The organism is Deinococcus cellulosilyticus NBRC 106333 = KACC 11606 (assembly GCF_007990775.1).
GTDB lineage: Bacteria > Deinococcota > Deinococci > Deinococcales > Deinococcaceae > Deinococcus_C > Deinococcus_C cellulosilyticus.
On sequence record NZ_BJXB01000003.1, the window covers coordinates 228,770 to 319,691 of the forward strand.

91 protein-coding genes and 1 pseudogene (1 of these 92 only partly in view) are annotated in these 90,922 nt (G+C 56.0%); 39 read left to right on the forward strand and 53 right to left on the reverse strand.

The window, feature by feature from the left end:
- Positions 1–42, reverse strand: partial view of a metal-binding protein gene (locus DC3_RS04945; RefSeq protein WP_146882829.1) — the 5' end (the start) only. It extends 480 nt beyond the left edge of the window; the window shows 42 of its 522 coding nt (coding positions 1–42); it begins with the start codon at positions 40–42; its stop codon lies off the left edge, out of view.
- A 91-nt stretch (positions 43–133) separates the two neighbouring features.
- Between DC3_RS04945 and DC3_RS04950 the strand changes: the two genes are divergently transcribed.
- The 5 genes from DC3_RS04950 to DC3_RS04970 all read left to right on the forward strand — a co-directional run bounded on the left by DC3_RS04950 (position 134) and on the right by DC3_RS04970 (position 6,778).
- Positions 134–1,822 (forward strand): S8 family serine peptidase, encoded by a 1,689-nt coding sequence (locus DC3_RS04950; RefSeq protein WP_186815820.1) that lies wholly within the window; start codon positions 134–136, stop codon positions 1,820–1,822.
- 71 nt (positions 1,823–1,893) lie between these two features.
- Complete coding sequence (locus tag DC3_RS04955) at positions 1,894–3,030, forward strand: LCP family protein (protein ID WP_146882831.1); 1,137 nt, start codon at positions 1,894–1,896, stop codon at positions 3,028–3,030.
- Positions 3,031–3,096: 66 nt separating this feature from the next.
- Positions 3,097–4,692 carry an alpha-amylase family glycosyl hydrolase gene (locus DC3_RS04960; RefSeq protein ID WP_146882832.1) on the forward strand — a complete coding sequence of 532 codons (1,596 nt, stop codon included), beginning with the start codon at positions 3,097–3,099 and terminating at the stop codon, positions 4,690–4,692.
- A gap of 247 nt (positions 4,693–4,939) precedes the next feature.
- Positions 4,940–6,457: a glutamine-hydrolyzing GMP synthase gene (gene guaA / locus DC3_RS04965; RefSeq protein ID WP_146882833.1), complete on the forward strand. Its 1,518-nt coding sequence runs from the start codon at positions 4,940–4,942 to the stop codon at positions 6,455–6,457.
- Positions 6,458–6,562: 105 nt separating this feature from the next.
- Positions 6,563–6,778 carry a hypothetical protein gene (locus DC3_RS04970; protein WP_146882834.1) on the forward strand — a complete coding sequence of 72 codons (216 nt, stop codon included), beginning with the start codon at positions 6,563–6,565 and terminating at the stop codon, positions 6,776–6,778.
- 110 nt (positions 6,779–6,888) lie between these two features.
- Here the strand turns inward: DC3_RS04970 and icd are convergent, their stop codons facing one another.
- From icd to DC3_RS05005, 7 genes are all read right to left on the reverse strand, one after another.
- Entirely contained in the window at positions 6,889–8,127 is a 1,239-nt protein-coding gene (icd, locus tag DC3_RS04975) for an NADP-dependent isocitrate dehydrogenase (RefSeq protein ID WP_146882835.1), read from the reverse strand.
- Between the two features lie 158 nt (positions 8,128–8,285).
- Complete coding sequence (locus DC3_RS04980) at positions 8,286–8,876, reverse strand: hypothetical protein (protein ID WP_146882836.1); 591 nt, start codon at positions 8,874–8,876, stop codon at positions 8,286–8,288.
- A gap of 106 nt (positions 8,877–8,982) precedes the next feature.
- The gene (locus DC3_RS04985; RefSeq protein WP_246130552.1) at positions 8,983–9,918 is read right to left on the reverse strand and encodes an MBL fold metallo-hydrolase; all 936 of its coding nucleotides are present in this window, start codon (positions 9,916–9,918) and stop codon (positions 8,983–8,985) included.
- 163 nt (positions 9,919–10,081) lie between these two features.
- The gene (locus tag DC3_RS04990) at positions 10,082–10,912 is read right to left on the reverse strand and encodes a hypothetical protein (protein ID WP_146882837.1); all 831 of its coding nucleotides are present in this window, start codon (positions 10,910–10,912) and stop codon (positions 10,082–10,084) included.
- Between the two features lie 110 nt (positions 10,913–11,022).
- Positions 11,023–12,459 (reverse strand): UDP-N-acetylmuramoyl-L-alanyl-D-glutamate--2,6-diaminopimelate ligase, encoded by a 1,437-nt coding sequence (locus tag DC3_RS04995; RefSeq protein ID WP_146882838.1) that lies wholly within the window; start codon positions 12,457–12,459, stop codon positions 11,023–11,025.
- On the reverse strand, positions 12,456–13,073 hold the full coding sequence (locus tag DC3_RS05000) for a deoxynucleoside kinase (RefSeq protein ID WP_146882839.1): 618 nt from the start codon (positions 13,071–13,073) through the stop codon (positions 12,456–12,458). Before DC3_RS05000 ends, DC3_RS04995 begins: the two co-directional genes overlap by 4 nt.
- A complete protein-coding gene (locus DC3_RS05005; RefSeq protein ID WP_146882840.1) occupies positions 13,058–13,663 on the reverse strand; it encodes a deoxynucleoside kinase in 606 nt (201 codons plus the stop codon). The genes DC3_RS05000 and DC3_RS05005 overlap by 16 nt, the downstream gene beginning before the upstream one ends.
- Positions 13,664–13,933: 270 nt before the next feature.
- On the opposite strand from DC3_RS05005, the gene DC3_RS05010 reads away from it, so the two are divergent.
- Positions 13,934–14,776 (forward strand): AAC(3) family N-acetyltransferase, encoded by an 843-nt coding sequence (locus DC3_RS05010; protein ID WP_146882841.1) that lies wholly within the window; start codon positions 13,934–13,936, stop codon positions 14,774–14,776.
- Between the two features lie 102 nt (positions 14,777–14,878).
- A complete protein-coding gene (locus tag DC3_RS05015) occupies positions 14,879–16,549 on the forward strand; it encodes a M3 family metallopeptidase (protein WP_186815821.1) in 1,671 nt (556 codons plus the stop codon).
- Between the two features lie 60 nt (positions 16,550–16,609).
- On the opposite strand, the gene DC3_RS05020 is transcribed toward DC3_RS05015, so the two are convergent.
- Complete coding sequence (locus tag DC3_RS05020; RefSeq protein WP_146882843.1) at positions 16,610–17,209, reverse strand: helix-turn-helix domain-containing protein; 600 nt, start codon at positions 17,207–17,209, stop codon at positions 16,610–16,612.
- A gap of 459 nt (positions 17,210–17,668) precedes the next feature.
- Between DC3_RS05020 and DC3_RS05025 the strand changes: the two genes are divergently transcribed.
- The 3 genes from DC3_RS05025 to DC3_RS05035 all read left to right on the forward strand — a co-directional run bounded on the left by DC3_RS05025 (position 17,669) and on the right by DC3_RS05035 (position 20,404).
- Positions 17,669–18,424, forward strand: coding sequence for a class I SAM-dependent methyltransferase (locus DC3_RS05025; protein ID WP_186815822.1), 756 nt, complete (start codon positions 17,669–17,671; stop codon positions 18,422–18,424).
- A 9-nt stretch (positions 18,425–18,433) separates the two neighbouring features.
- Complete coding sequence (locus DC3_RS05030; protein ID WP_146882845.1) at positions 18,434–19,342, forward strand: helix-turn-helix transcriptional regulator; 909 nt, start codon at positions 18,434–18,436, stop codon at positions 19,340–19,342.
- 186 nt (positions 19,343–19,528) lie between these two features.
- Positions 19,529–20,404: an SDR family oxidoreductase gene (locus tag DC3_RS05035; RefSeq protein ID WP_146882846.1), complete on the forward strand. Its 876-nt coding sequence runs from the start codon at positions 19,529–19,531 to the stop codon at positions 20,402–20,404.
- Here the strand turns inward: DC3_RS05035 and DC3_RS05040 are convergent.
- Entirely contained in the window at positions 20,368–21,306 is a 939-nt protein-coding gene (locus DC3_RS05040) for an alpha/beta hydrolase family protein (RefSeq protein ID WP_186815823.1), read from the reverse strand. The genes DC3_RS05035 and DC3_RS05040 overlap by 37 nt on opposite strands.
- 45 nt (positions 21,307–21,351) lie before the next feature.
- Between DC3_RS05040 and DC3_RS28955 the strand changes: the two genes are divergently transcribed.
- Positions 21,352–21,978, forward strand: a complete 627-nt coding sequence (locus tag DC3_RS28955; protein ID WP_186815824.1) for a helix-turn-helix domain-containing protein — start codon at positions 21,352–21,354, stop codon at positions 21,976–21,978.
- Here the strand turns inward: DC3_RS28955 and DC3_RS05050 are convergent.
- From DC3_RS05050 to DC3_RS05060, 3 genes are read right to left on the reverse strand one after another with little or no spacing between them, the layout of a single operon-like run.
- Positions 21,975–22,763 (reverse strand): ABC transporter permease, encoded by a 789-nt coding sequence (locus DC3_RS05050; protein ID WP_186815825.1) that lies wholly within the window; start codon positions 22,761–22,763, stop codon positions 21,975–21,977. The genes DC3_RS28955 and DC3_RS05050 overlap by 4 nt on opposite strands.
- 1 nt (position 22,764) lies before the next feature.
- Positions 22,765–23,574 carry an ABC transporter permease gene (locus DC3_RS05055; RefSeq protein ID WP_146882850.1) on the reverse strand — a complete coding sequence of 270 codons (810 nt, stop codon included), beginning with the start codon at positions 23,572–23,574 and terminating at the stop codon, positions 22,765–22,767.
- The gene (locus DC3_RS05060) at positions 23,571–24,587 is read right to left on the reverse strand and encodes an ABC transporter ATP-binding protein (protein WP_146882851.1); all 1,017 of its coding nucleotides are present in this window, start codon (positions 24,585–24,587) and stop codon (positions 23,571–23,573) included. Before DC3_RS05060 ends, DC3_RS05055 begins: the two co-directional genes overlap by 4 nt.
- A 222-nt stretch (positions 24,588–24,809) precedes the next feature.
- Between DC3_RS05060 and DC3_RS05065 the strand changes: the two genes are divergently transcribed.
- Positions 24,810–25,064 (forward strand): hypothetical protein, encoded by a 255-nt coding sequence (locus DC3_RS05065; RefSeq protein ID WP_146882852.1) that lies wholly within the window; start codon positions 24,810–24,812, stop codon positions 25,062–25,064.
- Here the strand turns inward: DC3_RS05065 and DC3_RS05070 are convergent.
- The 3 genes from DC3_RS05070 to mqnE form a co-directional block, all read right to left on the reverse strand.
- Positions 25,061–25,516, reverse strand: coding sequence for a nuclear transport factor 2 family protein (locus DC3_RS05070; RefSeq protein WP_146882853.1), 456 nt, complete (start codon positions 25,514–25,516; stop codon positions 25,061–25,063). The two genes, DC3_RS05065 and DC3_RS05070, sit on opposite strands and share 4 nt — an antisense overlap.
- 69 nt (positions 25,517–25,585) lie before the next feature.
- Positions 25,586–26,419 carry a menaquinone biosynthetic enzyme MqnA/MqnD family protein gene (locus tag DC3_RS05075; RefSeq protein WP_146882854.1) on the reverse strand — a complete coding sequence of 278 codons (834 nt, stop codon included), beginning with the start codon at positions 26,417–26,419 and terminating at the stop codon, positions 25,586–25,588.
- A 118-nt stretch (positions 26,420–26,537) separates the two neighbouring features.
- Entirely contained in the window at positions 26,538–27,659 is a 1,122-nt protein-coding gene (gene mqnE / locus DC3_RS05080) for an aminofutalosine synthase MqnE (protein WP_146882855.1), read from the reverse strand.
- Between the two features lie 321 nt (positions 27,660–27,980).
- Between mqnE and DC3_RS05085 the strand changes: the two genes are divergently transcribed.
- Both DC3_RS05085 and DC3_RS05090 read left to right on the forward strand, forming a co-directional pair.
- A complete protein-coding gene (locus DC3_RS05085; RefSeq protein ID WP_146882856.1) occupies positions 27,981–28,196 on the forward strand; it encodes an AbrB/MazE/SpoVT family DNA-binding domain-containing protein in 216 nt (71 codons plus the stop codon).
- Positions 28,196–30,487, forward strand: a complete 2,292-nt coding sequence (locus DC3_RS05090; RefSeq protein ID WP_146882857.1) for a YhgE/Pip domain-containing protein — start codon at positions 28,196–28,198, stop codon at positions 30,485–30,487. Before DC3_RS05085 ends, DC3_RS05090 begins: the two co-directional genes overlap by 1 nt.
- A 350-nt stretch (positions 30,488–30,837) precedes the next feature.
- Here DC3_RS05090 and DC3_RS05095 read toward each other — a convergent pair whose 3' ends face one another.
- The 4 genes from DC3_RS05095 to DC3_RS05110 all read right to left on the reverse strand — a co-directional run bounded on the left by DC3_RS05095 (position 30,838) and on the right by DC3_RS05110 (position 35,627).
- Positions 30,838–31,275, reverse strand: coding sequence for a hypothetical protein (locus DC3_RS05095; protein ID WP_146882858.1), 438 nt, complete (start codon positions 31,273–31,275; stop codon positions 30,838–30,840).
- 259 nt (positions 31,276–31,534) lie between these two features.
- Positions 31,535–32,575, reverse strand: a complete 1,041-nt coding sequence (gene fni, locus DC3_RS05100; RefSeq protein ID WP_146882859.1) for a type 2 isopentenyl-diphosphate Delta-isomerase — start codon at positions 32,573–32,575, stop codon at positions 31,535–31,537.
- A gap of 254 nt (positions 32,576–32,829) precedes the next feature.
- Complete coding sequence (locus tag DC3_RS05105; protein WP_146882860.1) at positions 32,830–33,642, reverse strand: hypothetical protein; 813 nt, start codon at positions 33,640–33,642, stop codon at positions 32,830–32,832.
- 197 nt (positions 33,643–33,839) lie between these two features.
- Positions 33,840–35,627, reverse strand: a complete 1,788-nt coding sequence (locus DC3_RS05110) for an ATP-binding protein (RefSeq protein ID WP_246130554.1) — start codon at positions 35,625–35,627, stop codon at positions 33,840–33,842.
- Positions 35,628–35,813: 186 nt separating this feature from the next.
- On the opposite strand from DC3_RS05110, the gene DC3_RS28960 reads away from it, so the two are divergent.
- Positions 35,814–35,966: a hypothetical protein gene (locus DC3_RS28960; RefSeq protein ID WP_186815826.1), complete on the forward strand. Its 153-nt coding sequence runs from the start codon at positions 35,814–35,816 to the stop codon at positions 35,964–35,966.
- A gap of 3 nt (positions 35,967–35,969) precedes the next feature.
- Here DC3_RS28960 and DC3_RS05115 read toward each other — a convergent pair whose 3' ends face one another.
- Positions 35,970–36,335: a hypothetical protein gene (locus DC3_RS05115; RefSeq protein WP_146882862.1), complete on the reverse strand. Its 366-nt coding sequence runs from the start codon at positions 36,333–36,335 to the stop codon at positions 35,970–35,972.
- A gap of 86 nt (positions 36,336–36,421) precedes the next feature.
- On the opposite strand from DC3_RS05115, the gene DC3_RS05120 reads away from it, so the two are divergent.
- A complete protein-coding gene (locus DC3_RS05120) occupies positions 36,422–36,706 on the forward strand; it encodes a DUF1294 domain-containing protein (protein WP_222594691.1) in 285 nt (94 codons plus the stop codon).
- A gap of 131 nt (positions 36,707–36,837) precedes the next feature.
- Complete coding sequence (locus DC3_RS05125; RefSeq protein ID WP_146882864.1) at positions 36,838–38,598, forward strand: acyl-CoA dehydrogenase FadE; 1,761 nt, start codon at positions 36,838–36,840, stop codon at positions 38,596–38,598.
- 96 nt (positions 38,599–38,694) lie between these two features.
- Here the strand turns inward: DC3_RS05125 and DC3_RS05130 are convergent, their stop codons facing one another.
- The 3 genes from DC3_RS05130 to DC3_RS05140 are packed head-to-tail and all read right to left on the reverse strand — an operon-like array spanning position 38,695 to position 40,858.
- On the reverse strand, positions 38,695–39,747 hold the full coding sequence (locus tag DC3_RS05130) for a GGDEF domain-containing protein (protein ID WP_146882865.1): 1,053 nt from the start codon (positions 39,745–39,747) through the stop codon (positions 38,695–38,697).
- 58 nt (positions 39,748–39,805) lie between these two features.
- The gene (locus DC3_RS05135) at positions 39,806–40,588 is read right to left on the reverse strand and encodes a CPBP family glutamic-type intramembrane protease (RefSeq protein WP_146882866.1); all 783 of its coding nucleotides are present in this window, start codon (positions 40,586–40,588) and stop codon (positions 39,806–39,808) included.
- Between the two features lie 33 nt (positions 40,589–40,621).
- Complete coding sequence (locus DC3_RS05140) at positions 40,622–40,858, reverse strand: hypothetical protein (protein ID WP_146882867.1); 237 nt, start codon at positions 40,856–40,858, stop codon at positions 40,622–40,624.
- 551 nt (positions 40,859–41,409) lie between these two features.
- On the opposite strand from DC3_RS05140, the gene leuS reads away from it, so the two are divergent.
- Together leuS and DC3_RS05150 are read left to right on the forward strand one after the other, a co-directional pair.
- Positions 41,410–43,842, forward strand: coding sequence for a leucine--tRNA ligase (leuS, locus tag DC3_RS05145; protein ID WP_146882868.1), 2,433 nt, complete (start codon positions 41,410–41,412; stop codon positions 43,840–43,842).
- Between the two features lie 79 nt (positions 43,843–43,921).
- Positions 43,922–44,953, forward strand: a complete 1,032-nt coding sequence (locus tag DC3_RS05150) for an aminoglycoside phosphotransferase family protein (RefSeq protein WP_146882869.1) — start codon at positions 43,922–43,924, stop codon at positions 44,951–44,953.
- On the opposite strand, the gene DC3_RS05155 is transcribed toward DC3_RS05150, so the two are convergent.
- Positions 44,954–45,658, reverse strand: a complete 705-nt coding sequence (locus DC3_RS05155) for a DUF421 domain-containing protein (protein WP_146882870.1) — start codon at positions 45,656–45,658, stop codon at positions 44,954–44,956.
- Positions 45,659–45,769: 111 nt separating this feature from the next.
- On the opposite strand from DC3_RS05155, the gene DC3_RS05160 reads away from it, so the two are divergent.
- Genes DC3_RS05160 through DC3_RS05180 form a run of 5 tightly spaced genes read left to right on the forward strand, consistent with a single transcriptional unit; the run spans position 45,770 to position 49,297 of the window.
- The gene (locus tag DC3_RS05160; RefSeq protein ID WP_146882871.1) at positions 45,770–46,609 is read left to right on the forward strand and encodes a helix-turn-helix domain-containing protein; all 840 of its coding nucleotides are present in this window, start codon (positions 45,770–45,772) and stop codon (positions 46,607–46,609) included.
- Positions 46,610–46,663: 54 nt separating this feature from the next.
- Positions 46,664–47,227 carry an ankyrin repeat domain-containing protein gene (locus DC3_RS29550; protein WP_222594692.1) on the forward strand — a complete coding sequence of 188 codons (564 nt, stop codon included), beginning with the start codon at positions 46,664–46,666 and terminating at the stop codon, positions 47,225–47,227.
- A gap of 57 nt (positions 47,228–47,284) precedes the next feature.
- A complete protein-coding gene (gene pnuC, locus DC3_RS05170) occupies positions 47,285–47,905 on the forward strand; it encodes a nicotinamide riboside transporter PnuC (RefSeq protein ID WP_146882872.1) in 621 nt (206 codons plus the stop codon).
- Positions 47,892–48,926 (forward strand): AAA family ATPase, encoded by a 1,035-nt coding sequence (locus DC3_RS05175; protein WP_146882873.1) that lies wholly within the window; start codon positions 47,892–47,894, stop codon positions 48,924–48,926. The genes pnuC and DC3_RS05175 overlap by 14 nt, the downstream gene beginning before the upstream one ends.
- Positions 48,923–49,297, forward strand: coding sequence for a DUF6979 family protein (locus DC3_RS05180; protein ID WP_146882874.1), 375 nt, complete (start codon positions 48,923–48,925; stop codon positions 49,295–49,297). The genes DC3_RS05175 and DC3_RS05180 overlap by 4 nt, the downstream gene beginning before the upstream one ends.
- Positions 49,298–49,367: 70 nt before the next feature.
- Here DC3_RS05180 and DC3_RS05185 read toward each other — a convergent pair whose 3' ends face one another.
- From DC3_RS05185 to DC3_RS05205, 5 genes are all read right to left on the reverse strand, one after another.
- The gene (locus tag DC3_RS05185) at positions 49,368–50,003 is read right to left on the reverse strand and encodes a LysE family translocator (protein ID WP_222594693.1); all 636 of its coding nucleotides are present in this window, start codon (positions 50,001–50,003) and stop codon (positions 49,368–49,370) included.
- A 28-nt stretch (positions 50,004–50,031) separates the two neighbouring features.
- Positions 50,032–50,532 carry a carbonic anhydrase gene (locus DC3_RS05190; protein ID WP_146882875.1) on the reverse strand — a complete coding sequence of 167 codons (501 nt, stop codon included), beginning with the start codon at positions 50,530–50,532 and terminating at the stop codon, positions 50,032–50,034.
- 13 nt (positions 50,533–50,545) lie between these two features.
- Positions 50,546–51,322 carry a TSUP family transporter gene (locus DC3_RS05195; RefSeq protein ID WP_146882876.1) on the reverse strand — a complete coding sequence of 259 codons (777 nt, stop codon included), beginning with the start codon at positions 51,320–51,322 and terminating at the stop codon, positions 50,546–50,548.
- 151 nt (positions 51,323–51,473) lie between these two features.
- Positions 51,474–51,911 carry a hypothetical protein gene (locus DC3_RS05200; RefSeq protein ID WP_146882877.1) on the reverse strand — a complete coding sequence of 146 codons (438 nt, stop codon included), beginning with the start codon at positions 51,909–51,911 and terminating at the stop codon, positions 51,474–51,476.
- A 34-nt stretch (positions 51,912–51,945) separates the two neighbouring features.
- A complete protein-coding gene (locus DC3_RS05205; protein ID WP_146882878.1) occupies positions 51,946–52,707 on the reverse strand; it encodes a VOC family protein in 762 nt (253 codons plus the stop codon).
- A gap of 249 nt (positions 52,708–52,956) precedes the next feature.
- Between DC3_RS05205 and DC3_RS05210 the strand changes: the two genes are divergently transcribed.
- Complete coding sequence (locus tag DC3_RS05210) at positions 52,957–53,583, forward strand: RNA ligase family protein (RefSeq protein WP_146882879.1); 627 nt, start codon at positions 52,957–52,959, stop codon at positions 53,581–53,583.
- On the forward strand, positions 53,580–54,794 hold the full coding sequence (locus tag DC3_RS05215) for an AAA family ATPase (protein WP_186815827.1): 1,215 nt from the start codon (positions 53,580–53,582) through the stop codon (positions 54,792–54,794). Before DC3_RS05210 ends, DC3_RS05215 begins: the two co-directional genes overlap by 4 nt.
- A gap of 61 nt (positions 54,795–54,855) precedes the next feature.
- On the opposite strand, the gene DC3_RS05220 is transcribed toward DC3_RS05215, so the two are convergent.
- The 3 genes from DC3_RS05220 to DC3_RS05230 are packed head-to-tail and all read right to left on the reverse strand — an operon-like array spanning position 54,856 to position 58,778.
- On the reverse strand, positions 54,856–57,597 hold the full coding sequence (locus DC3_RS05220) for a M16 family metallopeptidase (protein WP_146882881.1): 2,742 nt from the start codon (positions 57,595–57,597) through the stop codon (positions 54,856–54,858).
- A gap of 18 nt (positions 57,598–57,615) precedes the next feature.
- Positions 57,616–58,362: a YqjF family protein gene (locus DC3_RS05225; RefSeq protein ID WP_186815828.1), complete on the reverse strand. Its 747-nt coding sequence runs from the start codon at positions 58,360–58,362 to the stop codon at positions 57,616–57,618.
- Positions 58,363–58,373: 11 nt separating this feature from the next.
- Positions 58,374–58,778, reverse strand: coding sequence for a thiol-disulfide oxidoreductase DCC family protein (locus DC3_RS05230; RefSeq protein WP_146882883.1), 405 nt, complete (start codon positions 58,776–58,778; stop codon positions 58,374–58,376).
- 204 nt (positions 58,779–58,982) lie between these two features.
- Between DC3_RS05230 and DC3_RS05235 the strand changes: the two genes are divergently transcribed.
- Entirely contained in the window at positions 58,983–59,447 is a 465-nt protein-coding gene (locus tag DC3_RS05235; RefSeq protein WP_186815829.1) for an Lrp/AsnC family transcriptional regulator, read from the forward strand.
- Positions 59,448–59,455: 8 nt separating this feature from the next.
- Here the strand turns inward: DC3_RS05235 and DC3_RS05240 are convergent, their stop codons facing one another.
- The 4 genes from DC3_RS05240 to DC3_RS05255 form a co-directional block, all read right to left on the reverse strand.
- Positions 59,456–60,073, reverse strand: coding sequence for a protoglobin domain-containing protein (locus tag DC3_RS05240; protein WP_186815830.1), 618 nt, complete (start codon positions 60,071–60,073; stop codon positions 59,456–59,458).
- A 184-nt stretch (positions 60,074–60,257) separates the two neighbouring features.
- Positions 60,258–60,644: a 30S ribosomal protein S9 gene (gene rpsI / locus DC3_RS05245; RefSeq protein ID WP_146882886.1), complete on the reverse strand. Its 387-nt coding sequence runs from the start codon at positions 60,642–60,644 to the stop codon at positions 60,258–60,260.
- Positions 60,644–61,072, reverse strand: a complete 429-nt coding sequence (gene rplM / locus DC3_RS05250; protein ID WP_146882887.1) for a 50S ribosomal protein L13 — start codon at positions 61,070–61,072, stop codon at positions 60,644–60,646. The genes rpsI and rplM overlap by 1 nt, the downstream gene beginning before the upstream one ends.
- 199 nt (positions 61,073–61,271) lie before the next feature.
- Positions 61,272–62,003 (reverse strand): NUDIX hydrolase N-terminal domain-containing protein, encoded by a 732-nt coding sequence (locus DC3_RS05255; protein WP_146882888.1) that lies wholly within the window; start codon positions 62,001–62,003, stop codon positions 61,272–61,274.
- 374 nt (positions 62,004–62,377) lie between these two features.
- Here DC3_RS05255 and DC3_RS05260 point away from each other — a divergent pair, with 374 nt between their 5' ends.
- From DC3_RS05260 to DC3_RS05270, 3 genes are all read left to right on the forward strand, one after another.
- Positions 62,378–63,448, forward strand: coding sequence for an acyltransferase (locus tag DC3_RS05260; RefSeq protein ID WP_186815831.1), 1,071 nt, complete (start codon positions 62,378–62,380; stop codon positions 63,446–63,448).
- A gap of 147 nt (positions 63,449–63,595) precedes the next feature.
- Positions 63,596–65,275, forward strand: a complete 1,680-nt coding sequence (locus DC3_RS05265) for a glycerol-3-phosphate acyltransferase (protein ID WP_146882890.1) — start codon at positions 63,596–63,598, stop codon at positions 65,273–65,275.
- Between the two features lie 182 nt (positions 65,276–65,457).
- Positions 65,458–68,322, forward strand: coding sequence for a caspase family protein (locus DC3_RS05270; RefSeq protein ID WP_186815832.1), 2,865 nt, complete (start codon positions 65,458–65,460; stop codon positions 68,320–68,322).
- 68 nt (positions 68,323–68,390) lie between these two features.
- On the opposite strand, the gene DC3_RS05275 is transcribed toward DC3_RS05270, so the two are convergent.
- The 7 genes from DC3_RS05275 to DC3_RS05305 all read right to left on the reverse strand — a co-directional run bounded on the left by DC3_RS05275 (position 68,391) and on the right by DC3_RS05305 (position 73,694).
- Positions 68,391–69,053, reverse strand: coding sequence for an ABC transporter ATP-binding protein (locus DC3_RS05275; protein WP_146882892.1), 663 nt, complete (start codon positions 69,051–69,053; stop codon positions 68,391–68,393).
- Positions 69,050–69,865: an ABC transporter permease gene (locus DC3_RS05280; RefSeq protein WP_246130557.1), complete on the reverse strand. Its 816-nt coding sequence runs from the start codon at positions 69,863–69,865 to the stop codon at positions 69,050–69,052. Before DC3_RS05280 ends, DC3_RS05275 begins: the two co-directional genes overlap by 4 nt.
- Position 69,866: 1 nt before the next feature.
- Positions 69,867–70,814 carry an ABC transporter substrate-binding protein gene (locus DC3_RS05285; protein ID WP_146882893.1) on the reverse strand — a complete coding sequence of 316 codons (948 nt, stop codon included), beginning with the start codon at positions 70,812–70,814 and terminating at the stop codon, positions 69,867–69,869.
- A gap of 8 nt (positions 70,815–70,822) precedes the next feature.
- A complete protein-coding gene (locus DC3_RS05290; RefSeq protein ID WP_146882894.1) occupies positions 70,823–71,791 on the reverse strand; it encodes an ABC transporter substrate-binding protein in 969 nt (322 codons plus the stop codon).
- Between the two features lie 65 nt (positions 71,792–71,856).
- Positions 71,857–72,270 carry a DUF4395 domain-containing protein gene (locus DC3_RS05295; protein ID WP_146882895.1) on the reverse strand — a complete coding sequence of 138 codons (414 nt, stop codon included), beginning with the start codon at positions 72,268–72,270 and terminating at the stop codon, positions 71,857–71,859.
- A 219-nt stretch (positions 72,271–72,489) separates the two neighbouring features.
- Positions 72,490–72,957, reverse strand: a complete 468-nt coding sequence (locus DC3_RS05300) for an Rrf2 family transcriptional regulator (RefSeq protein WP_146882896.1) — start codon at positions 72,955–72,957, stop codon at positions 72,490–72,492.
- A 374-nt stretch (positions 72,958–73,331) separates the two neighbouring features.
- A complete protein-coding gene (locus DC3_RS05305) occupies positions 73,332–73,694 on the reverse strand; it encodes a roadblock/LC7 domain-containing protein (protein WP_146882897.1) in 363 nt (120 codons plus the stop codon).
- A 133-nt stretch (positions 73,695–73,827) separates the two neighbouring features.
- Here DC3_RS05305 and DC3_RS05310 point away from each other — a divergent pair, with 133 nt between their 5' ends.
- Positions 73,828–76,038, forward strand: a complete 2,211-nt coding sequence (locus DC3_RS05310; protein WP_146882898.1) for an ATP-dependent helicase — start codon at positions 73,828–73,830, stop codon at positions 76,036–76,038.
- 374 nt (positions 76,039–76,412) lie between these two features.
- On the opposite strand, the gene DC3_RS05315 is transcribed toward DC3_RS05310, so the two are convergent.
- Entirely contained in the window at positions 76,413–77,204 is a 792-nt protein-coding gene (locus DC3_RS05315; RefSeq protein ID WP_186815833.1) for a DUF4037 domain-containing protein, read from the reverse strand.
- 164 nt (positions 77,205–77,368) lie between these two features.
- On the opposite strand from DC3_RS05315, the gene DC3_RS05320 reads away from it, so the two are divergent.
- The 4 genes from DC3_RS05320 to DC3_RS05335 all read left to right on the forward strand — a co-directional run bounded on the left by DC3_RS05320 (position 77,369) and on the right by DC3_RS05335 (position 82,185).
- Positions 77,369–77,845 carry a DUF192 domain-containing protein gene (locus tag DC3_RS05320; RefSeq protein WP_146882900.1) on the forward strand — a complete coding sequence of 159 codons (477 nt, stop codon included), beginning with the start codon at positions 77,369–77,371 and terminating at the stop codon, positions 77,843–77,845.
- Positions 77,846–78,081: 236 nt separating this feature from the next.
- Positions 78,082–79,977, forward strand: a complete 1,896-nt coding sequence (gene speA / locus DC3_RS05325) for a biosynthetic arginine decarboxylase (RefSeq protein WP_146882901.1) — start codon at positions 78,082–78,084, stop codon at positions 79,975–79,977.
- 160 nt (positions 79,978–80,137) lie between these two features.
- Complete coding sequence (locus DC3_RS05330; protein WP_146882902.1) at positions 80,138–80,965, forward strand: Clp protease/crotonase-like domain-containing protein; 828 nt, start codon at positions 80,138–80,140, stop codon at positions 80,963–80,965.
- 2 nt (positions 80,966–80,967) lie between these two features.
- Positions 80,968–82,185: a class I SAM-dependent RNA methyltransferase gene (locus tag DC3_RS05335; protein WP_186815834.1), complete on the forward strand. Its 1,218-nt coding sequence runs from the start codon at positions 80,968–80,970 to the stop codon at positions 82,183–82,185.
- Positions 82,186–82,188: 3 nt separating this feature from the next.
- Here DC3_RS05335 and DC3_RS05340 read toward each other — a convergent pair whose 3' ends face one another.
- Entirely contained in the window at positions 82,189–82,803 is a 615-nt protein-coding gene (locus DC3_RS05340; RefSeq protein ID WP_186815835.1) for a winged helix-turn-helix domain-containing protein, read from the reverse strand.
- Positions 82,804–82,915: 112 nt separating this feature from the next.
- Between DC3_RS05340 and DC3_RS05345 the strand changes: the two genes are divergently transcribed.
- Positions 82,916–84,046 carry an MFS transporter gene (locus DC3_RS05345; RefSeq protein ID WP_186815836.1) on the forward strand — a complete coding sequence of 377 codons (1,131 nt, stop codon included), beginning with the start codon at positions 82,916–82,918 and terminating at the stop codon, positions 84,044–84,046.
- A gap of 66 nt (positions 84,047–84,112) precedes the next feature.
- Here DC3_RS05345 and acpS read toward each other — a convergent pair whose 3' ends face one another.
- Complete coding sequence (acpS, locus tag DC3_RS05350) at positions 84,113–84,505, reverse strand: holo-ACP synthase (protein ID WP_146882906.1); 393 nt, start codon at positions 84,503–84,505, stop codon at positions 84,113–84,115.
- Positions 84,506–84,603: 98 nt separating this feature from the next.
- Here acpS and DC3_RS05355 point away from each other — a divergent pair, with 98 nt between their 5' ends.
- Complete coding sequence (locus DC3_RS05355) at positions 84,604–85,695, forward strand: YjgN family protein (protein WP_146882907.1); 1,092 nt, start codon at positions 84,604–84,606, stop codon at positions 85,693–85,695.
- A 3-nt stretch (positions 85,696–85,698) separates the two neighbouring features.
- Positions 85,699–86,718, forward strand: a complete 1,020-nt coding sequence (locus DC3_RS05360; protein ID WP_146882908.1) for a M48 family metallopeptidase — start codon at positions 85,699–85,701, stop codon at positions 86,716–86,718.
- Here the strand turns inward: DC3_RS05360 and glpX are convergent.
- The 3 genes from glpX to hisF form a co-directional block, all read right to left on the reverse strand.
- Positions 86,715–87,686 (reverse strand): class II fructose-bisphosphatase, encoded by a 972-nt coding sequence (glpX, locus tag DC3_RS05365; RefSeq protein WP_146882909.1) that lies wholly within the window; start codon positions 87,684–87,686, stop codon positions 86,715–86,717. The two genes, DC3_RS05360 and glpX, sit on opposite strands and share 4 nt — an antisense overlap.
- A gap of 231 nt (positions 87,687–87,917) precedes the next feature.
- On the reverse strand, positions 87,918–88,568 hold the full coding sequence (gene hisIE, locus DC3_RS05370) for a bifunctional phosphoribosyl-AMP cyclohydrolase/phosphoribosyl-ATP diphosphatase HisIE (protein WP_146882910.1): 651 nt from the start codon (positions 88,566–88,568) through the stop codon (positions 87,918–87,920).
- Complete coding sequence (hisF, locus tag DC3_RS05375; protein WP_186815837.1) at positions 88,565–89,338, reverse strand: imidazole glycerol phosphate synthase subunit HisF; 774 nt, start codon at positions 89,336–89,338, stop codon at positions 88,565–88,567. Before hisF ends, hisIE begins: the two co-directional genes overlap by 4 nt.
- Before the next feature lie 239 nt (positions 89,339–89,577).
- Between hisF and rpmE the strand changes: the two genes are divergently transcribed.
- The gene (gene rpmE, locus DC3_RS05380; RefSeq protein ID WP_034344837.1) at positions 89,578–89,796 is read left to right on the forward strand and encodes a 50S ribosomal protein L31; all 219 of its coding nucleotides are present in this window, start codon (positions 89,578–89,580) and stop codon (positions 89,794–89,796) included.
- Between the two features lie 87 nt (positions 89,797–89,883).
- On the opposite strand, the gene DC3_RS05385 is transcribed toward rpmE, so the two are convergent.
- From DC3_RS05385 to DC3_RS05390, 3 genes and pseudogenes are all read right to left on the reverse strand, one after another.
- Positions 89,884–90,126: a hypothetical protein gene (locus DC3_RS05385; protein ID WP_146882912.1), complete on the reverse strand. Its 243-nt coding sequence runs from the start codon at positions 90,124–90,126 to the stop codon at positions 89,884–89,886.
- Between the two features lie 124 nt (positions 90,127–90,250).
- Positions 90,251–90,424 carry a hypothetical protein gene (locus tag DC3_RS28965; RefSeq protein WP_186815838.1) on the reverse strand — a complete coding sequence of 58 codons (174 nt, stop codon included), beginning with the start codon at positions 90,422–90,424 and terminating at the stop codon, positions 90,251–90,253.
- Positions 90,425–90,735: 311 nt separating this feature from the next.
- Positions 90,736–90,922 (reverse strand): annotated as a pseudogene (locus DC3_RS05390) (carbohydrate ABC transporter permease); the annotation flags it as partial.

Here is a 90,922-nt window from a genome sequence, read left to right on the forward strand (position 1 = left end):
AGCACCGGTGTTGATGAGGTTGTGGACGGAACCGCTCGGCACAGGCCAACCTTAGCACGAGATCATGAAAGGTCCAAGGTTTCTTAATGGGAATTTCACGCCATATGGGAGAGGGGCTCTCAGAATAAGAACCATGAAAACCAAGATTCTGAGTTTGAGTCTGTGCAGTGCTGTACTGGCTTCATGTGGATTGTCCATTGAATTGTTCCAGCCTGGAGATGTGTCTGGAAAAATTGTTTTGCCAAGCACTGTGGTCTCACAGAGCCTCAAGACCCAGCAAAACAGCCAACCGACAACCCTGGCCCAGGCCAGTGCTGTCCCTGGAGAGTATGTGGTGCGTCTGTCTTCAGGCATGAGTGCCCAATCCATCAGCAAACAGGGACTGGAGGTGCGCCCTCTGGAGGTGAATGGTCAACCGTGGGCAGTGGTCAAGGGATCTTCATTGGCTGAAGTCAAAAACATTCCTGGAGTGGAGTATGCCCAGCCAAATTACATTTATCAGAAACTGCGGATTGTTCCCAATGACCCACTGGCACAACCCGGCAGCACCAACAACCAGTGGTACCTGTATGAAGACCTCAATGGCATTGGTGCCGACCATGCATGGGAGCGCAAGGAAGAATTCAAAAACACCATCAAGATTGCTGTGGTAGACGATGGCTACACCCCTCATGCGGACATGTCGGTAAACATGTTTGACCTGAGCAACCCGGGCTGCATTGCTGCAACTGGAGTCAACTGTCTGGATGCTTATGGTCGCGACGCTTCCCCTCGATATGAAGTGGAACACCTCCCGGGGGAAGAAAGTGGACTTCTGTCTCACGGCATGCAAATTGCAGGGATCATTGCTGCTGAGACAAACAACAACAGAGACATTGCAGGAATTGGTTTCAACGTTCTGAAAGTGGTTCCCGTTCGGGTCTATGACAAGCAAGGAGGCACCACCACGGAGATTCTGGCCCGTGCCATCAACACTGCTGTTGCCAGTGGTTCCAGGGTCATCAACCTCAGTTTGTGCCTCACTGAAGTGGTCAATAATCGACGGGTGTGCTACAACCCCGAGGATGGAGGCACAGATCCTTTGATTGATGCAGCGATCCTCAATGCTGACACCCAGGGTGTGACTGTGGTGGCCGCAGCAGGCAACTTTTCCAGCAACTGGGTGGGTTACCCGGCCTCCAATGAAAACACAATCTCTGTTGGTGCAACAGATCCCAGCAAAAAACGCCTGAATTTTGTCGAACAAGGACAGACTTACGGGTCCAACTATGGCCCTGGCCTGGACATGGTCGCTCCTGGCAGCAGCATTCGCACCCTCGCAATCAGTGACACTCCTGTCTCCGACCGCACAATTCTGGATCGGGGAACCAGTTTCAGCACCCCGATGGTGGCCGCAGCAGCAGGTCTGTTGTATTCTCGTACGCCAAACCTGACCAATGATCAAGTGCGTGCCTTGTTGCGGGATTCTGGAGATGTGCCTGCAGACAGCAGCATCAACAATGCCCGGTTCCTGCGCATCGACAAAGCTCTGGCACGACTCGCTGCCACCTTGGACCCCAGCAAGTATGAAGGAAGGGTCCGCCTGATTCAGAACAATTCCACTGTCAAATCCACTGCCTACACCAAATTTGCCCCTGGAGGGAACACCCTTAACTTCAACCTTCAGGACCTGCCCGGAGGCAATTATCAGATCGTTGCAGAGGTGGCTGACAGCAGCAGCAAAGAAGTGATTTACAAGTGCATCAGCAACATTCGAGTCAATGGCAATTGGTCCCGCAACCTGACCGTGCATTACGACAGTGGCAACCTGCCTTGCTTCTGATCCCACTTTCTGTTTTAAACAGCTCCGGGTTTTCACGCCCGGAGCTGTTTTTTTGGCTATAGTGGGGGGGCATGCGTTTCGTGATGGTGTTCATTCTCCTTTTGCTGGCGGGTCTGACCGCTTATCTGGCCCCTCTTGCTCCTGCACTTTCGAAATACTCTGCAGTGCCCCAGACCCCGCAGACCCCCCAGGCCCTCGTGCTGGCAGGGGTGACCCCTGAATATGTGGGTTATCACCAGAAAGGGCCAGAGAAATTTGAAGGCCTCACCGACACCATTCTGGTGCTTTACTTCATGCCCCAGGAGAAAACCCTGCGGGTGGTCAGCATCCCTCGTGACACCCTGGTGCAGGTTCCTGGCTGGGGAGGCTCGAAAGTCAACAGTGCCAACGTACGGGGTGGCCCTGACATGATGCGCACCGTCATCTCTGGATTGATTGGGGTGCCCATTGATGGGGTGGTGCTGGTCAGCCTCGGAGGGGTCAAGGACGTCACCAATGCCCTTGGTGGTGTGGTGGTGGATGTGCCCCAGGAAATGAAATACCAGGACACCGCAGCACAACTGAACATCGACCTCAAACCCGGCGTGCAGAAACTGGATGGTGAACAGGCAGAAGGCTTTCTGCGTTTCAGACATGACCGGCTGGGAGACATTGGACGGGTGCAGCGCCAGCAGCAGTTCCTGCAGGCTTTTATGGAAACCCTCAGGTCTCCTGCAGGTCTCTATAAGCTGCCCCAGGTTTTTGGTGCAGGATACCAGAACACCAGAATCAACCTGTCCAGAGAAGCTGCAGGCCGCTGGTACGGTGCCCTGCTGTCCCGCCCACAGCTGGAGATGGTCATGCTCCCAGGCCGTTTTGCCAATTACGGAGCAAGTTTCTGGGACCCGGATGAAGCTGGGATTCAGGACATCTTCAATGCCAGAGGCCCTGTGAACCCCCTGGAGGCCAGCATCACCATCATGAATGTGGGCGCACCTGCGGGTGCAGCCAGACGCCTCAAAGCCCGCCTGGACCAGATGGGGTACCGCAATGTGCAGGTCAGTGACCTCAGGGACGGCAACCCCAGCGAGAGCGTGGTCATCACCCCTCAGGATGCAGTTGCACAGAAGCTCCAGCAGGACACCGGACAGCTGAAGGCCATGAAGGCAGATGCAGGTCTCCCAGGTGTGGATGCCACCATCAAACTGGGTTCTGACTGGAAAGAGTGAGTGTTGTTCACACCCAACATGCACCACCTGACTTCTCTTTCTCCCATCTTCAGGTAGGATGGGGGCATGCAAGAGAACCTGTTGTGGTGGCAATCCGGCATCATCTACCAGATCTACCCCAGATCCTTCAAGGACTCCAACAGCGATGGGATCGGCGATTTAAAAGGCATCATCGAGAAACTCGATTACCTCGAAAGCCTGGGCATCAAGTCCATCTGGCTTTCACCGATCTTCCCGAGCCCCATGGCCGACTTCGGGTACGACGTCGCAGATTACTGTGACATCCATCCGATGTTCGGCACGCTGGAGGACTTCGATGAGCTCACCGAGAAAGCCCACGCCCGGGGCATGAAAATCATGCTGGACCTGGTGCCCAACCACACCAGTGACCAGCACCCCTGGTTTCTGGAGGCCCGCTCCAGCCGGGACAACCCCAAACGGGACTGGTACATCTGGAAAGACCCGAAAGAAGACGGCAGTGCCCCCAACAACTGGACCAGTTTCTTTGGGCCCAGCGCATGGACCCTGGATGAGGCCAGTGGGCAGTACTACCTGCACCAGTTCCTCAGCAGCCAGCCTGAACTGAACTGGCAAAACCCTGAAGTGCGGGAAGCCGTGTACGAGAGCATGCGCTTCTGGTTGCGCAGGGGCGTGGACGGCTTCCGGGTGGATGTGATCTGGCTGCTCGGCAAGCACCAGGACTTCCTGGACGAGCCCGAAAACCCCCTGTGGCAGGAAGGCCAGCAGAACCACTGGAAACTCATTCATGTGTACACCCAGGACCAGCCTGAGACCCACGAATACGTCCGGGAGATGCGCAAGGTCCTTGATGAATTCGACGAGCGCATGATGGTCGGCGAAATCTACCTGCCCTTCGACAACCTGGTCGCCTACTATGGCGAGAACAACGACGCCGTACACCTTCCCTTCAATTTCAGTCTGATCCTCAGCACCTGGGACGCCCAGGCCGTGCGGGACCTCGCAGATGAGTACGACCAGAAGGTCGGCAAAGGCTGGCCCAACTGGGTGCTTGGGAACCACGATCAGAGCCGCATTGCAAGCCGCATTGGGCCCCAGTATGCCCGTATGGCACAGATGCTGCTCCTCACCCTGCGTGGCACCCCCACCTGTTACTACGGCGATGAGATCGGCATGGAAGATGTCGAAATCCCCTTCGAGAAAATGCAGGACCCCGCAGGCCTCCAGCAGCCGGGTGTCAAAGGGGCCAGCCGTGACCCCGAGCGCACCCCCATGCAGTGGGACGACAGTGAAAACGCAGGTTTCAGCGACGTGGAACCCTGGCTTCCCCTCGCTCCCAATTTCCGTGATGTCAACGTGGCAAAACAGGAACAGGACCCGAACAGCTTCCTGAATTACTTCCGGGGTCTCGTGAAACTGCGCCAGAGCACCCCTGCCCTTTATGCTGGCGATTACGAGAGCGTGGACTCCGGTCACCCTGATGTCTTTGCCTTCAAACGCTACACCGATGACCAGACGGTTCTGGTGGTCCTCAATTTTTCCGAAGAAGGCCAGAGCGTGGACCTCTCAGAAATCAACATGGTCGGTCAGGTGCTGTACAGCACCCGTGGTGAAGCAGGAGAGAGGCTTCTGCTTGAAACCCTGATCCTTGGGCCCTGTGAAGGGATGATTCTGAAGATTTAAACGATGTGAACTGAAAAGGCAAGCCGCAGGTTTGCCTTTTCAGCTTGTACAAACCATCCAACCTTCTGCGTTCGCCCAATCCCTGACCTTTCCCGTATAATTCAATGGAATTTCTGACGGCGAAAGCCGCAGAATGTCGGGTTGGTCTTTTTTGAGGCGCAGTCAGACACCCATCAAACAGGTTCTGGCTCTTTTTTTCGGTTGCAGGGCAGGCTCCCTGTGCCGTGTGATAATTCAGGAGGCTCCTGTGAGCATCGTGATTCTTGATTTCGGTAGCCAGTTCACCCGTCTGATTGCCAGACGTTTCCGTGAATTGGGAGTGTACAGTGTGATTCTTCCTGGCAGTGCCCCTCTGGAGCGCATCCTGCAGGAAAAGCCCCAGGGTGTGGTGCTGTCTGGTGGTCCCAGCAGTGTGTATGACGAGAACGCTCCGAAGCCTGCTGCAGGGGTGCTGGACCTGGAGGTGCCGATTCTGGGCATCTGTTACGGCATGCAGTACCTGGCCCACACCGCAGGTGGAGAGGTCAAGCGTGCTGGCAAGCGCGAGTATGGCAAGGCTGAACTGAGCAAGTACTCTGGAACCCTCTTCAATGGGGTGCAAGGCGAATTCATCGCCTGGATGAGCCACAGCGACTCGGTGATCACTCTCCCTCAGGGCTACGACGTGGTCGCAGAGACCATCGACACCCCTGTGACGGCCATCGAGAACAACGAAACCCGTCGTTACGGTGTGCAATTCCATCCTGAGGTGGTGCACACCCCCAAAGGCACCCAGCTTCTGCTGAACTTCCTGGAAGTGTGTGGTGTGGCCCGTGACTGGACCGCCGAGCACATCGTGGAAGAACTGATTGCCGATGTGCAGGAGAAAGTGGGCTCAGGCAAGGTCCTGCTGGGCATTTCCGGTGGTGTGGACTCCAGCACCCTCGCCCTTTTGCTGGCCAGAGCCGTGGGTGAGCAACTCACCGCCGTGTTCATTGACCACGGTCTGCTGCGTCTCGGCGAACGGGAGCAGGTTGAACAGGCCCTGCGGCCCCTCGGTGTGAACCTCGTGGTCGTGGATGCTTCTGAGGAGTTCCTGGGAGCCCTCGATGGTGTCAGCGACCCCGAGCAGAAGCGCAAGATCATCGGGCGTGAATTCATCCGTGCCTTCGAGCGTGAAGCCCGCAAGTATGGCCCCTTCGAGTTCCTGGCCCAGGGCACCCTGTACCCCGATGTGATCGAATCTGCGGGTGGAGAAGGTGCAGCCAACATCAAGAGCCACCACAACGTGGGGGGTCTCCCTGAAGATCTCGCCTTCAAACTGGTGGAGCCTTTCCGCACCCTCTTCAAAGACGAAGTGCGTGAAATTGCCCGCCTGCTGGGCCTCCCTGACCACATCCGTCTGCGTCACCCCTTCCCCGGTCCGGGTCTGGCCATCCGCATCCTGGGAGCGATCACCCGTGAGAAGATTGACATCCTGCAGCGCGTGGATGACATCTTCATCTCGGGCCTCCGCGAGTACGACCTGTACAACCAGACTGCACAGGCCCTCGCTGTCCTGACCCCCATTCAGTCTGTGGGCGTCATGGGCGACGAGCGCACCTACTCCTACACCGTTGCCCTGCGTGCCGTGACCAGTGCGGACTTCATGACCGCCGAGTGGGCACACCTGCCTTACGACTTCCTCTCCACCATCTCCAGTCGCATCGTGAACCACGTGCACGAGATCAACCGGGTGGTCTACGACATCACCTCCAAGCCCCCGGCCACCATCGAGTGGGAATGATTTGAACCGCAATGAAGGGCGCAGACATCCGGTGCTGCGCCCTTCACACTGGATGAAACCCTGAGCCAGTCACGCTCGTATTTGTTAACAGTGAGGTTTTGAACCATGAAAGGAAATCTGACCGAAAACATCCTGAAGATCGTGGGCATCGTGATTGCCGCGATCATCGTCCTGTGGCTGCTGGGCTTTTTGTTCCAGTTGCTGGGTGGCATCTTTATTGGCCTTGTTGGCCTGCTGAAAGGCCTCCTGCGTTTCCTGATCATCGCAGGCATCGTGGGTGGCGTGGTGTACCTGATCGTGTCGCTGCTGAAAAAGAAGTAGACAGTGCACAGGTCTTGATCTGGACGTGAAAGAAAACACCCTGGAGAGCAACTCCAGGGTGTTTTTGCTGACAGCTGATCAAGGGTGAGCCATCGGCCCACCCCTACAGATCACATGTTGGCGATCAGGGCGTCTGCGAATTCGGAGCACTTGACTTCTTTGGCTCCGTCCATCAGACGGGCGAAGTCGTAGGTGACCGTCTTCTGGGAGATGGTCTTGCTCATGGATTGCAGGATCAGGTCGGCAGCTTCAGACCAGCCGAGGTGACGCAGCATCATTTCGCCAGAGAGGATCACGCTGGAGGGGTTCACCTTGTCCTGCCCGGCGTACTTGGGTGCGGTGCCGTGGGTGGCCTCGAAGATGGCGTGTCCGGTGACGTAGTTGATGTTGGCACCGGGGGCAATGCCGATTCCCCCCACCTGTGCAGCCAGGGCGTCACTGAGGTAGTCGCCGTTGAGGTTCAGGGTGGCGACCACATCGTACTCGGCGGGGCGCAGCAGGATCTGCTGGAGGAAGGCGTCTGCAATGGCATCTTTGATGATGATGCCGTTGGGGAGTTTGCACCAGGGGCCGCCGTCGATTTCCACAGCGCCGAATTCTTCCTTGGCCAGTTCGTAGCCCCAGTCGCGGAAAGCACCCTCGGTGAACTTCATGATGTTGCCCTTGTGCACCAGGGTGACGCTCTTGCGGTTGTTGTCGATGGCGTACTGGATGGCCGCACGGACCAGACGCTTGGTGCCCTCTTCAGAGACGGGTTTGATGCCCAGGCTGCTGGTTTCGGGAAAACGGATCTTGTTCACACCGAATTCGGTCTGCAGGAAGCTCACCAGTTTCTTGACCTGATCGGTTCCAGCCTTGTACTCGATCCCGGCGTAGATGTCTTCGGTGTTTTCACGGAAGATCACCATGTCCACGAGCTCGGGTTGCTTGACTGGGCTGGGAACGCCATCAAAGTAGGCCACAGGGCGCACGCAGGCGTACAGGTCCAGGATCTGGCGCAGGGCCACGTTGATGGAACGGATGCCGCCTCCCACGGGGGTGGTCAGGGGGCCTTTGATGCCCACAAGGTATTCGCGGAAGGCCTCGTTGGTCTCGTCGGGGAGCCAGATGGTTTCGCCATACACTTCGTTGGCCTTGTCGCCAGCGTAGACTTCCATCCAGACGATTTTCTTCTCACCCTTGTAGGCTTTTTCCACGGCGGCGTCCAGCACACGCACAGATGCCTGCCAGATGTCGGGACCGGTGCCGTCCCCTTCAATGAAAGGAATGATGGGATTGTTGGGCACCTGCAGTTTTCCATCTTGCATGGTGACTTTGGCGCCGTCCGTGGGGACCTGAATCTTTGACATGAATAAAACCTCCGTAAGGCTCACTTTAAGTGCTGTGTATCAGGTACACTAAATGACTTGTGCGGATGAATCAACCAAGAGACCCGTAACTGCATGACAGACAGTCCAATGCACAATTTGTCTGAAGTGCCTGCGGATCTCCAAGGGATGGGCCGTCCTCAGTTGCTGTTTGCAGAAGGCAACTGGTCCAGGAAGGTCTTGAAATCACTGATGCTGGTGCTGACCAGGAAACCATTTCCATGAATTTCGTTGAAACTGCGCACGCCGGGGTCTCCATACACCTGAAACACTGGTGATTCCTCCAGAGGGTTGAAGTACAGGGTCACACCTCCTGCCAGGATGTTGCTGGTGCATTTCTGCCCGAAATCCTTCAGGAAGCAGAACTTGTAGAACTGCTCGGTGGGCTGTTCTCGAACTTCAGGATAGAACCCTTTGACTTCGATCAGTTTGGTGGTGGGCATGTAGACGATGCCCCCTTCCTGAACGGTCACCCGGTAGTTTCCTTTGCGATACAGGGCATACAGGCGGCTGTCAACTGCACCCCCATCAACAGCAATCTTGCTGCCAATCAGTACAGCAGTTTCGTTGCCCGAGATGGCAACTTCAAAAGTGCGGGGCTGGTTTTCACCAACCACGACAAAAGGGTAATAATTCTTGACTCTGGAAATGGTTTCGGCTGCAGGTCCGCTGGCAGTGGGCGCACAGGCCCCGAGCAGCAGAACCCCTAAGAACCACGGGCGTTTCAGCATTGATGTCCTCCAAACACTGCAATTATAGAGATTTGAGTTTAGAAGAAAGTGTAAAGCATAAAGCCTGCCCTGGAGATGACCTCCAGGGCAGGCCTTGATTCTGGATTCAGAACTTGAAGAAAGTGGGGATGAACTCGTATCCCACGTCCTTTTTGATGATGTTGCCCACACCAGGCCAGGCGTAGTGGTATCCCACCACTGTCAGGCGGTCATTTGCAGCCTGTTCAAAGATGCGTTTGCGGGTCGCCACTGCCGTTTCAGGGCTGGAATCAAAGCCCAGATAGTGCTCGGGGTACATCAGAGACAGGACGTAATGTCCCCCTGCATCTCCGAAGTGCATGACTTTGTTCTCACCCGAGGTGGCAAGCACGGCCATGTGGCCCACGGTGTGACCAGGGGTCAGAACGCCGACCAGACCAGGAACAATCTCGCCTCCATCCTGAATGAAGGTGAAGCGGTCCTTGAAGGCCACGATGTTCTTGTTGAAGCCTGCATTGTTCTGGCTGGCCCAGAAATCGTATTCGGTCTGGCCCATCACCAGTCTGGCTTTGCCAAACACGGATTTGCCTTCTGCATCGCTCATGCCGCCAATGTGGTCCCCGTGACCGTGGGTGATGAACACCGTGTCAATGTCATCCGGGCTGTATCCGGCGTTTCTCAGGTTCTGCACCATCTGGCCTGCGGTCCCTCCACGTCCGGTATCGATCAGCACTTTGTTTTTTCCGGTGTCGATCAGCATGGGATTGTAATTGTTGGTGAAGGGCTCCACAGGAACGAAGCGGCTTCTGAGGACGTTGGCAAACTCTTCCTGTTTGCCGGGGTTGGCCCCCCAGTTGGGGAAGGCGCTGCCTCCGGTGGTCTGGCCGTCGCTGAGGACCACAAAAGTAAAATCTCCGAGTTTAAAACGGTAGAATCCTGCGCCATTGGGCAGGCTCATGCGGTTCTCCTGTGCCCGTGCGCCTGAGTGCAGCCCTGCTGCGAGCAGCATGGAGCTTCCTCCAAGAAGCCTGAGTGTGTTGCGGCGAGAGAGTCCCTTGGTCACCTGAAAACACCTCCTGAATTTGACCGGATGGTCGTTTTCAGTGTTTCTGAGATCGTGCACAAAAAATCTAGTAAATGTCACAGTTCAAGTTTGAACTGTATCAAAGCAAACCATCCAGAGCGAAACTCTGGATGGTCGGAATGAAAAAGATGAAGATGGATGCTTACTGCACGGTGTACTGGTCGCAACCCGTGTAGGTGATGGTGACAGAGGTTCCGTCGGCAGTGAACTTGATGGTTCCACTTTCGATGCCCTCGCACTCCTGGTCGTAGTTTACATCTCCATCGAAGGAGATTTCTCCGGCGAAGCTTTCATTGCCTGCAGTGGCGCTCACCTTCAGGTTGCCATCGTATTTCAGGTGTGCAGTGGTTTCGGTCCACTCCAGGGTGATGTTTTCAGTGACATTGTAATTGGCTTTGAAGGTCTGACCCTCCATGGTGCCATTCATGTCCATCTTGTTGTAAGAAGAAGCCTTGTAGCCATTCTTGCCGGCCAGAGGGGTCAGGTCAGAGCCGTATTCCAGTTTGGTGGTCAGATCACTGTCTTCAGACTTCAGGGTGATGTCCTGGTTGCCTCCGTACATGAAACCACTCTGGCTGTCGCTGTCGTTTTTGTCCTCCACATTGTTGGTGCCCTTGAAACCCATCTGCAGCCCTTCAAGGTTGAAGTTGCAGTTCAGGGTTCCGGTGGCCTTGGCGTAGATGCCATCCTCATCCTGATCGGCAGTGTTTCCACTCAGGGTGTAGCAGGACTCGTCTTGCTGTTTTTTGACCGCAGTGGGGCTGATGGAACCACCAAACAGGCCAACATTGGGGGCCATGAAGGCATCGGCATCGGACTGCACCATGCGGTCTGCATCGGCATTGATGGATTTGATGATGTCTTCAGCGACGCTGCTGAGCTGGTTCTTGGTCAGTTTCTGAGGCGCAGGGGTCTGGGTCCCGCAGGCTGCGAGCAAAACGGTGACGGTGATAAGGGCAATGGTTTTCTTCATGGTTCGCACCTCCTGGGTGTGCATGTGAAAGTGTATCCACAGGCAACTTCAGGAGGTGTGATGAAATCGTGCACAATTTTTCGGGTTTTGTGCTGTCACTTCGATGAAGCTCAAAGTGACAGGGCTTGCAGGGCTTCCTCGACCTCGTTCCAGGGCAGGATTTCGGTGGCACGCTCCAGGGTGTCTTCTGGTCCTTTTCCTGCCAGCAGCACTGTGTCTGCATCAGCAGCATGCTGCACAGCAAAACGGATCGCTTCTCTGCGGTCTGCAATGGATTTGAAGTTGTTCTTGTCGAGTGCAGAAGCTCCTCGCTCCATCTCACGCAGGATCTCCTCAATGGGAGTGTCCCGGCAGTCCTCTTCCGTGAAGATGGCCTGATCGGCCAGTCGGGAGGCCACCTCACCCAGAGGAGCACGCTTCAGGGGGTCCCGGTTGCCTCCAGCGGAACCCACCACCACCCAGAGTTTTCCAGGGGTGCTGGGCCTGAGGACCTCCAGGGCTTTCTCCAGACTGGGCGGCGTGTGGGCAAAATCGACAATCACCCTCGGGGTGCTGCTCAGGATCTGCATGCGGCCAGGAACCCCTTCAAAGGAGGCCAGACCCTGTTGCAAGACAGGAATTTCAATTCCCAGATGGTGGGCTGCTGCAATGGCGGCCAGGGCATTGTGCACGTTGAACTGGCCAATCATCGGGAGCACCACATCAAAGGTTCCAGCGGGGGAGACCACCGTGAATTTCAGCCCGGAGACCTCCTCTTCGATGTTGATCGCCCGCCACTGTGCATCAGGAGACACCCCGAAAGTGGTGTGATTGGGGTGGTCTGTCAGGCGTCTGGCGTAAGGATCATCCTGATTCAGCACCGCAAAATGGCTGCGGTCAATCAGCTTGCGCTTGGCCTGAAAATACCCCTCCATGTCCCCGTGAAAATCCAGGTGCTCGGGGGTCAGGTTGGTGAAAATTCCCACCTGATACTGCACGCCCCTGACCCGCTCCAGCTCCAGAGCGTGGGAACTGGTCTCCAGCACGCAATGGGTGGTCCCCAGGCTCACAAGCTCCCTGAGCAGGCTCTGAATTTCCGGGCTGTCCGGGGTGGTCAGGTGCTGGGGGAAATGGTGCAGCACCCCATCCGGGGTTTTGTACCCCACCGTGGACAGCAGACCAGAGGCTTTTCCGGCAGCTTGCAGCAGGTGGTAGGTGATCCAGCTTGTGGTGCTCTTCCCATCGGTTCCGGTGATGCCCACCACCTGCAGCTCCCGGCTGGGATGGTTCTGCAGCACACAGGCCAGATCTGCCAGGGCATGACGGGCACTGTTCACTTGCAGGTAGGGAACAGGCAGGTCGCCCTCGAAACCCTCTCCCACCACAGCGACTGCCCCGCGCTCCAGGGCCTGCGGAATGAATTTGTGCCCATCGGTCTTCAGGCCCCTGACCGCCACGAAAATGGCACCGGGTTTCACCCATGCGCTGTTGTGGGTAACCGCAGTGACATCTGGATTTTCTGCAGGCAAGGGCAGGTTCAGGGAAAGCAGCAGGTCATGCAGTTTCAAAACAGACCTCCCACCACCACGTCATCAATGTCATTGCAGAGCTTCTCAATGATTTCAGGACGCTCCACAAAATCCAGCCTGTCTCCATTCAGAATGTAGACTTTCGATGCGCTGTATTCCTCAATGAAAGACTGGTACAGTCCTGAGAGGTTCAGCAGGTACTGGTCGGGCAGGGCCTTTTCGTAATCCCGGCCCCTCAGTGCGATGCGTTTTTTCAGGGTGGGCAGGCTTGCCTCAATGTGAATCAGCACATCTGGCATGCGCAGGGCAGGCAGGATGCCCTGCAACAGACTCTGGTAGGTCTCCCAGTCGCGCAGGCTCATGTGCCCCTGCTGGTACAGGTTTTTCGCAAACACCCAGGCATCCTCGAAGATGGTGCGGTCCTGCACCACATCCAGCGTCTGGTTCACCACATTCAGGTGCTGCTCCAGCCGTCTGGACAGAAAAAACACCTGTGAATGAAACGCATACCGCGCCATGTCCTGATAAAAGTCCGCCAGATAAGGGTTTTCATCTACGGTCTCAAAAACCGGGGTCAGCTTCAGGCGCTCAGAGAGCAGGCGGGTCAGGGTGCTCTTCCCACTGCCGATGTTGCCACTCACCGCAAGGTACACTTCAGGGCCTCCTCGATTTCACCCAGGATTCTTAAGGCATCTTCGGGATTCCCCACGAAGTCATACTCTGAAGCATTGATGCACAGCACCTGCCCGGGATAGGTCTCAAAAAAGCGGTCATAGTGGTCCGACAGGTTGCGCAGGTAATCCAGCGGCATGTCCAGCTCAAATTCCCGGCCACGCTTCAAGATGCGTTCTTTCACGAACTCCGCATCTGCCCGCAGGTACACCACCAGATCGGGATGGGCCAGTTTGGGTTTGAGCTGCGCGTAAAGCTCCTGGTAAAGGTCGAACTCATGGTCCTTGAGGTTCATGCTGGCGAACACGAAATCCTTGTCGAACATGTAATCCGACACGTGGTTGAGGTGAAACAGATCCCCCTGGGCAACATGCTGCAACTGCTTGAACCGCGACAGCAGGAAAAACACCTGCACCTGAAACGCATAGCGCTCCATGTCCGCATAAAATCCACCCAGAAAGGGATTGTCTTCCACAACTTCCAGCGTCAGAGACGCCTGATACTTCTGCGCCAGCAAGCGGCTGAGGCTCGTCTTGCCAACACCAATGAGACCTTCAGTGACCAGATACACGTGAACCATCTTACTGCGAAAGACGGGAAAAGACGCCGAGGGCCAGGGGTCGAGCGCCGAGGGCAAAACATCAGTGCATGAGCTTTTGCTTTGCGCTTTAAGTGCGAGTCCCCTGTCTGGGGAATGCTGTTTTTTGTTCATTGGTGGATGATGCACCACCTGACGGACAACCCCTGGACACCTTGAGTCCCAGAATTCACCTGGCTCTTGGCTCTCGGCTTTCCAGCCCATCCCACATCCGGTAAAACCCCAAAGTGTTACCATGAGGGGGTGCTCCACCTGCACCGCCGCAACCGAACCGTGACCGCCAGTGATTTTCAGCAGGCCCTGCAGGCCCTCGGGCTCAGTGGCAGAGAACACCTCATGGCCCATGCCTCTCTCAGTGCTTTCGGGTACGTGCATGGAGGGGCCGAGATCCTCTCAGAACTGCTGAAAAGCCACACCGCCACTGTGGTGATGCCCGCCTTCACCTATTACACGCTGGTCTGGCCGGAGGCTTACCGCACCCCCGAGTGGCCGCCCCATCCTCCGGGTCCGATGGGGTCTTTTCACCGATTTTCCAGGGTGTCCCGGGACATCGGCAAGGTGCCCCAGGCGTTGGTGGATGATCCTGAGGTGCTGCGCAGCAACCATCCGGCCCTCAGTTTTGTGGCTTATGGTCAGCGGGCAGAAGACATCCTGAATGCCCAGACCCTACGGGAGCCTTATGCTCCTGCGGGAGCCCTGTATGACCTCGCCGGGAAGGTGCTGCTTGCAGGGGTGGACCACACCTCCAACACCACCATCCATTACGGAGAATACCTGGCCGGACAGCTCGAACTGCCCAGATATGTCATCCAGGATGGAAAACTGCAGTCCACCTATTTCCCCAATTGCTCTGCTGGATTTCAGCGCATCGAACGTCATTTGATCCACAAGAAGAGTGTCAAGGTGGGTGCGGGTGTGCTGGCCCTCTACGACGTGCAGGAGCTGATTGATGTCACGGTGATGCTGCTGTCGAAAAACCCCGAAGCCCTGCTGTGCCACTATTCGGGGTGCCGTTGTCAGTATGTGCGCAGTCTGCTGAAGTTTCACCACATCTCTGCCAGAACCCATCAGCCAAAAGTGCTGTGACCTCCCTGCCACTTGGCGGATGTGGGAGGGTGCAGGCAGTCCTTACACTCCAGAAGATTGTGCACAGAACATGGTGTTCCCTGCATGACCGGAGGAGTGAAGATGACCGTGATTTCGCAAAACCAATTCGACGTGCAGGAGATGGTGCAGCGCTATGAGGCGCTGGTTCAGGAGCCTCTGAACCAGCAGAACCTGGACGTCTGGGTGTCCCGCTGGAGCGACCTGGAGAAACAGGTCCGGGAAACCGTCAATGATGCCTATTTCAGAAAAGTGCAGAACGTCCGGGATGAAGACACTGAAAAGTTTTATGCTTTCCTGCTCGAAGAAGTGGCCCCCAAAGCGAAAGCCTACAGCAGCAAACTGGCAGAGCGCTTTCTGGAAGTGAATCCAGAGCAGCCCAGATACCAGCAGATGCTCAAGAACTTCCGCACCGAGAAACAGGTGCGCACCCCCGAACTGATCCAGCTTCAGGCCGAAATTGACCCCCTGGCCGCCACCTACGACGAGATCACCGGCAAAATGATGGCTGTTGTCGATGGGGTGGAAATGCCCGGAGAGGAAGCCTGGACCCTGGTTTTCGACCAGAATCGGGACACCAGAGAGAAAGGCTGGCGGGCCTATTACGAGATGTGGAAAGCCCACCGCACCGAACTTGGCGAACTGCTCCTCACCCTGGTCCAGAAGCGCCGCCATATGGCAAAAGTGGGCGGATTTTCCGATTACCGGGCCTACTGCTGGGCCGAACTGAACCGAACCGATTACACACCAGCAGACACCCAGAAACTGCAGCAGGGCATCTTGCAGCAGGTGACCCCTCTGGCAAAGGCAGTGCGCCAGAAGCAGGCAGAACGTCTTGGCCTGCAAAGCCTGCGCCCCTGGGACCTGAATGTGGAAGAAGGGGAGTCCCTGAAACCTTTCCAGACCACCCAGCAACTGCTGGACCTCACAGCGAACGCCCTGAGAGAGGTCTCCGCTGACTGGTTCAGGGTCTTTGATGGCTACAGGACCCGGCGTCCTGACCTGATTGACATTGAAACCCGTGCTGACAAGGGCACGGGAGGCTTCTGTGAGTTTCTGTACCAGCAGGGTTACCCCCACATCTTCATGAGCCTGATGGGTCGCCATGATGACCTGACTGGCTTTTTCCATGAAACAGGTCATGCCCTGCACTTCCTGCTCACCGACCGCAAGCAGGACCTCTACTGGCACAACAATGTGCCCATGGAATTCAACGAGACCATGGCCATGACCATGGAACTGCTGCCCCTGGAGCACCTTGCAAAAATCGGGGTGTACAGCGAAGGCCAGTTGCAGACTGCTGTGCAGGCCAGCCTGGAACAATCTGTGCAACTGCTTCCCAGACTCGTGGTCTATGACGCTTTCCAGCACTGGCTCTACACAGAAGCCCCAGAGGACCTCACCATCGACATGCTGGACGAAAAATGGCTTGGCCTGTGGCAGGCCTACATCCCTGATGTCGATCATTCCGGTCTGGAGGATTTCATTGCCCTGGGATGGAGCCGTGTGGTGCACCTCTACCTGTACCCTTTCTACATGATCGAGTACGTGATGGCCCAGGTGTACGCCTGGCAGGTGTGGAGTGCCTACCTGCAAGAGCCAGAAGCCACCGTTCAGAAGCTGACCGAGGGCATGGAGCTGGGGGCCACCGTTTCCCTGCCTGAACTGATCCGCACCATCGGGCAATCCTTTCCGGTGGATGAGGGACAGCTTTCTGATGCCATTGCCAATGTCAGAGAGAAGATTTTCGGCTGAGTCCGTGTGTTCAAAAGAAACCTCCCCTTCTTGTTGGAAGGGGAGGTCTTGCTGATGGGATTACTCTGCGGCGATGTTGCGCAGGGCGTCGAGGTCGGCCAGGATCACGCGGCCATACCCGGCGTGAATGACCCCTTCTCTGGAGAGCTCACCGACCACTTTGGTGACGGTTTCACGCACAGAGCCCACTGCAGCAGCGAGTTCATCGTGGGTGGCATAGATCAGGATTTCGCCGTTGTCCTGTTTGGTGGCCAGGGCAGTGTCCTTGAGTTCCAGCAGTTCGGCGGCGATGCGGCTTCTCAGGCGCTTGCCGACCAGACGGTAGATGTTTTCGTAGGCCCGGTTGATCACGTTGACGAGGTGGTTGGTCACCTGTACGGTGTCTTCAGCACCCAGCAGGGCGGGATTGATCACGTCCACGCTGGAGTTGGTCACGGCTTCTGCGAAGTATTTGCGATCCACACCAGAGAGGGCTTCTTCTCCGAAGTACTCTCCGGGTTTAACGTAGCGCAAAGTCAGGCCGTTTCCTTCGTCGTCCATGGTGTGGACGCGCACCAGACCGCTGGAAACGCGGTACAGCATGTCAGATTTTCCAGGATAGAGAATGACTGCACCGGGGCGGTAAGTCACAGTATCTACAAAAGTTTTGGTCGAGATCATGGTGCCCTCCTTGGTGGCATCGATTACTATATTTATTATAGTACCTATTCCCCATTTTGTAAACCAAACGGTTTCTTTAATCCCAAGATAAGTCACAATGCTTAGTGGGCAGTGAGAGGCCCACTGGTCAGAAGTACGGCAAAACCACGGGAAAAGTTCATCTTCTCATGGCCACTACAGCCAGCAGCTGGAAAAACAGTGTCATTCTTCACCATCAAACCCCAGATCCTGCCAGAACACCATAAGGGAAAAACCCTGTAGGACGCCTTGACCTGGGTCATGGGAAAGGCCGAGAGCCCAGGGTAGAAGGCAGAAGGCAGAAGGCAGAAGGCAGATTTAGGGCCGGGCTGCTGGCTCAGCCTCTCCCCAAGTTGCCTGGCAGATCCCAGATCCGCAATCCCTGATTGCCCTTTGACCCAGGTCATGGCCGTGACCTTCCAGAAGTTTGAAAATGAACACATGAGCTTTTACTCCAGACTCAGCGTTGTGTATGACCGGCTTTTTCCAGGTTCGGAAAATCAGGTGCAATTCCTGAGGCCACTGTTGAAAGGACGGGTACTGGATGTGGGTGCAGGGACAGGAACCCTGATGCAGAAACTTGCACCTGGGCTGGACCACATCGATGGGCTGGAGTCCTCACCAGACATGCTGGAACAGGCACACTTCAAGCTGCAGGAGACGCCCAATGCTCGAATGACGCTGGGAGACATGAGGGACCTGAAAGGTCTGTTTTCTGGTCCCTATGACAGCATTTATTGTGTGGGAAACACCCTGGTTCACCTTGATGGCCCTGAGGAAATCCGTGGGTTTTTGAAGCAGACCCTGGATCTCCTCAGGCCAGGTGGAACGTTGATCTTGCAGACGGTCAATTATGATCGGGTGCTCAAAGAAGAGGTGAGGACTCTTCCGCTGTTGCAGAGAGAAAAAATCAGTTTCCAGCGCAAATATGCCCCACTGGGAGACCGCATTGTTTTCATTGGTACACTGACGCAGAACGGTCAACTCGTTGGAGAAGAAACCACGTTGCTTTACCCTCTGACTTTTGAAGAATTGAAGAAATGGCTGATCCAGACAGGGTACACAGACCTGAAGTTCCATGGGGATTTTGACCAGCGGCCCTTTGAACCGGAGGGGCCTGCACTGATTGCTGTGGCCAGAAAACCATGGGCATCCCACATCAATTTTGATCAGATCACAGGTCAGGTGGGCAGGTAACATGGATGCATGCAGTCCGGTGTCTCTTCCAGTTTCCAGAACAGGGTCGAAGTCCTGCTGAGACTCCTCTCGAGTGACCTTGGCCAGGATCGCAAAGTGTCTGAACTTGCGAAAGCAGTGCAGGCCACCCCGGAGCACAGCATTCGCCTGTTCGAGCAGAGCTACCAGGAGACCCCAAAGGAGTTCCGCAAGAGGCTCACCCTGGAAAGGGCTGCATACATGCTTTCCAGAACCGACCAGAGCATCACCAGCATTGCTCTGGATGCTGGATACGGATCACTGGAAGCCTTCACCCGTGCCTTCAGGAAGGCGTTTCAGGTCACACCCACAGCGTACCGGAGCACGGCCACCCCCAGTTTCTGGTTGCCCACCCCCAATGGCATCCACTATGCACCCAACACCCTGCGCAAAGAGATGATCAGTCTGGACCTCATCGACCTGCTGTTTCAGCATGACTTCTGGCTGACCAGGAGGATGCTGGAAGCCGCCGAAAAGCTCTCTGATGCACAACTGGATCAGCCTGTGGGCCTGATGCACGTCGCCCCTTACCACCAGATGGCCCGCAGTGTGCGTGAGATGCTGGACAGCCTGATTTCCGACAAGGAGGTCTGGCTTGCGGCCCTGCATGGAGACGCTTTCGCAGAAAATGCTCCCACCACAGTTGCAGATCTCAAATGCAGAACACAAAAGTCCTTCACGACCTTTCTGGACTTTGCCCGGACCATCAAGGAAAAAGGGGAGTGGAACGTGGAGTTTGTGGATGCCGTTTGCACGCCACCAGAGACCTTTACCTTCCGGGGGATTCTGGCCCACGTGATCACCTTCAGTGCCATCAAACGGCAGCATCTGCTGGATGCTTTCCGAACGTTGGGTGTGGACCTGGGCACCAATGATCCCATCGAATACGAACGCCTGTAAGGGTTCAAAAGTTCACAGTACACAGTTCACAGCGATCAGATCCAACCATTCTGAGAGATCCAGAGCAGATGGTCTTACAGAACATGGATGTGGCATGCCTCCATGAATCCTGCTGTGAACTGAAATCGGTCAACTGTTGACTCCCTGATTCGCCCAATGCCCATCAAACCCACAAGGAGGGAACACATGTCAAACCTGAACGGAAAGATCGCCCTGGTCACCGGAGCCACACGCGGCGCAGGCAGAGCCATTGCCGTTGAGCTGGGCAAAGCGGGAGCCACCGTGTACGCCACAGGCCGCACCACAAGGCAGCACACCTCTGAGATCGGGCGTCGAGAGACCATTGATGATACGGTAGACATCATCGAGCAGCACGGAGGAAAAGCTTACGCCGTGCAGGTGGACCACACCGATCCAGTGCAGGTGAAAAGCCTGATGGAGCGCATCCAGCAGGAATCTGGAAGGCTGGACATCCTGATCAATGACATCTGGGGAGGGGACCACCTGGCCCAGTGGGTGCCTTTCTGGGAGCATGACCTGGAAAAAGGGCTCAGGCTGCTGGACAATGCGGTGAAAAGCCACATCATCACCAGTCATTACGCTGCCCCCATGATGATCCAGCAGGGATCGGGCCTGATCATTGAGATCACCGATGGGATCACGGAAGCCTACCGCCACAGCCTGTTTTACGATCTGGCGAAGGTTTCGGTGAACCGTCTGGCCTTTGCCCAGTCCCAGGAGCTTTCTAAGCATGGCATCACTGCCTTTGCCCTGACGCCCGGGTTTCTGCGTTCCGAGGCCATGCTGGACCACTTCGGAGTGACCGAGGAGAACTGGCGGGATGCGGTCCAGAAAGAACCCCACTTCATTGTCTCTGAGACCCCTTATTATCTGGCCCGTGCAGTGGTGGCCCTGGCTTCAGATCCGAACATCTCCAGCAAAAACGGTGGCCGTTACGCCACCTGGAACCTCTATCAGGAATATGGATTCACCGATCTGGACGGGACACAGCCAGACTGGGGCCGTTATGCCCGCGAAACCATCGGCATTGATGCAGGCTGAGCACGCTGCAGAATCCACTGGATGGTTTTTTCAGATGCCTCGGGAATTTTCTCTCCCGAGGTGTCGTCTGTCATGAAGTGGGTGCCGTTTTCAAAATGCAAGACGGTCAGATCAGGGCTTGCTTTCAGGGCAGAGCGCAGGTTTTCACTGCTTTTCTGCACAGGCACGAAAGTGTCCCTGTCTCCAAAAAGGGCAAGCACTGGGATGTTCAGACCCCTCAGCACAGGCAAAATGTCGAGGTCCAGCACCTCCTGCCACTGTTTGAAGATGTTCAGGAGGACAGGCTCTGGAGGCAACTGTTCACCAAAAGACATGTATTTTTTGACGGCGAGCAGGTCATACAGCCTCATGATGGGGAGCAGGTCCCGGTCCAGTCTTGCAGCCCTGTTGAAAATCCGGTAGATCGCCAGAGCTTCCTGAATGTCCTCTTCGGATTCACCTGCCCTGCGCATCTGGGTTTCCACCCGGTACAGTTCCTGCTCTGCTGGACTCATCACAGCAGGGGAGACCATGACCAGAAAATCCACTTCCTGTGACATGGAGGCCGCAAGAGGGGCCACCCATCCGCCCTGACTGACCCCTCTGAGGCCCACACTGGAGACCTCAGGATGGTTTCTCAGGGCTGCCACCCCTCCCAGAACGTCCTTTGCCAGGGTGTGATAGGAGGCAGAGGTCCAGTCTCCTGAAGATTCGCCTGTGCCCCGTTTGTCATAGACCAGGGCTGCAATTCCATGTTCTGCAAACTGCTCTGCCACATCCAGAGACCAGGCTCTGGGTTCCGGCCCTGACCCATGCACACAGATCACTGCAGGGTATGTTCCAGGGATTTCTGGAAGCACAAGGGTGCCTGAAAGCTGGACCTGATCGCCGGAGAACTGCATCAACTGGTGTCTGGTGGTCATGGTTCCAAGTCTGAATCTATACTGTTCAAAAAGGAGCCTGAAAATTTGAACAGCTTGCAGGTCGAGAATCCAATGGTGGCGGCCTTCCTGATGGACCCCATCAAGAGGGAGCGGATCAGGCCTTTCCTGGGCCAGGAAAATACCGTCAAAGGGGCAGCAGAGGAACTGGGCATCTCCATCAGCCTGATGCACCACCACACAAAAAGAATGCTGGACTTGGGCCTGATTCAGGTGGTCCGTGAAGTGCCCAGAGCAGGGAAAGCCATCTTCTGGTACGCCTCTGTTGCAGATGCCTTCTATGTGCCTTTCTCCCTGACCCCTTTTGAAACCATGCAGGCCGCTTACCTGAAAGGGGAGAAGCCCTGGCAGGAGCGTTTCATCGAGGGTCTGCTGAAGGTGGCCCTGCACCTCGAAACCCCCGAAAAAACCTGGGGTGTTCTGATTCGCAGAGACCACCATGGGGATTTTGATGTGACCTCAAGCATCGGACCTGATCAGGAAGCCCCGGATTTGCCCGGTGCCCAGTGGTCAAACTGGACCGAAATCCACCTGACTCCGGATGAGGCCCTGGCCCTCAGGATGGAATTGCAGAACCTGTGGCTCAGGTACAGGGGCAAGAAAAATGGGCAGCGGTATTTGCTGAGGCTCGGGCTGGCGAAGACTGTGGATTAACTTCCCGCCCCCGTGTACCTGCTCAGTCCCGTTTTCCAGACTCCATACCCCACAAGAACCAGAACCAGGGCCACCAGAGGAGCAATCCAGGCGAGCCACCCCACCGGATGACCTAGAAGATAACTGGCAGGGTAATATGACGCAATTCCGAAGGGCAGAATCCAGGTGAAAATCACATTGACGCTGGTGTGATAGATCTTCAGGGGGTATTTGGCGAATTCGTGCGTCTCGAACACCCCCCACATCAGGGGCAGGGAATCGGTCATCCAGAAAGACAGGCTTGCGGTGATCAGGTTGATGCCGAAGAACACCAGACCTCCACTCAGGACCATCAGCAAGGTGTACAGGACGTTGAAAAAGGTCCAGGGAATGTCCAGTGCAATGCTGCTGTAGATCAACAGACCCAGACCCACCACGAAATTCCCGATGCCATCTTCACAGAAGCGGTCTGCGATCAGGTGAAAGAGGGGATTCACCGGGCGCACCAGGTAACGGTCAAAGTCTCCGGTGCGGATGTAGGCCCAGCCCAGTCGCCACAGGTTGTCTGCAAACATGTGGTTCAGAGATTTGGACAGGACCAGCAACCCATAAATCAAGAGCAACTGGTGCAGGGTCCAGCCTTTCAGGGTCGGGATGGTTTCCATCACCACCCAGAGGGTCAGGAGGCCTGCCACCTGTCCGGCCAGGGTGCTGATGCCTCCGATGAAGAAATTTACCCGGTATTCCAGTTTGGTTTTGATGTTCTGTGCGAGCAGATCGAAGTACATGCGGGTGTAACTGGCCATGTCAGCCTCCCTGAATGGTCGCGTGTTTGACCATCTTTGCGAAAATGAATCTGGAAAGCAGGCACAGGCCCACAACCCACAACACGAGTTCCAGCAGCATCCTGGGTCCATCCGAAACCGGAGTGAGCCCACTCAGGAAGGAAGCTGGGACAAAAACCGCCTTGCTGAATGGCGTAAACTCTGCCACCGTCCTGAGCCAGTCGGGCATCAGGGTCAGCGGAATCAGGGCACCACTTAAGAACGACGCCACCCCTTCTTTCAACACATTCAGGCCCCAGGATTCGGTGGTCACGAACACGATGCAGGCGATCATCCACTCAAAAAAGAACACGATGATGCAGCCCAGCACCAGCGAAATCAGGAAGTAAACATAAGCCAGTGGCTCAGTGGGCAGTTGCAGATGAAAGAACACAATGGCGATCACCCACAGTTGCCAGCGCATCAGCAGGTCCGTGAACCAGCGGTTTAAAGCCTGAGCGAGGTTCTGAAATTGAAAATCCACAGGCCTCAAGAGTTCAATCGCCAGTTCTCCCCGGTTCAGCAGTTGCCCAAAACGCTGGATGATGCCCGATCCAGTCAGTCCAGAAAGCATGCGGGCCAGCATGATGTAATTCAGCGTCTGCTGGACGCTCTGGCCTTTAATGCTGTCCTGGTTTTCATAAACGGCACTCCAGAAATACACCATCACCAGCAGACCCACCGTCTGCACAAAAAGGCTGGCCCAGAACCAGGCCGTGTAGGCCATGCGGGATTTGGCCTGGATCATGCCCACATCCCAGTACACCCCCAGGCGGTTCAGGACAGCATTCATGCCCCCACCTTTTCCCTTTGCAAAGCCCCCTGATAGATCTGGGAGATGATTGAGGTGAGGTCCGGTTCCTGCAACTGAAAATCCTGCACGTCTGTTTGCTGCATGATGTGTGCGGCCACCTGACTGGCACTGGCCTCACTGCGGTTGAATTTCAGGGTCAGTTTCTGACCTTCTGCAGACAGGAGTTCAGCCCCTCTGGGAAGAAGCAGTCTGGAGGTGTTCAGGGTTTCAGCAGTCTCGAAGGTGATGATGCGGTGCGTCCCGAAGTGGTTCTTGATGGTGGAGAGCTGACCATCATAGATGATCTGCCCGTTGTCGATGATGATGATCCGCTGGCACAGTTCCTCAATGTCTCCAAGGTCGTGGGTGGTGAGGAGCACACTCACATCCCGCTCCTGGCTCTGCCTCTTGATGAAATCCCGAATCCTCTGCTTGGCCATGATGTCCAGGCCGATGGTCGGCTCATCCAGATACACAATTCTGGGTTCGTGAATCAGGGTCGCAGCGAGTTCTGCCCGCATCTTCTGGCCCAGAGACATGGTGCGCACAGGTTTTGAGAGGAGTTCATCGAGTTCCAGGGTCTCAGAGAATTCTTCCAGCAGGGTCTTGTAGCGGCTGTCTGGCACGTCATACATGCGGGCAATCAGACGAAGGGATTCCACCAGGGCAAGGTCCCACCACAGTTGTGTGCGCTGTCCAAAGACCACCCCGATGTCCCGGGCATTGGCAACACGGTTCTTGAAGGGGTCCCGGCCAAGGATGCGCACCTGCCCACCAGAAGGGGCCAGAATGCCGGTCAGGATCTTGATGGTGGTGCTCTTGCCTGCACCGTTCACCCCGATGTACCCGACCACTTCTCCCTTTCTCACCTGAAAACTGAGGTCATTCACCGCTGTTTTGTATTGGTATTCGGGTTTAAACAGGCCCTTCACCGCTCCCATCAGTCCTGGCTCTTTTCTGGGAATGGCAAAGATTTTTTTCAGATTCTGCACGTCAATGGGTAGCGCTTCCATGGGGCAATTGTAATTGTTGTGACGAAGGTTTAAGCCAAAAAACATAGGGGAGGCAGCCAGCATGCTTAGAGCCGTCAGCATTCAGCCATCAGCCGTCAGCAAGATTGCTCTGGCTGAAGCTCATTTGCCTTCTGCCTTCTGCTATTTTTCCCTCGACCCTCGGCAATCTGTGCTCCTGGTGTTATCTGTCTACATATGTAAAAATGTACACAAGGAGAAAGCATGGCAGATCAAATTACAATAGAGCGGGTTCAGCTCGGAGTCAAGATGGAGAAACGCATGGTCAAGGTGCTCAAAGCCCTTGCAGAGGCACAGGACATGACCCTCGGAGAGCTATTAGAGGACATTGTTTTACATGCCTTTGAGGGGGTTTCCACCTTTGGGAACACCGAATCTGAGGACATCAAAGCCCTCAAGAAGGTGTACCAGATGGATTATGGCGTGCATGACAGCCAGAAATTCAGCTCTGAGGGTTAAAGAGGCGGCATTCCCGCTTCTTGCAGGCCATGTTTTTCCAGGCAACTCAGGGCATCTTGCAGCCTGGAAGTGTCCTCAAACAGGTGGTCTTCGGTGATTTTGCCCCAGCAGATCCTGAGGACCTGAAGCCCTTCATTCTGGTAGGTCCAACCATCTGGCAGAGGAGCCTGCACTGTGAAAAAAGTGGTCACCAGTGTGTTCCAGGGCCATCCACTGACCAGAATCCTGTCCACTTTGAAGTGGATTGCTGGGAAGATGCGCTGGAAACGTTCAAACCACTTTCGGATGTCAGTGGTGCCCTGACGCTGGCCTCCCAGAGCATGGTCTCCAGAAAAAGAAAACATTGCCTTTGACGAGAACAGCTGAAGAATTCTGTTGAGATCAGCGTTTTTTCCCTGGCTGAGGGTTCGAAAAGCAGTTCTGATGATGGAGCGCACAATTGCGTGATACATGATTTATCATATATATGATCTGGAGGAGGTGCAAGCCTGGCAGCGGCACCTCCTCCAGAACTTTGAAATCTACTCTGAAAAACGCAGGCTGGACCCGGACACACCCACCAGTTCAGCAAACTTGAGGAGGCCCGAACGGTCAGGTTTTTCCAGGTGATACCTGAAGTTCCACAGGTAATGCTGCACAATGAACTCAGGCAGACCCAGCTTTCTGGCATTGCGTTCAGCCACCAGAGCAAGCTCACCCAGACCCGTTCTGCGGGCTTTGCGCAAGTTCTGCACCAGTTCAGGAGGTGGGGGAGTGCGGTAAGCCCAGACGGCAAAAGCGAAAGGCAGACCAAAATGGTCGTACCAGCGCATGCTCAGGTCCGTGACCTGAATGTTCCCTCTGCCACTGGGAATGTCCCACACCGAGGCATAAGGTTCCAGTGGACCACACAGCTGATACCACTCTCTGAGGGCATTGTCTCCAATTTTCAGCACCCCTGCATAACCTGCATCCAGCAGTTCCTGCACGGTGCCTTCATTCCGTTCCAGCACAGCCTCAATGCCACTGAGTTTCAGCAGCACCTCCAGAAGCTTGACACTGGTTGCGCTCTGGGTGGTCAGGGCAATTTTCTGCCCCTGCAGTGCTTCCCAGGGCATGTTGTGAAACAGGTTCACGCTGTACACCGGACCCAGCACACTGACACTGAAATCTGGCAGGGCACTCAGCAGGTCTGCGTTCTGCAGGAACTCAAAACTGCTGATGTTCGCCAGATCAATCTCGCCCGCAAGCAATTGCCGGTTCATTTCTGTGGGCACACCCCGATGAATCTCGTACTGATCAGACTCGGGCAGGTATTCGTTGATGGGGGCGACGTTGGCAAAGTCGATCAGCCCGATTCGGTAGGGTTTGGACATCTTTAATGCTCCTATTTCTGGAGAAAACCAGCCATGGAAAGGGCGAGCCGACGGCCCGCCCCTACAAATCTCTCGGTGTCAGCAAAAGAACAACATCGCCCCTACAACCTCAATGCGATCAATCCGCAGCGCTGCCAGGGAAGATCTTCAACTCGTTGTACAGGGCGTCCCTGAGCACAGGAGTGCGTCCGGCCCTGAGGATCAGGTTCCTGAGGGACTCCTCGGTGGTGCCCACTTCGGAAGTGGCTCCAGCGGCATGCGAGATCTTTTCCTCGATGATGGTGCCATCGATGTCCGTGACCCCCCAGTCCAGTGAGACCTGGGTGAGTTCGGGAGAGATCTGAATCCAGTACCCTTTGATGTGGTCAAAGTTGTCCAGGTACACGCGGGCCACAGCCAGGTTTCGCAGGTCATCGAGCCCGGTGGTGTAGTCGGTCTTCCCGAGGTTCATGGCCAGGCTGTTGTTCATGGGCTGGAAGGCCAGAGGGATGAAGCTGTAGAAGCCTCCGGTTTCATCCTGCAGGTCACGCAGGCGGTGCATGTGGTCCAGGCGTTCTGCCAGGGTTTCGATGTGGCCGTACAGCATGGTGGCGTTGGTGTGCAGTCCGATCTGGTGGGCGGTGCGGTGCACATCCAGCCAGTTGTCGGCGTTCACCTTGGCCCGGGCAATCTGCTTGCGGACCCGCTCGGCGAAGATTTCTGCACCCCCTCCGGGCATGGCGTCCAGACCGGCTTCTTTGAGCTGGGTCAGGACTTCCCGCACGGACAGTTTGGCAATCTTGGTGAAGTGCCAGATTTCGGCTGCAGTCCAGGCTTTCACCTGCACGCCAGGGAAGTTGTCTTTCAGGGCGCGCACCAGTTCCAGGTAGTAACTCCAGGGTTTCCTGGGGTGGTGACCGCTGGAGATGTGGATCTCGGTGAGTCCGGGCTGGTAACGGTCCCGGACAAACTTCAGGACATCGTCGATTTCCCAGTCCCAGGCGCGTTCTTCATTCATGTGGGCAGCGAAGCCACAGAAGGTGCATCCGACATAGCAGATGTTGGTCTGGGACAGGCGCAGGGAGTGCACGTAGTAGGTCTTGTCCCCGAATTTGCGTTCCCGGACCAGATTGGCAAGGCGGGCAAGGGTGTTGAGGTCCGGGGTGTGGTAGAGCTTGAGCCCCTCTTCAAAGGTCAGCCTCTGTCCCGCTTCCACTTTTTCAGCGATGGGGATGAGCTCGGGGTCGCGGATGAACTTCATGGTGACAGCTTAACACTTTTTAGATCTAAAATTCGTGCCTTGATTCACAAGCTGGAAGCCGGGGACCAGGGGCCGAGAGCCGAGGGCGGCTTGTGAATCTGAGGCTTTCGCTTTCCACGCTCTTTCCTGCATTGATGCTGTTTTTGAAGTAAACATTCCCCTGAGGTGTTAGAACACTCTTTTGACACCAGCCTGTGTGGAACCTACCTTGCTCTCGGCTCTCGGCTCTCGGCTCTCGGCCTCCCACTGTTACCCGTGCAGATGCATACCAATCATACCAATATGATTGACATGTACCAGCAACAATTTTAGACTGAGTCCATGAGTGACCTGGAAGTGCAATTTTTTGGAACCGTGACCGTGGGAGAAAGAGGCCAGATTGCCATCCCACAGGAAGCCCGTGAAAAATTCGGTATTCACCCCGGAGACAAGATGCTGGTGGTGTCCAGCCTGTTTGGTGGCATCGCTGTGATTCCCGAAAAAATCCTCACCGACATTCTGAAACAGAAATTTCGTGAAGTGCTGGAAGGTGAGTGATGTTCAGGAAGTTCGGATCTGACTACCGGAGGGTGCTGAAAGAGGAGCTGAAACTGTTCGGCAAGGAGAAAAAACTCTATGCTGCAATGGTCCTGATTTCCATCATTCCCACCATTTACAGTGCAACCTACCTTTCGAGCGTCTGGGACCCGTATGCCCAGACCAAGAACCTGCCTGCCGGAATCGTGAATCTGGACCGGGGCACCGTCTTTGAAGGGGAAAAGTACAACCTTGGGGAAGACACCCTGGAAGAGATTCGCAAAGATCCCCCCTTCAAGTTCAGGGAATACCGGACCACTGCAGAAGCGCAGGCGGCAGTCGAAAAGGGAGACATCTACTTCATGGTGGAACTCCCTGCAGACCTCAGTGACCGGGCCATTGCCGGAAGAGCCCAGGCCGACCTGAATGTCACCGTCTCGGAGGGCTCCAGTTACCTGGCGGCCACCCTCGGCAAACGCTTCACGAATGAACTTGCCAGTGAACTGAACAACAAACTCAGTGAGAAGCGCTGGGAGACCACCCTCAAAAAACTCGGAACCAGTGCCGATGACATCAAAAAGCTCAAAGATGCAGCTTCAAAACTGGCAGATGGTGCAAAAGAGCTGGAAGATGGCACTCGCAAGCTCCTGAATGGCACAGACAAACTGGACTCAGGACTGGCAAAAGCCAGCAATGGAAGCAAAGCCCTCACTGAAGGGGCCAACACCATCACAAATGGCGTCACGAAGCTGACTTCTGGCGTGGGGCAGTTGAGCAGTGGCATCCACACCCTCGCCAGCAAAACCCCCGACCAGAGCAAACTCAAAGCCCTGGAATCTGGAGCAGCGCAGGTCAAAGAAGGCAACAGCAAACTGGCCTCCAGCATCAAGCAGATGTCTGATTCAGTCACTGCCGATTACCCTCTCTATGCCCCCATGCAGCAGTCTGCAAAAGGAGCAGGGCAACTTGCTGTTGCCCTGAAGCAGATGTCAGATCAGGTGATCCCTGAAAATCCGCTGTATGAACCCATCCAGCAATCTGCGAAAGGTGCAGACCAGCTTTCAAAAGGCCTGAAACAGATTTCCAGTCAGGCCAGTGGGACACCCCTCAGCCCCTCCATCACCCAGGCGACTGGAAGTGCCCAGCAACTTGCTGCAGGGCTCGCACAGATGGCCACCAGAACCCCCGAACAGAACCCCCTGGATGCTCCCCTCACCCAGCTCAGCACCAGTGCCCAGCAACTTGCAGAGGGACTGCAGAAAATGGCTGCCCAGGTGCCAGAAAAGAACCCTCTGGATGCTCCTCTGACCCAGCTTGAAAAAGGATCAAATGACCTGAGCAAAGGGGCAACCAGCCTCAGCAGTGGGGTTTCCAGCCTGACCGGTGGCATGCAGCAGATCACGGACGCCCTGAAACTCATGGACAGCAAGACCCCCAGAAGTGGCGACCTGAGCAAACTGAACAGTGGCATCAAAACCCTGCGTGACAGAACAGCAGAACTGTCCAGTGGTCTGGCACAGCTGAAAGACGGCGCAGATCAGGTGAAAGACGGCAACACCGACCTTCTTGCTGGAGCAAAGAAACTGGCTGATGGTGCAAAAGAACTCGCCAGCAAAATTCCTGATGTTGAAAAACCTGATGCCAGAGCGGAATTCCTTGCTGTTTCTTTTGAGGTGCAGGAGAAGACGGTCAACAAGGTGGGCAACAATGGCAGTGCCTTCGCTCCCTATTTCATGTCCCTGTCTCTGTGGATGGGTGCCCTCCTGACCAGTTTCATCTTCAGGCTGCGGGTGCTGCCCGAGAACGTGCGGGACACCAGCCGTTTTCCCAAAGTCCTGGCAAAGAGCACCCTGCCTTTCATTGCTGTGGTGATCCAGGGCCTGCTTCTGGCCCTCACCATGCGCCTGGGGCTCAAACTGGCTGTGCCCAACCCGGCCACCTTCTATGGGCTGTTGCTGCTCGGAAGCATGAGCATGTTCGGCATCATCATCCTGCTGATCATGGTGCTCGGAGACGCAGGGCGCATGTTCGCCATGATCCTGCTGGTGCTGCAACTTGCCTCTGCTGGGGGTGCCTACCCGGTGGAACTGGCCCCTGAACTCTTCCAGAAACTTCACCAGTATCTGCCCATCACGGACCTGGTCAAAGCCCTCAGGGCCTTCCTCTTCGGGGCCTACGACAGCAACTACATGCTCTATGTGGGACGCATGATTCTGCTGGGTCTGGGAGCATTCCTGATCACCGTGCTGCTTGCAGGCCGCATGTACCGCTACGTGCCTGAGCATGAGTACACGCCACCCATCGAGGCGTAACAGCGTTCTGCAGGGTGAAGGGTTTTTAAAGTAAGGAATCCTTAACCGAAGTTCAGGAAACTGTCAGAGACTCTCTTTAGACTGAGAGACACATAGGAGGTGAGCATCTGTGCTCGAAGCTGTTCTGTTGATTCTCCTGCTGGGTGTGGTGGTGGTCGCTTCGACAAGCTCACCCACACAAGAACCCGAAAAAGTCTACGTTCCAGTGCGCAGCAAGCGTCGTCGTTAACCTTCGAAATTCTCCACTGTCTAGAACCCCACCAGCAAACTGGTGGGGGGCGTTTTTTGGATGCAGGTTTTGGTGTTCAGGTTTTGGTGTAGGGGTGGGCCGCTGGCTCACCCCCGATGGATCACGCCAGTTTCAGGTAGAGCCCGAGTTCAGCCCTCAGGGCATGCATGCGGTTGATCAGTTCCATGGTCAGGGCCACAGCGGTTTTGGGTTCACCCAGGGCATTTCTCAGTTCGCGGGTCTTCATGTCGATTTCGGGCAGGCGCAGGAAAGCACTCCTGAACGCCAGCAAACCCACCTGCAGGTACTTTGCCAGGGCTTCTGGGGTGTGGGCGTCCTGATCTCCCTGGGCGGTCCTGAGGACATCCTCATCAGAAGCACCACTGAGCATGAGGGCGTAAGCCTCGGGCAGGGCACACAGCCTGCGCACCAGGGCCAGCAGGGAATCGGCCCCTGCATGGGGTTTGAACTCAGGTTTCTCCACCCAGTGCTGGTGGAGGTCACTTAAAATGCCTGCTTCAAGGGTTCCCAGTTCATTGAGCCAGAAATTGTGGTTCATGGGGAACATTCTAAAGGGAGGGAAGGATAAAGTCGCTGCTCTGGTGCTGGGAAGAGCCGTCAGCCATCAGTGGTCAGCTGTCAGCTCAAAAGCTCTTGCGTGCTGAGGGTATCAAGTAGAGAAGCAGACCTGTCCAACACAGCTTGCGCCTCTGTTGCCTGGCGCAAGCGCACCGGGTGATCTTTTGCTGATGGCTGACCGCTGATCGCCCACAACATCAGCAATTCCCGATTTTGCATGGAAATCCGCCTCAGCTGTTTCAGTCATCCACCAGATAACTCGGGGGTGGAGGAGGGGCGGGGGGTTCCAACTGGGTCAGTTCTCCCACATGGGGAATCCCGGCCACAAAGAGGGCTGTTTTCAGTTGCTGGATGATTTTGAGCAGGTACATCAGGACAGCATCTGGCCCTTTCAGTGCGGGTTGCACCAGTGGTCTGGCAATTGCGCACACCTGGGCTCCCAGCATCAGGCACTTTGCCACATCCAGCCCGGACCGGATGCCCCCAGAGGCAATCAGGGGCATGTGGGGCAGAACTTCGCGGGTTTCTGTGAGGGCCTTTGCGGTGGGGATGCCCACCTCTCCCAGATCAGGCTGGGTGATCTGCCCGTTTGCCACCAGATCCTCTACCCGTGCCCAGCTTGTTCCCCCTGCCCCTGCCACGTCAATGGCAGCAAAAGGAATGTGACGGATCTGCTCGGCAGTGGTGCGACCAATGCCATGCCCGACCTCCTTGAGCAGGATCGGGAACCAGCTTTTTTTCACCAGGGTCTCCATGACTTCAGTGATGCCCTGGAAATTCGTGTCCCCTCCGGTCTGCATCGCTTCCTGCAAGGGGTTGGTGTGCAGGGCCAGACCGTCTGCCTTCACTGCACCGATGGCCTTGATGATGTGCGAGGTGGTGTAGCCCTTCACAAACTGGGCCACCCCCAGGTTTCCGATCAGCAGGATGTCCGGGGCATGTTCCCGCACCTGGAAGCTGTAACTCGCCTCTGGGTGCTCCAGCATCACCCGCTGTGACCCGAGCATCATGCCGATGCCGAGTTCCTGGGCAGCGAGGGCCAGATTGCGGTTGATGCGGGCAGCATGTTCGGTGCCCCCGGTCATGGCCCCGATGAGGAGGGGCGCACTCAGCGGTTTCCCCATGAAAGTGCATCGCAGGTCCACATCGTTTAAATTCAATTCCGGCAGTGCCCGGTAGGGCCAGGACACCTGCTCCAGACCGGTCTTGACGGTCTGGTACTGCGAATCTTCCCGCAGGCAGGCTTCCAGATGCTTCAATTTGCGATCCTGCATCGTCATGGCCCCAGTATTTCACGGAAGACACGACAGGAATCTTATTCCGGCTTACAGCACCAGGTCAGGCTCGCTGGGAGGCAATGTCGCCTTCAAGAGCCATCAGCCATCAGCTGTCAGCTTTTGGGCAGACCGGAGCGACATCAACAGCCTGAAGAACAACGAACTTTTTTGCAACAAGCCCAATCCCTTGTTCTGGCTGCCACAGTTCAGGATCATCTTTTGCTGATCGCTGACCGCTGACTGCTGAACGCTCCTTGTCACAGCAACTCACGCACCAGATTGACCGCCACCCAGCCCAGCGGAGCATGTTCCAGACCCCACAACTGGCTGAGCCGTTCTCTGCGGGTGGCAGGGAGGTGGGTCCACTGTTTGAGGGCCTCCCGGTGCACTTTCACGCTTTCTTGTCGCAGATAGAAGATGCTGCCCTGCCTGAAACCTGCCTCCACGGCGATCCTTGCGCGTTTCTCCTGCTGGGTGAGGCTCAGGCCCCGGGTTGCAGCAAGCAGGGCAGGTGCTTCCTCAGGATGTCTGAGGGCAAACAGTTCATCCAGAGCCCCAAGAATTCTCGGGGAACTCAGGCTCAGACGGTTTTGCAGGTATTCGGGATAGCGGCATTCACTCAGGAACATCTGCTCTGGCGGCATGTGCAGCGGGACCACATGTGACAGAAACACTTCACGGGACACCAGCAGGGCATGAATCAGGTCGGCCTGCCTGTTCAGGGGAAGGTCTTTCAGAATCTTTTGGGCCTGCTCTTTCAGGAGGCCAGCATCCATGGTCGCCATGCTGTTTTGCTGTCTGTGCAGCAGGCGCGTGGGATCGTATTCAATGCGGGCTTCGGCCAGCAGGCCTGTTGGAAATCCACCAAGTTCCAGCACGTCGTAGGGAAACAGGTGAAAAACCACGCCGCCACGCAATTCACGGGTGGCTTCGCTGACCTTGCGGTCCACCACCAGCAGTTGCGGGATGCTCCCTGCCCAGGGGTGCGGTCCGTCGTAACTGCCCACCCGGGCAACGGCGCGCACGGACCTGCGTTCGATGGTTTCCCTCAGGGTGTCCTCTAGAATCATTCACGCTCCTGTCACACCAGTCTGGACCTTGCCAGGGCTCCCTTCAAGGGCCTGGCCTGTGGGCCGGTGTGTTGATCAGATGGGATGCATTGTATCCCTGCAGGAAGCTGGGGTCTGTTGATCAAACTCCATTTGCAGGTTTCAAAAATTGCTCAGGCGAGGGAAGGTTCCTCGCCTGAGGGAGGTTCAGAAAAAGGTCAGGCCAGCCAGTCTTCCGCGCTCTGGTCGTCCTGGGCGACCACCATCTCATCCAGCCTTGTGGCCCAGGCAGGGAAGGGGAAGGTCACCATCACCGGAGTGGGCACTTCGGGTTGCTGGATGATCATGGTTCCGGGCTGCAGAATGCTGGCCCGCATGCGGTAGGTGGACGGCAGGAAACGGTACTCGGGCCTTTCGGATTCTGCCGGGTCCAGACGGCCCACAATGCGGATCGCTGCGTTGGAGGTGATGCGGCGCTCCACCTCAGAAGCCGTCTGCTGCGCACCGATCAGGATGATGCCCAGCGAGCGTCCACGCTCGGCAATGTCGAGCAGCACGTCCTTGATGGGGCTTTCGCCTTCTCTTGGTGCATACTTGTTCAATTCATCCAGAACCACGAAAACATAAGGCTTGCGGCCCTGTTTTTCTTTCTTCTCGAAGAGCTCCTTGAGGATGACCCCCACCACGAACATCTGCGCGTGGGCATCCAGGCTGTGGATGTCCACCACGCTGAGCTGCACCCCCTGGCGCAGCACATCGGCACGGTATTTCTCGGCTTCTTTTGCCGTGAGGTTCCCGCGAATCAGGCTGGAGAGGTACTTCTGCACCCCTTTGAGCCTGCGGATGAAGGCCTGCAACGTGCCCACATTCTGTTTGCCCACCCATCTGGCATCGCCGTTGCCCTCATTCTGCTCCAGCAGCTTGTATTCGATGTAACTGACCAGTTGCGGGAAGGTGGTGATGCGGGTCTTTCCGAGGGTGTCAAAATCGAGTTCGAGTTCGATGGCCTGCTGGTGGTCATCGAGGCTCCAGTCTTCCACTGAGATGTAAGGGGTGCTGCTGCTGTCTCCTGACACCAGACGGTACAGTTTCTCCTCGATCTGCCCGATCAGGAACTTGAGGTTCAGGCTGCTGTCCTTGTCTGCAAAGCAGTAGGGGAGGAGGCGTTTCTGGCAGAACTCGCGAATCGTCCACATGTAAGGTGTGACGCCCGATTTGCGCTGCTCCACATCTGGGATGATGGCATCTCCACCTGCTTTGGGAGGAGCAAGGAACTGCACATCGCTGAAGGGCCGTTTCGGAAGGCGACACAGGGCGTATCTGTCTTTGCGACGGCCTGAGGCCTGGGCCACCCGGTTTTCTTTTTCGTCCAGTTTGCTGTTTTCCTGGTCCAGGAAGAACAGGTCTTCCCCTTTGACGTTGAAGATCACGGCCTTGCTGTTGGCCCGGTCCACCCCCAGGGCCTGGGAGTTGAAGATGCTGTACAGCAGAAACAGGGCGTAACTGGTCTTGGTGGCCACACCGGACACCCCACTGATGTTGACGTGGGCACCAGAGGCACCGTTCAGGAAGTCGAAATTGAAATGCACCGGTTCACCGTTGCGCAGGATGCCTGCAGGCAGACGGGACTCCATGCGGTCCTGGTAGAGGGCTTTTTCGAGCTCCTCATCAAGGGCAAGGTAAACCTCGTCGCCAGGGTGGGGCGGAATGAATTCTTCAGGGTCCACGCGGGTGACCAGAACGTGTGCTGTATAAGAGGTGTTCACAGGCAGGATGCCCGCCTGCACGTCCCGCACATCGGATTCAAAAGAGACCCCTTCGTGGAGTTTGCGCACCTGATCCACCACACCGAAGTAGGTGACCCTGGTGCCATCCGGCTTGGTGGTCTTCAGGGTGACCAGATCGTCGAGTTGCACGCTGGAACCGGGTTCCACCCAGAACCAGAACTGCAGGGGAGTGGCTTCTTCGGTGCCGAGGACCATGCCGATGGGAAGAACCTGAGTCATGACTGGGATCATGGTAACGGATTCTGCAGGGCCACGCATGAAGGTGAAAGAAAGCACGAGCCAGAAGGTGATAAAGTGTGTGTCAGACACCAAAATTCTGATCGTTTTAAGCGTATTTATTCATCCTGGCTTCAGCTACAACTTTTTGCGGATGCCATGAATCGAAACGTTTCCTACACTGAGGTCATGGATGAGGTGATGGTACTCTTTGCTGTTCTGGTGGTGATCCTGCTGATTCTGATCGCCATCTTGCGCTCCTTTGACCAGGCTGAACTGACCCACACCAGACCTTCTGTGCTGATTCCCATCCGCACCTCTCAGGACGACCCCGACCACTGAGCATCAATCCAGATGTTTTAATGCCATCTGACCTGCGTGCCAGACACTGTGACGTGCAGACAGCCGGATCATGCCTGCCACGGTCATTTCCCGGTCACAATACTGCAAGGGCAGGTCAAGACTGCTGTCCTCAAGGTTTCTGAGAACTTGCAACTCGTACTCGAGCATGGAAGCCAGGTCCGCTGGTGGCAGGGGCACCTGGACCACACTCCCGATCAGCTTCCAGTCATTCTGTTTGGTTTCCAGAATGTGGGCTTTCAGGCGTTCTGCTCTGGGGCCAGTCAGGTGCAGCACACTGCTGACGGATTCCCAGGGGTCAAAGTTGGCCTCCTGCAGGAGAGCACAGAGCTCTGAAATGCGGGGTGTCATGGCCTGAGCATAAGGGAAAATCGGGATGTCATGGGAAAGTCAGCTTGAATCCATATACTGGTGCAGGTATGTTTCAAATGAACCCCATGAACATTGTTCTTTTTGCCGCTCTCCTTTATGTCCTGATGGGATTTGTCGCTTTTCTGGTTTACGGAGAGGACAAACGCCGCGCAAGGCTGGGCAGGCACCGCATCCCTGAGCAGACTTTGCACACCCTGGAATTGCTTTTCGGCTGGTTTGGAGCCCTCATGGCCCAGCAAGTTTACCGCCACAAGACCCGCAAGCAGCCTTTTCAGATGGTGTTCTGGGCCATTGGGGTGTTGCATTTTCTGGTTCTGGGTGTTCTGGCTTTTCAGCTTTTTTCCAGCTGAGGGTCTTGCTTGATTTGGGGGATTTTGCTGATCGCGAATCCAGCAATTCCCTGACCCTGCTGCTAAACTCTGTACAAATTTGTACTGAGTATATATAATAGGGACATTCAACCCAACGTGGAGGACCTCACATGACAGCGACCCAGCACAAGCTTTTCAAAGGCGGCATGTTCCTGATCCAGGACAGCGAACCCCAGAACATTTACACCCCCGAAGATTTTGACGACATCATCAAACAGATTGCCGACACCACCCAGGCTTTCATCGACAAAGATGTGATGCCCCGCATGAAGGACCTCGAAGACAAGGTCGAGGGCCTCAACCGCGACCTCCTGCAGAAAGCCGGAGCCCTCGGCCTCACCGCCGTGGAAGTGCCCGAAGAGTTTGATGGTCTCGACCTGCCCAAAGCCGTCAGTGCCGTGATCGCCGAGCGTCTGGCCCAGACCGGTGGTTTCAGCGTGACCTACGGTGCCCACCAGTCCATCGGGAGCCTCCCCACCGTGTACTTCGGCACCCCCGAGCAGAAAGCCAAATACCTGACCAAACTGGCCAGTGCAGAGATGGTCGCTGCCTACGCCCTCACCGAGCCCGGAAGCGGCAGTGATGCCCAGGCCGCCAAAACCACCGCTGTGCTCTCCGAGGACGGAAGTCACTATGTGCTGAACGGCACCAAAATGTGGATCTCCAACGCTGGATTTGCCGACATTTTCACCGTGTTCGCCCAGGTCAAAACCGATGAGGGCAACAAGTTCAGTGCCTTCCTGGTGGAACGCGCCTTCGAAGGGGTGTCCCTCGGTGCAGAAGAGCACAAGATGGGCATCAAATCCTCCTCCACCCGTCAGGTGATCCTGGACAACGTGAAAGTGCCCGTCGAAAACCTGCTCGGACAGGTTGGACAGGGTGCAAAAATCGCCTTCAACATCCTCAATGTGGGCCGTTACAAGCTCGCCGCAGGTGGGGTCGGCGGTGCCAAACACGCCCTGAAGGTCTCCACCAAATACGCCCTGGAACGCCACCAGTTCAACCAGCCCATCGCCAACTTCGGGATGATCCAGGAAAAACTGGCCGAAATTGCCCTGCGCACCTACGCTGTGGAATCCGCCCTGTACCGCGTCATGGGCCTGATCGACACCGCTGTGGAAGGCGGCATGGACAAACTCAAGGCTGTGGAAGAGTACGCTGTGGAAGCCTCCATGCTGAAAGTCCTCGGGTCTGAACTCCTCGACTTCGCAGTGGATGAAGGGGTGCAGATCCACGGGGGTTACGGCTACAGCTCCGAGTACCCCATTGAGCAGGCCTACCGCGACAGCCGCATCAACCGCATCTTCGAAGGCACCAACGAAATCAACCGCCTGCTGGTCCCTGGCATGCTGCTGAAACGGGCCATGAAGGGTGAAATCCCCCTCATGCAGGCCGCCCAGAAACTGCAATCCGAACTGCTCGAACCCAGCTTCGATGAAGTTGAAGAGGGCGTGCTGGTGCAAGAAGAAATCACCATCAAGAACCTCAAGAAACTGGCCCTGATGGTCGCCGGAACCGCCGCCATGAAGTACGGCCTGGAAGTCGAAAGCCGACAGGAAATTCTGGCCCGCGTTGCAGACATCGCCATGCTGACCTTCGCAGCCGAATCTGCCCTGCTGCGCACCCGCAAACTCGGCAACCCCGAACTGCAGGCCGAAATGACCCAGCTCTACACCTGGTCTGCTGCCGAGAAATCCGCAACCCTCGCCCGTGAAGCCATCGAAATGATCGCTTCTGGCGACGACCTGCGCACCAGTCTGGCTGTCATCAAACGCCTCACCAAGCACGACCCCATCAACACCATCCGCCTGCGCCGCCATGTGGCCAAGGCTGTGCTGGCCGCAGAAGGGTACCCCCAGCCCCGGAAATAACCCCAATCTCGGGTGAGTCAGCGGCCCACCCCTACATGTCCCCCTCCAGTTTCTGGAGGGGGTTTTGCTGTTCCGCGTCTGCTGTGAACTGTCAACTTATAAAGAAGTGATGATCCTGTTCTTGCCCGACTTTTTCGCCTGATACAGGTACTGGTCGGCCTGCTCAAAAGCGGCGTCGATGCTCTGTTCTGCACTGAGGCGCACCAGACCTCCACTCACGCTGACCCGGCCCACGGTGTTGAAGCGTTCACTGAAAATCCGTTCCTTGATGCGCTCTGCAATGGTGTTCATGTACTCTTCCGGGCAGCGGCTCAGGTACACTGCGAATTCTTCTCCTCCCAGACGGTACACCCGGTCGCTGTGGCGAACGGTGAGCACCAGACGTCTGGCAAGCTCCTGCAGCACTTGGTCACCCACAGCATGACCGTAGGTGTCATTCACTTTCTTGAAGTCGTCGATGTCGATGACCACAATGGCGTCCCCTTCGCGCATTCCGGGTTTGTCCAGTTCAAACTGCCTGCGGTTGAACACCCGGGTGAGGGGGTCAATCAGGGTTTCTTCCTTGAGGCCATCGGTGAGCTTCAGGTACTGCACATGGCGGTGAATGATGCGGCTTGCAGCCATGAAGCCCAGCACGTTGGTGAGGTACAGCAGGCCCAGAGAAGGCAGGATGCTGGGGTCCCAGCTTTTCTGGTTGAACATGTAGATCAACAGGCCACTGAAGATGACCACAGGTGCATACAGGTAGGACCTGAAAGGCACCTCTTCAGATTCAATGGTGGAATAGTAGCGGTAGACGCAGGCAATCACATAACAGATCAGGATGGCCACGTCCTGGTTGGTGAACTGGTGCCAGAATTGCCCCCTTGCGAAAAACACCAGCATGATGGCAAAGAGCCCGTACCACATGCCGTAACGCAGGGTGATCAGGGCCAGGGGGAGGATTCGGAGGTCCAGCATGGCTCCGTTGCTGAGGGGCACCGCCTGCGAGGTCAGGAAGAGGGAACTGGCCGCAGCAATGGCCGCCCGCATCAGGATCAGTTTGCGGTCCGTCTCCCGCCTCCAGTGGGTGTACGTGAGGCTGAAGAGGTAGGTCGCCGTGATCACAATGCACAGGTTGAGCGCCAGACCCTCCACCAGTTGAATCATGTTTCAAGCATAAAGGGAGAGTCCTCTCTGAGATATGACAGCCCCTCCGAAATGCAATTCATGGATGCCACCAGGCTTTGAACCCAGGGTAGTACGTTTCCACAATGGCCTGGAACAGAAAGTAATCCACAATCAGGTGCACGACCAGCACGTAAATCAGGGCACGGCTCCGCTGAAACATGATGCCCTGGGTGATGGCCAGAAACAGCACAAACAGAGGCCCATAACCCCGGAAAGCCATGTCGTACAGCACCGACACGTACACCACGCTCTGCCCGATGTTGGCCTTCCAGAAAGGAAAGAGGGAGCGCAGCAGGGCGAAGCAGGTGTTCACAAAGAACAGTTCATCCCAGATGCCCACCATGTTGATGCCAATGAAGAGCCTCAGCAGAGAATCGTCGTCGGGCTCTGCAGGCAGCACCCAGTTGTAAGGCACTTCTGGACTCAGGGTAAAATACAGTTTGAAAGCGAAATATGCCAGAGGTGCAGACAGCACCGTGTAAAAGAATTCCAGTTTGCTGAATTTCTCCGGGAACATCCTGAAGGAAATCACCCCCGGGTCGCTTTTTCTCAGGAGCAATGGGGGCAGCAGCACCACCAGTAAGAAGGGTAATCCCAGTGTAAGAAATTTGACATTGGAGGTCTCTGTGCTGATGGGGGAGAGGGCGAGCAGCAGAATGCAGCCAAGCAGGATGCCCATGCGGCGCTGGAAAGTCGCTTCTCTGGCCAGGATGGTCAGCACAACAGAGGTCAGAAATGCGATTCCACCCCACAACCACACCTCAAGAGGGATCAGCAGAACCGTGGCAATACAAAAGAAGACCAGTGCCCAGAGTTGCATCTTCTGCAGTTTAAGCGAAAACCTTCTGGATGCTCAGTAGGCTCTGTGCAGGCGCTTCAGGTGGTGTCTGAACCTCAGGCCGTAAATGCAGGTTGCCACAACGAGCCCTGCAAGAAGGGCTGTGCCCACAGCAAGGGGCAACTCCCGGTAGACCAGCATCATCAGGAGCAAGGTGAGGGTAGCACTCTGGATCACCCGGTGAAACCGTCTGGCAAAGCTGATGCGGGCACGGCGGTGGGCTTCCTGAAGGTGGGTCTGGGTTCTGAGCATGCGGGTGGTCCTTTCAAGGCAAAAGAAATCTCCAACCAGAAGGAACAATCCTCCGGGCCTGCAAGTGCCTGTGATGGTTTCAAATTAAGCGACACTTGTTAACAGGGTGTTAACAGCCTGAGCTGGGCACTTTGCTGTGAGCCCAGGGTGAGTGCAAAGTCTGGCCATGCAGATGGCATGGAACGATCAGAGGTCAGCAAAAGAAATCTTGATGCTTTTGCAAGAGGCCAGAGAAAGATTTGAACTGTCCTGGAGGGCAAAGCAGCCGCACTGTCTGGCTGAAGTGAAAGCACACCTGAGGTGTTGCGCTGACCGCTGAGAGCTGACGGCTGACGGCCTTCTCAAGCGACACAATCCATCTGCGGCTTTTGTTTACCCTGCTGTAAGCCGTTTCTTCCTTGAACGTCCTGCCCCCTGCGTGTAAAATGGCCCTATGAACAGCATCCTGCTACTACGATGGGGGAGACGACGTTAGAACGGTATAACGAGCGTTTCCCCCAGTCTGTTGTTGGACTGGGGTGTTTTTTTGCCTGCACAAAGGAGCCAAGGCCATGCCAAGAAGTGAAAAATACAACCCGCATTCCATTGAACCCCGCTGGCGCAAGACGTGGGAGGAAAGCGACCTCTACACCTTCACATACGACCAGAGCAGAGAAAACCACTATGCCCTGACCATGTTTCCTTACCCCTCCGGGAACCTCCACATCGGTCACTGGTACGCTTTTGCGGTGCCGGATGCCCGTGCCCGTTTCATGCGCATGAAGGGGTACAACGTGCTTTTCCCGATGGGTTTTGATGCGTTCGGCCTCCCTGCCGAGAACGCTGCCATCAAGCGCAATGTGGACCCTGCCAGGTGGACCTACTCCAACATCGAGTACATGACCGGGCAGTTCAAGCGCATGGGCACCATGATCGACTGGAGCAAGAAATTTGCCACCTGCGATCCCGAGTACTACAAGTGGAACCAGTGGTTCTTCATCCAGTTCTACAAGCGCGGTCTTGTCTACAAGAAAAATGGCTTCGTGAACTGGTGCCCGAGCTGCAACACCGTGCTCGCAAACGAACAGGTTGTCGATGGCAAGTGTGAGCGATGCGGAACCGTGGTGGAGCAAAAACAACTCGAACAGTGGTTCTTCAAGATCACCGAGTACGCCGATGAACTCCTCAACTTCGGCGACACCGACATGCCCGAACGTGTGCGCCTCATGCAGCACAACTGGATTGGCAAGTCGGTGGGCGCAGAGATCGACTTCGCCACCGATGCCGGGACCGTGACCGTGTTCTCCACCCGTCCGGACACCCTCATGGGGGCCACTTTCCTCGTGCTTGCTCCCGAGCACGCCTACGTCAAAACCCTCACCACCCCCGAGCAGCAGGAAGCCGTACAGAGCTACATCGCAACCGCTGCCAAGATGAGCGAAATTGACCGTCAGGCAGAGGGCCGCGAGAAGACTGGCGTCTGGACAGGATCTTACGCCACCCATCCGGTCACCGGAGAAAAACTCCCCATCTGGATTGCCGATTACGTGCTCGTCACCTACGGCACGGGCTCCATCATGGCCGTCCCTGCCCACGACACCCGCGACTTTGAATTTGCCCGCAAGTTTGGTCTTTCCATCAAGGAAGTCATCCGGGGCGAAACCGAAATGGACGTGGAAAACGCCACCGAAGCCTACTCTGGTGAAGGTGTCATTGTGAATTCCGGCCTCATTGATGGCATGCAGGGCGGCAAAGAGCACATCGGTGCCGTCATTGAGAAACTCGCGGAATATGGTGTGCGGGCCAAGACCACCTACCGCCTCCGCGACTGGCTCATCTCCAGACAGCGTTACTGGGGCACCCCCATTCCCATGGTCTACTGCGAGAAGTGCGGCATCCAGCCTGTGCCTGAATCCGAACTCCCTGTGCGCCTCCCCGAAGATGTGAAATTCCAGCCCACCGGACAGAGCCCGCTCACCCTCATGGACGAGTGGAAGACCACCACCTGCCCCTGCTGTGGTGGCGTGGCCACCCGTGAAACCGACACCATGGACACCTTCGTGGACTCCAGCTGGTACATGTACCGCTACCTCAGCCACGACTTTGACACTGCCGCATTCCGTCCTGAGTTTGCCAACTTCACCCCCGATGTGTACACCGGCGGCATCGAGCACGCCATCCTCCACCTCCTCTACAGCCGATTCTGGACCAAGGCCATGCGGGACATGGGCCTCACAAACGTCAGTGAACCCTTCAAGATCCTCCGCAACCAGGGCATCATCCTCGGTGAGGACAACGAGAAGATGAGCAAGAGCAGGGGCAACGTCATCGACCCCGACGACCTCGTTGCCGAGTACGGTGCAGACACCGTGCGTGCCTTCCTCATGTTCCTCGCTCCCTGGGAAGCAGGTGGACCCTGGTCCTCCAAGGGCATCCAGGGTCCCCACAAGTGGCTGGGCCGCATCTGGAGCCTCTACTTCGACGAAGCCGAGGGGCCAGAGGAAAACATCAGCGAAGCCGAACTCCGCTACGCCGTGCATGCTGCCCTCAAGCGCGTCACCGACGACCTCGAGCGTTTCAGCTTCAACACCTGCATTGCTGCCATGATGGAGCTCACCAACACCCTCGTGAAAGCCAAACGCAGCCCTGTGGCCCAGACTGCAGCCTGGACCGACGCCCTTGACATCTTCAACCGCATGCTCGCACCCTTTGTGCCCTACATCGCCGAGGAAATCTGGAGCGAAACCGGCCACACGGACTCCGTGCACGTCCAGAGCTGGCCCAAGTACGACCCTGCTGCACTCGTCAAAGACGAAATCGAAGTGGTGGTGCAGGTCAACGGCAAACTCCGGGGCAAGACCCTGATCAAGAGCGGTGCTTCTCAGGAAGAGGTGTTCATGGCCGCCAAGTCCATCGAGAACGTCCAGAAGTTCATCGAGGGCAAACCCCTCGTCAAGGAAATCTACGTTCCTGGCAAGCTGGTGAACATTGTGGTGAAAGGCTGACCCCGCCCCCAACACGCTCATTGCATTCGCTTTCCTCCCCCTGACGAGGGGGAGGTTTTTTGCATTCTAGAATGTCTTCATGCCCGCAGAGCCCACCCTCCACCAGAACCTGATGCTGCAAAAGCTAAAAGAGGCCCATGGACTGTCTCTCAACAGCCTCCAGTTCATTCCTGCTGGTACAGCCCCTGCCTACCGTGCTGAGGGAGAGGATGGAAGATTCTTCATCAAGGTGCTTCCAGACACGCCTTATGGTCAGGAAGTCTTGGGACGCCTGCAGCGTGAATTGCCCTTGCTGCAGGTGCTGAGGGCACAGGGCATTTTGCCTGAGGTGCCCGAGGTGGTTTTGACCCTGCAAGGGGAGGGCTTCACCTGTCTGGAAGGTCATGCCCTGGTGGTGTACCGCTGGATTGATGGAGAAAGCCTGGGGGATGCAGGCTGGCTTGCTGCACGGAATGAGCTGGTGGTGCTGCTGGGTCGCCTGCATGCTGGGACCTCCCGGATCATGCAGGAGGTTCGTGATTTGCCCTTCCCCCCAGAAGATTTCGAATTGCCCTTTGAAGACCAACTGGTTCAGGACCTGCAGGTTCTGGAGCAACTGCCTGACGGTGCCCGGAGGGGGACACAGGCCCTCAGGGATCTGCTGGCACCCCACCTTGCAGCCATTCAACGGGTGCTGCAGCATGCCAGGGTGTTCCAGCAGCAGGTCAGAAACCGCAGTCCTGAGCTGGTGGTCTGTCACACCGATGCCCACGGTGGCAATGTGATGCGAAACAGCTCAGGAAGGCTCTGGATCATTGACTGGGAAACGGCACGTCTGGCCCCCAGAGAGCATGACCTGTGGATGTTGCATGCCCATCTGCCCGAGTTGCTGCCCCGCTACGAGCAGGCTGTGGGGCAACCTGTGCAGCTGGATTCAGACATGCTGGGGTTTTATTTTTATCGGCGGGTGCTGGAAGACCTCGCCATGGACGTGCGGATGATCCTGCACGACAACACCCGACCAGAGGAAGATGAGGCCAACCTCAGGGTGCTGGAGCAGTACATTTTGCCTGCATTGCATCAGGTGAACACAGATTTTGAGCACCTCAGCACCCGACTGGCTTCCAGGTGATCAGTGCTCCGGTACCACCGCAAGAGTCCAGGACCGTGCCCCACAGGTGCAGTCTTCCAGATCCTCTCCAGCCTGCTTTTCCAGCAGGGTACCGCACTCCCAGCAGGCATACAGGGCGGTTTTTGGAGCGGTTTTCTCAAAGCACTCGAAATCAGGATCTTCTCGGGGGATGAGGAGGAGGCCAGGTAGAACCTTTTTGTGGGTGTGCCGGATCACACTGAGGCTGCCTGAAGGCTCCAGGTAAGCCCGGTGCACTTCACCCAGGTGGTTGATGTCATCGTCCCGCAGCCAGGAGTACAGTTCGTTCTGCGAGAGTCGCTCTTTGTGCATGGCTTCCAGGTCCAGTTTGCCATCGCGGATCATGCGGGTGGGGGTGCTTTCCAGCATCCGTTCCAGCCTGCGGTTCTTTTCGGTGACCACTGAGAAGGTGTACTGGATGACAGCAACAATGGTGATCACCAGCATCCCATGCAGCAGGGGAACATCCGGATAGAACATCACATCCCCCACAGCAGAGCCCAGTGCAATGATCAGGGCAAATTCAAAGAAGGTCAGTTGTCGCACACCCCGTTTCCCCAGCAGACGGATCAGCAGCAGGGTGTACATGTACATCACGGCGGTGCGGAAGGCAATTTCCAGGAAAAACAGGGGTGGAAGGTCCTTGCCCAGGAAAATGTTTTTCAAATCAAACTGGTAGGGCTCCATAGCCGTATTCTAGGGATTTTTGAATGGCGGACTGTGATGCCATCAAAAAGGGCCTTTTGCAGTGCATCTTCAGGAAGCCCACCTGTCAGGCTGTAGATCTACAATGAAACCATGACCCCCGGCTGGATTTTGCATGCCTGCCAGAGAAGTGAGGATTACGAAGCCTTCAGCGAGGAGGGTGGACTGTCCATCAAAACCATGCATGGCTTTGGCACGCAGTACCAGGTGGGAAGGCAACTTCTGGGCCTCAACCAGGGCAGGTATCTGGTGCTGAATGCAGGACAGCCCTACACTGTGCAGGTGCCCAGAGGGGTGGAGTCTTTCTGTATGTTTTTCTCCGCAGAGTTCACACGGGATGTGTATTCCAGTCTGTCTCTGTCCACGGATGCATTGCTGGAAGGGGAAAGGATGGCGTCCCCTCCAGAGTTCCTGCCCCGCACTTTTGAACAGCCAGACCCCATTGCCCATGCCATGGAACGCCTCAGAGGGTGGTCTGCCACAGGCGAACTGACCCCGGAGCGCAGAAGAAATGGGATGGAAAGCTTGCTGCTGGAACTGCTTTATGCCCATCAGATGGTCCAGGGGGAGGTGTTCAGTTACCCGGCCACCCGTCACAGCACCCGCCAGGACATCTACCGCAGGGTGCACCGGGCCAGGGATTTTCTGGAGGCCCACCTGCACCAGCCCATCACCCTGGAAGACCTTGCCGGAGTGGCCAACCTGACGGTGTTTCATTTCTGCCGGGCCTTCAAGCACATTTTTCACTGCACACCCAATGCCTACCTGACCCACAGGCGCTTGGAACGCGCAAAGTGGCTTCTGAAGCACACCTCGCTCAGTGTGCTGGAGGTGACCCTGGATGTGGGTTTTGAGAGCCCGACAACCTTCAGCACGGTCTTCAAGAAGCGTTTCGGGATGACGCCAACCCAGTACCGATCTCAGTCAGGATGAATTTCAGCAAGATTGAAGAGGCAGCAGGACCTGTGGACCCCTATCCTGAATTCCATGACTGAAGACCTGATCCGTGAATTTGTGATGGCTGCCCATGGAAATGCTGCCCGTGTCGCCGAGTTGCTTTCTGCACATCCAGAATTGCGTGGCGTGCGGTATGTCGACTTCAATGAAACTGCACTGGAGGCAGCTTCCCACATGGGCCGCAGGGACATCGCCCACCTGCTTCTGGAGGCAGGGGAGCCCCTGATTCTTCCTGCTGCCCTGATGCTGGGTGACCTTGAGGCAGCAAGAGGGCTGCTGGATGCAAAACCCGAGCTGATCCACTCTGCAGGAGCCCACGGCATTCCTCTGATGTTTCATGCAGCAATCAGTGGAAATCCAGTTCTGGCAGACCTCTTGTGGGAGAGGGGAAACCGCATTGGTCTGGGGGCTGCAGTGCACGCTGCCGTGGCCTGGGACCAGCCTGAATTCTTTGGTTGGCTGCAGGACCATGAAGCCCCTCTGGACGCCCCTGACCATGAGGGCAACACCCCCCTGCAGGCCGCACAGCAACGGGGACAGACCGACTGGGTTGAGAGGTTGCAAGGTCAGTCAGACGTGGGTCCAGAATCCTGAACAGATCCTGATATACTGCTGCAACATGCAGAAAAATTCAGTTTGTCGGGTGGGACAATGATTGATTGGTTCGTGCAGGTGTGGGCCGGGCTGAAAGCGACTTCAGCACTGGAATGGTCTGCCAATCTGGTGTATTTGCTTTCCGTGTGGCTGGCGACCCGAAACAGTGTGCACACCTGGTGGACAGGTCTCATCGGGGTGGTGCTTTTTGGGGTGCTGTTTTTCCAGATCAAACTTTATGCCGATGTGACGCTGCAATTGTTCTACATCGCAACCAGCATTTATGGCTGGTGGGCGTGGTCCAGAGGAGGGGAGAACCACCAGGAATTGCCCATCACCCGTGTGACAGGAACCCAGCTTCTCAGTTTCTTCGTGCTGGGGGTGCTGGTGACCCTGGGTTATGGCGCTTTGCTGCACAACTTCACAGATGCCAGTTCCCCTTTCATTGACTCTGTGGTGATGACCGCCAGTGTGATTGCCCAGCTTCTGCTGATGTACCGCAAGCTGGAAACCTGGATGTTCTGGATCATCGTGAATGTGGTGGCCATCCCGCTGTATGCCTCCAAGGACCTGTATTTCACCTCTGGCATCTATGTGTTCTTCCTGATCAATGCTTTCTGGGGTTTCATCAGCTGGCAGAGGCTTTACCGGAGTGCAAGTGTCCGTGAAGCCCTTTAAAAACAGCCTGATTGTTGGCAAGTTTGCCCCCCTGCACAAAGGACACCAGCTGCTCATTGATTCGGCGCTGGCCCAGAGTGAGCAGGTGCACATCTTCAGTTATTCCAGCCCTGAAATCGCAGGGTGTGGGCCTGAAAAAAGAGCACGCTGGCTCAGGTCCCTCTATCCACAGTGCAAAATCCATCTCATCACCCCTGAATTTCTGAAGTTCCATTTTTCGCAGCTTGGTCATGTGGAATTGCCCCTCAATGCCGATGATGCTGTGTTGCACCGCAGGTTCTGTGCCTTCCTGTGGGTGCATCTGGTGAGAGAGCCTCTGGATGCTGTTTTCACCAGCGAGGACTACGGAGAGGGGTTTGTTCAGGAGCTCAACCAGTATTTCTCGCTGTACCATCCACAGCATCAGGTCAGGCATGTTCTGGTGGACCTGAATCGCGTGCAGGTGCCCATTTCTGGAACCCTGATCCGGCAAGATCCCCATTTGCACAGGAATTTTCTGGCTCCAGAGGTGTACCGCGATTTTGTGAAACGCGTGTGCTTTCTGGGAGGGGAGTCCACCGGAAAGAGCACCCTTTCTCGCCTCATGGCTGAGAAAATGAACAGCCTGCATGTCCCCGAGTATGGCCGCACCCTCTGGGAAGAGCAGCAGGGGCATCTGGGGTTTGATGACCTGCTCAAAATCGCAAAAGTCCACATCCGAACCGAGGAGCTTCTGGCAGGGCAGGCCCACACGTTCCTGTTTGTGGACACCACGCCCCTCACCACCTGGATGTACAGCCACTTCTATTTCGGTCATGCAGATCCAGAACTCTCTGCCCTGAAGCACCGCCCCTATGAGGTGACCTTTCTGTGTGCACCAGATTTTCCCTTCGTGCAGGACGGCACCAGGGCAGGGGAGGATTTCCGTGCAAGGCAGCACCAATGGTATTTGGAACTGCTTCAACAAATGACTATCCCTTACACCCTGTTAACAGGTACATTAGAAGAACGGATTTGCAAGATCATGGAGGTACTTACGTGAGTCAGTACGGTGACATTGCCATTCTCGCTGTGGAGTTGTTCCCGGACCTGCAGGACGCCCGGGACGCCTGGCAGATGGCCACCGAAGCCCTGGGACAGGCAGACTCCCTTCCTGTCCAGAAAGCCCAGAGCACATTTCTGGTCCTGTGTGATGCCGGGAAGGTGCTGGGCATCCCTGCTTCACCCACAGCAACACAGGAGGGTGGGCAGGTGCTGAAAGCCCTGGACGCCCTGCAACGTGCGTCTGCACCCAGCAGGGCATCCCTGAGCCTCAGCTTGCAACAGGACCCAGGAGTGCAGCACGAAGAAATTGATGTTTTGCTGTCCCTGTGGGAGGTGGGTTTGCTGGATGGAGAACTCAGTGAGGTGTGAGTTTTTCAGGCGCCAGAGCAGAGAGGGAGATTCTTGCACTGCGAATCTCCCTCTCTTTTGCATTCTGTTTTCAGGCTTTGCGGGTTTCCAGGGCCATCTTTAAAGCCAGACCGCCCAGAACCGTGCCCATCAGGTAACGCTGGAACGTGGCCCACCTGGGGTGCCTGCCCAGAAAGTGAGCAATGCTGCTTGCCGTGATCACAATGGTGGTGTTGACCGTGAGGCTCACCAGAATCTGGGTGCTTCCCAGGATCAGGCTCTGCTCCAGCACATGTCCTTTTGAGACATCCACAAACTGGGGAAGCAGGGACAGGTACAGCACGGCAATCTTGGGATTCAGCAAATTGGTGAGGAGCCCCATGAAAAAGAGCTTGCGGGGAGAATCCTCAGGCAGGTCCTTCACCTGAAACGGAGACCGCCCACCGGGTTTCAGGGTGTTCCAGGCCAGATATCCCAGGTAAAAGGCTCCCGCGAGCCTCAGGGTGTCGTAAGCGAAAGGAACAGCCATCACCACGGCAGTGAGGCCAAACGCAGCCAGCAGCAGATAGATCACAAAGCCCAGCACCACCCCTGCCAGAGAGTACAGTCCAGCCACACGCCCCTGGCAGATGGATCGGGACACCAGATACATCATGTTGGGTCCAGGGGTCAGCACCATCCCCAGAGCAATCAGGGCAAAGGCCATCAGGGTTGTGGCTGGAATCATGGGTGCCTCCAGGCAGGGTCAGCAGGGCTCAGAGCCGGGTGATTTTGTGGTCTTCCACATGGTACAGCAGGGGAATCACCGGGAGGCCCAGGCGCTCTGCCAGACGTCTGGCTTCACGGCGGGTGTACTCGGGAGCGTCCAGGATGGCCAGGGAGGCAATCTGGCTGCGGTAATCCCGCTTGATTTCGTTGCTGGCAGGAAGCTGTTCCACCACATAAGGGTTGGGGTGCTGCATGGCGCAGTCGGTGTGCCCGATGATCGCCACCGCATGAATTCCAGTCCGGGCCACACTGAAGGCCAGGTAGGGTTCAATGGGCAGGGTGTTGGCTCCACCGGTGCGCAGCACGAAGGCAAAATTGGTGGGCAGGCGCAAGTTTATGCGGAAATCCATGCAGGTGACAATGGCCAGCTGGGGTCCTTCAAAGCCGGGGATGTCTGCTTTTTCGTTGTGGCTCTGGAGCAGGACGTTGATGGCCTGCTCGGCCTCCTGGGTGTATTCATGGTTGTCGATCACAGGGTTACCTCGCATATTCGAAGATTAATTATGCACCAAGAGTCAAACGTGCCACCACCAGAAGTACAATCAAGAGGTAGACCACCTTCACAAACGTGCTGCCCTTCAGGATCGCAAGCCTCGCACCCAGCGTGGCTCCAAGCGCGTTTGCAACGCCCATGGCCAGACCGATGGCCCACACCATCTGCCCACTGATCAGGAAGGTGATGAATGCCCCCAGATTGGTGATGAAGTTGATGAAGCGGGCGTTTCCGCTGCCCACCACAAAATCAAACTTCAGGTAGCGCACAAAGAGAAACATCAGAAACGTGCCCGTTCCCGGTCCAAAAAACCCGTCGTACATGCCAATCAGAAGTGCGCCTGCACCCCCGATGAGCATGGTGCGTCGGTTCAGGCCTTCGTAGTGGTTGTCCATCCCCATTCGCTTGTTGCTCACCACCAGAATGCCCACCACAATGATCAGGCCTGCAATGATCATCCGGAAGGCCTCCTGGTTCTTGAAGCCAAGCACCAGTTGTGCCCCGAGGGCACTGCCCAGCAGAGCAATGATGGCAAGTCTCCACACCAGATTCAGTTCGATTTTTCCCTTTCTGAAGTACTGGTAGGTGGAACTCGCACTCCCAAAGATCGCCAGCAGTTTGTTGGTGGCCACCACCTGCCCCGGACTGAGGCCCATGAAAATCAGGGTGGGCAGCGTGATCACCCCTCCACCTCCAGCAATGGCATCAATGAGGCCTGCCAGAAAGGCCAGCGGAATTCCGTAGGAGAGGACTTGCACAAGATCAAGGTCAGGCACGCGGGTCATCCTAACATGCCATGGAGGTGGGGGAACACAGCAGAAGACAGAAAGCAGCAGGTATGGAATCTTGATTCACAACTGTACGCAAAATGCCAGCCATCCCAGATCATCCCTGTAGGGGCGGGCCGATGGCTCGCCCTGCTGGTAGAAAAGGGGTCTATTTCAGATATTTCATCAGGTCTGGCTCAAAACGCAGCACATAAATGCTGGAATAGACCTTCACGGTGTTTTTCTGGAGCATCAACAGACTGCCGTCCAGCATGCCCCCGGAAATCTGCAGCACAGGTGTGTTCTGGTGCATCCCTTTGCGCACGGTTTTCGGGGCCAGATCTTTCAAGGTGCCACTGTAGCCTTTGAGGAGCAGAAAGTAGGTCTGGCTGCGGGCTTCCGGGTCGTAGGTGACCTCGGCATACTGGCTTTTGAGTTCGGGCAGGCCTTTTGCCCAGATCACCACTTTGCGTTTGTCGGGGGCTTTCACCCGCGAGGTGAGTTTCGAGTCATAGATGCCCACTGCCGCCTGACTGGCCGTGACATCGAGCCCCGCGGCGAAAGCCACAGAAGAGAAGACGAGCATTGACGCAAGGAAGCGTTTCATGAGGGTCATTTTACCTTCGCTGGAGATGAGTTTTTCAGGCCAGCACGGCAGGTTTGATGTCAATCACAATGCCGCTGGGGTCGGTGAGGGTTCCTGCAGGCAGCACATCAGAAAACAGCTCATAGGAGCGGAGCCCCAGGCTTTCCGGGTGCGCCGGGACCCCCTGACCTGCCCAGGCGTTCACGGCAACATGGTGGTGGTAGTGGTCGTAACTCATGAACTGTGCTCCGGGATAATCTGCAATGTGTTCCATCTTCAGGGTGTCCAGATAAAAACGGGCAGCCTCTGGAACGTTGGAAGCATGCAGGTGGATGTGGCCCATGATGGTCCCTTCTGGCAACACCGTGAAGGGTTCAGGTTTTGCGGATTGCACCACCGCTTCTACGTCCATCCGTGCAGTGGTCATCTCGATCTGGCCGTTCTGGCCCCATTCCTGTTTCTGGCGGTCCCGGTAGATTTCGATGCCGTTGCCTTCAGGATCAGCCATGTACAGGGCCTCGGAAACATGGTGGTCAGATGCGCCCTGCACTGGAATCTGCTTTTCTGCAATGTGCCGGATGAATTGACCCAGGTCTGCCCTGGAAGGCAACAGCACAGCAAAGTGGTACAGTCCTGCCCCCCTGATCCTCTGGGCATCTGGTGTGTGGTGCAGGGTCAGCAGAGGAAGCCCTGCTGCGCCCAGGGTCACGGTGTTGCCCTGCTCATCCGTCTGGGTCATGCCGAGGGTGTTCTGGTAGAACTGCAGTTGTTTTTTCAGATCCCTGACGTTCAGGTGTACGGTGCCGATGCGTCTCATGCTTCAATTGTATCAACTAAGCTATAAAAAATCTAGTGATATAAAAAACATATTATGATAGAAATCCTGTATCTGATGGGAAAGATGGCCTACGCCAGAATCTGCATCTCAACCGCCACTTTTCCCCTTTACAATGAACCCTGGAGATCTGACCATGTAATGTCCTGCCTGCCACCACAAGTTCTGCGTTGCCCCTGACCGGGGTCCGCCCTTGTTTTTGCAGCTTGTTTTGTGTTGCAGGAGGACCTTATGCATTACACCAAATACCCCAGAACCCCCCACCTCCCGTGGTCCCAGAAAGCCGATGCAGACGATGTGATTCTGCCCGACACCCGCATCTGGGAAGGCATGGAGGTGGTCATCACCGAAAAGCTTGATGGAGAGAACACCAGCCTTTACCGCGATTACCTGCATGCCCGAAGCGTGGACAACAGGTACCACCCCTCCAGAGACTGGATCAAGCGGTACCACGGCCAGATCCGGCACCTGATCCCAGAGGGTTACCGCATCTGCGGAGAGAACATGTATGCGCAGCATTCCATTGTCTACCATGACCTGGAATCCTACTTCTATGTGTTTTCCGTCTGGGATGAAAAGAACTGCGCCCTGGGCTGGGATGAAACGCTGGAATGGGCCGCTGAAATCGGTGCCCCCACCCCCAGAGAACTTTACAGGGGCCTGTGGGACGAGCAGAAAGTGCAGAACATCGAAATTGACACCACCACCACTGAAGGCTACGTGGTGCGTCCTGCCCGCAGCTTTCCCTACAGCGATTTTGGCTCGCTGGTTGGAAAATGGGTCAGGGCCAACCACGTGCAGACCAGCGAACACTGGATGCATCAGGCCGTGATCCCCAACGGATTGAGGAAAACATGAACACCCCATTGAATTCCATTTACGCCAAACAGGTCCAGCGCTGTGTGGAACAGCTGCGGTCTGGAAAAGAGGTGCAATTCCCAGAGTGGAAAGAGGCCCTCAGTCCTTTTCTGGACTGGCTGCACCAGCTTGATGTGACCCCACAGGACCGCCTGTGGCACAAAGAAGGCAGTGTGGACATCCACACTTCCATGGTTTTGCAGCAGATGTACCGGATTCTGGAGCATGAAGCCTTCACCCCCCATGAGCAGCTTGTTCTGGTGCTTGCAGCCGTACTGCACGATATTGGAAAGGCAAAAGCCACCCGGGTGCGCGATGGCCGGATTGTCTCACCCGGTCATGCCATGATGGGCCGGGACCACATTGCACTGCGTCTGCGGTCCGCTGGATTCTCTGGAGAACTGGTCCGCACGGTGATGGGTCTGGTGGGACACCACCATGACCCCAAACACCTGATCACCCAGGGTGCCCCTGAACGGGCTTTTCGCAGACTGGCCCGCATCACCGATGTGCGGTTGCTGTACTGGCTGGAACAGGCCGACCTGAGGGGCCGCATTGCAGACGATCTGGAGGAACAACTGGAATGGCTGGACCTCTTCAAACTCCAGTGTGAAGAGTACAACCTCTGGGAGCATGACCCTTACCAGGACTGGCTGAAGCCCCTCAGGGATTTTGAGCCCTACATCCAGCAGAGTGCCGTACTGGATTACGAAGAAGGACACATCTATTCTCCAGAGGAAGCCATCGCCCGCTCCTTCCAGTGGCGCAACCGGCCATCAGAACTGCTGATCCTGTGTGGCCTGAGCGGTTCAGGAAAGAGCACCTGGGCCCATGAGCATTTCCCGGACACGGAAATCATCAGCATGGACGACCTCAGGGAAGACCTCTCTGGAGACAGGGGAGACCAGAGCATCAACGGTCAGGTCTGGCAACAGGCCAGAGAACAGCTCAAAAAAGCCCTCAGGGAAGGCAGACAGGTGATCTGGGATGCCACCAACATCCGCAGGCTGTCCCGCGAACGCCTGATCAACATTGGGCTCGATTACCATGCCTGGGTGAAACTTGTGGTGTTTCACACGGCTCCAGAAGTTGCCCTCAGACAGAACAGCCTGCGTGAACACGCGGTACCAGCAGGAGTGATTGCCTCCCAGATCGAAGGCTTCCAGTTTCCAGAAGTTTACGAGGGGCATGAAGTGGTGTTCGTTGAGTGACGGCCTGCAGAAAAGAACCCCCTGCAAAACGCATTGCAGGGGGTCTTCCAATTGTGCAGGTTTACTCAAATTCTCCTGCCCGCACAAAAATCAGGTTTTCAGGCTTGATGTATTTGCGGAAGGCGGCATTCACCTGCTCCAGCGTCAGGTTCTTGATGGCTTCGTAGAATTCGGCGGTTTTCTGGAAGGTGCGGTCATTGACGGTCTGGCTGAGCAACACCCCCACCAGAGAGGCATCATCGGTGAGGCCCACCGATTCAGATTGCAGGTAGCTGGATCTGGCGGTGTCCAGTTCCTCCTGGGTGAAGCCGTCCTTCAGGACACGGTTCAGTTCCTCAAAGAAAGCCTGTTCGGCCAGTTTGGCGTTGCTGGGATTGAAGATGGCTCCGGCGCTGAATCGGGCATTCTGGGAGTCCAGGGGAAGGGAAACGCTGGAGTTTGCGCTGTAACTGATGCCTTCTGTCTGACGCAGGCGGTTGATCAGCCTGGAACTCAGGAACCCTCCTCCAAACATGTAATTGGCCAGGGTGAGGGCAGGAGCATCAGGGTCGTTGCGGCTCAGGTTGAAGGTGCCCATCACCCGGAACAGGGCGTTGGGTTTGTCTGGTGTGTTGATGCTGTGATTTGTGGAGGTGGTCGCCACGAAAGGCGCTGCAATTTTGGTGTAGGACACCGGAGTTTTCCAGTCTGAAGCGAAGCTGGTCAGCACAGCTTTTGCAGCATCCTCGGAAACCTCTCCGAGGAGTGCAGCATCCAAATTGCTGGCCCCATAGAAATCCCTGTAAAAGTTTTTCACCTCCTGCAGGGTCAGCTTCTGGATGCTGGCGATGGTTTCATCGGTGGTTTCGCTGTAGAACAGGTCTCCAGGCTGGGCGTCTTTTGGCATCAGGAGTTTGCCCAGGTAATCCCCGATCTGGGTGGAAGGTTCAGGTTTGCTGTTCCTCAGACCAGCGATGGCATTGGCTTTCAGTTCCTCAAAATCCTTCTCTGGGAAAGTTGGGGTGCGGATCACTTCGGAGAGGAATTGCAAGGCTTCCTGATAATGGGTTTTGTCGGATTCCAGGCTGAGGGTCAGTCCACTGGCACTGCCGGAAATGGAAACCACGGTTTTCAGGGCGGTGAGGCGGTCCTGAATCTGCTGTCGGGTGTACTTGTCGCTGCCTTTCAGCAGGAGTTCAGGCACAAAGCTTCCTGCATCCACCCGGCCCCTCAGGGTGCTGGCATCCCCCCAGTGCAGCTGGATGGTGGCGTACACCTTGTCTCCCCGGGTCTTTTTGCTGAGCAGGGCAAATTTCTGGGTTTCGGAAAGTTGCCCCCGAACCACCCGTTTTTCAATTTCGATGGGATCGGTGCCCAGAATTTCTCCTGACTGAACAGCGGCACGTCCCTGGTAGTCCTTCAGCACGTCCTGGGCACTGGGCGCAGCAGGGACTTCCACCCGCTCAGGTTTGCTGGAAAGGGGCTTCAGGGTCCCGGTGGTGCGGTTGATGGACTTCAGGTACTTGCCTGCCACCCGTTGAATGTCCTGCACGGAGACCTTCTGCAGGGCATCCCGGTACCAGAAGAACAGTTTCCAGTCGCCAATGGCTTCATACTCGGAAAGGGTGGTCCCGACACTCTGGGCATCAGCAAGCAGACTGTCGTAGTAGGTTTCTGCCTGGGCTTTGATGCGGGCGAGTTCTTCCTCGCTGGGAGGCGTTTTGCTGTACTCCTCCAGGCTTTTCAGCAACAGGTTTCTGGGCTCTTCCAGGCTGGTTTCTCTGTCTGTCACCACATAGGCCATCAGCACATCCGGGTACTTGCTCAGGCTGATCTGCGCTCCTGCCTCCAGGGCTTTTTTGCTTTCCACCAGATTCCTGTAGAGCAGTCCAGAAGGCTGGTTGGAGATGATGGAGGTCAGCAGATCGAGTGCAGGCAGGTCGGGATGGGTGGCCGCAGGGATGTGGTAGGTGCTGATGAACACCTGGATTTCCCCGAGTCGCTCCACGGTGATGTTGCGTTCACCGTCCTGGGCAGGTTCCACGGTGTAATCTCTGGGCAGGGTCCGGGTGGGTTTTGGAATGCTCCCGAAGGACTTCACAATGAGTTCCAGGGCAGCCTTCTGATCAAATTTTCCGGACAGCACAGCCATGGCATTGTCCGGCTGGTAGTAGGTCTTGTAGAAGTTGACGATGTTCTGCAGGGGCACATTTTCCAGATCGCTGCGGATGCCGATGGTGCTCTTGCCGTAGTTGTGCCAGTTGAAGGCCGCTGCCTGGGTCTGCCGCAGCAGGACACCAATGGGATTGTTCTCTCCGGCTTCCAGTTCATTGCGCACCACCGTGCGCTCCGTTGGAAGGTCTTCAGAAGCAATTTTGCTGTTGACCATGCGGTCTGCTTCCATCTCAATGGCCCAGCGCAGGTTGTCTTCGGTGTAGGCCAGGGTTTCGTAATAGCTGGTGCGGTCCGGGCTGGTGGTGGCGTTGGCATCTCCCCCTGCTCCTGCTCCACGTGCGGTGAATTCATCGGTCAGTTTTGGACGACTGGGGGTTCCCTTGAACATCATGTGTTCGAGCAGGTGGGCCATTCCGGTTTCACCGTATGACTCCTGCACAGAGCCAACCTTGTACATCACATTGAAGGTGAAACTCTGCTTGGATTCGTCTGGGAACAGGAGCACTTTCAGGCCATTGTCCAGGCGGTATTCGCTGACCCCTTCCAGGGTGGTCACATGAGTTGCTCCAGGAACGCCGAGGTCCTGGGCTGTGGCTGTGCTGGCAAGCAGCAATCCGAGGGTGATCCATACCGTGGTGGTTCGCTTCATCACAACCTCCGCATCAAATCATGATTTGTTGATCTGCTCCAGCCCCCATCCTACGACGGCCAGATGAGGTGAGTAATGGGCGTATTCCGCTTTGAACAGACGCGTTCCGATCAGGTTCCCAAGGGTGTTTTTCACCTCACGCACCTGCACGGCATGGAGGGGCCAGGGCAGGTGGTGGATGTTGCAGCGGTAGATCCTTCCTTTTGAATCTGCACTGTACAGGCAGTACCGCTCGGTGAGCCAGTGGTCCAGTGAGCTTTTTGATGGTCTGGGCAAAGGAGACACAGGCTGGTAGGAGGCCTCAAATTCTCCTCTGGTGGCGTTATTGTGGGTGCGGGTGCTGAGGTAACGGGTGCGTCCCTGCTGGATCTCCCAGCGCATCCTGGCGTCGAAGTACGGAAGGTGGAACCCCAGCCTTGCACCTCTCACAGCAAGAGGGTTCTGGGCATCGAGGCTGAAGAAAAAGACCCCTGGTTTGCCTTCGGTGGTCACGTAAGTGCGCAGGTTCAGTTCCAGAAAGTCTGACACTGCAGGGACTGCAGGGAGTCCCCTGGGTCGGGTGTTTTTCATCTTGAAAGGGACCACACTCAGCCAGGCGAATCCACCATACGTTTCCAGGGTGAGCCCTTCAGGGATGTGGGGAAGCAGGACATCTGGATGCACCGGGTAATGCAGGAACAGCAGGTTCTCCCACTCCATGTAGATCAACCATGGGCTTTCGGGCATGGGCCACGGGCGGTGGGCGGTTTGCTTCAGAAAATCCATGAAACCTCCAGTCAGCCCAGAAAGCGGGATTTCCATTCCGGTCTTGGGAGCATGCACTGGTCCCGTTTGCCGAACCAGCGGTAGCGGTTGCGGGCGATCCAGTCGTAGATGGCATCCCGAATGGGCCTGGGAATGAATGAAAAAAGCCCCAGCAGATAGTATGGAAACTTGAGGTTTCGGGCAATGTAGAGGGCAGCGTCGCTCTTGGCATGCACCTTGCCCTCGACCACCACAATGATGGAATCTGGAAGGTTAGCTCCTTTCCAGTGGGCTTCAAGCAGTTCTGCTGCAATTTCACTCTGCAGGGAGGCGAAGTGCAGACGCCCTGTTCGATCATTGAGTAGAATGAACTGAACCGAACTGTTGCATAAGTTGCAAACTCCGTCAAAAAGCACCACAGGCCCATCCACAAGCATGCTTCACTATAACCAATCGGAGGGGCAAGAAAAGTGCCCTCCGTGAGGAGGGCAGGAGGTTGGTGTTAAAGCGTACAGGTTTTGGCGTGCATGCTTCTGGTGATGAAGCCCATGTATGGTATCCGCAAACTTTGACCGGGTCAATGCAAAATATTAACATTTTGAGAAAAATAGGTTAACATGTTGCTTAAGAAGGAGCGAAGTATGCAAGAAAATAACAAGCTCGACACAGTAGACCTTAAAATCTTACAGGCTCTCACTGAGAATGCTCGCATGACCTTCACTGACCTGTCCAAACGCATCGGCCTGTCTTTGCCTGCCACCATCGAACGCGTGCGCAGGCTGGAAGACTCCGGTTGCATTGAGGGATACTCGGTCAAGATCAACCCCAAATTTCTTGGCCTCAACCTGCAGGCCCTGATCCGCTTCCGCTCCAACAACGAACGCTGGCAGAAAGTCACCGAGATCCTCAAAGACTACCCTGAAGTGATGGAATGCATGGTGGTCACAGGATCGGACAGTCACATGATCAAGGTGGCGGTTTCCAGTGCAGAACACCTCGAGAAACTGCTCTCTGCCCTCAGCATGTACGGCATGGTCAACACCAGCATGATCCTGTCCACCCCCATTGAGCGCCCTGTGCTGGCCGTTGCGCCAAAAAGAGCCTGAGTTCAATGTCAGTGGTGGGCCAGATCCAGGTCTTTCTTCAGGCCCGGAATCTGGCCTTTGAAGTCCTGTCTTCCCATTTTGACCAGCAGTTCCACCAGTTTCTCATCGGTTCCGGTGGCTCCAGCAATCATCTCCAGGTAGTTTTTCAGGTAGCTCTCTGAAATCAGGGCACTGAAAGTCTGACCAAAACGGATCATCGCTCCCTGCAATTCATACACCCTCTCGGGCGGCAAAGAAGCCCTGGCTTTCTCCATCACCTTCTCGGAGACAAATCCCCAGGCGCTGATCATCATCGGGTTGTTCACCCCCCGCACCACATGGACCAGACCCACAAAGGTCATCCAGTCCCAGAAGTGGTCATCAAACGGGCCGTAACACACCCGCTGCCACCATTGTTTCAGGGTGATTTCCCGCTGTGGACGCTCATCTTCCGTGAAAATCTGCCGGGTCTGGTGGTGCTGGTACAGCATGTCATAAAAGCCCGTCACCAGCTGATCTGCCAGACTGAGGAACAGCATGCGGTACTGCTGCATGGTCCGGGCATCCTGCTCTGTAAAACGGGTTTCGGGGGGCATCTGCTCCAGAATGGACTCTCTCAGGTTTTTCAGTTCTTCGCCAGTGGTCATGATCGACATGTCATCGCCTCGCAAGAACATGCTAGAAAAAGGCACAAAATGGGGGCACCTGCAAATGTCCTGAATTGTCAGGAAAATGTTCAGAAGAGGTGTTACTGATTCAGTGATTGGTGCTCTGGCAAACAACCAAAAAAACACCCCGAGAAGCCTCGGGGTGCTGGGTAAGCGGAATCGATCAACGCTTGGAGAACTGGGGAGCGCGGCGGGCCTTTTTGAGACCGGCTTTCTTGCGCTCGACTTCGCGGGCGTCGCGGGTCAAGAGGCCTTTGGGCTTGAGGGCGCTGCGGAAGTCAGGGTTGGCCTGAACCAGAGCGCGGGCAATGCCCAGTTTGATGGCGTCTGCCTGACCGCTGGGGCCACCACCGGAGACGGTGATGTAGGCATCGTAACGGCCGAGGGTGCCGGTTTCGCGGAAGCCCTGCAGCGCGTAGATGGCTTTCACCAGACCACGGAAGTATTGTTGGAAGTCTTTGTCGTTGACAACGATTTTACCTTCGCCAGGGCGCAGGAACACGCGGGCGACGGAAGCCTTACGACGACCAGTACCGTAGAACTGTTCCATTATTTGATCTCCAGTTGTTCAGGTTGCTGGGCAGCATGGGGGTGCTCAGCTCCAGCGTAGACTTTCAGACGGGTGTGGATGCGGCGGCCAAGTCGGCCTTTGGGCAGCATGCCGAACACAGCGTGCTCAATCACGCGCTCGGGGTGCTTGTTGAGCGCCACGCGAGCGGTTTCCGTCTTCAGACCACCCTGGTAACCGGTGTAACGGGTGTAGACTTTCTTGTCCAGCTTGCCGCCGGTCAGGTTCACTTTGCCAGCGTTGATCACAACAACAAAGTCACCGCACAGCTCGTTGGGGGTGAAAGTGGGCTTATGCTTACCACGCAGGATGCTGGCCACTTTGGTGGCAAGACGGCCGAGGGTTTGACCTTCAGCGTCGATCAGGATCCATTTTGCATCATGGTTTTCAGGCACGTAGGTTTTGAACATCGCTCAACTCCAAAAAAGGGGTTTAGCGTTTTGGCTCTTGACGTCTCAGCCTCGGGGAAAGCTCAGTCATTCGCCCCGGTGCCATACTCCGGGAGTTTTGATGCTACCACACACAAAACACTAGCGAGAAGTGTACCATACCCCGCGCTTTCCAATCAAGGTCAGGTCGGCTGGCGGTGCGTGTGTTCAGCAGAGGCTGTCATCTGCGTAAAGGGGTTCTCTGCAGCAGGAAAAGCAGTTGCACAAGGCCCTGAACCAGATGGTACCTGGCGTTCTGAACACGTTTTCTGGGTTTTGGGGGGTCCTGGGCTTTCAGGTCAGAGGGCTGCAGCAGATCCAGATGGGTCTCTCCCGTCTGCAGCATCTTGATCGCGTGTGGCACCATCAGACGGTGTCCCTCATCGAGTTCTGGGAGCCCATCCAGGGGCCAGAATTTTGCATCCAGGGTTTCCAGGGTGGTTTGCAGCTCACCGCCCTGGAGTTCCAGCAAGGTGACCATCTGGTAGAAGTGCATCAGGCTGCGGCCCCTCCACACTTTTGCATCAAAAACCCCCAGCAGGCGCACTGGAGTGGCCCTCAGACCGGTTTCCTCAAAAAGCTCCCTCACCGCCGCCTCGGAAACGGACTCGCCCACATCAATGGTCCCTCCAGGCAAGGCCCACAGTCCTGTATCTTTGCGGCGAATCAGCAGCAGTTTGCCATCCTGGATCACCACCGCATCAGCACCCATCAGCGGACAGATGTGGGTGGCTTGCTGGAGGTAAGCCTTGACCAGTTCGGGCTTTGGGGCAGGAATTTCGAGCTGTGCCACTTCGGCACTGAGTTCCATCAGTTTCAGATAACGGTGCTGGTCATAAACATTTCCAGAATAAAGGAGCCCGGCGTGGGCCATGCTGCGCAATTCATCGGCAATCAGGGCAGGATTTCGCATGGATCAAGTTTAGGGCAACAGATTGAGAAAGGTTTGAATTGCCTTACAGCCAAACCCTCGGGTTAACGTCTTCATGTCAAACCAGTTTGGTTTTGCTGCTCCTGCAGGTGGTGTTTGTGCTGCGCTGGCCTGAGGGAACTTTTTAAGGGGGTGCTGCATCTAACACCATACTGGAAGCCTGGAGGCTTCAAGGTTTCTGAATGGGGACAGGGCAGGGAGCATTATCCCGGCCAACTTGTGCTAAAACTCTTGTGGCCCTGGTTCATTGCCCAGCAAATCTTAAGGTGAGCACCGTAGCATGCAACACAGAAGCCCCCGGATTCACAGGTGTCTTTCTTGACAGTGATTGATGTGTTTCCCAGCAAGGATGGATTGTGACAGCCAAACCCACCCGCCCCAGACCCACGCGCATTCAGGCCATTGACATCTTCAGAGGGCTCTCCATTCTTGAGGTGGTGAGTCACCATGTGCTGGGGTTCAGCATCCGGTATGCAGAGGTGGGATCGAACCTGCACGCCTTTCTGATCTTCATGAACCGTACCCTCCACTTTGCGGTGCCAGCCTTTTTGTTCATGACGGCAGTGGTGTTCACGCAGGCTGCGGTCCTCAAGCCTTTCAATGTGAAGCGTTTTTACTGGGGTCGAATCAAGAAAAGCCTGATGCCTTACGTGATCTGGACGGTGCTTTATGGGGTGTACAAGATCTATGCTTTCGGAGGAGACCTGCTGGACTGGCAGAAATGGCTGTTCTGGTTGCAGTACGGCAAGGGATATTACCACCTGTACTTCCTGCTGATTGCCCTCCAGTTTTATGCTCTTTTTCCACTGTTTGTGCCCCTGTGGAAACGCAAAGAACGGCACTTCTGGCGGGTGGTGATCATCAGCTTTGTCCTGCAGATCGCCATCTACCTCATCAACAAGGAAACAGACATCGTTCACTTCCGTTACCCGGCAACGATGGTGTGGTGGTACATTCCTGCCCTGGCCCTCGGGATGTATTTTGGCAGCCGCTACCGGGAGTTTGAGTGGGCATGGCGCAATTATCGACTGTACATCTTCATCGGGGCGGCAGCAGGATACGCTTTCTACTTGCCCCTGGCCTTCAATGCCATGATCGGTCTGCAGGTCAACAACTACCAGTACAACATCGCCCACTGGATTTTCACCACCAGTTTCGCCCTGATGCTTTTTGGGCTGGCCCACAGCTTTGCCAGAGCTCCAGAATGGTTCAAAGGACCACTTGCTTTCCTCGGCAAGCACAGCCTGCAGATTTACCTGATTCACCCTGTTCTGCTGGATGGTTTCAAGAAACTGGGCTATCCAGATTCCACCATTCTTTTTGTCCTGACTTTTGTGGCTTACATCGTTCTGGCTCTGCTGATTCCGCTTGGCCTTGCTTATGGCATCCGCAACACCAGACTCTCTGTGTGGCTCTTTGGGCGCTGAAGGGGTCTCAGAGATGGCTTTTGCTGGAACTTTGCACCTCCAGCAGTTTTTGTTGCTGATGGCTGAGCGCTGATGGCTGACCGCTCTCCATCGTGAGATGGGCAGGGTTTGTCCAGGGCATTCGTGCTACATTTGAGTCTGGTATTTATGATCATCACCGCCATTGTTGTTGCAGCCCTCAGCTATCTGATTGGCAGTCTGCCCTTCGGGTACTGGCTGATCAAAAGAACCGGCCACCATCCCAGAGAAGTGTCTGCCCACAACCTGGGGATCGAGAACGTCATGCACCTGCTGGGTCCCGGTCCGGCCCTGGTCAGTGCCATGGCTGACATCCTCAAGGCTTTTGTGGCCATTGCTCTGGCGATTCCAACAGGTCAGACCGAAATTGCCCTGCTGGCAGGCATTGCAGCTTACTTTGGTCACCTCTTTCCCCCCAGAAAGTTCTTTCCCGACCTGCCCCCCAGAGGGCGCGGAAATCTTGTTCTGCTGGGTGTTCTGGCAGGATGGAGTGCTTCACACGCCCTGCCTGAAGTCCTGATCTACCTGACCATTGCGGTGTTTGCTGGCCTCCTTGCCTACACCCGTTTTGTGGTTGTGGCCACCCTGTCCTCCCTCGCTTTCCTCACGCTGACCGTGACGGTGTTCACCTCCATTGAAGGGGAATACAAATTCCTGCTCTTTGTGATGCTGGGCGTGGCCATCTGGCGTCTCAAAGAGCAACTTGGTCGCATCATGGACCACACAGAGCCCCGTCTGGGAGACCGCATTCCCATGCGCGGCAAGAACCCCAACGAGCGTGTGGCAGCCTTCATGATCCATGCCCTCACCCCGGACGACATGTTCCAGACCGAGCGCATCAAGTGGCTGAAACCCTGGGTGGACCGGGGCATCATCCCCCTGAAATGGGTGATCTGGGCCGCAGAGCAGCTCCGTCCCGTCAAGGTGGATGAGTTGCGCGGCATCAAGACCTCTGAGGGGATCGATGTGCGCATGTACCTGATCACCTGCCCGGTGCTGCCCGAGTTCTTTCGGGACAAACCCGAACTGGCCGTTCAAAGGGCCATTCAGGGCGCACGCCTCTCCCACGAGATGGGTGCCAGTGTGATGGGTCTGGGTGCATTCTGGAGCACGGTGGGCAACAAGGGCCAGGAAGTTCAGGAGGCCGTTCCCCAGATTCATGTGACCAACGGTGGAGCCTATACTGCTGGGACCGTGAAAAACGCCATTCCTGGCATCCTCAGACACTTCGAGGAGCAGGGGCGCAACCTCAAAGAAGCGACTGCAGGAGTGGTCGGGGCAAACGGTGTGGTGGCGTTCGGCATTGCCCGCACCATCAGCCCTCAGGTGGGTAAAGTGATCCTGCTGGGTCGGGACCAGGAGCGCCTGGAGCGCAGCATGAAGACACTGGCCAAGGCCAACCCCTCCACGGAATTTATTGCAACCACCGATTACGCTTCCCTGAAAGAATGCGACATCATCTTCACAGCCACCAGTGATCCCGACCCGGTGATTTTTCCCGAGCACGTCAAGGAGAACACCTGGATCTTCGATGAGGGCCGCCCTGCCGACGTGGATGAAAGCGTCAAGCAGGTTCCCGGAGTTCGTGTGATTCCTGGTGGAGTGGTGGTCCCTCCAGGCAGCATGACCGGAAACGTCAACCTGCACTTCGGGCGGGGGGCCGTTCCTGCTTGCCTTGCAGAAACCCTGATCATTGCCGCCACCGAATCTTATGACCGCAAGAGCCTCGGACAGCAGACCCTCAGCGAAAACATCAATTTCTTTGTGCAGGAAGCCGAACGTCTGGGCTTTTTGACCGTCGAAGAATAAGACCTTCATCGTTCAGGTCTCAATCACGCCCCAATCAGGGGCGTTTTTCTATAATGGGTGTACAGTGTGTGATATCCCCCAGAAACTGTCCTCCAGAACAGCCTTTGCCCTTCCTGCCTTTCCGCTGGTCCTCTGCACCGGACAGCTTTCCAGACCTGCCCCCACACCAAGGAGTGCGCCTCATGCGTAAATTGTTGTTGAGCATCACCCTGAGCCTTGCCGGATGGGCGTTCGCTGGCACCCAGCAGTGCGACGATGCCTTTGCAAAACCCGACTATGTGACTGCCTACAAGGAGTGCCTGCCGCTGGCCCGCCAGGGAGATGGCATTGCCCAGGCCATCATCGGGTACCTCTATGATTTTGGTCAGGGAGGGGTGCCACAGGATTACACCCAGGCGGCCACCTGGTACCAGCTTGCAGTCCAGCAGAATGTGCCTCTCGCCCTCAACAACATGGGAGAACTGTACCAGTACGGACTTGGTGTGGCCCAGAGCGACCAGAAGGCCTTTGAGCTGTATCTGAAATCCAGTGCCCAGGGGAACCGCAAAGGGCAGTATCTTGCAGGTTATTTTTATGAGCAGGGGCGAGCCACCCCCCAGAATTACACCAGGGCCCTGGAACTGTACCGCAAGTCTGCAGACCAGGGGTACGCCCAGGCCCAGAACGCCATGGGATACATGTATGAATTCGGGTATGGGGTCAAGTCCGATTACACCCAGGCCCTTTCCTGGTACCGCAAGGCGGCAGATCAGGAATACGAGGTGGGGCAGTACAACGTCGGTTATGTGTACCGCTACCTGATGGACCCCCCGAACGATCAGGAAGCCTTCAAATGGTTCCAGAAATCTGCCCTGCTGGGACATGCCGACGCCCAGAATGAACTGGCCTACATGTACCAGTACGGTTACGGCACCAGACAGGATTTTCAGCAGGCCATTCGCTGGTATGGGCTGGCCATTGAGCAGGAAAACAGTGCGGCTTACAACAACCTGGGGATCATGTACCGTGACGGTCAGGGTGTGAAGCAGGATTACCAGGAAGCCATGCGACTGTTCCAGAAATCTGCAGACCTGAACAGCAGTTATGGGGCCTACAATCTTGCTTATCTGTACTACAACGGTCTCGGAGTGAAACAGGATTACCAGAAGGCCCTGCAGTTCTTCACCCAGTCGGCAAACCGCAATTATGCAGACGCACAGAACTATCTGGGCATCATGTACCAGTACGGTTACGGCGTGAAGCAGGACCCCCAGCAGGCCCTCAACTGGTACCAGAAAGCGGCAGAACAGAACAACAAATATGCCCTTTACAATCTGGCCTACATGTACAGTGCCGGTCTCGGGACCCGTCAGGACCAGAGCAAGGCAGCGCAGCTTTACGAAAGGGCATCTGCTGCAGGCTACCCTGATGCAGATGCAGAACTTGGCTACCTGTACCTGAACGGCCAGGGTGTCACCAAGGATGAGAAAAAGGCAGCACAACTCTTCCAGAAAGCTGCAGACGCCGGGGTGGTCATTGGACAGAACAACCTCGGGTACATGTACGAACTGGGCCTTGGCGGACTGCCCCGGGATTATGCAAAGGCGGTGTTCTGGTACCAGAAGGCCGCAGACCAGAATTACACCCTGGGCCTCTCCAACCTCGGCCTGATGTACGAGAACGGGTCTGGGGTTCCTGAAGACCCCAAAAAAGCTTTCGAGCTGTACATGAAGGCCGCTCAGCAGGATGACTCCTGGGCACAAAACCGTGTGGGCATCATGTACTACAAAGGGAAAGGGGTCGCCAAGGACGCCAAAAAAGCAGAGGAGTGGCTGCGCAAAGCCATTGCGCAGGGCAACACCGACGCCCAGAGCACCCTGGACCTGCTGCTCGGTGATCTGAATGCTCCAACGCCCAGCAACACCAACACAAACAACACCAGCAACTCAACCACCACGGTGACGACCAACACGCCGGTCAACACCAACCAGATCAAGATTGACATCCTGGACCCCAAACCGGGTGCAACCGTCTCCGAGAACTGGATCTTCCTGAAGGTGCGCACCAGCAAACCCATGGGCAACATGCAGTTCAGGATTCTGGTGAACGGCAAGGAAATCGGCACGGCCTCAAGGGCCATTGGGATTGCAGCCTCCAGTGAGTACGAACTGCCCATCCCGGTGGACACCACCTCCAGCAACCTGAACATCGAGGTCTCTGCATATGACGGTCAGACCCTGATGGGCCAGAGCAAACTTTCTTTGACCAACAGCAAGGGCAACAAGAACCAGTTCACCCCTCAGGGGAACCTCTACATCCTGGCGGTGGGCATCGACGAGTACAAGTACGTTTCCAAAGACCGTTTCCTCAAATACTCGGTGAAGGATGCCACCGACATTGTTGCTGAAATGAAAAAGCAGCAGGGCATTGTGTACAACAACGTTTACGATTTCTCGCTGCACAACAACCAGGCCACCTGGGAAAACATTCAGGCCGCCATGATCCGGGTGCAGAAACTGGCCAAACCCGAAGACACCGTGATTGCCTTCTTCTCCGGGCACGGCGAGCAGATGGATGGGCGTTACTACGTGATCACTTATGACACCGATCCCCAGTACCTGCGCCGCACAGGCCTGATGCAAGACGAACTGACCGAGTTCTATGCCGGGCTGCAGTCCAACACCATCGTGATTCTGGACACCTGCCGTGCCGGAGGCATCAACGGTGTGCGAGCCATCTCCAATCCCAAGGTGGACGGCCTGGTGCGTGCTCTGGAAACCACCAGCAATGCTGTGCCCACCCCACCCAACGTCAAGAAAGTGATTTTTGCAGCCACCGGAGGCGAATCCTACGCCTACGAAGATCCCGCGTGGGGCAATGGGGCCTTCACCAAAGCCTTCCTGGAAGCCCTGAGGGGTGAGAAGAGCGTGCAGAACAATGCAGGTCTCATCAGCATCCTGAGGCTGGGCGCTTACCTGGGAGACCGGGTACAGGAACTCACCGGAGGCAAACAGGTGCCCAACATCCAGCTCAGCAGCAGCGACTGGGTGATTGCCAACCCGCAGTAAGAACACATTCGGCAAATGCAGAACAACAAAAACTCCCGGTCAATTGCCGGGAGTTTCTTTTGGTGACTTCAGTTTTTTCGGGTGCGCAGGTGGGGGGCTTTGACTTCCAGATCCACCACGTTCTTGATCTTGCCGTCTTCCAGCACCACCACTTTCTGGGCCAGCAACTCGGCCTCGATGTGGTCGTGGGTGACCAGCAAGATGGTCTGGCCCGTTTCCTGCCAGATGGTTTTCAGTTCTTCTCCCAGCGAATTGCGGGTGTGGGGGTCCAGGGCAGAGAAAGGCTCGTCCAGCAGAAGAAGATCAGGCTTCATGATCAGGGCGCGGGCCAGGGCCACACGCTGTTTCTGGCCTCCGGAGAGTTCGTGAATGCGACGCTTCTCATAGCCCTTGAGGCCCACCAGTTCCAGGGCTGCTCTGGCCCTTTCCTCACGGTCAAATCTGCTGGCCCCCTGCATTTCCAGACCAAAAGTCACGTTGTGCAGTGCCGTACGCCAGGGAAACAGTCCGGGGTCCTGCTGCACCATGATGATGCGGGTGCCAGGAGCAAATTCCAGTTTTCCGGCAGTGGGCTTGTAGTTTCCAGAAAGCAGGTTGAGCAGGGTGCTTTTTCCGCTTCCTGAAGGCCCCACCACGCTGAGGAAATCCCCCTTCTGGACGGTGAGGTCCAGAGGTCCCACGGTGCTCTGGGTGTTGTAGGAATACTCCACCTCTTGAAGCTGAACAATCATTGACGCACCTCCAGGCCGTAACGGGTGCGGGTGCTGTTCTCAAAGCGCCTGAGCACCTGATCGAAAATCCCACCAACCACACCGACCATCAGGATGGTGGTGATCACCAGGGCCATGTTGCTGATGTTTCTGCCCGTCTCCAGCACCTGCCCAAGGCCAGGGTTGGAGGTGAGGAGTTCTGCACCGATCAGGGCACGCCAGCTGAAGCTCCAGGCGGTTCTGAGGCCCGTGATCAGGTTGGGAACAGCAGCTGGAATCAGCACATGGGTGTACAGTTTGAGCCCTTTTGCACCCAGGTTTTTCCCTGCAGTGACCACAGCAGGATTCACATTCAAAAGGGCACTGCTGATGGCCAGGGTGATGGGGAGGGTGCCTTCCAGAATCACCACGAAGAGTACGGCTCTTTCATTCAGACCGAACCACAGGATGGCCAGAGGCACAAACGCAATGGAGGGAATGCTTTGAATGGCTGTGAACCACGTTCCAACGGTGTCCCTGAGGGTGCGGTTCGCGCTGAGAATCACACCCAGAACCACACCCAGGCCCACAGCAATGGCATAGCCCAGCAGCACCCGTCGCAGGCTGCCTGTCACGGCATGGATCAGTTGACCATCGTTGGGGTTTTCACTGGGAACGAAGCCGTAACGCAACTCCTCCCACACCAGTTGAGGGGTGGGCATCACATAGGGAGGCCAGAGCTTCAGCACACTGGTGAGCAGGTACCACAGGCCAAGCAGGAAGAGAACGCCAAGAATTTGCCACACCCACAGGGGTGTGGTCCTTTTTGCTTTGGGGGCCAGGGTGCGCTGCACGTTACTTCACCTCGTTCAGGTAACTGGGGTTGATCAGGGTGTTCCAGTCAGGCAGGGTACGGATGAACCCGGCTTCCTTGTTGAGGTCTGCGTATTCCTTGAGGGCATCCAGATTGAAACTGGTGGTGATCTCGGTGCGTTTGAGGGCACGCTGCAGCACCCGGGGGTCCACTTTTTCCTTGGTGAGCTTCAGAAGCTCTCTGGAGATGGAGGCCTGGGCAGCAGGACCATTGCTCTTGATGAAATTCACGGCCTTGATGTGCCCACGCAGGAAGGCTTTGACCAGTTCAGGGTTTTCCTGGGCAAATTTGGTGTTCACGATGACCAGGGTGGTGGGGTAATCGCCGTTTCGCCAGACGGTTTTCTCGTTGCCCACAAGGGTACCCCCCCGATTTTCCAGTACAGCCCCCCAGGGTTCTGGGACGAGGGCGGCATCCAGTTGTTTTGCTGCAAAGGCAGCCGCCACATCTGCAGGTGCGAGGGGTTGAATGGTGACTTTGCCTGTCAGCCCTTCCTCTTTGAGGATGTGTCTGAGGCTGATGTCCTGGGTGTTGCCCAGCGTGGGAACGGCCACTTTTTTTCCTGCAAGGTCCTTGTAGCTCTTGATGCCTGTCCCCTTGCGGGCGACCAGCACTGCACCTGCATTTGACGCCCCGGCGATGATCTGAACAGGCAAGCCCCGCACAGCACCGTTGATGGCAGGACCAGGGCCAATGAAACCGATGTCGATTTCCCCTGCTGCGAAAGCCTCATTGAGGGCGGTGCCAGCCACGAATTCTTTTGCGCTCAGTTTGACGTTGCCGAGTTCCTTCTGAAAATAACCTTTTTCAAGCCCGACCAGTGCGGCAGCGTGGGTCACGTTGGGAAAGTAACCCAATCTGACGGTGGTGGCTTTCTGGGCAGATGCTGCGCCAATCAGCAGCAGGGTTGTGAATAGCAGTTTTTTCATGTCGAACCTCACTTGGCGAGTTTCTGAACCAGACTGAGATTGAGGAATTGGGAGAAATCTGGGGTGGCACGGGCAAATCCGGCATCTCTGTTCAGCTCGGCGTATTCTTCCAGGGTGTCTAAAGGAATCTGCCAGCCGATTCTGGTGCGGGAGAGGGCCTTGAAGAGGACCTTCTGGTCAGGGCGTTGCTTGGTGATGTCGTAAATCTCGTTGGAGAGGGCTTTCTGGGCCAGCACATTGGATTTTTTGATGTAGTTGATGCCATCCAGATGGCCCTTGAGGATCGCTTCTGTGATCTTGGGGTTCTCTTTCATGAAGGTGGTGTTGCCCACCAGCACGGTGGTGGTGTAGTTGCCACCTTTCCAGATCTGGCGCTCACTCAGGACCAGTCTGGCACCCTGCTGTTCCAGCACTGCACCCCAGGGCTCCTGCACGAGCGCGGCATCCACCTGTTTGGAGGCAAATGCAGCAGGCATGTCAGCGGGGTTGATGGGGACGATGGTGACATCGCCGCCCTGATCGGTGGGTTTGAGGCCTGCTTCTCTCAGGATATAACGCAGACTGATGTCCTGCGTAGAGCCACGTGTGGGCACCGCAACTTTCTTGCCTTTGAGGCCCTTCACACCGGTGATTTTCACATCACCTCTGGAGACCAGAACGGCTCCAGCCTGGGCTGCACCGCTGATCACCTGAATGGGCACACCGCGCATGAAGGCGTTCATGGCAGGGCCAGGTCCAACGTAGGCAAAGTCAATGGCTCCGGCAGCGAAAGCTTCATTGATCTGCGAGCCGTTGGCAAACTCTTTGACTTCCAGTTTGATGCCTGCCCCCAGTTCCTTCTGGAACAGTTTCTGGTTCACTGCCACCAGACCTGCAGCGTGGGTCACGTTGGGGAAGATGCCGATGCGGACGGTGGTGGCCTTCTGTGCAGATGCAGCGCCGAGGATGAGCAGGGTGGTCAGGAGAATCTTTTTCATGGTGTGGGGCTCCTTGTCAAAAGTGATGCTCAACAGGTGTGAGCATCACAGAAGTGGCGAAAAGGTCAGTGTTGTTTGCTCTGGCGGAAGCTGCGCAGTTTCAGGTGGTAGAAGATCTGGCATCCCAGGCAGAAACCGGTGGTCAGGTTGATCAGGGCCAGCAGCACCACAATGCCTGCAAGAACTGCAGCAAGAATCAGGCTCTGGCTGAAGAGGGCCAGGCTGGAAGCCAGCAGGAATGCACCCCCGAGAAGCTGGGCAAACTGGCTGGCTTCAAAGGACTGGGGGATCTCAATCTGAAGACCAGTGAGCTTGCTGTAGAGCCAGCGAAAGGGGGAGTAAGCGGGCTGCACTGCGCCAACCAGAATGGTAAAGGCCAGACAGAACAGCAGTCCGGGCACCTGAAGCACCATTGCGATCAGGGTCAGTGCGATCATGTTGCTTTGCTGAAAGTGTTCCAAACTGGGTCTGTGGTCCATGGGGCAAGCCCTCCTGAAGAATAGTTGAGTAGAATAGTAAACTACTCAATTTACAAGGATTGTAAACAATGCTGCTGTGCGGGTCAAGACCTGTCTGGGACTTGTCTAAAAGCGAGCCAGTGCTCAATTGCAGCAGCAAAGAGAAAACCGAACCCAGCATGAAAAAAATCCCCTGCGCACTGTTGCACAGGAGACCGGAAAACCATCAAAATGTACAGCTCAGACGTTGGGCCTCAGCAGGTGACCCAGACAGTACGAATAATTGTTCCCCTGCTTGAAATCCTGCACCAGATCTGCAACGGTCATCTCGCCCAGCACCTCCAGCACAGCATCCCGAATGCGACGCCAGATCCTGTTGCGGGCAAAACATCTGGGTTCTTCCGGGCAGTCCTCATGCCAGTTCAGGCTGATGCAAGAGAGGGGAGCCACTGGACCATCCACAGCACGCACCACCTCACACAGGCTCACCAGATGGGGCTTGCGGGCCAGCGCATACCCGCCACCGATGCCTTTTTTGGACTTGATGATGTTCTTGCTCGACAGCAGGGCCAGAATGCGCACCAGGTAAGGACGGGCGATGCCGGTGTGTTCGCTGATCTCATCGCTGCTCACCCAGCGGTCCAGCTCCTGCATGCCCAGATAGCCAAGAGCCTGAAATGAGTAGATATCGGTGGTGGAAAGACGCATATGGGATCAGTGTACCAATTTAGGGAACTTGTAGATTGTGCTTCAAGGGTGGGTTGGAAGGCTGCCGAGGGCCGAGAGCCGAGGGCCGAGGGCAAAAGACAGGTTTCTGGCTTTCACTCGTTCGTGAAAATGTCTTGCATTGGGAAATGATCAAAGCTCAGAGGCTCATGGGCAAGAAGCCCTTCCGTATGGGATAAACCTCCTGGTTTTAGAGCAGTTCCCTGGTTGAAACCAAACATCCATCTCGTCTGAACAATCCCAACAACCACCAGAAGGGTTTCTGCTTTTTGCTCTCGGCCCTCGGCAAATACCCAATTCCCATCAAAAAAACCTGCCTTCAAGAGGCAGGTCTGATCGAGACGTCAGAGCACTTTTTACAGCATCTCTGCGATTTTACGGGTTGCATCGCGGGCTTCCAGGTGAATGAGACCCACACTGGACCAACTGGGTGCAACCACAGCCAGCACGCCCTTGGTTCCGGCGGCATAGATCAGGATCTGTGCGCTGGAGCCAGTGACGCTGGTTTCACTAAGGGTTCCTGCGTTCAGTGTCTCACTGATGCGTTTCCCCAGACCTAGGGCCGTTGCCGCCATCGCAGCCACTCGTGTCGGGTCGGTGCCAGCCATCGAGTATGCGATGGGCAGACCGTCTGTAGAGGCCACCATCACCCCTTGAAGCTCGGGGATGGCACTGCGAAGGTGATCGATGATGTGTTGCAGTTGTTCCTGTTTGCTCATGATATCAGTCGCCCTTTGATACAATACCAACTTTCTTGCCCCTAGTATAACCACTGGGTGGGTATCAGGGGTCTACACCAGCAAGATGGATCTGCATCCACGCCATTCGTCTTGCTGTAAACTGAATTGGCACATGGATTTACTGTCACAGCTAAACCCCAACCAGGCCGAGGCTGCTGCCCATTATACCGGACCCGCTCTGGTGATTGCGGGCGCAGGAAGTGGCAAGACCCGCACCCTGGTTTACCGCCTCGCCCACCTGATCATGCACCACCACGTCCCACCCAGAGAAATCCTGGCGGTGACGTTCACCAACAAGGCCGCCGCCGAGATGCGCGAACGGGCCGAAAAGCTGGTTTATGGTGCCAGTGACCTCTGGATGAGCACTTTTCACTCCGCAGGGGTGCGCATTCTGCGTGCCTATGGCGAGAACATCGGCCTCAAGCGCGGCTTCGTGATTCTGGATGACGACGATCAACTTGACCTTCTGAAAGAGATCATGGGCAACATTCCAGGCATGCCCCAGGAATCCAATCCCAGGTACCTGCGGGCCATCATCGACAAGGCCAAATCCAACCTCTGGACCCCCGATGACCTGTACGTCAAAGGAGACGAGTTCATGGCGGGCCTGCGCAAAGACGTTGCCGTCGAGGGATACCGCCGCTATGAATCCCGCATGCGGGGCATGAACGCCATTGATTTCGGGGACCTGCTCTCTGAAACCGTGCGCCTCTTCAGAGAGGTGCCTGAGGTGCTGGAGAAAATCCAGGCCCGTGCCCGGTTCATCATGATCGACGAGTACCAGGACACCAACACCGCCCAGTATGAATTTGCAAGGCAACTGGCAAAAAAGGAAAGAAATCTTCTGGTCGTTGGGGACCCCGACCAGAGTATCTATAAATTTCGTGGAGCAGACATTAAGAATATTCTGGACTTTCAGCAGGATTACCCAGATTCTAAAGTCTACAAACTTGAGGAGAATTACCGGTCCAGTGCCAAGGTCCTCACCATTGCCAACAAGCTGATTGAAAACAATGCCGAGCGTCTGGACAAAACCCTGGTGCCTGTCAAACCAGAAGGGGAGGATGTCTGGTTCTACCGGGCCACCGATCAGAAGTTTGAGTCGGACTTCATCGCCCAGCAGATCACCCTCCTGAGCCACAAGGGATACAAACTCACCGACATGGCTGTGCTGTACCGCACCAATGCCCAGTCCCGCGTGGTGGAAGAATCCCTCAGACGGGCCCAGATTCCAGCCAAGATTGTGGGTGGGGTGGGATTTTATGACCGCCGGGAAATCAAAGACATCCTGGCGTATGCAAGGCTGGCCATCAACCCCTCCGACGATGTGGCCTTCAGGCGCATTGTGGGCCGTCCCAAAAGGGGCATCGGGGACACGGCTGTCCAGAAGTTGCTGGACTGGGGCAGCCTGCACCGCAAATCCCTGCTGGAAGCGGCAAGCATGGCAGACACCATCCTGGAGCGCGGGGCAAGCAAATGTCAGGAATTCGCCCTCCTGATGCAGTCCCTGTCTGAATCCGTGGACCTGTACGAACCCCACCACTTCCTGAGGCTGGTCATTGAATCCACCGGATACCTGGAGATGCTCAAACTCGAAGGCCAGGAAGGTCTGGACCGCCGGGAAAACCTTGAAGAGTTGCTGAACGCCGCCACCGACTGGAGTGAACAGCACGAGGGGGGTTCCATTGCAGACTTTCTCGATGATGCCGCCCTGCTTTCAAGCGTGGATGACGAAAAAGTCAAACGCGAAAATGGTGGCGTTCCTGATGAAAGCGTCACTCTGATGACCCTGCACAACGCCAAGGGGCTGGAATTTCCGGTGGTGTTCATCGTGGGGGTGGAGGAGGGCCTTCTGCCGAGCCGCAACAGCCTGATGGAACCCGGAGGTCTGGAAGAGGAAAGGCGTCTGTTTTATGTGGGGATCACCCGTGCCATGGACCGCCTGTACCTGACTGCTGCTGAGAACCGCATGCAATACGGCAAAACCAACGCCTGCGAGGACAGTCGCTTTCTGGAAGAAATTGAAGGTGGCTTTGTGCCTGTTGACCTTTACGGCCAGCCTGCCACCGCCAAGAAACGCGGCAACTGGTCCAGCTTTCACCCCAGTGCTCCCAGCGTCCCCAAATCCACTGCACCGAGCCCCACAGCAGTTTCGGAATCGGACGGTTTCAAAGGGGGAGAACGGGTCAAGCACCCCAAATTCGGCACAGGCATCGTGCTGGCCGTTGCAGGCTTTGGCGACAAGCAGCAGGTCACGGTGAACTTCCCGGGGGTGGGGAACAAGACCCTGCTCACCAAGTTTGCGAATTTGACCCGGGCCTGAACAGGTTCTGACTTGCAGGGGATCTTGAGGGGTCCCCTGCTTTTCTGGGTGTGGACTTCGATGGCTGAGGCTCAGATCCCCCTGCTTCTCGCATTCGTTCGAAGCTGTTCCCCTTCTTGCCTCTACTACGTGCTTGCGGGGCGGCCTTCTTGACCTTGACTCACGCGCTCACGGGGCGGCCCGTTTCGCGCTGGGTCGCCGCGTCGCACTTAGGCGCTTAACGAAGGGGGATGGGGGTTTGTCTCAGATGGAAGCCATCCCAGACGCACACCAAGTCCCCCTTAACAAGGGGGACAGTCTCAAGCGAAGCGCGAGGCAGGGGGATCTGACATGGCAGTGCTCTTGAACAACCAACTGCCCTGAGCTGAGAGGATCTAACCCTCCACCATCCCCTCAATCTCATCTGTCATCCGTTCCAGATGAAAGGGCACCTGCTCCAGGGGCGCATTCAGCAGGGTGATTGCACGGATGTCTTCTTCAAAGTGCGCTGGAACCTGCTGGCACCGTTCTTTGACGATGCGCACCAGTTTCTTCTCTCCTGGGTGGGGCAGGTGGTTGATGGCAAAGAGGACGTCAAAATAGGATGCCAGAAAGGCAGCGATGCGGTGGTTGATGCTGACCACGTCGTCGCGCTGAATGGCTTTTTTGACCTGATCAAGGTAATTGGGCATTTGTGCCCTCAGCAGAGGCAGGTTTTTCTGGATGATGTTGTTTTTGAGTGCTTCAGGATAGGGGACACTGTATTTCTCCTGCAACGCTCTTGCCCTGCCTGTGCGGTCAAACAGGATGCGGGAACGGATGAAGTTGTCCCAGAAGCAGGTGGTGAAACCAATCCAGGGTTCGCAGCGCACCACGGTGCGTTCCATTTCATGTTCAAGCCAGTCCCAGGAGCGGTAGATCAGTTCAATGGGAGCGCTTCCAATGTGGCCATCGTCCTCAAGTTCCCAGAAGGTGTTGCTCACTTCCATCTTTGCGCCATGCTTTTCGAACACTGCACGTCTGGAAGCCTCTGGTACAGGCTGACTGGAATACACATAAACGTCATAATCTGAATGCTGATCGGTGGTGGCTGCCGTCTGGGAACCTGCAAGCAGCAAGGCTTCCACTTCGGGAATGGCGGCCAGATCATTGAAAAAAAGCTGGAGGGTGTTGGGCAGATGTTGCATTTTTTCTCCTTCTCCTCTGTTATATCGGTTCTGCTGTGCGGACTGATGCAGGTGCATAGGTTTCTGGCCTGAGGAAAGACCCAACACTTGCTCAAGTCGCTTCCCTGATCGGAGGCGGGCTTTTCATCTTTTTTCACCTGAAGATTCGGTAGCATAAAAGCAGCATGAAAACATTCCTCCTCGCCGCTGCACTGCTCCTGGGAGCAGCTTCCGCCCAGATCAAACTTCCTGCTGGTGTGTCACCCATCGAATTTGCCAGTGCAGAAGTGACGTTCACGGGCAAAGTCACCAAAACCCTTTCGCTGGAGGCAGCCATCACCCCGGAACAATCCGAGCGAGGCCTGATGTACCGCACCAGCATGCCAAAAGACGCGGGAATGCTCTTTCTGCTGGGTGTACAGGACCGCCGGGTGGCGTTCTGGATGAAAAACACCCTGATTCCTCTGGACATTGCCTACTTCAACTCACAGGGGACCATCGTGGACATCCTGCAAATGAAACCCTGCAAAGCCACAGAAGCCAACTGCCCCACATACCCCTCCAGCAAACCTGTCGTTGGAGCCATCGAAATGAACCTTGGCTGGTTCAAAAAGAACAGCATCAAGGCTGGAGACAAAGTCACCTTCAAGATGAAGTACTGAAGGTCCGTCTGCCGTCACTGCATCAGGTTGAGGCTTGTGATGGAATGCATATGGAGGCAAGAGACCAGCAACCTGCTGGTTTTTTGCTGAAAGTTGAGGGCTGACACCAGAGGGCTTAACCCTTCCTAAATCCCGTCTGAATCGATTGTCAGCATCATGACATCATGGTTGTCAAAAGGTGATAAACTCAACTCTGCAATCAGGATCAACCCTGTAGCCAAGGAGGAAACCTAGCGTTGAAAAACACCCGATTCAAGCCCCAGGACGCCGCTGAACTTTATGGGGTTCCCTACTGGTCCAGCGGTTATTTTCGTGTCAATGACGAGGGCAAGCTCGAAGTGGACCTGCCCGGTGGACTTTCCATCGTTCTGGAGGAAGTCATTGAAGAACTCGTGGCACGAGGCAAGAGCATGCCGATCATCTTGCGGTTTCCGCAGGTGCTGGCTGAACGTGTAAAGAGTCTTTCCGAGGCTTTCAGAAAAGCCATCAAGGAATACGATTACCAGGGGAAGTATCAGGGTGTTTTCCCGATCAAGGTGAACCAGAGACGCGTGGTTGTGGAAACCATCGCCAAGGCAGGTTACTCCTATCACACCGGTCTGGAAGCAGGCTCCAAAGCAGAGCTTGCGCTGTGCCTCGCACAGAACATTCACCCGGAAGCGTTGCTTTGCTGCAACGGCTTCAAAGACGACGGTTTTGTCAGCCTGGCCCTGTGGGGACGCAAGCTTGGCAAGAACGTGGTGATCACCCTCGAAAAAATGAGCGAACTGGACCGGGTGCTGCGCCTTTCCAAGGAACTCAATGTGAAACCCGCCGTGGGTGTGCGTTTCAAACTGAACGCCAAAGGCAGTGGGCAATGGGAAGAGTCCGGTGGTGACAACGCCAAATTCGGCCTGAACGCTGCTGAACTCCTGCACGTGGTGGAGCGCCTGCGTGAAGAAGACATGCTGGACGCCCTCAGCATGATTCACTGCCACATCGGCTCACAGATCACCGACATCCGCCGCATCAAGGTGGCCGTGCGTGAAGCCACCAACGTGTATGCCAACCTGGTGAAAGCTGGCGTTCCAGTCAAGTACCTGAACGTCGGGGGCGGTCTGGGTGTCGATTACGACGGTTCCAAAACCACCTTCTACGCCAGCATGAACTACACCATGGCCGAGTACGCCGCAGACGTGGTTTACACCATTCAGGAAGTCTGCCAGCGCATGGAAGTGCAGGAACCCATCATCGTCTCCGAGTCTGGACGTGCCCTGACGGCACACCACTCTGTGCTGGTGATTCCAGTGCTGGATGTGACGGGCCCCACCGTGGACCAGCCTTTCATTCCAGACCGCAAGGAAGACCAGCACCAGATCGTCACCGACCTTGAGCAGCTTTCTGAGAACATCACCGTGCGCAATGCCCGCGAAGTGTACAACGATGCGGTTGCGGACAAAGAGACCATGAACAACCTGTTCAACCTCGGGTACCTGAGCCTGCACGACCGGGCCCGTGGTGAGGCCCTGTTCAACGGCATCATCCGCAAGATTGCCAAGGCTGTGCAGGACATGAAGTACGTTCCCGATGAGCTGGAAGACCTGCCCCGGGTGCTCGCAGACAAGTATGTCTGCAACTTCTCCCTGTTCCAGTCCCTGCCAGACAACTGGGCCATCGACACCCTGTTCCCGATCATTCCCATCCACCGTCTGGATGAAAGGCCCACCCGGGAAGCCACCCTGGTGGACATCACCTGCGACAGTGACGGCAAGATCGACAAGTTCATTGACCTGCGCGACGTGAAACGCACCCTGCCCCTGCACGTCCCAGATGGCAAACCCTATTACCTGGGGATTTTCCTCGCTGGGGCCTACCAGGATGTGCTGGGCAGCGGCCACAACCTGTTCGGCAAGGTCAATGAAGCCCACGTGGTCGCTGACAAGGAAGAAGGTTACCGCATTGAACTCTTCGTGCGGGGCCAGAAGGCACGCCGCATGATCGAGAACATGGGGTATGAAGAAGACGACCTGCGCGACTCCATCGAAGCGCAGATCGAAACGGCCCGCAAAAAAGGCCACTTCACCCAGTCCGAAGCCAAGGAACTCGGGACCACTTACACCGAGGAACTGCTCGGTTACACGTACCTCGAGTAACTCACAGGATGTGAAGCTGCCCTTTCGGGGGCAGTTTTTTGTTTGAGCCGGCAGAAGGCAGAAGGCAAAAAAGCTGTTGCTTAAACAACACTGGAGCTTTTGTTGACTGCTGAACGCTGATTGCTGATCGCTTCATCAAAATCCGGTAGAATCAGGCCACATGGACTTTTCGCGCATTCTGGAATTCTTCTCGGGCCGGAGATTCTGGATCATCTTCGTGAGCATCATCGCCCTGATCGCCATTTTTTCTGCGTTCGATCTGAAAGCGGCCAGCTGTCAGCTGATTTACCGCAGCATCGATGCCAGCCTCAGAAGTTCCTACTGCACTCCGGTGTACCGCCTGACCCCCCAGTGGCAGAAGGTGGACGACCAGACCCTGAAATTTGAGGGGGAGATCCAGCCAGACAACCTCTCTGAATTCAAGCGTTTCTTCACCCCGGCCATCAAGAAGGTGGTGGTGAACTCCATCAAAGGGGATTATCAGGCGGCGTTCCAGATCGGGAAACTGCTGAAAGCGCAAAACGTCACCGTTCAGGTGGATGGGTTCTGCATGTCGGCGTGTGCAAATTACTGGTTTCTGGCTGGACAGCGTAAAATTCTGGATGGGGGAGTGGTCGGTTTTCAGGGCAATTACAACGCTGTGATTGCAGACATGACCGATGCCCAGATCCGCGAGAACCTGGAAAAGGAATTCAAGTCCACCACAGGCACCCGTGGAACCCCCGAACAGCTCGAAACCGCCTATAAACGGTTCATGCAGATGGTCAAAGAGGAAGCGGCGTTCTTCAAAAGCCAGGGCATCAGCCAGAAACTGTTTGAATACAGCCAGAAGAAAGACAAGGGCGCAGGAGATGGCAAGACCTACATCTTCCTGATTCCCAGCCGCAAGCAGCTTGAGCAGTACGGCGTGAAAGGCATCGAGGGAGAGCAGAGCGAATCCGGACGGAAGATCCTGGCTGCCACCGGTCCCTCTTTCTACAAGGAGTGAAGTTGATCGTCAAAGTGGAGAAAATCATTGCGGGTGGGCTTGGCCTTGCCCGTCACGAGAGCGGCGTGGTTCTGGTGGAGGGGGGCCTGCCTGGTGAGGTGCTGGATGTGCAGGTTGTGCAGGAGAAACCTGTGCGCACGGCCCACATTGTGAGCATTCAGGAAGAGTCTCCAGACCGCACAGACCGTCTGGATGCACCCCCAACCCTCAACCTGGCCCATGCCACCTATGAGGCCCAGTTGAAATACAAACAGGGCATTGTGCAAGATGCCCTGACCCGGATTGGCAAGCTGCCGTTTGAGGTGTCATCCACCCAGGCCAGCCCAAGCCAGTGGCATTACCGCACGGTGGCCCAGTATGGCATTGACTCCGGGCGCTTTTTCTACCGTGAGCGGGGAAGCCATGAGAAGCGCACCCTCAGGGCAGACCCGATTGCCCATGACCGCATTGACGTCCTTTTGCGCGCGGTGGACCCGGGGAAACTGGGAGGGGCTTATGAGGTGGTGTTCCGCACCAGCATCCTGACCGGAGAAACCCTTGCTGCCCTGATTGGGGAAGGAAATCCGCAGGATTACCAGAAGCCAGCCCTCTACCTTGCTGATCTGGGGATTCATGGCGTGTCACATGCCAGACCCGGGAAATACCGTTTTCAGCATGGAGCGAAACTGGTCTGGGGAGAACCTGTGACCCTGGAGCAGTACGGCAGATTTGCACTTTCCGTGATGGTCAGCAGTTTTGCCCAGGTGAATCCGGAAGCGGCCAGCGAACTCTTCCTGAAAGCCGCTGAACTGGCAGGTGCAGGAGAGACCGCTCTGGACCTCTATGGAGGCAGTGGTGCGCTGGGCCTGCACCTTGCAGCAAATTATGGAAAAGTCACTGTTCTGGACATCAATCAGGAAAGCCTGGATCGGGGCAGGAAAGACGCAGAACGCCTGAACATCAAAAACATCCGCTTCCAGCGTGGGGACGCCAGACGCATGAACCTCGCTTACGGCACCATCACCCTGGACCCCCCCAGAGCAGGCCTCACCCCTGAAGTCATTGAGATGCTGGGCCGCAGTCAGGCCGATACGCTGGTTTACGTGTCCTGTGATCCAGCAACCTGGGCCAGGGATGTGAAACAGCTGTCCGGGTGGGGATTTAAACTTCAGGAAGCCATTCCCTGGGATTTTTACCCCCACACTTCCCATGTGGAAGTGCTCAGCCTTCTGCAACGCTGAACCTCAAAAGCCTTCATCCAGAGCAAAAATGCCCAGACTGACCGGTTTCCCTGTGTCGGTCTGGTGGTCTTTGATCACCTGAAGGACCGCAGCTTTCAGGGCTTCAACTTTCTCAGGGTCGACCAGGAAATCCTGAGCGTGGATCAGAAAACGGTCCATCTGTTTCTGGTCCTGGGGAGACATTTTGGGATCGAGGTAGGCGGGGCCTGGGCCATGTCGGGCAAACAGAAAATGAACGGGCTGTCCGATTTTTTCTGCGATGGGCTGAAAGACCTGCTTCAGCCACTGTTCAGAGGACTGCTCGAAAAACTCTGCCAGATTGCTGGATGGGGTGAGTTCGAATGGCAGCACCCAGCTCTGGGCGGTGGTTCCGTACACCCGGATGGGTCTGCCTGTGCGTTTCAGGGTCTCTTTGATGGCAACAAAACCGTGCTCCAGCAGCAATTTGAGCCGGTAGTGGACACGGTGCATGGGGAGGTGGGTGAGGTCGACCAGTTGCTGAGCACTGGCATCACGGGTGAGGAGCACATCCAGAATCTTTTGGTTGATGGGGTCCATCAACAGTCTCGCTTGCGCTTCACTGCTGAGCTGGACACTATTAGAATCTGCCTCTGTCATTGCAAGTAGCCTATCATGCACCCTTGGGCCAGAGGAGGGATCAGACGTGCAAAATGCACTGAATCGAAGAACCTTTTGGAACAGGGATTTCCTGCTTTTCTGGCTGGGAAGCATGCAATCGGAACTCGCCACGGCAGTGGCAGGGGTGGCGTTTTCTTTTCTGGTGCTGGAACAGACGGGCAAAGCCAGCAGCATGGGCATCACCCTGGCCCTGAGCCTGCTGCCCAGCATTTTCGCTCCCCTGATGGGGGCATGGATTGACCGGCTTCCCCTCAAACCCCCGCTGATTCTGGGCAACCTGCTTCGTGCGGGCCTGATGGGTGTGGTCGCCTACATGGCCTTCACTGACCAGTTCTCTCTGGGAGTGGTCTACCTGATTTCCCTGATCAACGGCCTGGTGGACATGTTTTACACGCCAGCCTCCCAGAGTGTTTTTCCAACACTGGTGCCCCCAGAGGAACTGCAGAGGGCTTCGGGATACATGGGGATGGCCAGTCAGGGCATGCAACTTGTGGGCCTGGTTGGAGGTGGTTTTCTGGTTGGTGTGCTGGGATCGGGATTCGCCATTGCCTGGAACGCAGTGGCCCTGCTGGTGATGAGCCTGCTGCTGCTCTTTGTGGCCTTGCCTGTCCGTGCACCCAGGACAGAGAAAACCCACCTTCTGCAAGACACCAGGGCAGCCCTGCAACTGGTGAAGCAGAGTGCTCCTCTGCGTTTCCTGATGCTGCTGACTTTTGTGGCAGCAGGGGTATTTGCTCCCCTTGAACTGATGGTGCCCAAAATCATGCTGGCTGCAGGACAGGGCTCCAGGGGATACGGTCTGTTTTTCGGGACCATGATGGGAGCCATGCTGCTGGGAAGTGCACTGGTGGCAACGGGCGTCCTGAAGGCCAGTCCCAGAGCGATGATGTTCTGGGGACTGCTTGGGATGGTGCTGGCTTTTGTGTTGCTCTCTTTCTCCAGTGTGCTGCCCATGGTCTACGCTTCAGCAGGCGTGCTCGGTCTGGGGATTGCTGTGGCCCAGACCGCGGCCACGGTTCTGGAAGCCCAGAGCATCCCTGAAGATTTTCGTGGACGGGTGTTCAGTCTTTATGCAGCAGTTGCAGCACTCAGCATGCCTGTGGTGCTTTTGCTGGTCAGTGCTGTGATTGACCATGTGCCTGTCAGTGTGGTGGCTCTGGCCTGTGCAGCAGGCATGCTGCTGCTGGCCGTCATGCAGAAGAGCTGGCTTGGACTCCGCTGAGGGTGGGATTGAGGTCCTCTGACACCAGCCCATTGTGGGCTGGTTTTCTTGCAGCATGGAAAAGGATCAGGACCTGATGTCTTCCAGAACCACCACGGCCTGGGCATGCTCTTTGGTGTGCGTGAGGGACAGGTGGGCCACCCAGCGATGCTCCTGCATGATGCTTTGAAGGGCAGGACTGAATTTCAGGTAGGGCCTTGAGAAGGGAAAAGGGCCTTGTGGGGTTTCATCGCGGACCACCCACACGTCCTGCCAGCTGTGGCCCTCTGCCCAGGTCTTCTGAAAGGCCTCCTTGGCAGCAAAACGGGCTGCCAGGGAAGGGACGGGGTCTGCCATCTTCAGGCAGTACGTGAGTTCCTCTGGAGTGAAAATTTTGTGCAGGAAATGGTCGCCCTCACGTTCCAGCACTTTGCGAATGCGGTGGATTTCGATCAGGTCGGTTCCGATGGCAACAATCATGGCCTGACTATACTGCAAGCTGAAGTTCGGGCAGCTGTGAGGAATTTTTTACACTGACTCCATACCGTTTTGTTACCATTGAATGAGGGGAGCATGAAATGAATGAATTGACACTCGAAAAAAATCCTCAGCCCCAGCCTGCCAGCAAACTTCACAGGTTTGAGTTCACCGGAAATGCCAACGAATATTTCCGCATCTGGATTGTGAACCTGTTCCTGAGCATCATCACGCTTGGGATTTATGCTGCCTGGGCGAAGGTGCGGGCCAGACAGTACCTGTATTCCAACACCCACCTGGATGGGCATGCTTTTGAGTACCTTGGGAACCCCACCTCCATTCTGAAAGGAAACATTCTGGTGGGCGTCGGTGTGGCCGTTTATTTCCTGGCCCAGCAGTATGAATACTGGTGGCTTTATGCCCTGCTGACGGTGTTTGCCATGATCTACCCTTACCTGATCTACAAGTCCCTGCGGTTCATGGCCAGCAACTCTGCGTACCGCAATGTGCGCTTCAAATTCTGGGGCAGCTCAACAGATGCCTACAAGTATTACCTGTTCTGGATGCTGCTGGTGCCTGTCACCTTTGGCTTTATTTTTCCCCTGATTCAGTTTTACCAGCGCAAATACCTGCTGGACAATGTGTCCTGGGGAGAAGCGCAGGGACGTTTCACTGGCAATTCCTCCCGTTTTTACACGGTGTATCTGACAGCTTATGGCATTGGTTTCGCACTGTATGTGGTGGCCATGCTGTTGATCTTTGTGTCGACTTTCGGCGTGATGCTGGGAGGGGGAGGAGAAGCTTCAGGTCTGGCTGGAGTTTCGGTGCTGCTGGGCCTCGTCTATGTGGTTGCCATTGTTGCCGGAGTTGCCCTGCAGCAGTACATTTATGCCCAGATCATGAACTACAGCCTGGAGCACACCACCCTGAACGATGGTCAGATCCGCTTCCGGGGAAAACTCAACCACTGGACGCTGATCAAGATCCAGCTGGTGAATGTGCTGGTGATTGCAGTGACCCTGGGCCTGATGAGCCCCTGGGCCAAAATCCGTTACCTGAAATACGTCCTGAGCCGCGTCGGGGTGATTGCGGCTCCTGATGCACTGGAAAACATTTCTGCTGCACAGTCCAGTGAGGACAATGCTCTGGGCGACGCAGCAGTGGACTTTCTGGATCTGGAAATCGGGCTGTAAAAGATGCTGGTCGAATTCACATCCACTTACTACGATGGGCGTTCTGCGAAAGCCCACACCATGCAGGCCAGATGGAATGGGGTCGACTTGCAGGTGACAGGGGAGGGATTGGACCTGCTGTTTTCTGAGCAGGAATGGGAACTTCAGCCTCCACTGGGTCGCACCCGCAGGGTGTTCAGGCTCAAAAGTGGGGCCAGGCTGGAAACGGATGACCTGCAGGCCATAGAGACGGTGGAGCAGGCCCTTGGACTCAATTCAGGGATGCGCTGGGTCCATGCCATTGAGCACAACTGGAAATGGGTGCTGCTGGGGTTTGTGGTGCTTGGTGGTTTTCTGTTCAGCTTTTTCCGTTTTGGTCTTCCTGTGGTGGCCCAGAAAGCTGCAGAAGTCACCCCTGTCTCGGTGCTGGTTGCCATGAGTGACAATGCCTTGAAGCTGCTGGAGCGCCAGTATTTGCAATCCACCCGCATTCCAGCAGCCAGACAGCAAAAGATTGAATCAGGGTTCCAGAAGATCGTGCAGTCGATTGGAGGGGATTACCCTTACAAACTGCACTTCTACCGCAGTTCCCTGCTGGGTGCCAATGCCTTTGCCCTGCCTTCTGGAGACATTGTGGTGACAGACAACCTGATCAAACTGGCCAAAAATGACCGTGAGATCCTCGGGGTGCTGGCCCACGAGATCGGGCACGTGACAGAGCGGCACGGCCTGAAGAGCATTTACCAGAGCCTGGGGGTGTTTTTCATGATCTCGGTGGCTTTTGGAGATGTGGTGTCTCCCACTTCTCTGGCAGCCTCTGTGCCTGCATTGCTGATCCAGAACGGGTACTCCAGAGCCTTTGAGGCAGAGGCCGATCAGGTGGCTGGGAAATACATGCTTGCTCAGGGATGGGGAACCGAGCCCCTGCAAACCATGCTGCAGAAGCTCGTTGAAGACCATGAGGGTTCAGAGACCACCAGTCTGCTCTCCACCCATCCGGGCGTGCAAGACCGCCTGAAGATGCTCCAGCAGATGAAGCGTTAAACCCGCACCACCACCCGGGCTTTGCTCTCCTGCAGGTGGATAGAGTCAATGAAACGCACCACGCGGGTGGAGTGGCCCATCACAATCGAATGGGTTCTGGCTCCCCCGCCGAAGGGACGCACCCCTTCCAGCAGGTCACCATCGGTGATGCCCGTTGCGCTGAAAACAATGTTGTCACCAGGAGCCAGATCATTGGTTCTGTAGATCTTCTCGGAGGAGACGCCCATCTGTTTGAGTCTGGCCCGCTGCTCATCGTCCTCTGCAATGAAGCGACCCTGGAACTCTGCCCCCAGGCACTTCATGGCTGCAGCGGTGACCACGCCCTCCGGTGCTCCCCCCCAGCCCATCAGGGCGTGTACGCCAGTGCCACGGATGGCTGCGGCCAGACCTGCAATCACATCTCCAGCATTGATCAGCTTGACGCGTGCTCCGGCCTGACGGATCTGCTGGATCAGGGGGATGTGGCGCTCGCGGTCCAGCACCACGATCAGCAGGTCTTCCACACTGCGCTGCAGGCTCATGGCCAGGGCTTTGAGGTTGGCTTCCACGGGCCAGTCCAGGTTCACATGACCCACTGCAGGTGGTGGCACCACCAGTTTGTCCATGTAGATGTCCGGGGCATGGAGCAGGCCCCCTTTTTCGCTCATGGCGATCACGGCAATGACATTGGGAAGCCCTTTTGCTGCTGCGCTGGTGCCTTCCACCGGGTCCACAGCAATGTCCACCTTATGGGAGTGTTTGGTTTTCTGCCCGAGGTTTTCTCCGATGTAGAGCATCGGGGCCTCATCCATTTCCCCTTCACCGATCACCACGGTTCCATCAATGTCGAGTTCGTTGAGCACCTTGCGCATGGCATCGGTGCCTGCAGCATCCACAGCATTCTTGTCCCCCTTGCCAATGAGTCTGCTGGCGGCAAGGGCGGCCTGTTCGGTCACACGCACAGTATCCAAAACGAGAGCACGTTCCATAGAAGGCGTTTTAACATTTGGAAGGGGTTCAATTGGTTTACGGTGTAGGTGTGTACTACACTGTTTTACCCCTGATTTGGTTTACCTGCATGAAGCCGCTAAAGGTATACAACCCCGTTTTTGGTTGCTGAACCATGAAAAATGGCCCAGGGGACAAACCTGGACCCGGTACAGATGGTTTTACCTGTCTGGATGGGTGTTTCTTTGTTCAGAGCCAACACAAATGGGGGTTTATCCCACCGGTTTCGGTCCACGTAAACCACTTTTGCCCATGCGACTGGACAGCACACCAGCGATGTCCTCGGGCTTCACACCCAGTTCTGCCATCACAAAGAGGGTGTGGAACAGCAGATCGGCGGTTTCTGTGGCAAGCTCTTTTGGGTCGCTGTTCTTGGCGGCCAGCAAAACCTCTCCGGCCTCTTCAGGTATTTTCTTGAGGATGCGGTCCAGGCCCGCTTTGTGCATGGTGGTCACGTAAGACCCCTCAGGCTGATGCTCGATGCGGTCCAGAATGGTTTTGTACACCTCACTGACCACAAAGCCAAGCTGGGTGTGCCCTGCTTCTTCCATGAGGGGATTGTGGAAACAGGACTGCTTGCCCGTGTGGCACGCTGGACCCTGCTGCTCCACCAGATACAGTACAGCGTCGCTGTCACAGTCGTAACGGACACCCAGAACCTTCTGCGTGTTGCCACTGGTTTTGCCCTTGATCCACAGTTCCTGACGGCTGCGGGAATAATAGGTGCCTTCCAGGGTGCTCAGGGTGTGTTCCAGGGCTTCCTGGTTGGCCCAGGCGAGCATCAGGACTTCACCACTGCGGGCATCCTGCGTCACCACCGGGACCAGACCGTCCTCGTTGTACTTCAGTTCACTCAGATTCATTCCACAAACCCTCTCACCTGAATGCCGCGACCCGTCAGGTAATCCTTCACCTGACGCACCGTGAGCATCCCGAAGTGAAACACACTGGCGGCAAGGGCAGCATCGGCCTTCCCTGCGGTCAGAACATCATAAAAATCTTCCAGCTTGCCCGCACCACCCGAGGCCACCACGGGCACATCCACATTCTCTTTCACGGTGCGGGTGGCCAGCAGATCAAACCCGGACTGGGTACCGTCTGCATCCATCACGTTCAGCACAATTTCGCCTGCACCCAGTTCCTGACCCTTGTGGACCCACTCGATCAGGTCGATGCCGGTGTCCACACGGCCCCCATTCAGGTGCACATTCCAGCCCGAACCATCCGGTCTGCGTTTGGCATCAATCGAGAGCACCACACACTGGGCTCCAAAGTGGTCGCTGGCAGCCCGGATCAGGTCCGGGTTGCGGATGGCACTGGAATTCACAGAAATCTTGTCTGCCCCCGAGAGCAGCAGGTTCCTGAAATCCTCCACGCTGTTCACGCCACCTCCGATGGTGAGGGGCATCATCACGCTTTCTGCCACGTCTTTCGCCACTTCCAGCATCAGTTTACGGCCTTCATGGCTGGCGGTGATGTCATAGAAGACCAGTTCGTCGGCCTGTTCGTGTTCGTACTTCTGGGCGAGCAGCAAAGGGTTTCCGGCATCTCGGTGGTTTTCAAAGAACTTGACGTTCTTGACCACCCGACCATTTTGAACATCCAGACACGGGATGATGCGCTTCGTAATCACAGCTGTCATTGTACGGGACAGGGGAGGGGAGTAAAGAATTTTGCGTATGCATCTGTTTGCTGGGGGCCAAGAGTCGTACAGCGTCGCTTCGCGCTGGGTCGCCGCTTCGCACGGGGGCTTGGCTGCGGGTTGCGCCTCCCGAAAATTGTCCTCCTGTGATATAATCGCAAAGTTGACTGCGCCATAAGCCGATAAACGTCATGCGTTAACAGGCAGAACGCAGTGCTGGAGGAGTCCCAATGAAGAAGAACATTCACCCCAAAGTCGTTCCCTGCAAGATCATCTACCAGGGTCAAGTTGTGATGGAAACCTACTCCACCAAGCCCGAAATTCACGTGGACGTGTGGAGTGGTGTGCACCCCTTCTGGACTGGCGAAGACCGCTTCGTCGATACCGAAGGTCGTGTGGACAAGTTCACCAAGCGCTTTGGTGACAGCTACCGCAACAAGAAGAAGTAAACCCCTGAATTCACCTTCAGGCTTTACTGCTGAGAAAATCCCCGGGAAACCGGGGATTTTGCTTTTGGTTTTTGATGGGGGGTGGTTTCATCCAGCTCTGGGCAGGTGCCTGGAGACCTTCAGGCGTGCTTTAAGTTCTGCAATGCGGGGTTGAAATTCGATCAGGCCCAGACGCAGAGATTCTTTTTCTGCAGCCTGAAGGCGCAACTGGGCACGTTCCAGAAAAGCTGCTTTGCTGTGGAGGTCTGGGTGCATTTCGGCAAAAGCGAGTGCCTGTTCTGCACCCTGCAGGTCGCTGTTGATCAGGGGGGAAAGGTTCATCAGAGGCATGGGGGCTCCTTTCAAGAGAACGTGTGCCTTGAAGGTGGACGCTGTGGCGTCTTTCGTTTTCCACTTTAATCCCACAACCTGAGACATAAAGTAACAACCAGGGTGGTAACAATTTATGTTTTCTTTACAGATGTGACTTCTGCCTTGCTTCCTGAACACGGTAGAGGTTGACCACTTTGCCAAAGGATTCCACAGTGGCCACAGCTTTCAAACCAATTTTGCTCAGCCCGAGGGCCTGCAATTGTGCTTTTGTGGCCAGTCCTGCTGGGACTTCAGAGAGTTTTGCATAATGTGGCATGACCATGCATTTACTGTAGGTGGCAGTGTGTGACAGCTTTCGCACTGACATGGCCCTGAAAAAAGCTCCTGTTTCAGAACATGCCCTTTACATGTTTCTTCTGGTTGACTGGCTTTTTTTGCCACAGCAGCAAGAAACCCGCCAGGTGGATTTTTTGACTGTAACGATGGTGGGGTTCATGGGCTTGATTCTCAGGCCGCAGCACAGAAAAAGCAGGCAAGAAACTTGTAAGTTTTGCAGGACAACCGCATCAGGAAGTGCCAGACTGCAAACAAAAAAGGGTGCCTGAGCACCCTCTGAGCATGCTGCCTTTAACCTTTGACGGCACCGGAGGTGAGACCGGAGATGATGTTTCTCTGGAAGATCAGCACCAGGATGATCAGGGGCACCGTCACCAGAATGGACGCCGCCATGATGTTCGCCCACGGCAACTCAAACTGACTGGCTCCAGAGTAGTTCGCAATCACCACCGGCACCGTACGGTTGTCCGAAGTGAAC

Coding starts and splice junctions, on each gene's coding strand:
- DC3_RS04950 (WP_186815820.1), top strand. CDS start 134: ATGAAAACCAAGATTCTGAGTTTGAGTCTGTGCAGTGCTGTACTGGCT.
- DC3_RS04955 (WP_146882831.1), top strand. CDS start 1,894: ATGCGTTTCGTGATGGTGTTCATTCTCCTTTTGCTGGCGGGTCTGACC.
- DC3_RS04960 (WP_146882832.1), top strand. CDS start 3,097: ATGCAAGAGAACCTGTTGTGGTGGCAATCCGGCATCATCTACCAGATC.
- DC3_RS04970 (WP_146882834.1), top strand. CDS start 6,563: ATGAAAGGAAATCTGACCGAAAACATCCTGAAGATCGTGGGCATCGTG.
- icd (WP_146882835.1), bottom strand. CDS start 8,127: ATGTCAAAGATTCAGGTCCCCACGGACGGCGCCAAAGTCACCATGCAA.
- DC3_RS04980 (WP_146882836.1), bottom strand. CDS start 8,876: ATGCTGAAACGCCCGTGGTTCTTAGGGGTTCTGCTGCTCGGGGCCTGT.
- DC3_RS04990 (WP_146882837.1), bottom strand. CDS start 10,912: ATGAAGAAAACCATTGCCCTTATCACCGTCACCGTTTTGCTCGCAGCC.
- DC3_RS05015 (WP_186815821.1), top strand. CDS start 14,879: ATGACCGTGATTTCGCAAAACCAATTCGACGTGCAGGAGATGGTGCAG.
- DC3_RS05020 (WP_146882843.1), bottom strand. CDS start 17,209: ATGATCTCGACCAAAACTTTTGTAGATACTGTGACTTACCGCCCCGGT.
- DC3_RS05025 (WP_186815822.1), top strand. CDS start 17,669: ATGAGCTTTTACTCCAGACTCAGCGTTGTGTATGACCGGCTTTTTCCA.
- DC3_RS05030 (WP_146882845.1), top strand. CDS start 18,434: ATGCAGTCCGGTGTCTCTTCCAGTTTCCAGAACAGGGTCGAAGTCCTG.
- DC3_RS05035 (WP_146882846.1), top strand. CDS start 19,529: ATGTCAAACCTGAACGGAAAGATCGCCCTGGTCACCGGAGCCACACGC.
- DC3_RS05040 (WP_186815823.1), bottom strand. CDS start 21,306: ATGACCACCAGACACCAGTTGATGCAGTTCTCCGGCGATCAGGTCCAG.
- DC3_RS05050 (WP_186815825.1), bottom strand. CDS start 22,763: ATGGCCAGTTACACCCGCATGTACTTCGATCTGCTCGCACAGAACATC.
- DC3_RS05055 (WP_146882850.1), bottom strand. CDS start 23,574: ATGAATGCTGTCCTGAACCGCCTGGGGGTGTACTGGGATGTGGGCATG.
- DC3_RS05060 (WP_146882851.1), bottom strand. CDS start 24,587: ATGGAAGCGCTACCCATTGACGTGCAGAATCTGAAAAAAATCTTTGCC.
- DC3_RS05065 (WP_146882852.1), top strand. CDS start 24,810: ATGGCAGATCAAATTACAATAGAGCGGGTTCAGCTCGGAGTCAAGATG.
- DC3_RS05070 (WP_146882853.1), bottom strand. CDS start 25,516: ATGTATCACGCAATTGTGCGCTCCATCATCAGAACTGCTTTTCGAACC.
- DC3_RS05075 (WP_146882854.1), bottom strand. CDS start 26,419: ATGTCCAAACCCTACCGAATCGGGCTGATCGACTTTGCCAACGTCGCC.
- mqnE (WP_146882855.1), bottom strand. CDS start 27,659: ATGAAGTTCATCCGCGACCCCGAGCTCATCCCCATCGCTGAAAAAGTG.
- DC3_RS05085 (WP_146882856.1), top strand. CDS start 27,981: ATGAGTGACCTGGAAGTGCAATTTTTTGGAACCGTGACCGTGGGAGAA.
- DC3_RS05090 (WP_146882857.1), top strand. CDS start 28,196: ATGTTCAGGAAGTTCGGATCTGACTACCGGAGGGTGCTGAAAGAGGAG.
- DC3_RS05095 (WP_146882858.1), bottom strand. CDS start 31,275: ATGAACCACAATTTCTGGCTCAATGAACTGGGAACCCTTGAAGCAGGC.
- fni (WP_146882859.1), bottom strand. CDS start 32,575: ATGACGATGCAGGATCGCAAATTGAAGCATCTGGAAGCCTGCCTGCGG.
- DC3_RS05105 (WP_146882860.1), bottom strand. CDS start 33,642: ATGATTCTAGAGGACACCCTGAGGGAAACCATCGAACGCAGGTCCGTG.
- DC3_RS05110 (WP_246130554.1), bottom strand. CDS start 35,627: ATGACTCAGGTTCTTCCCATCGGCATGGTCCTCGGCACCGAAGAAGCC.
- DC3_RS28960 (WP_186815826.1), top strand. CDS start 35,814: ATGGATGAGGTGATGGTACTCTTTGCTGTTCTGGTGGTGATCCTGCTG.
- DC3_RS05115 (WP_146882862.1), bottom strand. CDS start 36,335: ATGACACCCCGCATTTCAGAGCTCTGTGCTCTCCTGCAGGAGGCCAAC.
- DC3_RS05120 (WP_222594691.1), top strand. CDS start 36,422: ATGAACATTGTTCTTTTTGCCGCTCTCCTTTATGTCCTGATGGGATTT.
- DC3_RS05125 (WP_146882864.1), top strand. CDS start 36,838: ATGACAGCGACCCAGCACAAGCTTTTCAAAGGCGGCATGTTCCTGATC.
- DC3_RS05130 (WP_146882865.1), bottom strand. CDS start 39,747: ATGATTCAACTGGTGGAGGGTCTGGCGCTCAACCTGTGCATTGTGATC.
- DC3_RS05135 (WP_146882866.1), bottom strand. CDS start 40,588: ATGCAACTCTGGGCACTGGTCTTCTTTTGTATTGCCACGGTTCTGCTG.
- DC3_RS05140 (WP_146882867.1), bottom strand. CDS start 40,858: ATGCTCAGAACCCAGACCCACCTTCAGGAAGCCCACCGCCGTGCCCGC.
- leuS (WP_146882868.1), top strand. CDS start 41,410: ATGCCAAGAAGTGAAAAATACAACCCGCATTCCATTGAACCCCGCTGG.
- DC3_RS05150 (WP_146882869.1), top strand. CDS start 43,922: ATGCCCGCAGAGCCCACCCTCCACCAGAACCTGATGCTGCAAAAGCTA.
- DC3_RS05155 (WP_146882870.1), bottom strand. CDS start 45,658: ATGGAGCCCTACCAGTTTGATTTGAAAAACATTTTCCTGGGCAAGGAC.
- DC3_RS05160 (WP_146882871.1), top strand. CDS start 45,770: ATGACCCCCGGCTGGATTTTGCATGCCTGCCAGAGAAGTGAGGATTAC.
- DC3_RS29550 (WP_222594692.1), top strand. CDS start 46,664: ATGACTGAAGACCTGATCCGTGAATTTGTGATGGCTGCCCATGGAAAT.
- pnuC (WP_146882872.1), top strand. CDS start 47,285: ATGATTGATTGGTTCGTGCAGGTGTGGGCCGGGCTGAAAGCGACTTCA.
- DC3_RS05185 (WP_222594693.1), bottom strand. CDS start 50,003: ATGATTCCAGCCACAACCCTGATGGCCTTTGCCCTGATTGCTCTGGGG.
- DC3_RS05190 (WP_146882875.1), bottom strand. CDS start 50,532: ATGCGAGGTAACCCTGTGATCGACAACCATGAATACACCCAGGAGGCC.
- DC3_RS05195 (WP_146882876.1), bottom strand. CDS start 51,322: ATGACCCGCGTGCCTGACCTTGATCTTGTGCAAGTCCTCTCCTACGGA.
- DC3_RS05200 (WP_146882877.1), bottom strand. CDS start 51,911: ATGAAACGCTTCCTTGCGTCAATGCTCGTCTTCTCTTCTGTGGCTTTC.
- DC3_RS05205 (WP_146882878.1), bottom strand. CDS start 52,707: ATGAGACGCATCGGCACCGTACACCTGAACGTCAGGGATCTGAAAAAA.
- DC3_RS05210 (WP_146882879.1), top strand. CDS start 52,957: ATGCATTACACCAAATACCCCAGAACCCCCCACCTCCCGTGGTCCCAG.
- DC3_RS05215 (WP_186815827.1), top strand. CDS start 53,580: ATGAACACCCCATTGAATTCCATTTACGCCAAACAGGTCCAGCGCTGT.
- DC3_RS05220 (WP_146882881.1), bottom strand. CDS start 57,597: ATGAAGCGAACCACCACGGTATGGATCACCCTCGGATTGCTGCTTGCC.
- DC3_RS05225 (WP_186815828.1), bottom strand. CDS start 58,362: ATGGATTTTCTGAAGCAAACCGCCCACCGCCCGTGGCCCATGCCCGAA.
- DC3_RS05230 (WP_146882883.1), bottom strand. CDS start 58,778: ATGCTTGTGGATGGGCCTGTGGTGCTTTTTGACGGAGTTTGCAACTTA.
- DC3_RS05235 (WP_186815829.1), top strand. CDS start 58,983: ATGCAAGAAAATAACAAGCTCGACACAGTAGACCTTAAAATCTTACAG.
- DC3_RS05240 (WP_186815830.1), bottom strand. CDS start 60,073: ATGACCACTGGCGAAGAACTGAAAAACCTGAGAGAGTCCATTCTGGAG.
- rpsI (WP_146882886.1), bottom strand. CDS start 60,644: ATGGAACAGTTCTACGGTACTGGTCGTCGTAAGGCTTCCGTCGCCCGC.
- rplM (WP_146882887.1), bottom strand. CDS start 61,072: ATGTTCAAAACCTACGTGCCTGAAAACCATGATGCAAAATGGATCCTG.
- DC3_RS05255 (WP_146882888.1), bottom strand. CDS start 62,003: ATGCGAAATCCTGCCCTGATTGCCGATGAATTGCGCAGCATGGCCCAC.
- DC3_RS05265 (WP_146882890.1), top strand. CDS start 63,596: ATGATCATCACCGCCATTGTTGTTGCAGCCCTCAGCTATCTGATTGGC.
- DC3_RS05270 (WP_186815832.1), top strand. CDS start 65,458: ATGCGTAAATTGTTGTTGAGCATCACCCTGAGCCTTGCCGGATGGGCG.
- DC3_RS05275 (WP_146882892.1), bottom strand. CDS start 69,053: ATGATTGTTCAGCTTCAAGAGGTGGAGTATTCCTACAACACCCAGAGC.
- DC3_RS05285 (WP_146882893.1), bottom strand. CDS start 70,814: ATGAAAAAACTGCTATTCACAACCCTGCTGCTGATTGGCGCAGCATCT.
- DC3_RS05290 (WP_146882894.1), bottom strand. CDS start 71,791: ATGAAAAAGATTCTCCTGACCACCCTGCTCATCCTCGGCGCTGCATCT.
- DC3_RS05295 (WP_146882895.1), bottom strand. CDS start 72,270: ATGGACCACAGACCCAGTTTGGAACACTTTCAGCAAAGCAACATGATC.
- DC3_RS05300 (WP_146882896.1), bottom strand. CDS start 72,957: ATGCGTCTTTCCACCACCGATATCTACTCATTTCAGGCTCTTGGCTAT.
- DC3_RS05305 (WP_146882897.1), bottom strand. CDS start 73,694: ATGAGCAAACAGGAACAACTGCAACACATCATCGATCACCTTCGCAGT.
- DC3_RS05310 (WP_146882898.1), top strand. CDS start 73,828: ATGGATTTACTGTCACAGCTAAACCCCAACCAGGCCGAGGCTGCTGCC.
- DC3_RS05315 (WP_186815833.1), bottom strand. CDS start 77,204: ATGCAACATCTGCCCAACACCCTCCAGCTTTTTTTCAATGATCTGGCC.
- DC3_RS05320 (WP_146882900.1), top strand. CDS start 77,369: ATGAAAACATTCCTCCTCGCCGCTGCACTGCTCCTGGGAGCAGCTTCC.
- DC3_RS05330 (WP_146882902.1), top strand. CDS start 80,138: ATGGACTTTTCGCGCATTCTGGAATTCTTCTCGGGCCGGAGATTCTGG.
- DC3_RS05340 (WP_186815835.1), bottom strand. CDS start 82,803: ATGACAGAGGCAGATTCTAATAGTGTCCAGCTCAGCAGTGAAGCGCAA.
- DC3_RS05345 (WP_186815836.1), top strand. CDS start 82,916: ATGCAATCGGAACTCGCCACGGCAGTGGCAGGGGTGGCGTTTTCTTTT.
- acpS (WP_146882906.1), bottom strand. CDS start 84,505: ATGATTGTTGCCATCGGAACCGACCTGATCGAAATCCACCGCATTCGC.
- DC3_RS05355 (WP_146882907.1), top strand. CDS start 84,604: ATGAATGAATTGACACTCGAAAAAAATCCTCAGCCCCAGCCTGCCAGC.
- DC3_RS05360 (WP_146882908.1), top strand. CDS start 85,699: ATGCTGGTCGAATTCACATCCACTTACTACGATGGGCGTTCTGCGAAA.
- glpX (WP_146882909.1), bottom strand. CDS start 87,686: ATGGAACGTGCTCTCGTTTTGGATACTGTGCGTGTGACCGAACAGGCC.
- hisIE (WP_146882910.1), bottom strand. CDS start 88,568: ATGAATCTGAGTGAACTGAAGTACAACGAGGACGGTCTGGTCCCGGTG.
- rpmE (WP_034344837.1), top strand. CDS start 89,578: ATGAAGAAGAACATTCACCCCAAAGTCGTTCCCTGCAAGATCATCTAC.
- DC3_RS05385 (WP_146882912.1), bottom strand. CDS start 90,126: ATGCCTCTGATGAACCTTTCCCCCCTGATCAACAGCGACCTGCAGGGT.
- DC3_RS28965 (WP_186815838.1), bottom strand. CDS start 90,424: ATGCCACATTATGCAAAACTCTCTGAAGTCCCAGCAGGACTGGCCACA.